109 protein-coding genes and 3 pseudogenes (1 of these 112 running past the window's edge) are annotated in these 115,343 nt (G+C 39.2%); 77 read left to right on the top strand and 35 right to left on the bottom strand.

The features are described from left to right. The 9 genes from walK to B1NLA3E_RS25915 all read left to right on the top strand — a co-directional run. Positions 1-1,825: the 3' portion of a cell wall metabolism sensor histidine kinase WalK gene (walK, locus tag B1NLA3E_RS22945; protein WP_015596207.1), read on the top strand. The gene continues 2 nt to the left of window position 1, outside the view; the window shows 1,825 of its 1,827 coding nt (coding positions 3-1,827); only part of the start codon is in view: it crosses the left edge, with 1 base visible at position 1; its stop codon occupies positions 1,823-1,825. Further along, positions 1,822-3,153, top strand: a complete 1,332-nt coding sequence (locus B1NLA3E_RS22940) for a YycH family regulatory protein (protein ID WP_015596206.1) — start codon at positions 1,822-1,824, stop codon at positions 3,151-3,153. Before walK ends, B1NLA3E_RS22940 begins: the two co-directional genes overlap by 4 nt. After that, positions 3,140-3,922: a two-component system regulatory protein YycI gene (locus tag B1NLA3E_RS22935; RefSeq protein WP_015596205.1), complete on the top strand. Its 783-nt coding sequence runs from the start codon at positions 3,140-3,142 to the stop codon at positions 3,920-3,922. Before B1NLA3E_RS22940 ends, B1NLA3E_RS22935 begins: the two co-directional genes overlap by 14 nt. A 13-nt stretch (positions 3,923-3,935) precedes the next feature. Then, positions 3,936-4,730: an MBL fold metallo-hydrolase gene (locus B1NLA3E_RS22930; RefSeq protein ID WP_015596204.1), complete on the top strand. Its 795-nt coding sequence runs from the start codon at positions 3,936-3,938 to the stop codon at positions 4,728-4,730. A 438-nt stretch (positions 4,731-5,168) separates the two neighbouring features. Then, on the top strand, positions 5,169-6,398 hold the full coding sequence (locus B1NLA3E_RS22925; RefSeq protein ID WP_015596203.1) for a S1C family serine protease: 1,230 nt from the start codon (positions 5,169-5,171) through the stop codon (positions 6,396-6,398). Positions 6,399-6,766: 368 nt separating this feature from the next. Continuing rightward, positions 6,767-6,928 (top strand): CxxH/CxxC protein, encoded by a 162-nt coding sequence (locus tag B1NLA3E_RS22920; protein WP_083935209.1) that lies wholly within the window; start codon positions 6,767-6,769, stop codon positions 6,926-6,928. Between the two features lie 90 nt (positions 6,929-7,018). Beyond that, positions 7,019-7,498 carry a 23S rRNA (pseudouridine(1915)-N(3))-methyltransferase RlmH gene (gene rlmH / locus B1NLA3E_RS22915; RefSeq protein ID WP_015596201.1) on the top strand — a complete coding sequence of 160 codons (480 nt, stop codon included), beginning with the start codon at positions 7,019-7,021 and terminating at the stop codon, positions 7,496-7,498. 187 nt (positions 7,499-7,685) lie between these two features. Continuing rightward, on the top strand, positions 7,686-7,829 hold the full coding sequence (locus B1NLA3E_RS25920) for a hypothetical protein (protein WP_328285117.1): 144 nt from the start codon (positions 7,686-7,688) through the stop codon (positions 7,827-7,829). Positions 7,830-7,850: 21 nt separating this feature from the next. Continuing rightward, positions 7,851-8,087 carry a metal-dependent amidase/aminoacylase/carboxypeptidase gene (locus B1NLA3E_RS25915; protein WP_015596200.1) on the top strand — a complete coding sequence of 79 codons (237 nt, stop codon included), beginning with the start codon at positions 7,851-7,853 and terminating at the stop codon, positions 8,085-8,087. A 182-nt stretch (positions 8,088-8,269) separates the two neighbouring features. Here B1NLA3E_RS25915 and B1NLA3E_RS22905 read toward each other — a convergent pair whose 3' ends face one another. From B1NLA3E_RS22905 to B1NLA3E_RS22885, 6 genes are all read right to left on the bottom strand, one after another. Further along, positions 8,270-8,461: a hypothetical protein gene (locus B1NLA3E_RS22905; protein ID WP_041580815.1), complete on the bottom strand. Its 192-nt coding sequence runs from the start codon at positions 8,459-8,461 to the stop codon at positions 8,270-8,272. Between the two features lie 349 nt (positions 8,462-8,810). Beyond that, entirely contained in the window at positions 8,811-9,602 is a 792-nt protein-coding gene (locus B1NLA3E_RS22900) for a fumarylacetoacetate hydrolase family protein (protein ID WP_041581298.1), read from the bottom strand. Positions 9,603-9,658: 56 nt separating this feature from the next. Beyond that, complete coding sequence (locus B1NLA3E_RS25470; RefSeq protein ID WP_187292131.1) at positions 9,659-9,817, bottom strand: hypothetical protein; 159 nt, start codon at positions 9,815-9,817, stop codon at positions 9,659-9,661. Between the two features lie 133 nt (positions 9,818-9,950). Next, entirely contained in the window at positions 9,951-11,309 is a 1,359-nt protein-coding gene (locus B1NLA3E_RS22895; protein ID WP_015596197.1) for a 2-hydroxycarboxylate transporter family protein, read from the bottom strand. Between the two features lie 359 nt (positions 11,310-11,668). Continuing rightward, positions 11,669-12,373 carry a response regulator gene (locus tag B1NLA3E_RS22890; protein WP_015596196.1) on the bottom strand — a complete coding sequence of 235 codons (705 nt, stop codon included), beginning with the start codon at positions 12,371-12,373 and terminating at the stop codon, positions 11,669-11,671. 19 nt (positions 12,374-12,392) lie between these two features. Beyond that, entirely contained in the window at positions 12,393-13,970 is a 1,578-nt protein-coding gene (locus tag B1NLA3E_RS22885) for an ATP-binding protein (protein WP_015596195.1), read from the bottom strand. A 232-nt stretch (positions 13,971-14,202) separates the two neighbouring features. Between B1NLA3E_RS22885 and citC the strand changes: the two genes are divergently transcribed. The 6 genes from citC to citG all read left to right on the top strand — a co-directional run bounded on the left by citC (position 14,203) and on the right by citG (position 19,554). Continuing rightward, on the top strand, positions 14,203-15,270 hold the full coding sequence (citC, locus tag B1NLA3E_RS22880) for a [citrate (pro-3S)-lyase] ligase (RefSeq protein ID WP_041580814.1): 1,068 nt from the start codon (positions 14,203-14,205) through the stop codon (positions 15,268-15,270). Positions 15,271-15,286: 16 nt separating this feature from the next. Continuing rightward, complete coding sequence (gene citD, locus B1NLA3E_RS22875) at positions 15,287-15,601, top strand: citrate lyase acyl carrier protein (RefSeq protein ID WP_015596193.1); 315 nt, start codon at positions 15,287-15,289, stop codon at positions 15,599-15,601. Further along, positions 15,602-16,504: a citrate (pro-3S)-lyase subunit beta gene (gene citE / locus B1NLA3E_RS22870; protein ID WP_015596192.1), complete on the top strand. Its 903-nt coding sequence runs from the start codon at positions 15,602-15,604 to the stop codon at positions 16,502-16,504. Further along, positions 16,497-18,053, top strand: coding sequence for a citrate lyase subunit alpha (gene citF, locus B1NLA3E_RS22865; RefSeq protein WP_015596191.1), 1,557 nt, complete (start codon positions 16,497-16,499; stop codon positions 18,051-18,053). The genes citE and citF overlap by 8 nt, the downstream gene beginning before the upstream one ends. Next, positions 18,050-18,568 carry a citrate lyase holo-[acyl-carrier protein] synthase gene (citX, locus tag B1NLA3E_RS22860; protein WP_015596190.1) on the top strand — a complete coding sequence of 173 codons (519 nt, stop codon included), beginning with the start codon at positions 18,050-18,052 and terminating at the stop codon, positions 18,566-18,568. Before citF ends, citX begins: the two co-directional genes overlap by 4 nt. A 125-nt stretch (positions 18,569-18,693) precedes the next feature. Next, positions 18,694-19,554, top strand: coding sequence for a triphosphoribosyl-dephospho-CoA synthase CitG (gene citG, locus B1NLA3E_RS22855; RefSeq protein ID WP_015596189.1), 861 nt, complete (start codon positions 18,694-18,696; stop codon positions 19,552-19,554). A gap of 372 nt (positions 19,555-19,926) precedes the next feature. On the opposite strand, the pseudogene B1NLA3E_RS22850 reads toward citG, so the two are convergent. Next, a pseudogene (locus B1NLA3E_RS22850) lies at positions 19,927-20,241 on the bottom strand (HD-GYP domain-containing protein); the annotation flags it as partial. A 114-nt stretch (positions 20,242-20,355) separates the two neighbouring features. Here B1NLA3E_RS22850 and B1NLA3E_RS22845 point away from each other — a divergent pair. Both B1NLA3E_RS22845 and B1NLA3E_RS22840 read left to right on the top strand, forming a co-directional pair. Next, positions 20,356-20,769 (top strand): hypothetical protein, encoded by a 414-nt coding sequence (locus B1NLA3E_RS22845; protein WP_144061532.1) that lies wholly within the window; start codon positions 20,356-20,358, stop codon positions 20,767-20,769. Between the two features lie 204 nt (positions 20,770-20,973). Next, positions 20,974-21,486, top strand: a complete 513-nt coding sequence (locus B1NLA3E_RS22840; protein ID WP_041580812.1) for a hypothetical protein — start codon at positions 20,974-20,976, stop codon at positions 21,484-21,486. Positions 21,487-21,602: 116 nt separating this feature from the next. Here the strand turns inward: B1NLA3E_RS22840 and B1NLA3E_RS22835 are convergent, their stop codons facing one another. Both B1NLA3E_RS22835 and B1NLA3E_RS24550 read right to left on the bottom strand, forming a co-directional pair. Continuing rightward, positions 21,603-25,292, bottom strand: a complete 3,690-nt coding sequence (locus B1NLA3E_RS22835) for a polysaccharide deacetylase family protein (RefSeq protein ID WP_015596185.1) — start codon at positions 25,290-25,292, stop codon at positions 21,603-21,605. Between the two features lie 417 nt (positions 25,293-25,709). After that, a pseudogene (locus tag B1NLA3E_RS24550) lies at positions 25,710-26,095 on the bottom strand (staygreen family protein). Between the two features lie 512 nt (positions 26,096-26,607). Between B1NLA3E_RS24550 and B1NLA3E_RS22830 the strand changes: the two are divergent. From B1NLA3E_RS22830 to brnQ, 3 genes are all read left to right on the top strand, one after another. Further along, the gene (locus tag B1NLA3E_RS22830) at positions 26,608-27,792 is read left to right on the top strand and encodes a ParM/StbA family protein (RefSeq protein WP_015596184.1); all 1,185 of its coding nucleotides are present in this window, start codon (positions 26,608-26,610) and stop codon (positions 27,790-27,792) included. 4 nt (positions 27,793-27,796) lie between these two features. After that, the gene (locus tag B1NLA3E_RS22825; protein WP_015596183.1) at positions 27,797-28,408 is read left to right on the top strand and encodes a hypothetical protein; all 612 of its coding nucleotides are present in this window, start codon (positions 27,797-27,799) and stop codon (positions 28,406-28,408) included. 428 nt (positions 28,409-28,836) lie between these two features. Beyond that, complete coding sequence (brnQ, locus tag B1NLA3E_RS22820; protein WP_015596182.1) at positions 28,837-30,171, top strand: branched-chain amino acid transport system II carrier protein; 1,335 nt, start codon at positions 28,837-28,839, stop codon at positions 30,169-30,171. Between the two features lie 71 nt (positions 30,172-30,242). Here brnQ and B1NLA3E_RS22815 read toward each other — a convergent pair whose 3' ends face one another. Further along, positions 30,243-30,548 carry a hypothetical protein gene (locus B1NLA3E_RS22815; protein ID WP_015596181.1) on the bottom strand — a complete coding sequence of 102 codons (306 nt, stop codon included), beginning with the start codon at positions 30,546-30,548 and terminating at the stop codon, positions 30,243-30,245. A 472-nt stretch (positions 30,549-31,020) separates the two neighbouring features. On the opposite strand from B1NLA3E_RS22815, the gene B1NLA3E_RS22810 reads away from it, so the two are divergent. Further along, positions 31,021-32,553: a malate:quinone oxidoreductase gene (locus tag B1NLA3E_RS22810; protein WP_015596180.1), complete on the top strand. Its 1,533-nt coding sequence runs from the start codon at positions 31,021-31,023 to the stop codon at positions 32,551-32,553. A gap of 290 nt (positions 32,554-32,843) precedes the next feature. After that, positions 32,844-34,226: a L,D-transpeptidase family protein gene (locus tag B1NLA3E_RS22805; RefSeq protein ID WP_015596179.1), complete on the top strand. Its 1,383-nt coding sequence runs from the start codon at positions 32,844-32,846 to the stop codon at positions 34,224-34,226. 130 nt (positions 34,227-34,356) lie between these two features. On the opposite strand, the gene B1NLA3E_RS25770 is transcribed toward B1NLA3E_RS22805, so the two are convergent. Further along, positions 34,357-34,647, bottom strand: coding sequence for a hypothetical protein (locus tag B1NLA3E_RS25770; protein WP_015596178.1), 291 nt, complete (start codon positions 34,645-34,647; stop codon positions 34,357-34,359). Beyond that, a complete protein-coding gene (locus tag B1NLA3E_RS22800) occupies positions 34,644-35,264 on the bottom strand; it encodes a Gfo/Idh/MocA family protein (RefSeq protein WP_015596177.1) in 621 nt (206 codons plus the stop codon). Before B1NLA3E_RS22800 ends, B1NLA3E_RS25770 begins: the two co-directional genes overlap by 4 nt. Positions 35,265-35,554: 290 nt before the next feature. On the opposite strand from B1NLA3E_RS22800, the gene B1NLA3E_RS22795 reads away from it, so the two are divergent. The 3 genes from B1NLA3E_RS22795 to B1NLA3E_RS22785 all read left to right on the top strand — a co-directional run bounded on the left by B1NLA3E_RS22795 (position 35,555) and on the right by B1NLA3E_RS22785 (position 38,396). Continuing rightward, positions 35,555-36,565 carry a D-alanyl-D-alanine carboxypeptidase family protein gene (locus tag B1NLA3E_RS22795; RefSeq protein WP_015596175.1) on the top strand — a complete coding sequence of 337 codons (1,011 nt, stop codon included), beginning with the start codon at positions 35,555-35,557 and terminating at the stop codon, positions 36,563-36,565. Between the two features lie 90 nt (positions 36,566-36,655). Then, positions 36,656-36,847, top strand: coding sequence for a hypothetical protein (locus B1NLA3E_RS22790; protein WP_015596174.1), 192 nt, complete (start codon positions 36,656-36,658; stop codon positions 36,845-36,847). Between the two features lie 370 nt (positions 36,848-37,217). Continuing rightward, on the top strand, positions 37,218-38,396 hold the full coding sequence (locus tag B1NLA3E_RS22785; protein WP_015596173.1) for an ABC transporter substrate-binding protein: 1,179 nt from the start codon (positions 37,218-37,220) through the stop codon (positions 38,394-38,396). A gap of 91 nt (positions 38,397-38,487) precedes the next feature. On the opposite strand, the gene rluF is transcribed toward B1NLA3E_RS22785, so the two are convergent. Then, complete coding sequence (rluF, locus tag B1NLA3E_RS22780) at positions 38,488-39,204, bottom strand: 23S rRNA pseudouridine(2604) synthase RluF (RefSeq protein WP_187292130.1); 717 nt, start codon at positions 39,202-39,204, stop codon at positions 38,488-38,490. Positions 39,205-39,288: 84 nt separating this feature from the next. After that, positions 39,289-40,278 carry a hypothetical protein gene (locus B1NLA3E_RS22775; protein ID WP_015596171.1) on the bottom strand — a complete coding sequence of 330 codons (990 nt, stop codon included), beginning with the start codon at positions 40,276-40,278 and terminating at the stop codon, positions 39,289-39,291. 207 nt (positions 40,279-40,485) lie between these two features. Here B1NLA3E_RS22775 and B1NLA3E_RS22770 point away from each other — a divergent pair, with 207 nt between their 5' ends. Further along, positions 40,486-41,682, top strand: a complete 1,197-nt coding sequence (locus tag B1NLA3E_RS22770; protein ID WP_015596170.1) for a class I SAM-dependent rRNA methyltransferase — start codon at positions 40,486-40,488, stop codon at positions 41,680-41,682. A gap of 264 nt (positions 41,683-41,946) precedes the next feature. Here the strand turns inward: B1NLA3E_RS22770 and pepT are convergent, their stop codons facing one another. Next, entirely contained in the window at positions 41,947-43,179 is a 1,233-nt protein-coding gene (gene pepT, locus B1NLA3E_RS22765) for a peptidase T (RefSeq protein WP_015596169.1), read from the bottom strand. 494 nt (positions 43,180-43,673) lie between these two features. On the opposite strand from pepT, the gene B1NLA3E_RS22760 reads away from it, so the two are divergent. The 5 genes from B1NLA3E_RS22760 (at position 43,674) to B1NLA3E_RS22740 (ending at position 47,759) form a co-directional block, all read left to right on the top strand. Beyond that, complete coding sequence (locus B1NLA3E_RS22760) at positions 43,674-43,946, top strand: hypothetical protein (RefSeq protein ID WP_041580810.1); 273 nt, start codon at positions 43,674-43,676, stop codon at positions 43,944-43,946. Between the two features lie 336 nt (positions 43,947-44,282). Further along, positions 44,283-45,575, top strand: coding sequence for a right-handed parallel beta-helix repeat-containing protein (locus B1NLA3E_RS22755; RefSeq protein ID WP_041580809.1), 1,293 nt, complete (start codon positions 44,283-44,285; stop codon positions 45,573-45,575). Next, the gene (locus tag B1NLA3E_RS22750) at positions 45,575-46,159 is read left to right on the top strand and encodes a nitrous oxide reductase accessory protein NosL (protein WP_015596167.1); all 585 of its coding nucleotides are present in this window, start codon (positions 45,575-45,577) and stop codon (positions 46,157-46,159) included. The genes B1NLA3E_RS22755 and B1NLA3E_RS22750 overlap by 1 nt, the downstream gene beginning before the upstream one ends. 68 nt (positions 46,160-46,227) lie before the next feature. Then, the gene (locus tag B1NLA3E_RS22745; RefSeq protein ID WP_015596166.1) at positions 46,228-47,046 is read left to right on the top strand and encodes an ABC transporter permease; all 819 of its coding nucleotides are present in this window, start codon (positions 46,228-46,230) and stop codon (positions 47,044-47,046) included. Next, a complete protein-coding gene (locus B1NLA3E_RS22740) occupies positions 47,043-47,759 on the top strand; it encodes an ABC transporter ATP-binding protein (RefSeq protein WP_015596165.1) in 717 nt (238 codons plus the stop codon). The genes B1NLA3E_RS22745 and B1NLA3E_RS22740 overlap by 4 nt, the downstream gene beginning before the upstream one ends. A 35-nt stretch (positions 47,760-47,794) precedes the next feature. Here B1NLA3E_RS22740 and B1NLA3E_RS22735 read toward each other — a convergent pair whose 3' ends face one another. After that, a complete protein-coding gene (locus B1NLA3E_RS22735; RefSeq protein ID WP_015596164.1) occupies positions 47,795-48,454 on the bottom strand; it encodes a response regulator in 660 nt (219 codons plus the stop codon). A gap of 3 nt (positions 48,455-48,457) precedes the next feature. Beyond that, the gene (locus B1NLA3E_RS22730) at positions 48,458-49,282 is read right to left on the bottom strand and encodes a sensor histidine kinase (protein WP_041580808.1); all 825 of its coding nucleotides are present in this window, start codon (positions 49,280-49,282) and stop codon (positions 48,458-48,460) included. 224 nt (positions 49,283-49,506) lie between these two features. On the opposite strand from B1NLA3E_RS22730, the gene B1NLA3E_RS22725 reads away from it, so the two are divergent. Continuing rightward, complete coding sequence (locus B1NLA3E_RS22725; RefSeq protein WP_015596162.1) at positions 49,507-50,388, top strand: LysR family transcriptional regulator; 882 nt, start codon at positions 49,507-49,509, stop codon at positions 50,386-50,388. A gap of 148 nt (positions 50,389-50,536) precedes the next feature. Then, complete coding sequence (gene purU, locus B1NLA3E_RS22720) at positions 50,537-51,436, top strand: formyltetrahydrofolate deformylase (protein ID WP_015596161.1); 900 nt, start codon at positions 50,537-50,539, stop codon at positions 51,434-51,436. A gap of 404 nt (positions 51,437-51,840) precedes the next feature. Here the strand turns inward: purU and B1NLA3E_RS25765 are convergent. Continuing rightward, positions 51,841-52,391: pseudogene (locus B1NLA3E_RS25765) on the bottom strand (transposase); the annotation flags it as partial. A gap of 357 nt (positions 52,392-52,748) precedes the next feature. Further along, positions 52,749-53,090, bottom strand: a complete 342-nt coding sequence (locus B1NLA3E_RS22715) for a cupin domain-containing protein (RefSeq protein WP_015596159.1) — start codon at positions 53,088-53,090, stop codon at positions 52,749-52,751. 190 nt (positions 53,091-53,280) lie between these two features. Here B1NLA3E_RS22715 and B1NLA3E_RS22710 point away from each other — a divergent pair, with 190 nt between their 5' ends. Next, positions 53,281-53,967 carry a Crp/Fnr family transcriptional regulator gene (locus tag B1NLA3E_RS22710; protein ID WP_041580807.1) on the top strand — a complete coding sequence of 229 codons (687 nt, stop codon included), beginning with the start codon at positions 53,281-53,283 and terminating at the stop codon, positions 53,965-53,967. A 29-nt stretch (positions 53,968-53,996) separates the two neighbouring features. Here B1NLA3E_RS22710 and B1NLA3E_RS22705 read toward each other — a convergent pair whose 3' ends face one another. Next, the gene (locus B1NLA3E_RS22705) at positions 53,997-54,245 is read right to left on the bottom strand and encodes a hypothetical protein (protein ID WP_015596157.1); all 249 of its coding nucleotides are present in this window, start codon (positions 54,243-54,245) and stop codon (positions 53,997-53,999) included. A 178-nt stretch (positions 54,246-54,423) separates the two neighbouring features. Here B1NLA3E_RS22705 and B1NLA3E_RS22700 point away from each other — a divergent pair, with 178 nt between their 5' ends. Beyond that, positions 54,424-54,759, top strand: coding sequence for a YckD family protein (locus B1NLA3E_RS22700; RefSeq protein WP_015596156.1), 336 nt, complete (start codon positions 54,424-54,426; stop codon positions 54,757-54,759). A 40-nt stretch (positions 54,760-54,799) separates the two neighbouring features. On the opposite strand, the gene B1NLA3E_RS22695 is transcribed toward B1NLA3E_RS22700, so the two are convergent. Then, the gene (locus B1NLA3E_RS22695; RefSeq protein WP_015596155.1) at positions 54,800-56,332 is read right to left on the bottom strand and encodes an FAD-dependent oxidoreductase; all 1,533 of its coding nucleotides are present in this window, start codon (positions 56,330-56,332) and stop codon (positions 54,800-54,802) included. A gap of 149 nt (positions 56,333-56,481) precedes the next feature. Between B1NLA3E_RS22695 and ybaK the strand changes: the two genes are divergently transcribed. The 3 genes from ybaK to B1NLA3E_RS22680 all read left to right on the top strand — a co-directional run bounded on the left by ybaK (position 56,482) and on the right by B1NLA3E_RS22680 (position 58,597). After that, on the top strand, positions 56,482-56,961 hold the full coding sequence (gene ybaK, locus B1NLA3E_RS22690; protein WP_015596154.1) for a Cys-tRNA(Pro) deacylase: 480 nt from the start codon (positions 56,482-56,484) through the stop codon (positions 56,959-56,961). Between the two features lie 24 nt (positions 56,962-56,985). Continuing rightward, entirely contained in the window at positions 56,986-57,651 is a 666-nt protein-coding gene (locus B1NLA3E_RS22685) for a DNA alkylation repair protein (protein WP_015596153.1), read from the top strand. Between the two features lie 79 nt (positions 57,652-57,730). After that, complete coding sequence (locus B1NLA3E_RS22680) at positions 57,731-58,597, top strand: Cof-type HAD-IIB family hydrolase (protein WP_015596152.1); 867 nt, start codon at positions 57,731-57,733, stop codon at positions 58,595-58,597. A 137-nt stretch (positions 58,598-58,734) separates the two neighbouring features. Here B1NLA3E_RS22680 and B1NLA3E_RS25465 read toward each other — a convergent pair whose 3' ends face one another. From B1NLA3E_RS25465 to B1NLA3E_RS25460, 3 genes are read right to left on the bottom strand one after another with little or no spacing between them, the layout of a single operon-like run. Next, positions 58,735-58,890, bottom strand: coding sequence for a hypothetical protein (locus B1NLA3E_RS25465; protein WP_187292129.1), 156 nt, complete (start codon positions 58,888-58,890; stop codon positions 58,735-58,737). Positions 58,891-58,916: 26 nt separating this feature from the next. Continuing rightward, the gene (locus tag B1NLA3E_RS22675; protein ID WP_041580806.1) at positions 58,917-59,282 is read right to left on the bottom strand and encodes a FixH family protein; all 366 of its coding nucleotides are present in this window, start codon (positions 59,280-59,282) and stop codon (positions 58,917-58,919) included. A 15-nt stretch (positions 59,283-59,297) separates the two neighbouring features. After that, on the bottom strand, positions 59,298-59,444 hold the full coding sequence (locus B1NLA3E_RS25460) for a hypothetical protein (RefSeq protein WP_187292128.1): 147 nt from the start codon (positions 59,442-59,444) through the stop codon (positions 59,298-59,300). Between the two features lie 563 nt (positions 59,445-60,007). Here B1NLA3E_RS25460 and B1NLA3E_RS22670 point away from each other — a divergent pair. Both B1NLA3E_RS22670 and B1NLA3E_RS22665 read left to right on the top strand, forming a co-directional pair. Next, entirely contained in the window at positions 60,008-60,757 is a 750-nt protein-coding gene (locus B1NLA3E_RS22670) for a Crp/Fnr family transcriptional regulator (RefSeq protein ID WP_015596149.1), read from the top strand. A 9-nt stretch (positions 60,758-60,766) separates the two neighbouring features. Continuing rightward, positions 60,767-61,216, top strand: a complete 450-nt coding sequence (locus B1NLA3E_RS22665) for an SRPBCC family protein (RefSeq protein ID WP_015596148.1) — start codon at positions 60,767-60,769, stop codon at positions 61,214-61,216. Positions 61,217-61,281: 65 nt separating this feature from the next. Here B1NLA3E_RS22665 and bshB2 read toward each other — a convergent pair whose 3' ends face one another. Continuing rightward, complete coding sequence (gene bshB2, locus B1NLA3E_RS22660) at positions 61,282-61,947, bottom strand: bacillithiol biosynthesis deacetylase BshB2 (protein ID WP_015596147.1); 666 nt, start codon at positions 61,945-61,947, stop codon at positions 61,282-61,284. Positions 61,948-62,017: 70 nt separating this feature from the next. After that, positions 62,018-62,365 carry a YojF family protein gene (locus B1NLA3E_RS22655; RefSeq protein WP_015596146.1) on the bottom strand — a complete coding sequence of 116 codons (348 nt, stop codon included), beginning with the start codon at positions 62,363-62,365 and terminating at the stop codon, positions 62,018-62,020. A 541-nt stretch (positions 62,366-62,906) separates the two neighbouring features. Between B1NLA3E_RS22655 and fdhD the strand changes: the two genes are divergently transcribed. From fdhD to B1NLA3E_RS22585, 13 genes are all read left to right on the top strand, one after another. Beyond that, a complete protein-coding gene (fdhD, locus tag B1NLA3E_RS22650; protein ID WP_015596145.1) occupies positions 62,907-63,671 on the top strand; it encodes a formate dehydrogenase accessory sulfurtransferase FdhD in 765 nt (254 codons plus the stop codon). Between the two features lie 48 nt (positions 63,672-63,719). Then, positions 63,720-66,710: a formate dehydrogenase-N subunit alpha gene (fdnG, locus tag B1NLA3E_RS22640; RefSeq protein WP_083935162.1), complete on the top strand. Its 2,991-nt coding sequence runs from the start codon at positions 63,720-63,722 to the stop codon at positions 66,708-66,710. After that, positions 66,710-67,540 carry a 4Fe-4S dicluster domain-containing protein gene (locus B1NLA3E_RS22635; RefSeq protein WP_015596142.1) on the top strand — a complete coding sequence of 277 codons (831 nt, stop codon included), beginning with the start codon at positions 66,710-66,712 and terminating at the stop codon, positions 67,538-67,540. The genes fdnG and B1NLA3E_RS22635 overlap by 1 nt, the downstream gene beginning before the upstream one ends. After that, positions 67,533-68,243: a formate dehydrogenase subunit gamma gene (locus B1NLA3E_RS22630; RefSeq protein WP_015596141.1), complete on the top strand. Its 711-nt coding sequence runs from the start codon at positions 67,533-67,535 to the stop codon at positions 68,241-68,243. Before B1NLA3E_RS22635 ends, B1NLA3E_RS22630 begins: the two co-directional genes overlap by 8 nt. A gap of 90 nt (positions 68,244-68,333) precedes the next feature. After that, the gene (locus tag B1NLA3E_RS22625; RefSeq protein WP_015596140.1) at positions 68,334-69,146 is read left to right on the top strand and encodes a formate dehydrogenase accessory protein FdhE; all 813 of its coding nucleotides are present in this window, start codon (positions 68,334-68,336) and stop codon (positions 69,144-69,146) included. Positions 69,147-69,197: 51 nt separating this feature from the next. Continuing rightward, positions 69,198-69,797 (top strand): molybdenum cofactor guanylyltransferase, encoded by a 600-nt coding sequence (mobA, locus tag B1NLA3E_RS22620; RefSeq protein ID WP_041580804.1) that lies wholly within the window; start codon positions 69,198-69,200, stop codon positions 69,795-69,797. 37 nt (positions 69,798-69,834) lie between these two features. After that, positions 69,835-71,067 (top strand): molybdopterin molybdotransferase MoeA, encoded by a 1,233-nt coding sequence (locus tag B1NLA3E_RS22615; protein WP_015596138.1) that lies wholly within the window; start codon positions 69,835-69,837, stop codon positions 71,065-71,067. Positions 71,068-71,079: 12 nt separating this feature from the next. Beyond that, positions 71,080-72,999, top strand: coding sequence for a molybdopterin biosynthesis protein (locus B1NLA3E_RS22610; protein WP_015596137.1), 1,920 nt, complete (start codon positions 71,080-71,082; stop codon positions 72,997-72,999). A gap of 32 nt (positions 73,000-73,031) precedes the next feature. Then, positions 73,032-73,496, top strand: coding sequence for a molybdenum cofactor biosynthesis protein MoaE (locus B1NLA3E_RS22605; RefSeq protein ID WP_015596136.1), 465 nt, complete (start codon positions 73,032-73,034; stop codon positions 73,494-73,496). Continuing rightward, positions 73,489-73,722 carry a molybdopterin converting factor subunit 1 gene (gene moaD / locus B1NLA3E_RS22600; protein WP_015596135.1) on the top strand — a complete coding sequence of 78 codons (234 nt, stop codon included), beginning with the start codon at positions 73,489-73,491 and terminating at the stop codon, positions 73,720-73,722. Before B1NLA3E_RS22605 ends, moaD begins: the two co-directional genes overlap by 8 nt. Before the next feature lie 6 nt (positions 73,723-73,728). After that, entirely contained in the window at positions 73,729-74,748 is a 1,020-nt protein-coding gene (locus B1NLA3E_RS22595) for a thiazole biosynthesis adenylyltransferase ThiF (protein ID WP_015596134.1), read from the top strand. 455 nt (positions 74,749-75,203) lie between these two features. Next, positions 75,204-75,464 (top strand): YwdI family protein, encoded by a 261-nt coding sequence (locus B1NLA3E_RS22590; RefSeq protein WP_015596133.1) that lies wholly within the window; start codon positions 75,204-75,206, stop codon positions 75,462-75,464. Between the two features lie 114 nt (positions 75,465-75,578). Further along, entirely contained in the window at positions 75,579-75,950 is a 372-nt protein-coding gene (locus B1NLA3E_RS22585; RefSeq protein WP_015596132.1) for a DUF423 domain-containing protein, read from the top strand. Positions 75,951-76,181: 231 nt separating this feature from the next. Here B1NLA3E_RS22585 and gerQ read toward each other — a convergent pair whose 3' ends face one another. Both gerQ and hemQ read right to left on the bottom strand, forming a co-directional pair. Further along, positions 76,182-76,565, bottom strand: coding sequence for a spore coat protein GerQ (gene gerQ / locus B1NLA3E_RS22580; protein WP_015596131.1), 384 nt, complete (start codon positions 76,563-76,565; stop codon positions 76,182-76,184). A 329-nt stretch (positions 76,566-76,894) separates the two neighbouring features. Continuing rightward, entirely contained in the window at positions 76,895-77,641 is a 747-nt protein-coding gene (gene hemQ / locus B1NLA3E_RS22575) for a hydrogen peroxide-dependent heme synthase (protein ID WP_015596130.1), read from the bottom strand. 297 nt (positions 77,642-77,938) lie between these two features. Between hemQ and pta the strand changes: the two genes are divergently transcribed. Both pta and B1NLA3E_RS22565 read left to right on the top strand, forming a co-directional pair. After that, positions 77,939-78,916, top strand: coding sequence for a phosphate acetyltransferase (pta, locus tag B1NLA3E_RS22570; protein ID WP_015596129.1), 978 nt, complete (start codon positions 77,939-77,941; stop codon positions 78,914-78,916). A gap of 260 nt (positions 78,917-79,176) precedes the next feature. Beyond that, a complete protein-coding gene (locus tag B1NLA3E_RS22565; RefSeq protein WP_015596128.1) occupies positions 79,177-80,022 on the top strand; it encodes a lipoate--protein ligase family protein in 846 nt (281 codons plus the stop codon). Positions 80,023-80,105: 83 nt separating this feature from the next. Here the strand turns inward: B1NLA3E_RS22565 and B1NLA3E_RS22560 are convergent, their stop codons facing one another. After that, entirely contained in the window at positions 80,106-80,873 is a 768-nt protein-coding gene (locus tag B1NLA3E_RS22560; RefSeq protein ID WP_015596127.1) for an RsfA family transcriptional regulator, read from the bottom strand. 254 nt (positions 80,874-81,127) lie between these two features. On the opposite strand from B1NLA3E_RS22560, the gene B1NLA3E_RS22555 reads away from it, so the two are divergent. The 3 genes from B1NLA3E_RS22555 to B1NLA3E_RS22540 all read left to right on the top strand — a co-directional run bounded on the left by B1NLA3E_RS22555 (position 81,128) and on the right by B1NLA3E_RS22540 (position 83,528). Further along, positions 81,128-81,352 carry a DUF1450 domain-containing protein gene (locus B1NLA3E_RS22555; RefSeq protein ID WP_015596126.1) on the top strand — a complete coding sequence of 75 codons (225 nt, stop codon included), beginning with the start codon at positions 81,128-81,130 and terminating at the stop codon, positions 81,350-81,352. A 326-nt stretch (positions 81,353-81,678) separates the two neighbouring features. Then, the gene (locus tag B1NLA3E_RS22545; protein WP_015596125.1) at positions 81,679-82,980 is read left to right on the top strand and encodes an HD domain-containing protein; all 1,302 of its coding nucleotides are present in this window, start codon (positions 81,679-81,681) and stop codon (positions 82,978-82,980) included. Positions 82,981-83,021: 41 nt separating this feature from the next. Beyond that, entirely contained in the window at positions 83,022-83,528 is a 507-nt protein-coding gene (locus B1NLA3E_RS22540; RefSeq protein WP_015596124.1) for a YwgA family protein, read from the top strand. A gap of 35 nt (positions 83,529-83,563) precedes the next feature. Here B1NLA3E_RS22540 and B1NLA3E_RS22535 read toward each other — a convergent pair whose 3' ends face one another. Continuing rightward, positions 83,564-83,749 carry a 2-hydroxymuconate tautomerase gene (locus B1NLA3E_RS22535; RefSeq protein ID WP_015596123.1) on the bottom strand — a complete coding sequence of 62 codons (186 nt, stop codon included), beginning with the start codon at positions 83,747-83,749 and terminating at the stop codon, positions 83,564-83,566. Positions 83,750-84,190: 441 nt separating this feature from the next. Here B1NLA3E_RS22535 and B1NLA3E_RS22530 point away from each other — a divergent pair, with 441 nt between their 5' ends. Further along, positions 84,191-84,790 (top strand): site-2 protease family protein, encoded by a 600-nt coding sequence (locus tag B1NLA3E_RS22530; protein WP_051120240.1) that lies wholly within the window; start codon positions 84,191-84,193, stop codon positions 84,788-84,790. 249 nt (positions 84,791-85,039) lie between these two features. After that, positions 85,040-85,549 carry a YwhD family protein gene (locus B1NLA3E_RS22520; protein ID WP_015596121.1) on the top strand — a complete coding sequence of 170 codons (510 nt, stop codon included), beginning with the start codon at positions 85,040-85,042 and terminating at the stop codon, positions 85,547-85,549. A 148-nt stretch (positions 85,550-85,697) separates the two neighbouring features. Here the strand turns inward: B1NLA3E_RS22520 and B1NLA3E_RS22515 are convergent, their stop codons facing one another. Continuing rightward, the gene (locus B1NLA3E_RS22515; RefSeq protein ID WP_041580801.1) at positions 85,698-87,767 is read right to left on the bottom strand and encodes a transglycosylase domain-containing protein; all 2,070 of its coding nucleotides are present in this window, start codon (positions 87,765-87,767) and stop codon (positions 85,698-85,700) included. 452 nt (positions 87,768-88,219) lie between these two features. Between B1NLA3E_RS22515 and speE the strand changes: the two genes are divergently transcribed. From speE to B1NLA3E_RS22490, 5 genes are all read left to right on the top strand, one after another. Continuing rightward, complete coding sequence (gene speE / locus B1NLA3E_RS22510; RefSeq protein ID WP_015596119.1) at positions 88,220-89,047, top strand: spermidine synthase; 828 nt, start codon at positions 88,220-88,222, stop codon at positions 89,045-89,047. A 100-nt stretch (positions 89,048-89,147) separates the two neighbouring features. Beyond that, positions 89,148-90,020, top strand: a complete 873-nt coding sequence (gene speB, locus B1NLA3E_RS22505) for an agmatinase (RefSeq protein WP_015596118.1) — start codon at positions 89,148-89,150, stop codon at positions 90,018-90,020. A 235-nt stretch (positions 90,021-90,255) separates the two neighbouring features. After that, positions 90,256-90,705 (top strand): DUF1934 domain-containing protein, encoded by a 450-nt coding sequence (locus tag B1NLA3E_RS22500; RefSeq protein ID WP_015596117.1) that lies wholly within the window; start codon positions 90,256-90,258, stop codon positions 90,703-90,705. Next, positions 90,702-92,372, top strand: coding sequence for an arginine--tRNA ligase (argS, locus tag B1NLA3E_RS22495; RefSeq protein WP_015596116.1), 1,671 nt, complete (start codon positions 90,702-90,704; stop codon positions 92,370-92,372). Before B1NLA3E_RS22500 ends, argS begins: the two co-directional genes overlap by 4 nt. Before the next feature lie 182 nt (positions 92,373-92,554). Further along, entirely contained in the window at positions 92,555-92,734 is a 180-nt protein-coding gene (locus B1NLA3E_RS22490; protein WP_041580800.1) for a XapX domain-containing protein, read from the top strand. Positions 92,735-93,237: 503 nt separating this feature from the next. Here B1NLA3E_RS22490 and B1NLA3E_RS22485 read toward each other — a convergent pair. The 3 genes from B1NLA3E_RS22485 to cls form a co-directional block, all read right to left on the bottom strand. After that, a complete protein-coding gene (locus B1NLA3E_RS22485; RefSeq protein ID WP_015593749.1) occupies positions 93,238-94,512 on the bottom strand; it encodes an IS110 family transposase in 1,275 nt (424 codons plus the stop codon). Positions 94,513-94,966: 454 nt separating this feature from the next. Further along, entirely contained in the window at positions 94,967-95,932 is a 966-nt protein-coding gene (uvsE, locus tag B1NLA3E_RS22480) for a UV DNA damage repair endonuclease UvsE (RefSeq protein ID WP_015596114.1), read from the bottom strand. A 253-nt stretch (positions 95,933-96,185) separates the two neighbouring features. Further along, a complete protein-coding gene (cls, locus tag B1NLA3E_RS22475) occupies positions 96,186-97,382 on the bottom strand; it encodes a cardiolipin synthase (RefSeq protein ID WP_041581289.1) in 1,197 nt (398 codons plus the stop codon). 222 nt (positions 97,383-97,604) lie between these two features. Between cls and B1NLA3E_RS22470 the strand changes: the two genes are divergently transcribed. The 9 genes from B1NLA3E_RS22470 to B1NLA3E_RS22425 all read left to right on the top strand — a co-directional run bounded on the left by B1NLA3E_RS22470 (position 97,605) and on the right by B1NLA3E_RS22425 (position 111,739). Beyond that, positions 97,605-99,722, top strand: coding sequence for a heterodisulfide reductase-related iron-sulfur binding cluster (locus tag B1NLA3E_RS22470; protein WP_015596112.1), 2,118 nt, complete (start codon positions 97,605-97,607; stop codon positions 99,720-99,722). 336 nt (positions 99,723-100,058) lie between these two features. Beyond that, on the top strand, positions 100,059-101,246 hold the full coding sequence (locus B1NLA3E_RS22465) for an acetyl-CoA C-acetyltransferase (RefSeq protein ID WP_015596111.1): 1,188 nt from the start codon (positions 100,059-100,061) through the stop codon (positions 101,244-101,246). Between the two features lie 47 nt (positions 101,247-101,293). Next, positions 101,294-102,145: a 3-hydroxybutyryl-CoA dehydrogenase gene (locus B1NLA3E_RS22460; protein ID WP_015596110.1), complete on the top strand. Its 852-nt coding sequence runs from the start codon at positions 101,294-101,296 to the stop codon at positions 102,143-102,145. 34 nt (positions 102,146-102,179) lie between these two features. Further along, the gene (locus B1NLA3E_RS22455) at positions 102,180-103,316 is read left to right on the top strand and encodes an acyl-CoA dehydrogenase (RefSeq protein ID WP_015596109.1); all 1,137 of its coding nucleotides are present in this window, start codon (positions 102,180-102,182) and stop codon (positions 103,314-103,316) included. Between the two features lie 218 nt (positions 103,317-103,534). Further along, positions 103,535-104,674: an acyl-CoA dehydrogenase gene (locus B1NLA3E_RS22450; RefSeq protein WP_015596108.1), complete on the top strand. Its 1,140-nt coding sequence runs from the start codon at positions 103,535-103,537 to the stop codon at positions 104,672-104,674. Positions 104,675-104,953: 279 nt separating this feature from the next. After that, positions 104,954-105,610: a TetR/AcrR family transcriptional regulator gene (locus B1NLA3E_RS22445; RefSeq protein ID WP_041581288.1), complete on the top strand. Its 657-nt coding sequence runs from the start codon at positions 104,954-104,956 to the stop codon at positions 105,608-105,610. Next, positions 105,607-108,873 carry a fused isobutyryl-CoA mutase/GTPase IcmF gene (gene icmF, locus B1NLA3E_RS22440; RefSeq protein WP_015596106.1) on the top strand — a complete coding sequence of 1,089 codons (3,267 nt, stop codon included), beginning with the start codon at positions 105,607-105,609 and terminating at the stop codon, positions 108,871-108,873. The genes B1NLA3E_RS22445 and icmF overlap by 4 nt, the downstream gene beginning before the upstream one ends. 384 nt (positions 108,874-109,257) lie before the next feature. After that, a complete protein-coding gene (gene rpoE / locus B1NLA3E_RS22430; RefSeq protein ID WP_015596104.1) occupies positions 109,258-109,800 on the top strand; it encodes a DNA-directed RNA polymerase subunit delta in 543 nt (180 codons plus the stop codon). Between the two features lie 334 nt (positions 109,801-110,134). Continuing rightward, positions 110,135-111,739, top strand: coding sequence for a CTP synthase (locus B1NLA3E_RS22425; RefSeq protein ID WP_015596103.1), 1,605 nt, complete (start codon positions 110,135-110,137; stop codon positions 111,737-111,739). Positions 111,740-112,015: 276 nt separating this feature from the next. Here B1NLA3E_RS22425 and B1NLA3E_RS22420 read toward each other — a convergent pair whose 3' ends face one another. Beyond that, positions 112,016-112,561: a DUF2529 domain-containing protein gene (locus B1NLA3E_RS22420; RefSeq protein ID WP_015596102.1), complete on the bottom strand. Its 546-nt coding sequence runs from the start codon at positions 112,559-112,561 to the stop codon at positions 112,016-112,018. A gap of 417 nt (positions 112,562-112,978) precedes the next feature. Here B1NLA3E_RS22420 and B1NLA3E_RS22415 point away from each other — a divergent pair, with 417 nt between their 5' ends. The 3 genes from B1NLA3E_RS22415 (at position 112,979) to fsa (ending at position 115,187) form a co-directional block, all read left to right on the top strand. Further along, the gene (locus B1NLA3E_RS22415) at positions 112,979-113,332 is read left to right on the top strand and encodes a response regulator (protein ID WP_041580799.1); all 354 of its coding nucleotides are present in this window, start codon (positions 112,979-112,981) and stop codon (positions 113,330-113,332) included. Positions 113,333-113,578: 246 nt separating this feature from the next. Beyond that, a complete protein-coding gene (locus B1NLA3E_RS22410; RefSeq protein ID WP_015596100.1) occupies positions 113,579-114,436 on the top strand; it encodes a class II fructose-bisphosphate aldolase in 858 nt (285 codons plus the stop codon). A gap of 109 nt (positions 114,437-114,545) precedes the next feature. After that, positions 114,546-115,187, top strand: coding sequence for a fructose-6-phosphate aldolase (gene fsa / locus B1NLA3E_RS22405; RefSeq protein WP_015596099.1), 642 nt, complete (start codon positions 114,546-114,548; stop codon positions 115,185-115,187). Positions 115,188-115,343 lie beyond the last annotated feature (156 nt).

Here is a 115,343-nt window from a genome sequence, read left to right as displayed (position 1 = left end):
GAGAAAGGTCGGTTTTTTTCGGTCTATCCATTTAAAATTTGTCATGATCTATGTATTACTCATATTAGTTGCTATGCAAGTAATCGGTGTTTATTTTGTTAAGCAGCTTGAAGAAACGCTATTAACTAATTTTAAAACCTCAATAAAAGAACGGGTAAACCTGCTTGCCTATAATATTGAAGAAGAAATGTCTAAAGACCGGTCGAACGATGACCCCAAGGTTGAAGAGGCAATAAATCGGATATTAAGAGATTTTTCTGCTGGCGATATTATGGAGGTTAGGGTTATTGAGTCTGGAAGCTTAAAAATTTTAGGTACCTCAGAAATGAATAATATCGATCTTGTTGGAAAAAGGACTAATGATTTAATCGTAAAGCGATCCCTTGTGCTAGAAACTGAGCAAAGCTCAGTCCTAATTGATCCGCAAACAGGGAAAAGGATTTGGGTCCTCTCATCTCCAATTAAATCGAATCGAGACGTAAAAGGTTCAATCTACTTAGTAGCTAAAATTGAAAACGTCTTTACACAAATGAAAGAAATAAATGATATTTTTATTTCCGGAACAGCGATTGCCTTGGCTATTACGGCTATTCTTGGGATTTTGCTTGCCCAAACAGTAGCTAGACCTATTTCTGATATGAGAAAACAGGCGTTAGCCATGGCCAGGGGTAATTTTTCCCGCAAAGTAAAGGTGTATGGGTACGATGAAATAGGCCAATTGGCTATAACATTTAATAATTTAACGAAGAAATTACAGGAAGCACAAGCCACTACTGAAGGGGAGCGTAGAAAACTCTCGTCTGTACTAGCTAACATGACAGATGGAGTAATTGCTACTGACCGTCGTGGTAGGGTCATTCTGATTAATGAACCGGCTGTGAAAATGTTAAGTGTTTCACGTGAAACAGTGCTTTCACAATCGATTGTATCTCTGCTTGGAATTGAAGATAAATATGGATTTGAAGATTTACTAGAGGAACAAGATTCTGTCATTCTTGATTACAGCACCATTAAAACTCATTATATTTTGAGGGCCAACTTTTCGGTAATTCAAAAGGAAACGGGTTTTGTTAATGGACTTATTACTGTTTTACATGATATTACGGAGCAGGAAAAAATAGATATGGAGCGGCGGGAATTTGTGGCGAATGTATCACACGAGTTAAGAACGCCTTTGACGACCATGAGAAGTTATTTAGAAGCCTTAGCCGATGGTGCATGGCAGGATGAGGAAATTGCACCAAATTTCCTTGAAGTAACACGAAATGAAACTGAACGAATGATTCGACTTGTAAATGATTTATTGCAGCTATCAAAAATGGATAGTAAAGATTATAAAATAAAAAAAGAGTGGGTAGACTTTGTTGTTTATTTTGATCGGGTTATTGACCGGTTTGAATTGACGAAAGAGCAAAATGTCATCTTTAATAGAAAGCTACCAAAACATGATATTTTTATCGAAATGGATGAGGATAAATTAACGCAAGTGCTAGATAATATTATTTCTAATGCATTAAAATACTCACCAGAAGGCGGTCATGTGTCATTCACTATGGAGGAGCAAGAAGACCAAATATTCGTTAGTGTTTCTGACGAAGGGGTCGGGATTCCAAAGGGCGATCTTGAGAAAATATTTGATCGGTTTTATCGCGTTGATAAAGCAAGGACTAGAAAGCTTGGGGGCACAGGGCTAGGATTGGCCATTGCGAAGGAAGTTGTGAACGCCCATGGAGGGGAAATATGGGCATCGAGTATTGAAGGACAGGGAACCACCATTTCCTTTACTCTTCCTTACGATCGTTCATATGAGGATGATTGGACATGAAATATGAAAATATAAAATCTATCATTTTAACCATTCTTGTTGTCACAAGTGTTGTGTTAACTTGGAACCTTTGGACCTATCAGCCAAATTACGCAACGATGGAAAAGCCTAATTATATTCAAGAAGTGGCTTTAAGTGAAAAAAGGGAAATGGGAGAGCTAATTAAACCTGTTAAGCTCCTATACCATTTAAAGGATACCCATTTAGGAACAATAAATAGTGGAGATCTCGAACATTCACTTGAAGAAATGAAAGCTTGGGATTTTTATGGTTTTAAAAATATTTCAGATCAAATTGGTAACTTACCTGACTTTGTCCAAGAAAAGGGGAATTTAGAAATTATTTTCCCTGATACCGTCCCAATCGAACTATATAAAAACATGCTCAATATTTCAGATAAAAAAATCCCTAAATTTAAATTTAATCGAATAGTGATTGATTTGGAAAGCAGGAAAAAGGACGAAGGTTCGGTCTATTTTGTAAACTATGGAAATCCTAAATATCACCAGGTGTATGCCAGCCATATTAAATCTGCTGATTTAAATAACTTTTATAATCAATTTTATAGTGATTCAAATCAACTAACTCCATACTTCCCTTATAAAACATCAGAAGAGAGAACGATATTTCTTCCTGAAAATAAAACAAATATTACGAGCTATAAATATTTTCTAGATCGATTAGATCCGGAAAAATTTAAAGATGCTCTTTTTAATGATCCAAGCTATGTTCAAAGGAATGATGTATTAAGTAACATTGAGTATACAGACGGATCAAGTATGTTGACCGTAAATAATGATACCTTGATGCTTTCTTATGTAAATCCTACAGAAGAAACTGATATTATGGCAAATTCTAAGGATATATTACAAAAAAGTATGGATTTTGTTAATACACATGGTGGATGGGCGGGCACTTATAAATATGAATCAATAGACGAACTAAACCAAAAGATCATTTATAGACTGTATGATAACAAAGGGTACCCCATTTTTAGCGATACAGGTATGTCAGAAATTGATCAAGTCTGGGGACAGCAGGAAATAAAAAAATATACTCGGCCTATTTTTGCTTTGGATGTACCACTTAGGACAGAAACAATCGAAATGACGCTTATTACAGGTAAAGAAGTGGTGGAACTTTTAAAAGCAAAAAGGGGTTTTAAGCCTGAATTACTTGAGGACCTTGTGGTTGGATATTCAATGACAAAGGATCCGAAAGAACCACAATTAATCAATCTAGAACCATCCTGGTTTTACAAATATAGTCACTCGTGGGTCCGGATAACACCTAAGGAACTTGGAGGGATAAAAAATGGATTGGAGTAAAATAAAAACAATCTTTATTTTGACCTTCCTGGCTTTAGATATCTATTTACTTTATGAATTTTTCAAACTACGTGATGCCAATAAGTATGAGTTTATTACGGAAACCTCATTTGAAGAAAAGCTGTCGGGAGATAAAATTAAGTATGTGGAGTTACCGAAAGTTTTAGCTAAGGATGCTTATGTAAGTGCAAAACCAAAAATATTCAAAAAAGATGATTTTGCTAAGTTAAAGGGGCAAAGCTTCACGCTTGATGGAACCTCGTTACAAGGAGTTTTGGACGAGCCATTTCAATTAGGAAAGGATTTTGAACTGTCAGAGCTTAATTCCTTTGTTAAGAGTAAGATTCCTTTCGGAGAACAATATGTATATTTTAATAAAAATGAACAGGACCATTCCATCATATTTTATCAGCAATATTTAAATAAAACTTTTTACAAAAATATTAATGGAATGTTGACGCTCCATTTAAATGATGAAAATGAAATCATATCTTATAAACAAACCTTGCTTGAAGGGATTGAGGTTCTTTCACAAAAACAAGAGGTTCTCCCTCCTATTAAAGCAATCGAAACGCTTTATGATAATGGAGTTTTACAACCTAAGAGTAAAATCACAAAAGTAGAATTAGGGTTTTATACACTCGTTCAGTTAACAGAGTCTCAAGTGTTAACACCAACCTGGCGATTTGTTGTAGATGATAAGGAAAATCTATTTGTTAATGCCTTTGAAGGGAAAATTATTCAAATAGCTGATGACCAAAAAAAATAGTGGAGTGAGTTAGATGTCTTTGCATTTTAGTGTACTGGCAAGTGGTAGTACAGGAAATGCGATCTATGTGGAGACGGAGGAACATTCATTTTTAGTTGATGCAGGCTTTAGCGGCAAGCAAATGGAAGGGCTATTTGCTCAAATTGACCGAAAAATGGAGAATCTATCCGGTATACTAGTTACGCATGAACATAGTGACCATATTAAAGGAGTAGGCGTCCTCGCTCGGAAGTATAAGTTGCCTATTTTTACAAATGAGAAAACATGGCAAGCTATGGATAGATTAGTTGGCGAAATTCCAGTCGAACAAAAATGTATCTTTGGGATGGAATCTGTGAAAAGCTATGGTTCTCTAGACATTGAATCGTTCGGTGTGTCCCATGATGCAGCGGAACCAATGTTTTATGTATTTCACCATGAAGGGAAAAAATTAGTTGTGATTACGGATACAGGATATGTGAGTGATCGTGTGAAAGGAATCATTTCTAACGCAGACACCTATGTTTTTGAAAGTAACCATGATGTCCAAATGCTTCGGATGGGACATTATCCATGGAATACTAAACGAAGGATATTAAGTGATGTCGGCCACGTTTCAAATGAAGATGCAGCTTTGGCTATGAGTGAGGTTGCTGGAGATCGTACTAAGAGTATCTATTTGGCACACTTAAGCTTAGATAATAATATGAAAGACCTGGCACGTATGTCTGTTACCCAAACGTTACAATCTAGAGGATTGATTGTGGGCGAACAGTTTAGTTTGTATGATACTGATCCAAAAATCCCTACGGCTTTAACTGCAGTTTAATTTAATAGGTTGTTTCGTAAACTTTGTTGCTATTTACTAAAAGAGAAGTGTGGTTGATTTCCGCTCCAGGATGCTCGCTTTCCGCGGGGCGGGGGGTGAGCATCCTCGGCGCTAAAGCGCCTGTGGGGTCTCACCTGTCCCGCTGCTCCCGCAGGAGTCTCGCACCTTCTGCTCCAATCAACTTCTTTATCAATGGTTTTCTTTACAAAAACCTATAAAAAGACAACAATCTTTTAGAAAAGAGCCTTAATCTAATAGGTTGGTTTCTGCAATCCTATGCAATTTATGAACAAATTTGGACTAAGTCTTTAATAAATTCGTAAGTTTGCTTTGATTTGTTTGTTTTTCTATATCAAGGTGGTCAATAGAGTATAATAATGATTATAAAGTCAGACTAATACTGTCGTTATTGATATTGTTATGAAAGGATGGATGTCTATGGGTTATTATGATCAAGATGACCAAGGCCGATATAAGGAACAAAAGGGAAACAAGGGCGGTTATTTCCTCGCAAGTGCTGTTGGAGCGGTTTTAGGCGCTTTATTATTGATAATTGCTATTCCGCAATTGTCGGACTTAGGGGTGCTCCCCTACAATGTCTCTAATGATAATGTACAGAAAACAGAAGTGAACAATCAAAAGTCAACCCCAGAGACAACGTCTAATGTTAGTGTGGATGTAAATTCGCAAGTAACAGATGCAGTTGCAAAAGCTGGTGGTGCAGTTGTGGGCATTACAAACATTCAGGATACGGGATTTTGGTCAGAAGGCAATGATAAAAGCCAAGAAGCTGGGACAGGGTCTGGTGTAATTTATAAAGTTGACGGAGACAAAGCTTTTGTCGTAACAAACCACCATGTTGTAGAAGGCGCGAGTGATCTTGAGGTCACGCTTACAGATGGAACCAAATTAACAGCAAAGCTTCGCGGAAGTGATGTTTGGACAGACTTGGCTGTGTTAGAGGTTGATGGAAAGAATATTAAAACAGTGGCGGAATTTGGAAACTCAGATAAACTTAAAGCAGGAGAACCTGCTATTGCGATCGGAAACCCACTTGGTTCTACCTTCTCCGGATCGGTTACTCAAGGGATTATTTCAGGTCTTGAGCGGACGATTCCGATTGATATAAACGAAGATGGAGTTGAGGATTGGCAATCTGAAGTGTTGCAGACAGATGCTGCTATAAACCCAGGAAATAGTGGTGGTGCACTAGTCAATATTGATGGGCAAGTAATTGGGATTAATTCAATGAAAATAGCACAGGAATCTGTTGAAGGAATTGGGTTAGCCATACCAATTAACTCTGCTAAACCAATCATTGAAGATCTCGAAAAGAACGGAGAAGTAAAACGACCTTATATGGGAGTGGAATTACAATCCGTAAAAGAGATTGCAAAATATTATCAAGAAGAGGCTCTTAAACTTCCGAAGGATGTAAATTATGGGGTTGCCCTTCGTCAAGTTGTACCAAATTCACCAGCTGATCAAGCCAAAATGAAAGAGCTTGATGTTATTGTTGAGATGGATGGCGAAAAGATAGAAGATGTTATTGGCCTCAGGAAACACCTGTATAATAAGAAGAAAATTGGCGAACAAATGAAGATTAAATATTACCGGGACGGAAAGCTTCTTGAAACGACGATGAAGCTCGGGAGCGAGTCATTATAGTTAGGATAGTGGATAACCTAAAGGTAGGAGGCTCAATTAGGCCTTCTACTTTTTCTTTTGGATCAATGTTGATTTTTTGCACATTGTTGATTGGAGTGGAAGGCGAGAAGACTCCTGCGGGAGCGGCGGGACAGGTGAGACCCCACAGGCGCTTAAGCGCCGATGAGGCTCACCGCCCGCACCGCGGAAAGCGAAGCGCCTGGAACGGAAATCAACATTCTAGTTTAACAGAGCCTTTCTTTTTAATAACATGTGGATAAAGCTTTGAAAATAATTTCTTTTAATAGTGTAATATTAAATTGGTGGATAACAACGAATTAGCTAAAATGAATTAGATTGTGGATAAGAGAATGAAAGGATTGAGGAAAATGATTTATTGTTGCGAGGAACATGTGGAATTAGCGTTAGATGTGATCGTAGATGACTACGAAATAGCGCCTAAATTAGAGAAGATAACGAATCCGGATAAGATATCCACAACCTGTGAATATTGCGAAAAACCAGCGGTATATATGGTAGCGAACGGGTGATCCTATACAAGATGTGGATAAGAAATGTGGGTATGTGGATAACTTCTGTGGATATCTTGTTCTTAAACTGTTTGTAAAGTGGGGGTAATTGTGAATATCTTAATTATTACGGTTGGAAAACTGAAAGAAAAATACTTGAAACAAGGAATAGATGAGTTTGTGAAAAGAATGTCCAGTTATGCGAAACTAGAGATGATTGAAGTGGCCGATGAGAAAGCACCTGAAGAATTGAGTTTAGCGGAAATGGATCAGGTGAAGCAAAAAGAAGGCGAGCGAATATTAAATAAGATCCCCCAGGATACATATGTTATTGCATTGGCTATTGACGGAAAAATGAAATCATCCGAGGAGTTGGCGGAAGACTTGGATAAGCTGGCGACGTACGGAAAAAGCAAAATTGCCTTCGTTATTGGCGGGTCTTTAGGGTTGAGTGATGAAGTTCTCAGACGAGCAAATGATAAATTGTCCTTCTCTAGAATGACTTTCCCCCACCAACTTATGCGCTTAATTCTTGTTGAACAAATTTATAGGGCATTCCGGATAAACCGGGGAGAACCTTATCATAAATAGGGGCAATTTTTGGTGTTATACCTGTTAAGGATCCTATCTTAGTAAGTTTTAATCTTATTCTAGAATAATGTATTGATAAGGGACTTGGTATAAATAGTTGTAAGTATCTATCATAAAAGTAGTTACTTTTTTATTCAAATTGAACTCCCTCAAGGACAGCGTAGAACTTGAAGGTGATATTTGTTATATGACTATAGAAACAAAAGAAACGATTGAGAAAGAAGTTAAACGGATTGCAAGAGGAATTGAAAAGGAATTTGGTGTGACCTGCGAGCTTACGTATGCTCCGGATTATCCACCATTATACAACAACCCTGAACTTACTGCATAGGTGGCAGAAAATTTACAAAGCATGAATGATAAAGATATAAAAGAAGTAAAAGAATTTCCGGCGATGTCCCCATCCGAAGACTTTGCTTATTATGCTGAAAAATTCCCTGCCTGCTTCTTTTACATCGCATGTTCACCAAAAGGGGTAGAAAATCCTTACTTCAATCATGATCCGAAATTTGATATCGATGAAGATGCGCTCCTAGTAGCCACGAAAGCGGTTGGTCAAGTTGTTTGCAGCTATTATTATTTAGACTAAAATAAAGTTAAAAAGCCCTCTCACATACTCCATTCGATTCAGTAAGTGAGAGGTTTTTTTAGATAGGTTTATACGCTTGTTTACATTCTATTTAAATAAAGTGAACATAATTAGGGAGTACAATAATTTAAAGCATTAGGAGGTGTGATGTTGTCTGTGTAGAATAGGTCATTTTCCTATTCCTATAAAACCGCATGATGTTCGTTTTTTATAATAATATCTAAGTCGTCATATGGTGGTTCAAAAAGAGAAAGTGAAGCAGCAAAAATAATAGCTAAGGAAAAGGAAATATATACAACTTTCATTTCATTACGTTCTTTATTTTTCTTTTTTTCATACTCTTTTAAACTAATAATATTGTTTTTCTTATTCATTATCATTTGCCCTCCAATCTTTTTATTCCTATGTACCTATAAATATTATAAACTAATATCTGAATTTCGTAAAAATTATTATTTGCCTATTATGAAAGCAGTCGGTAAAGATAATATTGCGGTAACAGTCCATGATACTAAAAAAGGATATATTAAGTTAATGACAGATAGTAAGGGCATAAGTGGAACATTGGGGATGATAACTGATGTAATAAGTACCGTTTTTGGCATTTATTAGATGTATAATTTAGGTTTTAAGGAAGGGTTAATTAACCTTAGGAGTTAGAATAAAATGAAAAATGGCAACTCAGAGCAAACAGAGCTGCCATTTATCTGGATTGTACATCTGCTACATTACATAATTAGATAACTTGCCGATTTTCTCTACTTCCACAGATACGATGTCTCCTGACTTCATTGGACAACTACCAGCAGGTGAACCAGTAGCCAAAATATCACCCGGCTCCAGCGTCATAATTTGTGAAACCCAGCTAATAAGGAAAGGAATGGACAATGACATCTGGTTGGTATTACCATCTTGTACGACCTTGCCGTTTAAAGTTGTAACTATGCGTAAATTGGTTGGATCTATACCTGTCACAAGACACGGTCCCAACGGCCCAAAAGTGTCAAAGCCTTTACCGCGTGTAAACTGTGGATCTTTTTTGGTAAGATCTCTTGCCGTTACATCGTTAAAGATCGTACAGCCAAATACATAATCCAAAGCCTCTTCTTCTTTAATATTTTTGCCTCTTTTCCCAATAACCAGCGCCACTTCTCCCTCCATCTCCACCTGCTGGGTTAAATGACTTGGCGGGAGAATGATTTCTCCCCGGTCTGGAATCAAGGAAGTTCTAGGTTTTAAAAATAAAAAGGGTTCTTTGAGATTGGCCTGACCACCCGTCTCTTTTGCATGTGCAGCATAGGTCCAGCCAAAGTTAACCACTTTTGATGGCGACACAGGCTCTAGTATTTTCACATCATCATATTTAATTCTTACACCATCAAATTTTAGTTCATTAGCTACAATCTCAGTAAAATTACTGGACAATTGTAAAATTTCATCATCCTCAACAATTCCGTAATATATTCTACCGTTACGATTCTGATAACGAACGATTGTTTGTGTTCGTTGCAGCATTTGCAATGCCATTTCTTGCACACCCCATCTATAAATTGTGTTCTTTCAATAAAGACTTAAATCGCTACTAATGATGAACATGTTTCAAGGTAAACCATCTCAGTCAAAATCTTGTAACCTTGTATATTCTTTAAAGCTTCTCTAGCTTCATTTTCTGTTTCAAATTCATACATGTTAGAACATTTTCCTTCTGAAAAGACTGTGATTCTCCACATTTTAAGGCATCTCTCCTTTTTAACTAGGTAAATGTATTTGTAATAACTTGTCCTTTAAAATATGCAGCTGTGATGAATAAAAACAAGGCTGTGAAGATTGTAAATTCCCAGCCTAGTCTCTATTTAGTACTGTTTACTTAGCCCATAGGCCAAAGAAAAGGCTCGCAAGCACAAGAATGATCGCTCCACCCAGACGGGTAGCTAACTGAGCATAGGACATTAAGATCATTCGATTAGATGCGCCTAATATTTCAAGATCACCCGATCCTCCGCGGTTAACGTGACATAAGCCTCCGGCGATTGCTGCTTCAATTTCATAGAATCCGACCACTTTCGCAAACAACCAACTTCCAATTACAGCTCCAAAGACTGTAAATAAACAGATAACGGCCGTTTGAAGTGATAGTGCATGGACTAATGCGCTAAAATCAGTATAAGTGATACCAACACCTGCTAAGAAGACGAATAACATTTTACCCATCATAAATTCATTAACTTTTTTAACACCATCTTTTGCACGTTGTGGAATAATATCAAGTGCATTGGCGATGATTAATAGAACGACCATATAGGCATAAGGGTGAATAGAGAATGGACCAACTTTTGGAAGCAAACCAACTCCAATTACATTTGCTAAACCAAAGAAACCAACAGCAACAAGTAAACCAAAGCCAGCATCTTCCATCGTGGCAGTATTTTTTTCTTTTGCTCCATTTTTCTCAGTAATTTGCCCTTTAATTAATTCGCCATTTCCTGTCCATTTCGGCACTTTCTTTCCAAGGCCATTTAATAAAGCACCTACCATAATTGCGAAAATATTGGCAATCGTTAAGATGGTAATGGCAGAAGAGTACCAGATTTTAGGATCCTTTCCAGTAACTTCTCCCCAAATTTGGCTCATTGGAATGGCACCAGCACCATTTCCTCCGCCCATGATTGGTAGAGCATAGTTCACGATTACATCTTTATAATTGACGCCAACAATCCATCCGCCAACAATCGCCATGATAAAGGCGACAGCAGTACCAACAAGAACTAATGGGATAAATCCACCGATTGCTTTAGCTAGAAACTTTCGATTAATAGAAAGAATAGAACTTGTGATAATGACGGCAATAAAGAAGTCCAGCATACCCATATCATCGAAAAGAGTCCTAACTCCACCAGCTACATCTTCCGAAATGACTCCTGTAGATACCAAATAGGAAGCGCCCAAGAAAGCAAGCAGGGAACCGCCGCCAAGATAATCCTTCCAGATTGGAAGTGTGTCGCCAACTTTTCCAAAGAAAAAGCCAACAACAATTAAAACGAGAACATCCCCGGCAAAGCTAATAGGGAAAGATTTCGTCATTGTTCCGAAGGCAAAAATCAGTGCACCGGCAAACCATGCCCATAACGGCAAACCGTACATATTATAGTTTATAAAACTTGTTTTTGTAGAGGCCGCAATCGTTGTCTCTTCGAATACCGGTATTTCTTTTTTTAATCCCATGGATATTCCTCCTAATTTTTTCCGATTATTTAATAAGAATGATTCCATTAGTTGGTCATGGTTTACTAGAGTGAAAACCAACACCAACAAATTTATAAAAGACTTTTAGGCTATGAGGATTAGAAACCGTTTACAAAGAATGCCTAAAAGTTTAAATGTTCCTCTCTCCTTTCCAATTTAAAAAAATTATTAAGCTAGGTATAAAATAGCAATATTAGTTTGAAAGTTGAATCTTATAAACCTAAGGGTTAAAAAGATTATTAAGATATATTTTGAACCTTTTGTTCATGATAAAAGTGAAAGTGCCCAGAAATAAATAAAAAGGATGGTGTAAGTTCACCATCCTTTTAACTAGTAACCTATTTTTTTTTATAAATTCTTTCGGGCCGTCCAACCTCACCATAAGACAAATCTGCTCCGATTTGGTCTTTTGCCAAAAGGTACTCTAAATACCGACGAGCAGTGGGACGACTAACCCCAATTTTCTTGGCAAGCGTTTCAGCATTTAGACCTTCATCCGTATGATTTAAAACATCTGTCACTTTTTGTAATGTAATCTTATCAATTCCTTTTGGAAGATAAGAATTAAGCTGTTCTTTTTGTCTATCCATTAATTCATCAATTTCTTCTTGGTTTACATTATGATTATCTTTTTGAATCCTTTTTAATTTACTGTGAAACTCTTGATATTTTTCAAGCGAATTTTTCAAACGTTCAAAGACTAATGGTTTGACGATAAAGTCAAAAACTCCACTGCGTAGAGCTTCTTTGACAGAACTAATTTCTCGAGATGCCGTAATCATAATAACATCTGTTTCATGAAAGTCCTGGCGTATAACCTCTAAAAACTCCAATCCGTTCATATCGGGAAAATAGATATCTAATAACACTAAGTCGGGACGAAGAATGGCTAACTGATCTCTTGCCTCCTGTCCATCTGTGGCGATGCCAATGACTTGGTAGCCAGGAACTTTTTCCATCAGCCGGCGGTTGATTTCTGCAATTCGCACATCATCTTCTATAATTAATACAGAAATTTCCTCACTTTGATGTTGGTAAGCCATCAGGGATCCTCCTAATATACTATGATTTTGGGATAATAACGGTAAAAACAGAGCCACCGTCAGGGTTAGGTGTATATGAAATATATCCATTTAATTTTTTTATGATTTTTTGGACTAAAAAGAGACCAACACCGTGATTTTCTAATTTTTTAGTAGAAAAACCTCTTTCAAAGATTTTATCTTCGATTTCCGGTGAAATACCGATTCCCGAATCTTCAACTTCTAGTATTAAATCGTTTCCAAAATCAGAAAAGTAAATTTTTATATTTTTTGCATTAGCTCCAGGTTTCATTACTGCTTCCATTGCATTATCAATGAGATTTCCGATTATGGTCGTCAGACTGTCACGTTCAATACCTTCGGGGATTTCTTTGAAACTACTTTCCCGATCAATATCGAAATGGATTTTTAATTCATTTGCCTGATTAAATTTACCGATTAACAACCCGCCGATCATAACATCGGAAATTTCTTGCTTAATGAAATTCAATAGGTTCTGATGAATATCAAATTCTCGGGCAATGAAATCAATCGCTTCCTGGTACGACTGAAGCTGAATAAGTCCTGAAATCATATAGAGCTTGTTTGAATACTCATGTGTTTGAGCACGTAATGCTTCGGAATATTGTCTAACCTGTGCGAGCTCCTGTGTAAGTCGGGATAGTTCGGATTTACTTCGGAAACTAGAGACCCAGCCAGTTATGCTTCCCTTTTCAGACATTATTGGCAAGTAGTTGGCAATAAAGAATTCATCATTAAGAGAAAATTCCTTGTCAAATACTGCTTTCCCTTTTTCAATGATTTCTAACAAAGGGGAGTATGGTGAAATATCTAGGATGTTTGCCCTAAGGACATCCTTTTCATTTGGCCATTGGAGCATATTTATGGCTTGTTGATTAACCATAGTAATGATTCCATCCAAATTTACCGCGACAATTCCTTCTTTGACTGATTCCAAAACGGCCTTATTTTCTTGATATAATTGGGTAATTTCTTTCGGCTCTAATCCAAGGATAGCTCGTTTCATACCATTAGCGATTAGCAGTGCACCAATAATACCAACAAGAATAACGCCCAAGGAAATCAGAATGATTTTTTTACGATAATTTATCGCAATGTTATCAACATCTTGAAGTGAGTAACCTACTGCTACAATTCCAAGTATTTTTCCATTTTGATTATAGATGGGGACTATTCCTCTTAGGGATGGTCCTAGGGTGCCTCTTTCCTGCGAAATAATATACTTTCCTTTTAATGCCTCGTTATTATCTTTACCGACCATGCTTTCTCCAATCCGGTCAGGAACGGGGTGGGAGTAACGTTTTTTTTCAGTATTACCAACCACAACAAATTCTGCACCAGTTTGCTTTCGGATTTTTTCAGCTATAGGTTGAATGATTTTTGAGGGGTCTTTTTCCGAAAATGCCTGCTTAATTTCAGGAATAGATGCCACAGTTTCGGCAATCGATAAGACTCTATCCCCAAGTTGGTTGGTTAAGGAATTTGAAATTAACGAATGGAAATAAAAGCTAAACACAAGAATGATGAATAACAGCAAGGATAAGATTAATAATGATAACTTCGTTTGTAATCGCATTCATAACTCCTCTTTGATGTGTTTTCCGTTGAACAAAAGGTACTTAATTCACATAAATAAACTTATTGGCGCTTAATTATATAATCTATATCTATGAAATTAAATGAGTTAGTATAAATTATACACAAAGTTAAGAGACAAATATGACAATTTTATGAAGGAGGAATGTGTTAAGTAGCATCGCTATAGAAAAATATTTTTGTAGAATAAAAAAACAGTGGGGTATTTAAAGATGTGGTATGACATTTTTAGTAAACAAGCTGTAAACCTCCTAGTAGAAGAAGAAAGGATACAACTGGAAGAATTCTTGAAAGAGCAGAATTTAGCACTAGATCCTGAGGTTGAATATTCAATTGCCTTTTTTGACAAGGGGAGGATGGTTGCGACAGGTTCGCTCGGAGGAAAAATCTTAAAATGCATTGCTGTAGATGAAGAGTATCAGAACATGGGGTTGTCTGCTAGACTTGTCACCGATCTGATCCAGGAGGCTTGCTCAAGGGGAAGGACACATCTCTTTATCTATACGAAGCCAGAGAACAAGAATATATTTTTCGACTTGGGCTTTTACCCAATTATCGAGGTTCCGTCAAAGGTTATCCTTATGGAGAACAGGCCGAATGGGATTAAAAGCTATCTGAATCAACTTATGAAGGAGAAAAAAGATAGTATATCTGTTAAATGTGATAACACGGGTACAGGGGCTGTGGTTGTGAATTGCAATCCATTTACTTTAGGACATCAGTACCTAATTGAGTACGCAGCATCCAGATGTCAAATACTCCACGTCTTCGTTCTCGAGGAGGACAAGTCAAGATTTCCGTCAGCAATCAGATACAGGCTTGTGAGAGAAGGAGTTCAACATCTCGATAATGTGGTTGTTCATCAGGGAAAGGACTACATCATATCGGAGGCAACTTTCCCATCCTACTTTATCAAAGAATATCAGGATATTGTTGAAACTCATGCTTTGCTAGACTTAGAAATATTTAAAAGATATATTTCACCTTCACTTGAAATTCAAAAGAGATTTGTTGGTGAGGAACCGTGCTGCAAAGTCACAGCTGCATATAACTCTGTCATGCAAGAGATTCTTCCTGCTCAGGGTATAGAGGTTCAAGTACTTCCGAGGCTTAGAGATAATGGGGAGCCAATAAGTGCCTCAAGAGTTAGAGAGTTAATTCGTGAAGGAAGGCTTTCTGAAGTAAAAAAACTAGTTCCTAAACATACGTATGAATTTCTTTTATCAGCTGAGGCTGAGGGCATTATTCAACAGATTCAGGCCAATTATAAAAAATATTAATAGGAGGTTGCTAAAAATGTTGATGTTACTAGAAAGAGTAAAAATTGAAGAAGTAGGGATTGCGGGAACTCTTGAGTCAAGCGATATCATCATCCAAATTGAAAGGAATGAAGGTAGAGGAATAGAACTTGAACTTAAAAGTACTGTTGAAAATCAATTTGGAAAACAGATTAAAGGGGTCATTTTAGATACGCTACAAGAATTAGGGATAGAGGATGCCCTTGTCGTTGCAAAAGATAAAGGGGCATTAGATTGTACGATCCGGGCCAGAGTTAGGACAGCTGTAGGCAGGGCCACCCATCAAAATTCTTTCCCATGGGAGGTAAAATAAATGAGCAGACTTAGAAGAAGCATGTTATATGTTCCAGGCAACAACCCGGGTATGATCAGGGATGCAAATATCTATGGAGCAGACTCAATTATGTTTGATTTAGAGGATTCTGTATCTCTTAATGAAAAGGATTCAGCTAGACAATTAGTCTATGAAGCTCTGAAAAACATGGATTATGGACAGACGGAAATCCTTGTACGCGTCAATGGCTTAGATACACCTTTTGGAAGAGACGACTTTGAAGCGATTGTTAGAGCAAAACCTAATGCTATCCGACTACCCAAAACGGAAACACCGGAAGATGTTGAGGAAGCGGATGAATTAATTACTCGAATTGAACGAGAAGCTGGGATGGAATATGGAACCATCAAGCTAATGGCAGCAGTTGAAAGTGCGTTAGGGGTTATTAATGCCTATAAAATTGCAACAGCAAGTAAGCGATTAATTGGTATCGCCATTGGTGCAGAGGATTTTGTAACAAATTTAAAAACGACAAGATCAAAAGAGGGCATTGAATTGCTGACAGCCAGAAGCCAAATCCTCTTTGCTGCTCGGGCGGCAGGTATAGATGCCCTCGATACTGTTTTTTCTGATGTGGATGATGAAGAAGGATTTATCCAAGAAGTCAAACTGATTAAACAATTGGGATTTGACGGGAAATCCCTTATTAACCCTCGGCAAATTAATATTGTCCATAATATCTATTCGCCAACTGAAGCTGAAATTAAGAAATCTTTTGCGGTTATTGCTGCAGCGAAAGAAGCTGAGCAAAAAGGATCGGGAGTTATCAGTCTGAATGGCAAAATGATTGATAAGCCAATCGTCGAAAGAGCGTACAGAGTACTTGAACTAGCTAAGGCTGTAAAAAGTGTTAGCATTGAGGAGATGTTACAATATGTTTAATTCAATTGGACGAAATATACCAGACGAGATTTTCGGACTTGGAACTCTGCCACTGTTTGATTCGAAGCTGGTAGTGAAAAATACACAACAATCCAAAGAGCGCTTGAGAAATTCAGACCGAAATAAAATTCTGGATTCTCTTGAAACAGCCATAAGAGAAACTGGTTTGCAAGATGGAATGACGATTTCTTTTCATCATCACTTCCGAAATGGAGATTATATCGTTAATATGATGCTTAATACCATTGCAAGAATGGGAATAAAGGATCTTACAATAGCATCAAGCTCCCTTTCAGAAATCCATTCACCATTAATTAATCATATAAAAAATGGAGTGATTCGGAGGATTGAGACTAGCGGACTAAGAGGTGAATTAGCTGAGGCCATTTCGCACGGATTGATGGACATTCCAGTTGTCATCAATTCCCATGGCGGCAGAGCTAGGGCAATTGCCTCTGGAGAATTACCGATAGATGTTGCCTTTTTAGGTGTACCATCATGTGATCCTGCCGGAAATGCCAATGGATATTCCAGAGATAATTCAGCTGCATCTGAATGTGGTTCGTTGGGATATGCAAAGGTCGATGCCCAGTTCGCTAACAAGGTTGTTTTAATTACGGATCATTTAGTTGAATATCCTAATACACCATTTGGTATTCCTGAATCTCAGGTGGATTATATTGTCGTTGTGGATTCAATCGGCGACCCAAAAGGGATTATGTCTGGTGCAACTCGCTTTACCAAGAATCCTAAAGACCTGTTAATTGCTCAGAGTGCCGCTGATGTAATTGCTGCTTCGGGCTATTTCGAAGAAGGATTTTCGCTGCAAACTGGCTCAGGCGGAGCTTCTCTTGCAGCTACAAGATTTTTAAGAGAAAAGATGATCGAGAGAAACATCAAAGCAAGTTTTGCGTTGGGTGGAATTACTGGACAAATGGTTGACCTTCATGAGGAAGGACTGATTAAAAAGTTATTGGATGTACAGGGCTTTGATTTGCAAGCAGTTGCTTCCCTTAAAAATAATCGTTTCCACCAGCAAATTGATGCGGAGTATTATGCAAGTCCTGATAATAAAGGAAGTGCGGTAAATCAACTAGATGTAACGGTATTAAGTGCATTAGAAATTGATCTTGATTTTAATGTGAATGTTATCACAGGATCAGACGGGGTGATCCGCGGAGCTTCAGGTGGACACTGTGATTCAGCTGCAGGAGCAGCCTGCTCCATTATTGTGGCTCCACTTATCAGGGGTAGAATGCCATCCATTCTTGACCGGGTGCACACGGTCGTAACCCCGGGATGTTCGATTGATGTTCTGGTTACAGAACAAGGGATTGCTGTTAATCCTCTAAGACAGGATTTGTATACTAACCTTAAAAAGGCGAATCTGCCAGTCGTTTCCATAGAAGAGCTTAAGGAAAGAGCGAATCAAATTGTCGGCATTCCAGATCATATTAAAGTGGAAGATAAAATTGTCGGTGTGGTGAAGTATAGAGATGGCTCAGTCATTGATGTCATTCACCAAGTGAAGAAGGATTCTTGGAAATGATCAGAGCCAAAGAAACAACACTTGAGCAAATATTAGAGTCTCGCGAATATAGAGCTGCTCATCAGAAGGAATTAATTGAGAAATACAGGCTCCCTTTAGTATCATTCAAAGTCAATATACCAGGTCCGGTCAAGAGAACACATGAGAGCAGTATTATTTTTCAAGAGGGATGCAATGCATTAGTGAAAACACTAAAAAAGGCTGGCTCATATCTGGAATCTTTTGAAACCAACATGACCATTACGGGATATGAGGCATATTTTGTTGTAAAAATGGATGAACGGGCTTTAAAAACTTATATGGTTGAGATTGAGAACGAGCATCCGCTAGGGCGGCTGTTTGATCTTGATGTAATCGGATCGGATGGAGTACCCATTTCCAGGGAGGGCTTTGGTCATTCAAAAAGGAAATGCCTGCTCTGTGATGAGGATGCTCATAGCTGCGGCCGGAGCAGAAAGCATCCAATAGAGGAGCTGACGCAAAAGATTCAAAGTATGGTAGATTCTTATATATAGCTTGTATCTTAAGTTAATCATAGGGCCAAACAACGATAAGCTTTCTGTGTAAACTACAGGTAGTTTATCCGAGTTTGGTCATTCTTTTTGGTGAATTTGGATGAATAGAAGGAGAGACGTTGAACATGGCTGAACAGTGGATTCATACTATTTCACAAAAAGCGCTGCTTGCTTTACTTTATGAGGTTTCTGCTAGTCCTAAACCGGGGCTTGTAGACAGATTTAACCAGGGAGCACATAAGGATATGGACTTCTTTACATTTATGACCAGCAGTGCTGCTCTGAGTAATTACTTCAATGATTGTGTCGCCGAGGGGGTGGAATACTCAGGAAAGAATCCACAGGAACTGTTTAATGCCTTAAGAAGTCAAGGGATGAAAGCTGAAAAGGCAATGTTTGAAGCAACAAATAATGTCAATACCCATAAAGGTCTGATATTTTCTTTAGGAATCATCTGCGCTGCAGCATCCTGCTGCATGATGGAAAGTGAAAGCAAAAGTGTGGATACTGAAACAATCTGTACAAAAGTTTCTCTTATGACTCAAGGTTTATGTTTGCGGGAACTGACTTACTTAAACAAGTCGGAAAGCCTGACCTATGGGGAAAAACTTTATCAGAAATATGGTCTTAAAGGAATTCGTGGTGAAGTTGAAAGCGGATTCCAAACGGTGCGAAATTACTCTCTTCCTGAGTTAAGAAAGTTAAAATCTTTAAGGACTTTACACCAAAATGATATCTTGATTCAAACTCTTCTACATCTAATGGCTGTAAACGAAGATAGCAATATTGTCGCAAGGCATGATTTAGAAACGCTGAGATTTGTTCATCTTTATGCGTCGCGGGTTTTGGATTCAGGTGGAGTGCTCACACAAGAAGGCATGCAGATGGTTTATGAAATGGACAGGGAATTTATTCGGGAAAATATCAGTCCTGGAGGATCAGCTGATCTTCTGGCAGTAACGATTATGTTTGATCTTCTCTCATAAGTCTGTGCCTTTCATCACTTCCAAAGATATCTAGTCAAGAGTTAATTAAATGATGACCCCAAAATTTGAGCCTTCTTTAAATAGAGAGAGGCTCTTTTTTCATTTTCCACAGTGAAAGATATTTTTAAAAATATAGTAATTAAAAAATGGATAGCATAAGGTAGAGTTCTTGCATCTATTTTAATATTATATATATAAACTTGCCTATTTTTGGCTTGTTAAAATAGTGAATATGGAAGCAGTGCATCCATTATATCTAAGCATGCTCACAGCGATTGGTTACTCTTCTTTACATAACCACATCACTATAAACGATATTGGAAGTTAAATTTGTTAACATATCGATATCATGTACTTCTGATTCCTGTAAAGCTACACCATCTTTTTCGATAATACGAATAATAGGGCGTTCTGGGAAATTACCATTATTTTAACTACAAAACCCGTTTCACCAGTACTTAGTGTTACTGTTATACCAACAGGGTACATAATAACCGACTTTTTAAAAATTTGGACCAATTCCGTTTCAAAATGTGTGCCCGCACCACTATAGAGGATTTCGAAACCTTTGTGTGGCAACATCGCTGGTCTATATGAACGACTCGATGTTACTGCATCATATACATCTGCTACAGCCATTATTTTTGCATAAGGATGAATATCCATCCCATTTATTCCTTGTGGATACCCAGTACCATCATTGACCTACATAATCTTAAAAGAAAAAAGATTAAAAAGGCATTAATTGATTATTTAGATAGCCTTGACTTTGAAAATATTGGACCAGAAGAAGAGCTTGTAATGGATGATTTCGGATATGTTGGTGTTTTTGTACCTATGCCTAGAAATAATCGTCAGAAAAAAAACCTTTCATTTGCAATATTAGGCCCTGCGGAAGGAATTGAACCTAATAAATCAATTGAAAAAAGAATTAAATCTAAACTTACTAAATATAAGTGGGCAGGACCAATGTTCGTTGCAATTTGTAAAAGTGGTGATTTTGGAGTTGATTGGGACGATGTAGCAGAAGTATTATATGGGCCACCTATTAAAAAATACAATCCAACAACAAAAGAACACTTTGAAGTTCTTGGACATGGTGGATTGTTAATGCCAAGAGGAGAAAGTGCCCCTAAAAATACTTCTTTAACGGGTGTTTTATATTGTGAATTCAAATGGCCGGATGGAGGATTACCTAAATTACAGGTTAGATAATTAGCAAACCCATTTGCTAATTATCCTATAAAATTACCATTACCCACCGGTTAAGCCTTAAAAACTGCCCCTTAGAAAGGTGCGGTGAACCGTACCATAAGTAAATGAGGTTTCCCTGATGGAATATTTCTATTTTTATACCCTTATAATAGTTTCGGTCCTTTCGTATTGTATTAATATGATTATAAAAACAAGGGGAAGTATATGAATACAATAACCAAGGGAGCCGTTGCGATGGTATTAGCGGGTTCTGTTACGTTTTCTGTCGCCCACACCTTGTTAGGCGATCAGTCTTCCATACGATTAGCTGAAGAAAATGCTTCAACTATATCCGGAGATCCCAAAAAAGCGGACATAATTAACCAAGCAGAAAAAGCGGTCAAAGGTCAAACGCCAGCATCAAAGGGGAAAGATCAAGAAATGGCTGCTTTAAAAGTAGCTTCAAATAATAGTGAAATGAATGTAGAGACCATTCAACAGAATTCGAGCAGCAAGAATAATACAACAAATCCTTCTGATAGGAATAGGATAATAACAGCAACGCCTGCTGTAACAACCATAACTTCGACAAGTGCAAAAGAACCGACAACCACAACGGCAACTGCGCCACCTACAAAGTCGGAAACGAATGCAACAAGTACATCCACAACGGAAACCAACCGTGGCCAACAAGTTTCTCAAGCTGCTAAAGAAAAGGCTGGGAACCAGAGGGAATAAAATAAAACAACGGAAAGAATATGTAATTCTTTCAAAAGGGGTCACCAGAAGATGGTGATCCTTTTTCTCATAGAAAAGGTCTTCCCCAAATGGGAAAGACCTTTGTGAAGATTCTATTATGAAGATTCTTTATTCTTCGCAATAGAGCTTTCCTGAGTGACATTACCATTTCGTTTTAGTTTATTCCAACCAACAGTTACTCCCTTTACGGCCGAGAGGATGGATTTGATCACTATATAAGCCATAAGCTGTTTGTACAAGATTCGTTGTAGAAACAATGAACCTAGTGGTTTAGGACTTTCTTTCTCCAATCGGAATGCATAGAGAGAAGTAAAGAAATCCAGCAAGTAAAAAAGAATAAATCCAATCGCTGCCTTTTCAGGGTGTGGGCTAAAAAGGGCTATAATGAACAATATATCAGCAATAGGAGATATTGTTTGATAAAAATATTGGAAAAGCCACATGTTTGGAAGGCCGATATATCCCAATGATTTATGTTTTTTATTGAATAAAGCCCGTCGATGCTTCCATAGGCATTGTAAAGTACCATAAACCCATCGGTAACGCTGCTTTGCCAGACTATTAATATCTTCCGGAACTTCTGTATAGGCATAAGCCTTTTCTTCAAATTCAATCTTTTTTCCATTTCGTAAAAGGGTGAGCGTGATATCGGTATCTTCTGCCAGTGTATCCTCTTGAAAGTATCCTGCTACTTCTACCGCTGTCTTTTTCCATGCACCGATAGCTCCTGGTACAACCGTGATGCAATTGAGTGTGGCAAAGGCCCTTCTCTCTAGATTAAAGCCTGTCACATATTCGATATGCTGCCAGTTGGTAAGGAGATTACCCTTATTGCCGACCTTTACATTACCTGAAACAGCCGCAACATTCTCATCTTTAAAGTGGCTAACAAGCAATGAGATGGCATTTTCAGCGATGAGTGTATCAGCATCAAGAGCCACCACGATTGCCCCGTTTGCCTCTTTAAAACCAAGGTTAACAGCGGAAGATTTTCCTCCATTAGGTTTTTTTATTAATCTGATGAGAGGCTGGTTTTCATACGTTTCTTGAACCACAATAGCCGTATCGTCCTTTGATCCATCGTCGATAATTAGTATCTCAAAAGCTGGGTAATCGCTCGATAAAATTGAATCAATTGTTTTGCAAATGACTTTTTCCTCGTTATAAGCCGCAATCACAACACTGACAAAAGGGGTAAATCCAGGATCTACCTTGGTTTCTTTATACCTTTTTACCTGCCTTCTTGAAAGGAATATTAAGATAACCAGCCGCAAGATTCCGATAAGGATAGCGGAGTAAAACAGGAAGCTTAATCCTTCGCGCCAGCCTTGTATGACCGTGAACACAGCCTTGTCATAGACCAAATAAGGGTTGTCCTGTTCAGCTTCGGGCATGATTTGGCTATTACTTTTTCCAATGAGATCAGCAACGGTGGTAAAAGTATAGCCACGTTTTTTTAGTTCTTTGATAAGAAAAGGCAGGGCCTTTACAGTATTGGAGCGGTCACCGCCAGAATCATGCAGCAAAATGACATTTCCTTCCGGCAGTTGGTCAAGTACCTGATTCACAATTTCCTCACTAGAATGTCCTTGCCAATCCTCAGAATCTATTAATTCTCCGACCATTGTATAACCTAACTTCTGAGCTTGTAACATAGGTAGCAGTTCGCCGCTCGAGTTCGATTCGGCATCGGCCATATAAGGCGGGCGGAACAGGGTCGTCGAATGGCCAGTAATACCTTGAAATAAACGCTGATTGGCATTTAGCTCCAAAGTCATTTGAAATGGTGTGATGGATTCAATATCTGGATGGGTAAACGTATGGTTGCCAATTTCTTGGCCTTCTTTATGCATCCTTTTAACAAGTTCTGGATGCAGCATTGCATTCTCTCCAACGATAAAAAAGGTCCCTTTTATGTGATTCCGGTTCAAAATGTCCAATATTTGTGGTGTATAGGCTGGGTCAGGACCATCATCAAAGGATAAGACGACTTCCTTATGTTTTGATTTACCATACCGTTTTGGTAATTTGCTATAGGTTTCGTTTTGAATCAAATCATGTCCATCTAATTGAATTGCTCGTTTCCCATTTTCTGATTGAGAAACCATTTTTAAAATCTCCCCAGCCCCTGTATATTGAACAGGCTTAGGACTGACGATGGTTTTAAGCGCATTGGATGGATTGTCCATATCCTTTGGTTTATTAATGAAATTCCAGATAGAAGGGTCTTCGGAACCGAGACGCCAAACTGCTATTCCGCTTGAACCCCTCTCTTTTCCTAACTTCATTTGATTGTAAAATGTCGCAGCATCTAAAAACCACACAGTATGGTTTTTATCGTTTCGTTTGTACCGTACATAAGGATTGCCTGCTTGTTTATTCCAATAGATTTGGAGGTTCGTCCCAATTCCTAATTCCATTAGATCTCCGAACGTCATTGCATTTGCAGGCTGATTGGAGTTGTCTTCCCAGTCGTAACCGTAGTTTCCAAAACTCAGAATCAATTTTTCGGAAGGAATATGGATCTGGTTTAAACTTTCTATTACCCAATCAGTTGGAGCTACAGGTCCAGGTTTACTCATGGAGTGGTGTTGATCATATAGCATGACAACCATACGATCTACATTCGTTGCCAGCGAAGTATAGTCATAACTATTGTCATTTGGCGGGACATCCATTGTCACTATGAGACCTTGTTGATGAAATGCTTCATACACCTTATCCATAAAATCAGTGAAATTCGCTGTATCGTTTGGGTGAATCCCTTCAAAGTCTATGTTGATCCCTTCAAAGTCATTGGATTTCACATAATCCAACATATTTTGAATAAAAAGATCTTCTGCGCCTTGAGTAGTAAATAACCGGTGTAAAGTCTCGCCATCCCATTTATTATTAATATAATTATTCACTAATGGAAGAATTTTTATACCATTTGCTTTTGCCTCTAAAATGATAGACTTTTCCGTGCTGGCTTTAAGGGTAAGGTCAGTTGTTAGTTGCAGCCACTCCGGTACTAATGTTGTAATAGAGTCGCTATTTTTTTTGAAAGAAGTTTTGCTGTTTTCATCCCAATTGACGTAAAAACCATAGACTTCTTGTTTGCTCGCCTTTTTTGTTTTTACCGAATCCTCATTTTCCTGTATAACAGGCGAAGGATTCGTTTTTTGAATCTGGGAAGCAAGCTCTTCTTCAGTGAAACTTGTATTAACCGGCTCGATTGCGCTCTCTGCTGTGCTCTTGTTCAATTGCAGCTCAGGAAATACTGGATTTGTATTTAGGCTTTCAATAAAAATGGTTGATACTAACACAATTAAGATTGTAAAGCCTGCGCTCATTCGTTTAATGATGGACCAGCGTCTATGGGCAGGATCAAGAAAAACATGTTCCTGATTTCCCCCCCTTTTTTTTAGACCTAAATTGTAGAACCAGTGGAAGAAAAAATAGCAGACAAGACCAATTAAGCCTCCCAATGCCCCAGATACAATGATTTGTGAAGCTTGTATTTTATCTTTCAAGGTAGAAAATAACCAATAATCTTCTAAAATACTTAAATCCAGGATAGGTAAATGACGAAGGTTGGGAATAAAAATCGTCATCAACGTGCCAAGGAATAAGGCGATGATATTAAGTCGAAAGACAAGTGAAAAAGCTAGCAATAATGGAATTCTTAGACTTTCTAAAGGTAAAAAGGCCAGAAAAAAACCAAGTGTACTTGCAACTGCACCAGCAGTCCCCGTAACAGGAGCAAACAATGATTTAACAATCCACCTAAAAATTCGATCCATTTTAGTCTCCTCCTTCTAGGTGTAATGGCGAAGAATATTTTAATAGATTAATTAAAAACTTTAAGAACGTTAACTGGAAGTTAACCTAGGCGTAGTACATCCAGCGGAAAGATTTCTTCGACAAAAAATGACTAACATAAAAAACTTAGGTAATTGTTTTAAGGTTTTGGGGGTGGATTAAAAAATTTAAAACATTTTTAATGGGAATATAGGAGAATTAGAGGGAAAATAAAAACCTCATTTAATATGCTGTACGGAGAACCGTACCATAAATAGAGCAGTTTTTGAAAGGAGAAGGCACTGATTTGAGTGCCTTCTTCTTTCTATTATAAACTACAAAATGAGGTTTTTTGTTTTCAAGTAAACAATTAAAGGGGAAAGCGACTCTGTTAAGTGGTGACATACAATCTTAGATAATTATCTGTATGAAAAATGGTGGAAAATCCCCCAACTTTCTTGTCTAGCAAACTGAGGATAGGTGGACATAAAGTTAATTATTATTAAAGATTGATCTAGATTAGGGTATGCATCAAATAAGAACCTATCACCGTATCGAATAGCTGTTAATGCAAGTGGTAATTCACGTCTAAATATTTCATTGCGTTTTGCTGATACATTTACGTTATATTCCCCTTGATCTATATATAAATAAACATAATAGTATAAGGAACTCCTATTTTGTTTCCATTCGCCGAATACTTCATCTCTCTTAGGGTTATATTTTCCCAGGCATAATAAATTCCAATTGTTAAAAAAAGTTCTCCAGTAAAATCAGAGTGAGTGAGTGTGTAACATCTTGGAATAACAGGTTCCGTAGCAGTAACACCACCGGTGTATGCTACAAATATTTTTTTCTGGATTGAAATTGCTCAAGTAATCAACTCCAATTGGCCAGTTTTTTATAAATATAAGAATTTTTATTTATTCATTCGTAAAAAGTCATATGTTTCGGTTATAACCTACTTTGCAATTGCTTCACTTTTTTATAGTTTAATATTTATATAAAAAACGGCAGCTTTTGTGGTGCGGTGAACCGTACCATAAGTAAATAGTATGGCGGGAAGCGGGAGACTATTCCCCTTGTTTACATGTTTACGGAAAGTAAACACACTGTACACAAATTCGTTTACATGTATACAAAAGTGTTTACATATTTATGGGACAATATGTTTACGAATTTGTTATCAACGTTTACAGAAATGTGTACAAAGGCTTATTGAAGAATCTAGCAATCTCTTATAACCTTTTATTAGAAACAATAGACGACTAACTACCTTAGAAAAAAATAAATTTAACGAAAAGGAATGATTCATTAATGTCTAAGTCTAGAATTGCTGCAGTAGATGTTGGGAATGACTCGATTAAAGCTATTTTTGGGGAATTAGAGTATGAATTAAACATTCCTAACATTGTTGCAAGAGATACAGAAGATCGACCGGTGATAGGAATAGAAGAATTAGATAACAAAAATCCACTTGATGGAATTCATATCAAGGTGCACTCCCCTGCGCTGAAAGAAAATAATGTCATTTATAGAGTTGGCCATTTAGCAACCAAGAGTAACAATGCAACAGAATTAGATCCTGGTACCGGGAAATCAGAAGAAGACCAAACATTGGTGATGCTTTTTGCGACATTGGCATTAGATGCAGTTAACGAGGAAAATGGACATGGTTTCCCAAGAGTAAAAAATGTGATTGATGCAAACTATACACTAGGAACTGGTCTCCCCCTTCGTGAAGTAAAGGAAGGAAAGGATGCAGGATATCGCTCTAAATTGATTGGTTCTGTTCACCAAGTGGAATTTCTCGTCACACCAAAATATCAAGGATTAAAAGTAAATATTAAATTTGACGAGGCAAAGATTTATCCTGAAGGATTTGCTGCTTATATTAACCTTGTCATGGACAATAACTTAAAAATTATTAACAAGGATCTTATTGATAAACGTATATTAATTCAAGATATCGGCGGATTATCAACTGATATTGCGGTAATAAAAAATAGAACCGTTGATGATGATAAAGCACAAGGCTTTAATCTGGGCGTTTCCGAATCATTAGAAGCCATTCGTGAAGGAATTAGAACCAAGCATGGGGTTGAGCTGGACAGCCGTCGTGATGTAGTAGAAATCATTACGAGGAAAAATGACCGCAATCATATTATGGTGAAAGGAAGCCGGACAAGCGTTCATGATATTACGGATCGTATCTTGCTGGAATTAGCCAAAAAACAATATCGGTTATTACGTAATGTTTGGCAGAAAAACTCACAAACGGAAATCTGTTATTTTGTTGGCGGCGGATCTATTGTATTAAAGGAATATCTTAAAATATTAAATAATAATTTAGATGGTTATAATATAGAATTCTTTGAAGATGAAAAAGAGAGTATTTGGATGATGGCAAATGCTTATTATAAGCTAATCACCGATTTTGTAAGGAAGATGGAGAAGCAAAAGGTAACTCAGGGAGCAAGTAAAAAAGTAGATTTGAGGTGATTATATGAAAAAGTCTGCCCCAACTGAAATAAAGAGGGGTCAAGCTGTTTCATTTCGTGTCCCTTCTGATGCACCCGACCATTTATTAAAACATTTGCAAAAGCTAAAGGAAGTAGAAAGAAGGAATTTTTCTAGTAAAATTGCCGAGTTTGTGATGCAAGGAGTCAGCCATTCTTTTTCAAGGGAAAGGGAAACGATTACGATTCCCCTCCCTAATAAATTAAGTAAATCACAACGGGACTGGTTAAAGCATGAGCATTCTGAGGCCGTGTTAGGCAGTATTATTTACCAACTATTAACTGAGCCAGTTCGAGCTACTTCCTTGCTTGCTTCATTAAATAGTAACTCCTTGGATATTAACCAGGCTTTATTTCTACACGAAGAGATAATGATGGAAGAACACTCTGTTGAAACATCAAAAGAGGATAGCCACTTAAATTTTATGGACGAAATAGCTTCAACTAATGATATAGATTCCTTGGATGATGGCTTAGAGATGTTTGATTGGGAAAAAGCAAAACATAATCAACCAATAATCGCCAAGGAAGAAAATGAAGACATAGAAAATGATTTAGACAGTATTTTAGGGGATTTTCTTTCTAAAATGAATAAATAATTACTGTCATTACCGATCCCACTTATTAAATAAAAATTCCTACCTATCATTTTGGTTGCCTTCTGGTAAAAAATGACGTGCCGCCCTGCTATACAGGATCGTAGTTTTTATCAGAATGGTCATTTATTTCAAATGGATAATGTTGGAGTTACCCCATTCAACCCCAAGTCAACCTCCACTGGATCCCAATGATCCAGCTACTGAAATTATGCAATTTACAGTTGTAAAAATCTAGTCAGAAATCACCTAATCCTTTACCAACTCAATTAAATCCCATGGGATTCAGTCAATTTAACTGTCGTTACTCATCCAATACATTTGCACTTAGTGAAATAATAAGTAATTTTCCATATGCAATTTTAAAATGGAAAGGATATTTGATAGAATGAAAAGATATTTTAATATAATATTAGTTTGAGGTGAAATGTTTGAATAAATTAACCAATAGAGAAATCATGTTTATTGGCTTTATGTTATTTTCAATGTTATTCGGTGCAGGAAATTTAATTTTCCCAGCATATTTGGGACAAGCTGCCGGAGGAAATGTATGGCAAGCGGTTATTGGATTTATTATTTCAGATGCCGGTCTTGCAGTATTAGCCTTTATCGCTATTGCAAAATCAGGAACATTCGATACTTTAGTAAATAGAGTGAATCATACTTTTGCTTTACTTTTTCCAATGGCAATTTATTTGTCAATAGGACCTGGACTTGCAATTCCCCGTGCAGGCAGCCTTGCTTATGAAATGGGAGTAAAGCCCTTTTTACCAAATACAATTGAGTCTTCACCAGTCGGACTATTGGTTTATACAGTTGGATTTTTTAGTATCGTTTTTTGGTTCGCAAAATCGCCTTCTAAATTAGTAGATAGATTTGGAAAGATTTTAACCCCTTCTTTATTAGTATTAATTATCATTGTTTTTGTCAAAGCTTTATTCACCAATCTATCTGGTTTTAAAGAAGCTTCATTATCTTATAAAGAGAATCCAATCTCACAGGGATTTTTAGATGGATATCAAACAATGGATGCAATTGGCGCATTAATTTACGGAATTATATTTACCAATATTTTTAGAAGTAAAAAAATAAACAAGCAAACATTACAAGTAAAATATTTAACCATTATTGGACTTATTTGTGGCCTACTGTTAACTTTTTGTTATTTAATTATTGCCTATCTAGGGGCTTCAGCTTCGATAACTGGAAAAGTCGATAATGGAGCAATTGTATTAAGTACTGTATTACATCAATTGTTTGGAACAAGTGGAACGATTGTTTTAGGGTTAATTTTTACATTAGCCTGTTTAAGTGTTTGTATAGGATTAATAACATCGTGTGCTCAATATTTTTCAAGTATTTTCCCAAAATTATCTTATATAAAATGGGCAATCCTATTATGTTTGGTCAGCGGATTTGTAGCAAACCTTGGTCTATCTCAAATATTAAAAGTTTCTGTCCCAGTGCTAGGTTTAGTGTACCCAATGGCCATTACCTTAATTATTTTAGGTCTTTTACATGACAGATTACCTTTTAATCAACGACCAGTTTATGTCATGACAATCGGTCTAGTTGGATTATTTAGCTTAGTGGAAATCATCAATTCTACATTTTTAAATGGTTCATTTTCAGAATTATTATCCAATGTTCCTTTGCAAAATAAGGGCTTCGGTTGGGTGATTCCAGGCTTGCTTGGTTTCACAATAGGATGCCTTTTGGAAAAATTTAAAAATAATGAGGATATGATTGAAAAGAAAGCCGCATAAATACGATTAAATAAATGTAAATCACACAGTGGAGCTCCTTTTGGGTAGAGTTTTTCCTCATTAGGCTATATTTAATCGCCCGCAATATGTACTGACGATACTATTGAGTGGGATATTTTAGAGATAAATTCTTGAAAATCATTTTTTTTATGGTTCGGTATGTTTCTCTGATATTGATTTAAGTCCGTAATTAACTTCCTTAGCTTTTCACCTGAAAAAGTTTCATCTGTTAAATAATAATCGCATAATTTTCTAAGTTCCAAGTAACTTCTCCATAACATACTTGGATTAAATATTGCGTTATGCAGACTTTCGGAGAGTTCAAAAGTCTCAAGTTTTTGACCTTTGTGGTCATATAAAACTACATCAAAACCCATAAAATCACACCTTTATCATTCTTTTAACTCAATCCTATTAAAATCGTGAAATTTCGCCAATCTTAAACTGTCATATGTGTCGGTCATTTCAAGGACAAATGGTGATATTAGAAACTATTTAAATAAGGTATGACCCTTCTGCAAACCAAGTGGAAGGGTCTATTATTTTTAGGCAAAAGAGGTTTTTTCTCAATAAAAGTAGTCGCAATCTTCATATTATTTCAATGTTAGTATAACATACACATATATCTTGAAATGCTGTTGGAAAAAACTACAATCCGGCTTTGTTTCTTTTGAAAATTATGAATATAGTAAATAAATATTTTAATCTATAAATAATAGTGATAAACTAAGATTAGGTTATGATTGATCCAGAAAAGATGTGTGACTAGGTCACGCCCTGGTTTGCTGTGGCGCCTAAAGGAAGCGCCTACATCCTTTCTGCAAAACTTAGGGGATAAGGAAGGTAAAAATGAGCAACAGACAAACAAAAACAGACGTAATCTTAATTGGTGCCGGAATTATGAGTGCAACTTTGGGGTCACTACTGAAAGAATTAGTACCGGACTGGGAAATTACAGTGTTTGAGAGGCTCGCAAACGCAGGAGAGGAAAGCTCTAATGAATGGAATAATGCGGGAACGGGGCATTCTTCACTGTGCGAGCTTAACTACACCGTAGAACAACCTGACGGATCCATAGATATTAGCAAAGCTATAAAAGTTAATGAAGAGTATCAGGTTTCAAAGCAGTTTTGGTCTTATCTGATAAACAGTAAGCTGATTAATAATCCGCAAGACTTTATCATGCCATTACCTCATATGAGTATGGTACAAGGGGAACAAAATGTAGAGTTTTTGAAGAAACGTTTTGAAACGCTTTCAAACAATCCTCTGTTTAAGGGGATGGAATTTTCCGATAACCCAGAAAAACTGATGGAATGGATTCCGCTTATTATGCAAGACCGTCCATCGAATGAACCTATTGCTGCAACAAAAATAGACTCTGGTACAGACGTTAACTTTGGTGCTTTAACACGTATGATGTTTGACCATTTAAAGAATAATAACGTTGATATCCAATACAAACACAGTGTAGATAATATAAAACGGACTAGCGATGGCTCATGGGAAGTAAAAGTGCGTAATGTTGATGACGGTAGCGTAGAGCGCCATACTGCTAAATTCGTCTTTATCGGATGCGGGGGCGGAAGCCTGCATTTACTACAAAAATCTGGAATTCCTGAAGGGAAACATATTGGGGGATTCCCAGTAAGCGGAGTGTTTATGGTATGTAATAATCCGGAAGTTGTAGCGCAGCATCATGCAAAAGTATACGGAAAAGCTGCCGTTGGAGCTCCTCCAATGTCTGTTCCGCATCTTGACACAAGATTTATCGACAATAAAAAATCGTTACTATTTGGACCCTTTGCCGGATTCTCACCAAAGTTCTTAAAAACAGGTTCAATGTTCGATTTAATAACTTCCGTAAAACCGAATAACGTCTTAACTATGTTGGCGGCAGGCGCAAAAGAAATGTCATTGACAAAATACCTGATCCAGCAAGTTATGTTATCCAAAGAACAGCGTATGGAAGAGTTACAAGAGTTTATCCCGAATGCCAAAATCGAGGATTGGGATTTAGTAGTAGCTGGCCAACGTGTACAAGTTATCAAAGATACTGCTAAAGGCGGCAAAGGAACGCTTCAATTTGGTACCGAAGTTATTACTGCTGCTGATGGATCGATTGCAGCATTACTAGGTGCTTCTCCAGGTGCTTCTACTGCTGTTTTCGTCATGCTTGAGTTAATAAATAAATGCTTCCCGCAACATATAAAAGAGTGGGAACCGAAAATTAAAGAAATGATTCCTTCATATGGCGTGTCACTATTGAAAAACCCAGAGCTTCTCCACGAAATTGAGACTTCAACAGCGCGGACGCTTGGCCTAGTGGGTAAAGAACAAGAGGATTCGAAAAGTAAAAACCGTATGTTAGTAGAAGCATAAATTGCCATTTTGGCAAATTTATGCTTTCTTTTTTTGCCTATATTAAAGCTCAATGTTGATTTTACATACCTTTTTGATTGGAGCACATGAAGCGGAAATCAAAAGGTAAGCATTTATTCTTCGGAAAATAAATGGTAGAAAATAGCATTTTAAAATGAGATTTTGGTATAATAGAGGGAGTCAAAATAGGTCGTAATATTTTTGTCCAATGACCTTAATAGATAAATAGTATTAGATTTAATACTATTTACCCGGTAACATTTAAACCAATTTTTTTGAGGAGAAGGGCAATGAGTAAAGGTAAAATCACTCTTATAAGCAGTGGTATAATAATTGCACTCGTCGTTATTGCAGGAATCTACTATTATCAGTCAACCCGGTTCAATTCCCATATCACGATCAATGATACAAAAGTAGGTGGGCTGACCGCTGATCAAGCATTAAAAAAATTAAAATCAGCAGAGTTAAAAAACACAGTCTATGTTGGGCGAAAACAAATTTTTGATGAAAAAAACACCAAGATGGGATTTACGAATCAAGATCTAGCTGGAGTAAAGAAACTATTAAAAAGCCAGCAGACGTTTTGGCCTTCTTTAAAGGCAAAAAGTTATTTATTAGTTCCAGGTAAAGAAAGCCCATACCGAAGCCAAACGATGAAAAAGCTAGTAGAGGACAAGCTCATTTCAATGAACAAGAGCTTAACAGCACCAAAAGATGCTGAGGCTCATTTGGAACAAGGGGAAATTATCGTCACCCCTAGCGTCAATGGCAAACAGTATGATATCGCTACTTTATTAAAGGATTATCACAAACAGGAATACAATAGCGAAATTCATTTGGATGCCGTATACATCCTGCCTATCAAAGAAGACAGTTCGATCGTAAAAAAGGAAGAGAGAATGCTTGCGGAACTAGTCGGGCGGACCGTTGATTATAAGGTACAGGAGCAAGTTTATTCTTTAAAAGGAAGCGAATTAATTAAAAACGCCACTGTGACGAAGGATATGAAGTATTCAATTGATATAAACGATATTAAGCAAAGAATAGCAGAAATTGATAGCTCACAATCAACATTGAATAAAAATTTCCAATTTAAGACCCATTCAGGTTCAGTCATTTCTGTAAAAGGAGAATCCTATGGCTGGGCAATTGATGTTGATGCAGAAACGAAACGGATACAAGATGCCTTTGAAAAAGGGGAAAAGGCGCTACTTGCCTACAATATTTACGGAGTTGGTTGGAACACTAATGGCGTAGGCTACCATACAACAACGAACAATGGTATTGGCGATACATATGTTGAGGTGTCGATTGCTGAACAACATATTTGGATTTATAAAAATGGACAATTAGTAGGCACAACCAATGTGGTTACAGGCAGACATAACACCAATGAAGATACACCACCAGGATTATGGTATATCATGTATAAAGAATCACCATCCACGCTTGAGGGTAGTGAAGTCGGTAATCCTAATTATTCGGTTAAAGTTGATTATTGGGCCCCCTTTACGAACAGTGGATGTGGGTTCCATGATGCCAGCTGGCGGAAAAACTGGGCAAGTAATGCCTATCTTACCCAAGGCTCGGGTGGCTGTGTTAACACCCCACCAAGTGTGATGAAAACTGTATATGATAATCTCAGTCAATATGAGCCAGTTGTCATTTATTAAGAAAAAGAAGCAGGAAATCATTAATGATTTTTTGCTTCTTTTTTATGGCTCGCGTAATATTCTGCTAACGAATAATGGATACCAAATAGTAGAAAGTAATATGAGATCTTACCAGCGATTGGTCTTTCGCCTATGCTTCAGAGTCAATGTATTTAACGATTCTTTCGCAAATTTCATGAGTGAACAGTGAATCATCTATAGATGGGTCAGGAATTCTATTATTTTGAACACAGTCGATAAAATGATCGACGATTTGATAGAAACCGCGTTTATACAGGGTAGGCTCCCAGTCACCGAATTTCTTTATACTAACATCTTTATTATGGAAATGAGTGGTTTCAACAAGACTGGTTACCACATATTTATCATGGCCAGTCATATACTCAATGGTTTCTTCTGTAACCCCGCCATTTCGATTCATAATTCCGATAGCGGTACAACCTTCGCCAATAAGTGGATCACCAATTGATCAAGTAATTCACCATTTTTTAGGAACTCAACTTTTACATCTTTGACCTTTGTATCCATCAAAAACCTAAGCGTATCTGCCACATGAACAAAATCCTCAACCACAAATCTTCTTATATAGTCAGGGGCAGAAAATCTATTTTTTTGCATGATTATCAAGCTAGCCTTACCATGGTCCGTAAGCTCTTTAACTCTCGGAATAAATCTCCTATTAAAACCGACCATTGCTATTTTACCGCTTTCATTTGCAAGTTTCACAATTCTTTCGGTTTCCTGGAAATTCATTGATATGGGCTTGACTATGTATAGGTTTATTCCATTTTCAAGTAATTTTTCGGCTGTTTCAAAATGCGCCTCGGTAGCTGTACTTATAAATGCGGCATCAATGTTCTTTGTAATGAGTTCATCAACTGTTTGAACTCTTTCATGAACTCTATACTTTTCTGATAATCTGGTTAGCGTGTCCACATTTCTTGTACAAAGCACTAGTTCTATTCCTTCTTTTTCAGAAAGAACGGGTAAGTAGGCCTTTTTAGCGATATCACCTAATCCAATAATTCCAATTCTCATTTGTACACCCCACTAGTATTTCTGAAGCTGAATCTATTTTCTTATATGAAAATCTGCTCTCTCTTTATATTATCTGAGTATACAATTATAGAAATATAATTTCAAATTGAAAAAGACGTACCTTGAACCGTATTTCAATGAATTATTTGACCTAGTTACAAACATGACGGATGGCCTTATTTATACTAAAATCATAAGGAAGGATTATGGCATGAATTTGAAAAGGAAACAAACCAAGTTGCTAAGTTTATTAAACATTATTGTGTACGAGGAAATTCAGGAGGTTTTATATGAAGATGTTTAAATGGGCTACTCTAGTCATGACACTTGTTATGCTTGCTGGCGGTGGTCTTTATTTTTCAAAATTATCCAATCAGCATGATCTCGAAAAACCAATTAGACAACAACAAGTGGATAGTGATCAGGATATCACGACTAATGGGCAAAAGCCGGAGAAAAAGCAAGTTAGTGAACCTTTGCCTAATTTGGGGCTTCAAGCGAAATCAGTCATATTACTAGATGCTAAAAATGGTGACATTCTTTACGATAAAAACATTGATCAATCTATGCCAACAGCAAGTATGTCCAAGCTGATGACCGAGTTTTTGGTATTGGAATCTATTCATAATAATAAAATCACCTGGGAAAAATCGGTATCGATTAGCGACTATGCGTTTGCTATTGGCAATAACCCCGGGTTTGCCTCCGTTCATTTAAATAACGCTCAACCATATACCGTTCGTGAATTATTTAATGCGATGGCGATTCATTCGGCGAATGACGCGGCAATTGCCTTGGCTGAGGCCGTTGCGGGGAGCGAAAAGGACTTTGTAGGTAAAATGAATGAAACGGCAAAACAGTTAGGCTTAGAAAACACCCATTTTGTTAACAGTACTGGCTTAAATAATCTTGATTTAGGTAACTTTTACTCAACTGGCTCACCAAATGATACAAATATCATGTCGGCAAAGGATGTAGCCTTGCTCGCACAGCAGTTGATCGCTCAATTTCCCGAAATTCTTGATGTTGTCGCTAAACCAAAATTGAAATTTGGACAACATACGTACACCAATTCGAATTGGATGTTACCTGCGATTAATAAACAAAATGCTGGCTTTGAAGGGGTCGATGGGCTTAAGACAGGCTACACAGATGAAGCCGGTTATTGCTTCGTTGGAACCGTTAAGAAAAATGATAGGAGGCTTATTTCTGTGGTCATGGGTGCTTCTTCAAAAATAAGCCGATACTCAGAAACAGCACGACTTTACGAAACAGCTTTTAAACAAATCGCTATAAAATAATCAAGGAATCCACAAACTAAAATTAACTATATCATGTTTAATGCTATACTTAGGGGATATATTTGGTGTTTGAAGGGAGATAAACATCTCATGAAATATATGAAATCGCAAATGAAACAGCTGATTAGAGATAATAAAGATTTACAGAGGCGCTTAAAGGAATTAATGGAGGAGCACGACCTCGAGAAGAACTTTGCCCTTAAGGCCTTGTACCATTCAGAGGTTGCAGAAGGCGGAAAGTATCAGCTAGCATACCAAGCACTAGACCTACCCAAAGGGTAGGTCATTTTTTTTACAAAGCTTGTTGTTGATTTTACTCACATGTTGATTGGAGCGGAAATCAACGACCAAGTTTCATACAGCCTTATAAACAAAACTATATTTTCGATATAATATTTTACTTGTAAATGGAGTTCTAAAACAAATAAAAATGATTGAAAATTAATGAAATAAAATAGGAATGTCTTGTAAAAGTCAATTAATATTCTAAATATTTTAGTATAGTGAAAAAATAAACTAGACTAATTTAAAGAATTGTTTTACAATAATATTTATCGACTAAGCAAGAGTTAAAACTCGTTTTCAATAAAGGAAACGGTCTTATATTTTAGAGTGAAATATCAGAAAAATCAGTAAAAAGGAGATTTTTACAATGAAGAAAAAATTCGCAAAGGTTTTAATGGCTTCGACATTAGTAGCTGGAATACTAGCAGGTTGTTCAGGAGCAAAGGAAAGTTCGAGTGGAAGTGATAAGAACTCGATTAAAATAGGTGTGAACTTAGAACTCTCTGGTGGTGTGGCCTCATATGGAGAGTCGCTTGAGAAAGGAATAGACATTGCGGTTGACGAGATTAATAAAAGTGGTGGAATAGATGGTAAAAAGCTAGATGTAATTAAAGTTGATAATAAGTCTGATGCGGCAGAGGCAACAAGTGCTGCGATTAAGTTAACTAGTCAAGATAAGGTAACAGCCATAATTGGTGCGGCAACAAGCGGTGATACAGTGGCACAGGCACAAATTGCTAATGATACAAAAACAGTTCTATTAACTCCTTCAGGTACAAGTCCCAACGTAACAGTAGGAGATAATGGAAAAGTGAATGAATTTGTTTTCCGTACTTCATTTATTGATCCATTCCAAGGAACTGTTGCTGCAAATTTTGCCACTAAAGAACTAAAAATCAAGAAGGCTGCAATTTTTGCAGATAGTGCAAGTGATTATGCCAAAGGTCTTGCAGATTCTTTTAAGAAAACTTTTGAATCAAAGGGTGGAAAAGTTGTTGCAGAAGAGGCTTATGTCGGGAAAGATACTGACTTCCGTTCAACTTTAACAAGGATTAAAGCGAAAAACCCAGAATTCATTTTTATTCCAGGCTATTATGAAGAAGTTGGCTTAATTATTAAGCAAGCTCGTGAGTTAGGAATCACGGTTCCATTTATGGGGGCGGATGGTTGGGATTCACCAAAGTTAGTTGAATTAGCTGGAGCTGACGCTTTAAACAACACCTTCATTACCAACCATTATTCATCTGAAGATCCTGATAAGGCGATTCAAAAATTTGTTACAACATTTAAGGGCAAGAACGACGGAACCTCTCCTAATGCATTCAATGCACTTGGTTATGACACTATCTATCTATTAAAAGATGCAATTGAGCGCGCTGGTAGTACCGATTCAAGCAAAATCAAGGATGCTTTAGCGAAAACGAAAGATTTGTCCCTTGTTACGGGTATTGTTACAATCGACAAAGATCATAACCCAATTAAATCAGCGACTGTTTTAGAATACAAAGATGGAAAGCAAGTGTTTAATACAAAGGTTAATCCGTAAACAAGAAAAGCGGAAGTGGCTTGTTCTTAGCCGCTGGAGTTAGACATAAACAAAGAGGATGAGCAATACAAAAGCTCATCCTCTTTCCTTTTTACCATTCCTTTGGTTCGTAGTCCAGATCTCTAAATAATTGGTTGCGCTCTTTCTTTGTTAAATCGCGCCATTGTCCAACAGGAAGATTCCCCAAATGAATGTTCATAATTCTGGTTCGCTGCAGACGATAAACGTCGTATCCTAGCGCTTCACACATCCGACGAATTTGGCGATTTAAACCTTGAGTTAATGTGATTTGGAAAACATATTTTGATAGTTGGATTACTTCACAAGGAAGCGTTTTTGTATCTAAAATTTTTACCCCTTCGGACATTTTCTTTAAAAACTCTGGAGTGATTGGTTTGTCCACTGTAACAATATACTCTTTTTCGTGCTTATTTTCGGCACGTAAAATTTCATTTACAATATCTCCATCGTTCGTAAGCAAAATTAAGCCATCCGAATCTTTATCAAGGCGTCCAATATTATAAATTCTAAGTGGATGATTCACTAAATCAATAATATTGCCCTTAACATTTTTTTCAGTGGTACTGGTAATGCCAACCGGTTTATTTAAGGCGATATAAACATAATTACTGGCCATCCGGATCTGATCTCCACTGACTCTGACATCATCCCCAGGCTCGACTTGGCTGCCGACTTTGGCCACCTTACCGTTTATTGTTACTCGGCCCTCACTTATTAATTTATCTGCACCGCGCCTAGATGCTTTTCCAGACTCGCTAATGAATTTATTTAAGCGCAGGTTAATCACTTCCTTATGTATAGAATAATGTAGTCTCAATTATAGCCAAAATAAAAACGAAAAAGCCCTACATGTAAGTAGATTATATCAGATTCAGTTCTTCCGTTTAACAAATCCCATGATACTATCGATTGTGCATCCAAAAACGATTAAGCCAGCCATTACCCAAATGGTCCCTGACCAGAGGGAATCAATGTTAGAAAGAGAAGTATTGGCTAAACGAGCAAATTGTAATTTAAAATCCGGATTAAATAGGGAGTGGTCAGCAACCATTACACAAGAGAGGATGCTCATCCCTACATTATAGCCAGTATTAGCAATGGCAATCGGGAGGTTCCACTTCATATATATGAATTTAAAAATATGAACAGTAAGCTGGACGATAGCGAGGAGCATAATGCTCGGAAAATAATCTTGGAGGCGGTCAAGCACAAATAAGGATGACTTAAGAGCGAGTACGCTATCCTTCAACGTATACCAACCAATATACTGAGGCTTGTAGTAAATCAAGGCTGTAAAGAATACCGTGAAAAACATCGGGAAAATAGTCTCCCCACGAGAAATTTTTTGCCTTTTCGATACCTCTGACTTTGGTAAATCTTCAATTGACCATTTTTTCTTCATTAAATCCTCGATCCGGACTCCTTTTCTCTCCATCACGATAAAGACCAAAGTAACCCAAAAAAAGGCCTGTGTAGCACCCTCAATTGCCGCACTGAACATATTAGCAAAGGTTTCAGATAATAATTCAATCGACCCACTATTGGCGGGAGCACTTGACATTCCTTCTATTAAAGCAATCATTGCAGATACAATCGGCACAACGGAAAGCACTAATTTTAGAACAGAAAGGTAGCGGTCATAAAGTTCAGGACCAATCAAATATCGTTGGCCTTGTCGATATTCATTGGCAAGCAGGATGGGGTTCCCCAGCTTTTCAAGCACTGCACGAATATCCCCTTCTGAGGGATTTTCAGGTAGCATCTTCGCTATTCGTGCCCGAAGTCTGCTATTCACATCTTCTCGAGATTTTTCCGGTAAATGAACGATCACGGCATTTACATAAGAATCAATCAAACTCATGAAAATCTCCTCCACTATTCATTCTTTTGCAAAATCAAGAAGTGACTAGTTGAAAGTAAGTAATTCAAGAGGAATTCAAAACGATTAGTTAACTTGATTATACCATTTATTGACCTAGGCAAGATAACGGTGACAATTTGGCTCCGGCGCTGATTTTCGATACAATATAGAAAAACCAAATAATCGTAAAGAATAGGATATGAAAAAATGGAACAGGAAATTCGTCTAAAAGTAAAGTCGAAATATGTAAATAAGTACAATGGTGGTTACCCGCTTGTTATGCAAGAGGCCATTACTAACCTGAGCGACTTAAAACAAGAGGGTACTCTGTTTAAACTAGTTGATGAAAAAAATAAATTTCTGGCAAAAGGTTATTATGGGATCCAAAACAAAGGCTATGGTTGGATCCTTAGTCGAAATGAAAATGAACAGATTGATCAAATCTTTTTTCAGGCTAAGCTAAAGGTAGCATTTAAAAATAGAGAGTCCTTATTTAGAGATCCTGAAACAACAGCCTTTAGAGTGTTTAACGGCGAAGGGGATGGAGTCGGTGGTTTAACCATAGATTACTTCGACGGTTATTATGTAATAAATTGGTATAGTATCGGTATTTACCAGTTTCGGGATTATATCATCCAGTCCTTGGAAGCATTAGTTGAATTCAAGGCCATCTATCAAAAGAAGCGGTTTGATACAAAAGGTAAATACATTGAGGAAGATGATTTTGTATTGGGTGAAAGAGGTCAATTTCCGATTATTGTGAAGGAAAATGGCGTCAACTTTGCTGTGTATTTAAATGAAAGTGCGATGGTAGGGGTATTTTTAGATCAAAGGGAAGTTAGGAGAACAATAAGAGATCAATACGCAAATGGCAAAACGGTGTTAAATACGTTCTCTTATACAGGCGCGTTTTCGGTATTTGCTGGATTAGGGGGGGCAACGAAAACTACAAGTGTCGACCTTGCCAACCGAAGCCGAGCTAAGACGGTTGAGCAGTTTAGTTTGAACGGAATTGATGCAAAAACCCAGGATATTATTGTGGAGGATGTCTTTAACTATTTTAAATATGCAGTCAAAAAACAGCTGAAATTTGATATGGTGATTCTCGATCCACCAAGCTTTGCTCGCTCCAAAAAATATGTTTTTAGTGCTGAAAAAGATTATAAAAATCTTTTGAAAGAAGCAATTGCCATTACAGCGGATAATGGAATCATTGTTGCTTCGACTAATTGTAGTAGTTTTGGAATGAACAAGTTCAAAGGCTTTATTGAAACAGCGTTTAAGGAAATAGAAAGTAAGTTTAGTCTATTAGAGGAATTTTCCCTTCCAGAAGATTTTCGAACGATTAAAGAGTTTCCAGAGGGTAACTATCTTAAAGTCGTGTTTATCAAAAAGGTAAATTAACAAAACTTAACTATTTTAAAATATGCTCTGTTAAACTAGAATGTTGATTTCCGTTCCAGGCACTCGCTTTCCGCGGGGCGGGCGGTGAGCCTCCTCGGCGCTAAAGCGCCTGTGGGGTCTCACCTGTCCCGCTGCTCCCGCAGGAGTCTTCGTGCCTTCCACTCCAATCAACATTGTGCAAAAAATCAACATTGAGCTTTAACACAGCCTAAAAATTAAGACAGTCTAACGGTTCATCCAATTAGACTGTCTTTTTGTAGTTATTTAAGCTCTTTCTTCAAACAACTTAACGATTTCAATAATGACATGGGTTGCTTTGACCATATTTTCAACAGAAACATATTCATATTTGCCGTGGAAATTCTCGCCACCAGCAAAAATATTTGGAGTTGGCAGTCCCATATAGGAAAGCTGTGAACCATCTGTACCACCACGAATTGGTTTTACAATCGGTTTGATATCCAGGTTTACCATTGCTTGATGGGCAATATCGACAATCTCTTTTACTGGCTCAATTTTTTCCTTCATATTGTAATATTGATCTTTCAATTCAAGAAGGATGTTTTCCTCTCCGTACTTCGCCTTCAAATCTTTAACGATATTCGCGAAGAAGGCTTTTCTCTTTTCGAATTGTTGTTTGTCAAAATCTCTAATAATATAATTAAGCTTTGTTTGTTCGACATCACCATGGAACGAGAGTAAATGATAAAATCCTTCATACCCTTCCGTATTTTCAGGTGCTTCTGCTTCTGGGAGCTTATTATTTAATTCCATAGCAATTTTAGTGGAGTTAACCATCTTTCCTTTAGCAGAACCAGGATGAATATTGGTTCCATTAATGGTGATTTTTGCAGAAGCAGCGTTAAAGCTTTCGTATTCAAGTTCACCAAGTGGTCCGCCATCTACCGTGTAGGCATAGGTTGCGTTAAATGCATCCACATCGAATTTATGTGGTCCTCGGCCAATCTCTTCGTCAGGAGTAAAGGCCACTCGGACTTTGCCATGTTTGATTTCTGGATGTTGGACTATATAAGCCATTGCCGTCATGATTTCAGCAACTCCGGCTTTGTCATCAGCTCCGAGCAGAGTTGTCCCATCTGTCGTGATCAATGTATGTCCTATGTAATTAGCTAGTTCGGGAAAATCCCGTGGTGACAAGACAATCTGTGCCTTCTCGTTTAAAGTAATCTGTTTGCCATCATAATTTTCAACAATTTTCGGATTGACATTTGCACCACTAAAATCAGTTGCCGTATCAACATGAGACAAGAATCCAATGGTAGGGACCTTTTTTTCAGTATTAGAGGGAAGTGTGGCCATTACATAGCCATTGTCATCAATGGTAACTTCCTCCATCCCAATCGTCGTCAGTTCTTCGACAAGCATATGGGCAAGCGTCAATTGTCCAGGTGTCGAAGGGCATGTTTCGTTGCTTTCATTGGACTGGGTATCCACTTTAACATAAGTAGTAAACCTTTCAATCATTTCATTTTTCAACGATCCTTCAGCTCCTTTTGATGAGTCTTCCTTCATATTATCACATCATTTCTCAGACATATACTATACGGAGAGGTTGGATAGAAGGGAAGTAATGCTGTTTATTGTTATTATTTTCCGCATGATAAGAATGATTAATAAAGGTAAAAAACAGGACCTTTGTAAAAAAGTGTATTAATGGATGAGTATTCTAGTATAATAGTCTTAGTGTTATTTTCTAACTAATAGAAATTTTTAAACATATGAAGGGGGTGGAATGGAGACGGACTAAATTCTTTACCTGATCGTAATCTTTTCAGTTTCTAAGTCAGTTGAGGAATGAAAGAAGTAGAATGCATGTAACAGGGATAGGAACTGATAATATATATATGTACTCTGGGTTTTAATCGTGGGAACAGGCGCGTATCCATCATCATGTTAAACTAATAATATTTCTTAAATCTAAGCCCGGAATAGGTTCTGTTCGTATCTCTGAATTTATGGGGGGTATCATAGTGTATTGTTCTAATTGTGGAGTCATGATATCTGAGAGAACAGAGATTTGCCCTAAATGTGGGGTAAAACCATTTCGAACGAAAGACTTTTGTTACAGTTGTGGAGAAAGGAATTTTAATAAATACCTAGATGAGTGTACGAGTTGCGGTGTTCCTTTTAACAAAGAACCTGTAAGCGCTTTAATTGAAATGAGTGATTCAATGGTCGTCGCCTTTCACGATTCACTAACAAACGGACTTCGAAATTTAAAAACTAGACTAAAAAGAGAATAGAATGATTTGAAAAGGGATCTGAATTAACATTCAGGTCTTTTTTATTTTAGCTGTGTTAAAGTTCAATGTTGATTTTTAACATTATGCTGATTGGAGTGGAAGGCGAGAAGACTCCTGCGGGAGCAGCGGGACAGGTGAGACCCCGCAGGCGCTTTAGCGCCGAGGAGGCTCACCGCCCGCCCCGCGGAAAGCGAAGCGCCTGGAACGGAAATCAACATTCTAATTTAACAGAGCTTATTAAAAAGCGAATCGTCACACCTTTGTCACAAAATTAGCCATAAAGAGTCATATTTCAGAAAATTTCCGCGTGATATATTTACGATAGAGGTGTGGGAAATGCTACCAAAACGGCGGATCATATGGTTCTTTCTATTCGTGTTCCTTCTTAGTGGAAATAGCACAGTCCAGGCAAAAATGAGTGTTCAGGATTTAATTGATCAGGCTAAAGATGGTGGAACAGTAGAAATACCTAGTGGTACATATAAGGAGTCCATCAACATTAATAAACCGGTAACAGTCATTGGTGCTGAAAATGTGACCATCATTTCGGATGGTAAGACTCCTGCTATCAAGATTAAAAACAAAGGAGCTTCAGTAAAAAATATTAGAATTGAAAACAAAAGTGCAGAAACCGCCATATTCATTTCAGGATCTAATCACTTAATCAATAACGTAACGATAAAAACTGCTGGGTACGGGATTCAATTAAATGAGGCAAACAAGATTGAAATAGATGGCGTAAAAATTAGCGGTACAACTGATGAAAAGCATGGTCAACAAAATGGAATTGATCTTTTTCGTTCAAAGGACAATTTAATCAAAAATAATTCCATAACAACAGTCAAAGATGGTATTTATGTTGATACCAGTACAGGTAATACGATTACTGGTAATAAGGTATCTTATTCTCGCTATGGTCTCCATTTTATGTTTACGCAAGGAAATACAGTAAAAGGTAATACATTTTCCCAAAATCTTACTGGTAGTATGATTATGGGCTCACATAATGAAGTATATTCAGAAAACTACTTATTGAAAAATAGACAAAATGTAAACTCACAGGGGCTTTATTTATATGATGTCCAAGATACAATGATTCAAAATAATTATATTCGTGATAACCGCATTGGTATCATGATTGATAATAGCTTTACAAATTCAATTCTGCATAATGATGTTCAAGGAAATGCCATTGGCATCATTTTTAAACAGTCAACTAAAAATAGAATAACCCGAAATGATTTCCAAATTAATGTCATAACGATTCTTACTTATGGGGGAGATTCCAAGAATAATAAACTATATGAAAATTATTGGGATAGCCAAATGGGTCTAGATGGAAACGGGGATGGTTTCAGTGATTTAGCGGTTGTTGCCGATCCATATTTTATGCGGATTATGGATAAAAATTCAGCCTATCAATTGCTTTTTCAATCACCAGGAATGGTGATAATGGAAAAATTATTTAAGGGTAATGAGGGAAGTTTGGTGAAGGATCAGTCTCCTGCTATGATTCCGAATATTCAGGAAGATAGGCAAATCGACTTTAATAGGGGTATTATGTTGATTTCTATATTATTCATACTATCAAGCTTTATTATTTATTTTTGGGGGAGGAAGAAATTGTAATGAAAAAAAGAATGCTGTTTTTGATGATGTTGGTTTTGGTGTTTTCGATTGCGCTTGTAGGCTGTAACACAGAAAAGGCGGAAAAAGACAAGAAAGCAGATCCAAAAGTGGAAGAAAAGACGGTTAAGGCAAAAGCCATTGATGAAAAAGTGGACAAATGTGCTAATTGTGAAATGGCTGTCGCTGATAATACTGATGCAACTGAGATTATCTTAAAGGATGGAAAAACACTTGTATTTGATGACATCGGCTGTATGGTCAATAAATGGATTAGAACAAATGGTGAGAAAGATATAGATGCAGCATTTGTTCGCAGTCATCATGATAAAGAATGGCTAGATTATAACAAAGCAGTCTATGTATTTGATGCAAAGATTACCACTGCAATGGGATATGGAGTAATCGCTTTTAAAGATAAGGCTGCTGCACAAAGTTTTATTGATAAAAATGGAATGGGCACAATCATGACAAAGGCTGAACTAGATAAGCATACTTGGCCACAAGATAAGAATAATATGACAATGAAAATGCATAAAGACAGCACGGATACAAACATGAATATGGATGGAAGCATGAGTAAATAACAGTTTAATTGTTTGAATGAGGCTGACTAGTCAGCCTCTTCAAATAAGCAGAAAAGAGGGGAATTTCATTGGATTCCTACGTTTTTTTTCGCCAGGAATGGAAAATGTCATTAAGGCAAAAGTCGTTCTACTTGTTTGGTGGATTGTTCCTATTAATCATGATTTTTATCTTTCTTATCCAAATGAATATTGGAGGTTTAAGCAGTTATACAAACGTTACGGCAACTGCCTTTAACGTGCTTTTATATTCCCTGCCACTCATTGTCATGTTATTAGGAGCCTTTTCGATTACCGAGGAGCAAGAAGCTGGACGATTTGCCCTTTTATTGACTTATTCATTCAAAATGAAGTCCTATATTATTGGAAAGTATTTTGGTCAGTTCCTAACCCACTTTATTATCATTACCTTTAGCTTTGGTGTTTTTAGTATTTTGAGTATGCTATTTAACGCTACAGGTTCAGTTAAAGGCATCCTATTAATCTATCTATTCTCAATTTTAGTTACCGCAGCATTTTTAGCAATTGGAATACTCATTGGGGTACTATCCTCTACACGCTGGCAGTCGATGATGATTGCTATCGCTTTATGGTTCATATTGATTATGATTTGGCCAATGCTACTGATTGGTGGATTAAGTTTTCTTTACTATACAATGGTAAAACCAATTTTATTGGTATTTACAATTCTGAATCCGGCAGAATTATTAAGAGTTTTTTTTGTCATTCAATTTGAGGGCGGATCCATTTTCGGACAGCAATATTATCAAATTATTGATTTTTTAACAGGACCAGCAACCCTGATTTATTTGTTTCTTTACATACTCATTTATGTTTTTGGTATGTTAACGATATCAACTTTTCTAATAGGAAGGAAAGTTAGAAAATGAGCCAACCTATTTTAGAGATAAAAAATATAACGAAGACATTTCAAAAAGAAGAAGTCCTTTCCCCCTTCTCACTACAACTGGATGAAGGACAAATTTGCGTACTAGTAGGCGGGAATGGTGCTGGAAAAAGTACGATTATTAAAATGATCGGTGGTATTTTCCAACCTACTGGTGGAGAGATATCGGTTTGTGGGTTGGGTGTTCAGGATCGGAAAAACTATCCGAATAAAATTGGCTATATGCCCGATGACTTTCAATTTCCAAATGGATTGACCGTTAAGGAGTGGTTATCCTTTCACGCTAAGCTTTGCCGTGTACCAAAGCAGCAAACGGAAAAGGCGTTACAGTTGGTTGGCTTAAGCAAGAAACAAAATGAAACGGTTGCACATCTATCAAAAGGGATGAGGCAACGATTGCTGTTTGCTCAAGCTTATATAAGGAATGCCAGTCTCCTTTTGCTCGATGAACCAACAAATGGGTTGGATCCATATTGGGTATCGACCTTTGCTGATATTCTGTTACAATTACGCTCGGAAAAAAGAACGATTTTATTATCCACCCACCAATTGGATGTCGCAGCCACAATAGCAGATATCATCATCTTCTTACATCAAGGCAAAATCTATCATGAAATTGAAGTTACTGATGTAGACAGAGATCAATTACATACAAGACTTTTCCAAATAAACAAGGAAATATATGGGTTTAAATAAAATAAAACAGAGGCAAACGTCTCTGTTTTCGAGTGCTATTGTTCCACCCAACCATTTTCAATTGCGTATCTGGTCAGTTGAACCCTATTTTTAATATCTAATTTTTTGGTAATATTTTTCAGATGGTTTTTCACGGTATACTCTGAAATAAAAATCATATTTGAAATTTCTTTATTCGTATGGCCCTTAGCTACTAATTTTAAGATTTCCATTTCTCTTTGCGATAGTGGATTTGTCTTTGGACTTATTGGCTTCTTTGGGTGGCTTGATATGGTTTGTAGTACCTCATTGACCAATTCGTAAGATACAGGGATATTTTCAGAAACCACAGATTTTAGGTATGGATACCAATCACCGGGATTGACTTTTTTGATTAAAAAACCTTGCGCTCCTTGTTTTAAGGCCTCAAAGAGATGGGTGCTGTCTTCAGAAACAGTTAAAATAACGATTTTAATATTTGGATGTTTTTCTTTTATCAATTTAGTCGTTTTTAAACCGTCTAAATCAGGCATATTAATGTCCATTAAAATCAGATCAGGCAGAATCTGATCTGATAAAAAAATAGCCTCTTCCCCGCTTTTTGCCTCGCCAATAATGGTGAAATCCGAATAACCACTAAGTTGTTCTCTAATCGCTTCCCTGGCATGGGCATGATCATCAACGATAAGAACCTTGGTCATTTTAGTATCGATCATTCGTTACCCCTCCTTTATGATAGAAAGCAATGTTCCCGAATTACTTTTTTCAATATTAAGGAGCCAACCAATTGCTTTTGCCCGTTCATTCATAATTTTTATTCCGTGATGTTCACCAGCATCGTATTGTGGTGCATAGCCAATCCCATCATCTTTAATACAACAAGCTAATTTTACACCTTGCTCTTTTGCCGTGATATAAAGATTGGAGCACTGTGCATGCTTTCGGACATTCATTAATGCTTCTTTAATGATTGAAATCATCTCAAGCTTTTCCTTGTAAGTCAGGGTTCTTTCCGGGAAGTCCCAGTCTAGATGGACCTTAATATCAGTTTCTTCCTTTATTTCTTTCAAGAGCATTTTCAAGGATTGGTAAAGATAAATTTGATCATACTCCTGTGGTGGAGTCCGTAAATTTTGAATCGAATATCTGATATCTTCATAAATGTGTTTTAGGGTTTGCTTAATCTTTTGGATTTCGTTTAAGTGACTACCAGATAAGTTTTTTTCTAATTTATTAACTTTAACTGATAATAAGAAAAGTGATTGGGAAATACCATCGTGTAAGTCCTGGGAAATATTTTGACGTTCCTCCATGGTTGCTTTATAGGCTCGTTCTTGATTTAATTCTTCTTGCATTTTTTCCAGTCTTCTAAACAAGGGTGTCGAAAATAGTAACGTAAAAAAGACGACTATAAGTGGAGACAGCCAGTTCCCTGTATCCATCGAAATGTAGGAAAGCAGAAACTGATGTCGGATGTATTCCCAAAGACCCACCATCATTGCGGGGGATAGTAGAATTGACCATTTAATGATTTTATAGGACATAAAAAGATCCCCTCGAAAGTTTAATGAATTTATATTTAGAATAGTTAGCTGTTTGAGTCGACATAAGTATATCACTAAAAGCAAAACTGCTCCATAAAATGCCATTCTTAGCTTACTTGGAAAATGAAAATATAAATTAATTAAATGATAAGCTAAATAAATCATTAAGATGATTATGAAAAGCAGATTGGTATAATAGGGAAGAGAATGGGGGCGAAGAACCGATGAATCAGCTATTGCTCGTTTTTGTTACAGTTGTCGATAAGGGAAATTTTACCCGTGCTGCTGATGAATTACATATGACACAACCTGCTGTCAGCCAGTATATCCAAACACTAGAACGGATGGTAGGTGCTAAACTGTTAGATCGAACAAATAAATATGTGCGGTTAAATAAAGCCGGAGAAATCGTTTTCCATCATGCTAAAGAAATTTTGGGACTTCATACAAGGATGCAATGTTTAGTAGATGATTTACTAAAGACAGCAAGTGGTAGCTTATCGATTGGAGCAAGCTTTACATTCGGGGAATATGTACTCCCTCACCTCATCGCAAAATTGAAACAGCAGTACCCCATGATCACACCTACAGTCTCTATTGGAAATACACAGGTAATTGCTGAAATGGTAATGGACCACCATTTGGATATTGGCATCCTTGAGGGAGATTTTAGCCACGAAAAGCTCTATATTGAAGCATTTGAAGAAGATTTCATGTTTGTCATCGTCCAAGCAAACCACCCTTATGCAAATCGAGAGAATATCCAATTATCGGAGCTGTCTGATGAAACATGGATTGTTCGGGAAGAAGGATCAGGAACAAGGGAAGCTACGGAAAAAATGTTTACTGAGTTTCAGTTCCACCCGCACAGTATCATGGAGTTTGGCAGTACACAAATCATAAAAGAATCAGTGGAAGCGGGTTTAGGCATTACTCTACTTTCACAAACGGCTGTTAGAAAGGAAATTTCCTTAGGGACCTTGAAAATGTTAAAGGTAAATGGAAATCCAATTTGTCGGAAATTCTCGTTAATAACCCAAGAATCACAATTTAAAACGAAGGCTACTGAGGTTTTTCTGGAGATCCTACGCAGAATGGAAAAATAGTAAAGCCGCCATCCTACTACACACCTAATCAGGTTTTGTGATTACACCTCCGTTTGAAAGTAACGTTAATGTCGGAAACTTTTGAAAAAATATTTAAATTGGATCGATACTACCGTATAATGTGACTAAAACCAAAGAAGAGGATTCTATGAATAATGATATCTTTGAAAAAATAAACGATTTTAAAGAAAAACGGAAAAATCGTGGTCGACTCCTGATCAATTGCCCGGACAAACCGGGGATCGTTGCAACTGTTTCAAAGTTTTTATTTGAGCATGATGCAAACATTATTGAATCTAGTCAATATTCGACAAATCCAGTTGGCGGGAATTTTTTTATTCGTATTGAGTTTGAATGTCCTGGCTTAGCTGGAAAAAAGGAAGAGCTAAGGAATGATTTCCGTCGAATAGCTGAAACCTTCCAAATGGATTGGAAGCTATCTTTTGTGTCAGAGATCCAAAAAATTGCTATTTTTGTTTCCAGGGAACTACATTGTTTGAGAGAATTATTATGGGATTGGCAAAGCGGCGATTTGATGGCTGAAATTGCTTTAGTGGTTAGTAATCATGAAGATTCCCGGGAAATAATTGAATCATTAGGCATTCCCTTCTACTATATACCCGCTAGTAAAGAAAACCGTGCTGAGGCGGAACAAAAACAATTACAGCTTGTCAAAAAACATGAGGTAGATGCAATTATTTTGGCCCGTTACATGCAAATTCTTACGCCAGAGTTCGTAGCGGCCCACCCACACAGGATTATCAACATACATCATTCATTCTTACCAGCATTTGTAGGGGCGAGACCCTATGATCGTGCCTATCAACGAGGGGTGAAGTTAATTGGTGCCACGTCTCATTACGTCACTAATGATTTGGATGAAGGACCAATTATAGAACAAGATATTATGCGGGTTGATCACCGCGACCAGATAGAGGACTTAAAAAAAATCGGCCGTTCCATTGAACGCAGTGTATTGGCTCGTGCTGTTCGCTGGCACTTAGAAGACCGGGTGATCGTCCATAAAAATAAAACAATTGTGTTTTAAAGTGAAAAAGCAGTCTGACCCAGTAGAGTCAGACTCAGATTGTCGAGAAAGTTTATTTTCTTGTCAATTTTTCGTTTTTCAGAACATTGAATGTCAATTTTTAATATGAGATTGTCTATGCTAAGGGATCTGTTGATTTCCGCTCCAGGTGCTTCGCTTTCCGCGGGGCGGGCGGTGAGCCTCCTCGGCGCTAAAGCGCCTGCGGGGTCTCACCTGTCCCGCTGCTCCCGCAGGAGTCTTCGCACCTTCCGCTCCAATCAACAAGGTGCAAATCAACCAAAAGAATGGCACACACCTTATCGACCTGGCTAAATGTATCGATATTTTTTTATGTTTTTGCAGGCTGCAGTAAGGAGAGTCTGTTCACATACATTCTTCAATCCCCGTAACAAGCAGAAGCGAAGCCCATGCATCACTTTTTTAGTCTGTGAAGCTTCGCTCAATTTTTTACCCTCACGAGTCTCTATTTCAACCTCTTGATTTGTAAACTTGTGTTTATTTACGTTTGCCTTTAAGTGTGTAGAATCTGTAAATAAAACACGATCTTATGATTTTTTGCTAGAAGAACAATCTCATAAAAAAGATCCTGAAAAATATTTGTATCCTTAAAAACGGTGTTGACGATTCCAACTTATCGTAGAGTGATGTGGAACTGGATCTTTGAATTTCAAACCTAAAAACCACCAATAGGCGACGTTTGTTCTTATTTCCCTTTCTAATTGGTGTTCAGACCGAATGCTATAAAGATAACCAATAAACATCATTTTAAAAAGAATAAGAGGGTCAGTGGGACGTCCATTATCATCGCTATAATAAGGACCTTTTCAAGAAGAAACGAAAAATCGATATATTTATCAATCAAGCGAAGAAGGTAATCGGCTGGAACTAATTCATCAATAGACAAAAATTTATATTCACTTTGGCTAGACTTTTTTGGCTTAAACCTTGGTTTCACCACTTATTTTTATTATGTATTGGTTGAGTGGAAGGTCTGTATTGGAACCGCCCTGTTGATTGGAGTGGAAGACGCGAAGACTCCTGCGGGAGCAGCGGGACAGGTGAGATCCCGCAGGAGCGTTAGCGACGAGGAAGCTCACCGCCCGCCCCGCGGAAAGCGAGCGTCTGGAACGGAGATCAACAGACTTATTGAACAGCCTATTTATTAGTAATTACTAATTATCTAACTATAAATTAACGCGGTGAATTACTAAAGTTTTTTGGGTTACATAATAGGCTGTCGAGAAACTCTCGACAGCCTGAGTCTGACCCAGTAGAGTCAGACTGCTTTTTTGATTAGGGTAGGGCGTTTTCCTTAAATATTCTGTACGAATCTTTCGTCTGGCACCTTGTTTAACATGACATAAAGACTAACCGGAGTACTACCTGTATTTTCAAACGACATCTCTTCTTCACCTGAGCAGTGAACAACATCATCCTTTGTCACTCCGGTTTCTGTACCATTGATGGTGAATGTTCCATTTCCGTCAAGAATAAGTAAATAAACTTCAGTTCCTGAGTGCTTATGAGCAGGAAGCTTTTGGCCTGGTAAGAAATTTAAAACAAAGACTGTGCTCCCGCCTTCATTAAAGACGATTCTTTTTGAAAATCGTTCCTGGTTATATTCCTTTGCTGTTGTGACTGATTTTTTCTCCATGATGATGCCCCCTCCAAAATTTTTGTAGCTGATGCCTTAAGTTCATATGATAATAATAATCAATATCACAAAAACTAACCTTGATGTACATCAATATTAGTATGTTTCAGTTGAAGATGATTTAAAGCACTATTTTCTACTGGGAGTTTGGTATCCTAAGATAAGGATCATAAACAAATGAGGTGAGTTTTTGGACTGCCATTGCCATACCAAAGTAGGCTGTGTACGAAATGTCCCAATTTTTAAAGGACTAACGGATGAGGAAATGAGGCTTGTCCAGCTGGCGGTAAGAAATCAATCTTATCAAAAAGGCGAATATATTTTCCGGGAGGGAGAACAATCCGACACACTTTATATTGTTCATACCGGAATGGTTAAACTTATGAAGCACTCAGATGAAGGGAAAGAGCAAATTATTCGCTTTTTGTTTGAGGGTGATTTTTTTGGTCAGTACGCTTTATTAGAAAACAAACAACATTATGCCCATGCTGCTGTTCTAGAGGACAGTACAGTTTGTCTCATTCGCAGGGACGATTTTAGGGAAATATTAGAGCGTAATCCTAATATAGCCATGAAATATATGTTGGTCTTAAGTGAGCGGCTACAATTAGCGGATGAATGGATAGGTGCAATTAGCTTATTAGAAGTCGAGAAGCGCTTGGCCAAAGCCCTTTTATCATTTTATGAGATAGCCAATAAAGTGGAGTTTGAATTGCCTGTTTCCAAGAAAGATCTTGCCTCGTTTATTGGTACCACTCCCGAGACCTTAAGCAGGAAGTTAGTTCACTTTCAATCCCTTCAGCTATTGGAACTAAACGGAAGAAAAGGAATCCATCTTTTATCGATAGATGAATTAATAGAAATAGCTAAATATTAATATGGAAATAGCCGAACCTTGAAGGTCGGCTATTCCATTTTTAAGGTTAATAATCGGAAATGATCAGGTCCTAACTCATTGATTACACAATCTAACCCCAATTGTTCAATCGCGGAAATGAGTGGTTGACCTGGGTGTGGTAGGTGTATTTCGAAAATTGTTCCTTTTACTGCTTGATGAATACAATCAATGATTTCTTTCCGAGGGTGCATGCCTCGTTTCACCATTTCACGAACATCGATGATCATGCGGACCCCTTCTTGTTTAGCTTGAAACATTAGTTATCAACTCCTTGGTTTATGTTTTATTTTAAACTTGTCCTAAATATACAATCTGTTTCTCTAAGAAACATTGATATATATCAAGTGACACATTTTGTGATCTATTGGAAAAAACATACATAAAACTTTTCCTTATAGAAAACAATATGTTGTACACATAAAAGGAGGGGTTTGAATGCGTAAATATTTATGGAGTATGATCGTTTGTTTACTCTTATCTTCGACCATGTTTACGGTTGCCTACGGTGAGAATAATCCGGGAAAGCCAGCTAAACCGGCAGTTCAATTAACGGAGCAACAGAAAACGGAATTAGCCAATCTCCATAAGGATATTCTTGAAAAAAAGAAAGAGATGATCCTGAAGTATGTTGAATTTGGTGTCATTCCAGAGGAAAAAGGGCAAATGATTATTTCCCACTTTGAAAAGCATTATGAAATGCTTGAACAGAACGGTTTTATTTTTAGAATGCCACCTAATCACCATAAAGCCCAAATGCCAAATAAGCCATAAACAAGAGCTCAGTCCCGGACTGAGCTCTTTCGTTTAGAGATTATTTTATTTTTTTTAGCGGCTTTTCGGTTGGGCCATCGACTACATCTCCGTTTATGGAATACCTTGATCCATGGCATGGGCAATCCCATGTCCGATCGCCGTTATTCCATTCAACTTCACAGCCCATATGGGTACAGGTGGAATCAACAATATGCAAACAGCCATCAGGATCTCTGTAAGCTCCCGCCCGTTCGCCATTTACGGTAACGATAGCGCCCTCATCATTTTCCAGATCTTCAGCCTGCCTGGTGATCATTTCAAATTTCCCTTTGATTAAATGCTTTGCCACATCTAAATTGGTCGATACTAATTTTTTAAGATCAGGGTTGGTATGGAACCTTTGTGGGCTGTAGAGCTTTTCAAAGTCGCTCCCTTTTCCTAAGATGAGATCGGAAAGGACCATTGAAGCGGCTGTTCCGTTCGTCATGCCCCATTTCCTATAGCCAGTTGCAACATATACATTTGGGCGGTTACCCGTGATCGCACCGATATAAGGTACTTTGTCGGTGGTTATTAAATCCTGTGCAGACCAACGATAAGGAATCTCTTTTATGCCAAATGTTTCTTCAGCAAATGCCTCAAGTGCTTCGTAATGTTTTATCGTCGCAATCCCCTGTCCAGTTTTATGATGGTCGCCGCTAAAGAGGACAAGCTTATCTCCGTTCATGGTTGTATAGCGGATTGAGCGTGTGGGCTGCTCGGCATTGATGTACATTCCACCTGTAAAATCTGTCTTTGTTTTAACTGCCAGGACATAAGAACGTTCTACATGCATTCTTGCAAAATAGAAACCAGCTTTATCCTCAAACGGAAAATGAGAGGCTATAATCATATAATTACAAGAAATTTTATATCCATTTTTGGTAACGACCTTTGGTTTTGGCCCGGTTTCAATATCAATTGCGGTTGTTTTTTCAAAAATAAGCCCACCTTGTTTGGTAATCTCATTGACGAGATGAAGCAAATATTTAAGTGGATGAAATTGAGCCTGATTTTTCATGACAATCGCACTAGTTACTTCAAATGGAAGTGTAGTTGAGGAAACATATTCCCTCTCAATTCCTAATTTTTCATAGACTTTAAATTCATTTTGGAGCTGTTGCATGTAGTCTGTTGACCTGGTATAAATATAGGCGTCCTCTTCGGTAAGATCACAATCAATGTTTTGTTCCTTCACCATGTTTTTAATAAAATTCATTGCGGTACTGGCGGCTTCATAATACAGTCTGGCCGTTTCTTCACCTAGGCTCGTGGTGAGCTCATCGTAAATAAGCCCATGCTGAGCGGTGATTTTTGCGGTGGTATGTCCGGTTGTGCCATTTAGGATCGTACCCGTATCAACCAAGGCTACTTTTAATCCTTGTTTTGTTAATAAATAAGCGCTCGTTAGTCCAGTAATCCCCGCTCCCACGATCGCCACATCAACAGAAATGTCGTCACCTAAAGCTGAGAACTTGGGGAGTGTAACGGAGTCTAGCCAATAGGGCTCAGGATATCGAGGCAACCGATTTGAACCAAAGCTTTCAATCATAGGAAAGATCCTCCTCAAAGAAAATGATATGCTACAGATAATTTTTCCTATTTTTGGAGTTTCATGTGTTAGAATGAAAACCATTTATTATTTGCCTAAAAAAAATTTTTTTCGCTATACTGAACTATATAGAAAAAGGAGCTGAGGTCATGGCGCAAGGTAAGACAAATGCAATGAGAATTCTTGATGCTCAAAAGGTAAACTATCAAATTCACCATTATGATAATAAGGATGGGAAAATTGATGGGATTGCGGTTGCTGGAAAAATAAATAAGGATCCAGTGATGGTATATAAAACATTAGTAGCCCAAGCGACTAGTAAAAATATATATGTGTTTGTTATTCCTGTTGGGGCGGAGCTCGACTTAAAAAAGGCTGCCAAAGCGGCGGCTGAGAAAAAGCTGGATTTATTACCAGTAAAAGAAATCCAAGCCCAAACTGGTTATATTCGTGGGGGCTGCTCACCTGTTGGGATGAAAAAGCACTACCCAACCTTTATTGACAGCCAATCGACACGGTTAGAAACGATCATTGTAAGCGGAGGGAAAATTGGAGTCCAGGTTGAGCTAGCGGTTGAAAATTTACAGACTATAGCTGATGCAACCATCATCGAGTTGGTAAAGGATTGACTTTTTAAAAGGAGTGAACCGAAAATGAAAAGTTATATTGAGTTAATAAAAGATTTACTAGAAGAGCGTCGCAATATAGACCAAGCAGGTCCGATGGAAAAGTATATGAAAAATAAATTTCCTTTCTTAGGGATTAAGAAGCCTGAACGGCAACCCATTTTGAAAAACTTTTATCACCAGTCCGGGATTTTGAAGGAGGCTTTTCAAGAAGAATTTATTTATGAGCTTTGGGATCAACCTGAACGGGAATATCAATATGTTGCATTAGAATACATAACAAAAATGATGAAACAGCTGAATAAAAATCATATAAGTTTAATGTCCGATTTAATTACCACTAAATCATGGTGGGACACGGTTGATACGCTGGCGGCGCATCCTGTTGGGCATATTGCTGCCAAATCACCGGAACTTATTCCGAGCTTCATCTCGGGATGGTCAGAGCATGAAAACATGTGGTTACGTCGGACTGCTATTCTCTTTCAGCTAAAATATAAGGAAGCAACCAATGAGGAGATCCTTTACCGATTTATATTGGCCAATGCCGATAGTAAGGAATTTTTCATTCAAAAGGCGATTGGTTGGGCGCTACGAGAGTACTCCAAGACCAACCAAGAGTCGGTCAGGAAATTTATTTCCACAAGTACGCTTATGCCACTGAGCGTTCGCGAGGGCTCAAAATATATCTAAACAGTCTTTTGTTAATAACCATGTTACAATGGATTTATATGGAAATCATGAGGAAGCAGCATGAAGAAGGAGTATACATATGATTAAACTCATCGCAAGTGATATGGATGGAACACTTTTAACAGGAAACAAAGGAGTCTCAACAGCCAATAAAGAGGCGATCAGGCTTGCTCAAGCAAAAGGAATAGAATTTGTGATTGCAACAGGACGTTCCTATCAAGAAGCCCTGCTTGTCTTAAAGGAAGCTGAAATAGATTGTTCAGTGATCTGTGTAAATGGAGCAGAGGTACGGGCAAAGGATGGGACCATTGTATCTTCACACCCCTTAGCAAAAGAACTTGCCAATTTTGTAGCCCAAACTCTTGTAAAGCACGGCGTATATTTTGAAATGTACACGAACAAAGGAACGTACACGACGGATCAGGAAAAGGCTGTTTCGGTCATGGTCGATATTTTCACTAGTGCCAATCATCATTATTCAAGGGATGAAGTTGAAAAAGTAGCCAAGCAAAGGATCAAGTCTGGATACGTTAAAGTAGTCGACCAGTACGATAAAATTTTTGTGGATAAAAGTTATCATGTTTATAAATTGCTGGCATTCTCGGGTGATGTTGATCAGCTGTTGACTGTTCGTCAAGCATTAGCTGAGTTTAATGCGTTTGCTGTGAGTTCTTCAGGACATGGAAATTTAGAAATTACCTCTAAAGACGCACAAAAGGGTGTCGCATTGGAGGAATTTGCTAAGATTAAAAATATACCACTTTTAGAAACAATGGCGATTGGCGATAACGATAATGATTTGTCCATGTTAACCCGCGTTGGTCACTCCGTTGCAATGGGAAATGCTGCTGACCATATTAAGGAAAAATGCCGGTATGTTACAGCAACCAATGCTGATGACGGCGTCGGGAAGGCAATTATGAGGGCATTGCAGGATTCAGTTTAGGATAGGTAAATTGATGAAGTTTATGGGCGGTTTTTTATGTTTGTGGAGGGTCACAAAGAATGAGAATTCGCCCCCTATTTGGATCATCTTCTCAAAATAACAAAAAGCACCCTCACACAGGCTACTACCGAAATCAATTATAAAATTTCAATCTTTAACGAATTTACTTGGTAGACGAGCAAATCTTCATATTTTTCACGAATGCTGTTAACCTCATTTGATACTTCTGCGCTAGTAGCTGTGTGCCCCTTCTCTATTGCCAGCATGTCCAATGAACGTAAACGAATCAGCATCGTTTCGCCATTAACCGTGGCAACACCTACCCCTTTTTTACTTCTATTTCTAGCGTTTTCTCAACGGTGTACCCGCCCTTTTTAAATTTGAAAGTGACCGTGTATTGACCAGGCATTGTCAACTGAGCTTTTCCTTGGTAGCGCCCATCCTTTCCCTCGGTGAGCCGAACATTGATGGTTCCATGGTTCATCGTTACCATTTCAATTTCCGCAGTAGCATTTATACCAGTAACCGGTTTTTTATCCTCGGTCACTCGAATTTCAAATGGAGCTTCTTTCCCTTGGATAAATTGAAGTGGCTTGGTAAATTCAACCTTCCAATTCTCCCCTGTCCCGCACCCAGCGAGAAGCAGTACAACAGCAAGTAAACCTAAAAAGATGGCCTTTTTCATGATGATCATTTCCTCCTAACCATTAACCAGTAAAAATTGTTCAACGGTGTATTTTTGTAGCTTTTGATTTTCTAAGAAAGTAACAAGAGTACAAACCTGCTTAATTTCACCACAAGCCCACGGCTCGCCTATAAATTGGCAAATGTCTTTAATCTCAATCATTCGGCCCCCTCCTTTCGGTGAAAAAAGAAAGCTAGTAAGAATGATATTATCACCCAAACCAATAAATTGCCGCTCATAAACGATTACGAAGCTTTGACATATGTCCTAACGAGTATACCCCTAGTCCCGACTCAAAAAACATTCTGACGGCAGGAATTGGATTTAAAAAATAGGCAAGGGAAAAAAGCTTTACATTTTCATAGGATACGTTTAGCAGATAAGATAGTAAAGCAAAATCGTGTAGGAAGAAGGAACAGAGGCCTGAAATAGCATGCTGATAGAAACAATGATCACGACACTACAGGCGGGTCAAAAACCATTGGCTATTAAGTTTTCCTTCCCCACCTTGAAAATTGTTACAAATTCATCTTATCTTGGCTGAACGCCTATTTTAGTGAAGAACCTCACAAAATATCTCTTTTTTTGTGAAGCTTATGTGAAGCGCAAGGGGGGAAGGGTGAAGCCGTTCGCTGCTTGGAGTTATTTATGTGAAATAAATCACTTTATTGTCTAGCTAAAATGGATAAAATAGTTACATAGTAGTAGAGGGAAGGAATGATGTAATGAACAACGAAATCATGGTTGATTCACATTTAAATGTGGTTGACGTACCGGCAGTTGAAGAGTTTTTAGGGAAAATTGATGTTTTTAAAGATCTCCCAAAAAAGTCCGTTGCATTATTAGACAAACGCATCATGAAGAAGACTTATAAAAAGGGAATTCAAATCATTTCAGAGTATGAAGAAGCGAAGGGTGTCTTTTTCGTCCACTCAGGAATTGTGAAACTAACTAAGCAGGATGAACAAGGAAACGAAGTCATTGTTTGCATTAAGAAAAAGGGTGAAATCTTTGCCGAAGCCTGCCTGTTCAATAAATCGGAACAGCTTTACCCCGCCACCGCAAAGATGGTACAAGAGGGTGTGGTCTATTTCCTTAATACAGATGATCTAGAAAGTGAATTAATGAGTTCACCGGAAATGGCTGTTCAAATCATTCGTTATATGAGTGAGCAGTTAAGAGACATGACCTCGATTTTAAGGGATATTGCGCTCCTTGATGTTTATACAAAAACCCTTAAAACCTTGGAGCGACTAGCTGCTAAATTTGGTGCAAACCATTGTAATCGCGTGTATATCGAAATCCCTCTTACGGTTCAGGAGTTTGCATCATTGGTGGGAACAACGCGGGAAAGCGTCAGCAGAGTTTTTTCAAAGTTAAAAAAAGAGGGAGTAATCGATATTCAGGGAAAGAAAATAATCATCCTTGATTGGTGTCGGTTCTGCTCTCCTGCTCATCAAAAAATTTCACGTTGAGGTGCACGGATGGTAGATTTTTTTGGAAATGCGATAATTCATCGACCGCTTGAAGAAGTTTTTTCTTTTGCGGCAAATCTTGAGAATATGCCGCTTTATATGTCAAACGTGTTGGGAATGGAAAAGATTACAGAAGGACCTATTCGGGTTGGGAGTATCTTTATCGAAACCCGTAATATCCGTGGGAAAGAGGGCAAAACGGAGTGGGAGATTATTGAGTTTCGGCAAAATAAATCCTATGTAATCTCTGGGGTTTCTAATGGATTGACTATTCTTTATCGTTACACTTTCGAGGAAATCGTCGAGGGAACCCAGGCTCAATTTTTTGCCGAGATGAAAACGCAAGGTTGGTTTATGAAACTAACCAAGCCTTTTCTCGTAAAAATGATCAAACAAGAAGATGGCGATAATCTTCGCCATTTAAAAGAAGTGCTTGAATCAGAAAAACAACAAACATAAAGAGCCTGTCAACTAATGACGGGCTCTTTGACATGGGAAAGGTCCCCGAAAATCTAACGTTTTTATCAGAATTTATAATTCCAAAACCGTTCATAAAGCATTCTTGCAATCATTTCTGGATCATTTTCACTAAGTTTATCTGCCATATCTGCGACCATTAATTGTGTTTGCGAAATATGGGCTTTGATGGCATTCAACTTGATCTCCGCCACAGCACTGACATCATTAACGATATCGGGTTCCCCAATTTCTTGTTCACAGTTTTTAGAAAAGGCTACACAATGAAGAGTTGGCCGGTTTTCTGCAGGAATCTTTGCTACTGCACGAACAACAGCTGCCCCTGTAGCATCGTGGTCTGGATGAACAGAGTATCCAGGGTAAAATGAAATGATCAAGGAAGGTTTTACTTCTGATATCAGTGACGATACCATATTAATCAGCATTTCTTCATCCTCAAATTCAATTGTTTTATCCCGTAATCCCATCATTCTCAAATCGTTGATACCTAGGACCTTTGCTGCATTTTGAAGTTCTGCCGTTCTGATTTTAGGCAGTGATTCACGGGTAGCAAACGGAGGATTGCCCATATTGCGTCCCATCTCTCCTAAGGTTAAGCACGCGTATGTCACAGGAGTCCCATTTTGTACATGGGTTGCAATCGTTCCGGAGACTCCAAATGCTTCATCGTCTGGGTGTGGGAATACCACTAATAGTTGCCGCTCTTTTTCCATCTGGAAAACTCCTTTCTTATTCTTATCGTTTAGCTCAAGCGCCTAATGGCGACAAGTTTTTCGTTTTTCGTTATTCAAATGGTGTTGCGCTAATCTCGAGGGCTACGGCCAGTTTCCCTTGATTATCATGCCCAGCAAGTAATAGCCGCCCCTTGTCATCTATTTCAAAATGAGTAAGTCCTTCAGCATATACCCAACCAATCCCTAATTTTAATCCAACTCGATAAGGACCAGTTCCAATAATTTTCCCTCTTTCATATTGAATCAAGGCGTTTCGAATATAAGCACCCGCCGAAAGAATGGCTTCATTATGGTGAGAAGCATAGGCTCCGTTAGTTGTTTCCAGGTGAAGATAAACATTCTGATTTTGGTAACGATCAATTTCTTCTTGAACCTTTTCTGGAATTATTTGCTCCATTGCAGTCTCTCCTTTCTAGTTCAGTTCCAAGTGGTAGACACTGTTTGTATACTTTTACAATGACGTAGTTTAATTTTACTAAAAACAACATCAATTTGCGAAAAATACGAACAAAATAATCTTTTCACACCAAACTCCTATCAGCAAAAAAATAAAAAGTCAAAAAAATGTCGAAATTTTGTCTGGAACGTGAGAAAAGTTACTGTGTTTAAGTGAAGGACAGATTAAGATAAATAAAGCAAGTAACTATCATTAATTTGGTTAAATCCATAGTTACCTAATTTATTATGCTAATTCACTAAATTGACCCAAAAAAGACAATGATTTGATAATATTTTGACACAATGTAAACGCTGTCACTTTGAGTTTGTGGTGTAAATTATAAATAGGTGGTTATTCTCTATTTCCTTAGTGTAAATAGGATAATACTTCCTATTGTGATAAAAGTCTCAAGGTGTATTATTTCGGGTCTCTAAAATGTAAAAGGGAAGACAATTCTTCAAATCCCGGAAGGTTACAAAAGCCAGAAAGGGGTGTAGTGATGAACAGAAAAGGGTGTCCAGAAGAATACCCTATTTCATTAATTGTGAATGGATTTGAAATTGCTGTTTTTCAATTGACGAGTTTTGACCTGGTCGATTGGACTTACGGTTATTTATATTCTGAGGGATTAATAGAGAAGGTAGAAGACGTTTTAAATGTAGTAGTGAATGAAGAGATGGGTACCATCAATGCAACTCTTCATGAAGCATTTGATAGCGATAAGTTTTTTTCTAAAAAGAAGCACTATACAGCAGGCTGTGGACGAGGGGTAACCTTTTTTTCGATGACGGATGTTAAGAGTTTTGACAGGGTTAACTCATTACAAAGCTATCAATTAAGCTATCTATTAAAGAAGCAGAGTCAATTCGCTCAAAATTCACCTTTATATATTGAAGCAGGTGGGATGCACGGGGCCTGCATCGTCCAAGAAGATGGTAGCATCGTTGTTCGTGAGGACATTGGACGCCACAATGCTGTGGACAAAATCATTGGCCACAGTCTAAGAAATCGGTTAGATCCGCAGCAATTAATATTATTAACTACAGGGAGAGTTTCATATGAAATGCTCTCTAAAGCTGCGAAATTTGGTTTTGCTGTTATTGGCTCGCGAACAGCAGCAACGAAACAAGCTGTTCAGTTAGCTAAATATTTAAATATAGAGATTATTGGTTATTTAAGAGGAAAGATGGCGATTCCCTATACATCATTCGGAAGAGTGATCAATGATTTAGTGGAAAGTAAAGTGGGGGGTTCTTCCTATTAATTAGGATTGAATAAATGTTTTGTACAAGAAGTAGAGGGGGCTAGAACAATGGAATTTACAAGAAGACAATTTCTGAAATTGTCCGGTGCAACAGCAGCAACATTGGCTGTAGTGGAGCTTGGCTTTGATGATATGAAAGCTAAAGCTAAAGCAAAAGATTTTAAGATTGCTGCTTTAAAACCAACACCAACCATTTGTCCATACTGTGGAGTGGGTTGCGGAATTCTCGTCTATGCTAATGCTGAAGGCAATGATGTAGTTTACACCGAAGGAGATCCTGATAATCCAATCAACGAAGGAACCTTATGTAGTAAAGGAACGACAGTACGTCAGGTATATACTTCAGACCGTCGTATGAAAACACCGATGTATCGCGCACCAGGTTCCGATAAGTGGCAAGAAGTTGAATGGGATTGGGCCCTAACTAAGATCGCACAAAAAGTAAAAGATACACGTGATCGCACATTCGTATCACAGGAAAATGGAATTACTGTCAATAAAACAGAAGCAATCGCCAGTTTAGGTGGAGCTGCCCTGGATAATGAGGAAACTTACCTATTAAGTAAGTTAATGCGTGCCGGGTTAGGTTTAACTTATTTAGAACATCAGGCTCGAATATGACACAGCTCAACGGTTGCCGGTCTGGCACCTACAGTTGGTCGTGGAGCAATGACAAATCACTGGATTGATCTAAAAAATACTGATTGTGCTTTAATCATGGGAGCAAATCCTGCAGAAAACCATCCAATCAGTTTCAGATGGCTAACACAAGCCAAAGAAAAAGGCGCAAAAATAATTTCTGTTGACCCTCGTTTTACACGTACTTCTAGCCAATCAGATATTTATGCAAAGCTTCGTTCTGGCTCAGATATTGCCTTTTTGGGCGGAATGATTAATTACATTCTCGAAAACAAGCTATACCATGAAGAATACGTTGTTAATTACACGAATGCGGGTCTGATTGTTGAAGATACGTATTCATTTGATGATGGTATTTTTAGTGGATATGATGAAACAAAGCGAAACTATGATAAAACAAAATGGAAGTTCAAAATGGACGCTGAAGGCAAGTATGTAAGAGACAATACTCTTCAAGATCCACATAGTGTCTTCCAATTATTAAAGAAACACTATTCAAGATATGATATCGATACAGTTGTTTCTGTAACAGGAACACCAAAAGAAGATTATCTAAAGGTCGTAAAAGCATTTGCTGAGACTGGAAAGCCGGGTAAATCAGGAACGATTCTATATGCAATGGGTACAACTCAGCATACAGTTGGATCACAAAACGTTCGTTCTTATGGAATCGTACAACTTCTCCTTGGAAACCTTGGTTTACAAGGCGGCGGTATTAATGCGATGCGTGGCGAATCAAACGTACAAGGTTCTACAGACTTTGGATTACTTTATCATAATGTTAATGGGTATATGGAAACACCAACATCAACACCTGAAGAGGCAAGCTATAAAGGCTTTTTAGGTAAAGTGACACCAAAAGCGGGCTACTGGGTAAATAAACCAAAATTCTATACTAGCATGCTTAAAGCTTATTATGGTGATAACGCCACTGCGGCCAATGAATTTGGTTACCAGTTCATGCCAAAGCTAACACCAGGTAAGGATTACTCTCATATGAGAATCTTTGATGCGATGTCTAAGGGTGAAATTGAAGGCTTATTCATGTTTGGGACAAACCCAGTTGTTGGTGGACCGAACTCCAATAAAGAACAAGGTGCACTTTCAAAATTAAAATGGATTGTTGCCATTGACCTTTGGGAAACTGAGACATCTGCTTTCTGGCAAAGCAAAGGAGCAGGTTCAACTCCATCGGAGATTGATACGGAAGTATTCTTCCTACCAGCTTGTTCTTCGTTTGAAAAAGAGGGATCGATTTCAAACAGTGGTCGATGGATGCAATATCGTTGGCAGGCCATCAAGCCGAAACATGAATCAAGAGCAGACCTTGAAATTATTCACGAATTAGCTCTTAAAATAAAAGAACTTTATAAAAATGAAGCAGGTCCAGCGGCAGCTCAAATCAATGCAATGTCATGGAATTACGGCGAAGGGGAAAATGTTAATATTGACCTTGTAGCTAGAGAAATCAATGGTTATGAAACTGCAACTAAGAAACTTTTACCAGGATTTGCAAAGCTAATGGATGACGGTTCAACTGTAAGTGGAAACTGGATCTATTCAGGCTTCTACCCAGAAGAAGGTAAAAACTTATCACAACGTCGTGATAATAAAGACACTGGCATGGGGAACTATTTGAATTGGTCGTTTGCTTGGCCTGCAAACCGTCGTGTTCTAGGTAATCGTGCAGCAGCAACACCTGCTGGTCAGCCGTGGTCAAAAGAAAAAGAAAGTATCCATTGGGACGCCCTGCAAAACCTGTGGGTTGGATATGATGTTCCAGATTTTCCGAAGGATCGTGCTCCAGAAGCACCAGGCGGTAAAGATGCATACTTCATGCTTCCAACTGGATTAGGTGGATTGTTTGCGGTTATGAATGATGGTCCGTTCCCTGAACATTATGAACCATACGAAAGCCCAGTTTCGAACGCATTTTCAAGTGTCCAATTAAACCCAGCAACAAAATTTGGTGCTGAAGAGTTTATGGCCCAAGGCGATGCATCTAAATATCCGATCGTTGCCACAACATACCGTGTTGCTGAACACTGGCAATCTGGGGCAATGACTCGAAACCAACCATGGTTAGCAGAGGTTGCAGCCCATATGTTCGTTGAGATCAGCGAAGAATTGGCAAAAGAAAGAGGCATTAAAAATAAAGATATGATCGTTATTTCTACTGCTCGCGGTGAAATTGAAGCCTATGCAATGGTCACAAAGCGTTTTAATCCATTTAAAATTAAAGGGAAAACGGTTCACCAAGTAGGTATGCCATGGAACTTCGGCTACAAAGGAATTGCAACTGGTGGAATTGCAAACCGCTTAACTCCGCATATCGGGGATGCAAATACCAACATCCCAGAGTACAAAGCATTCCTTTGCGATGTTAGGAGGAAAAAATAATGGCTAAACAAGAGTACGTAAAATTAGTCGATGTTACCAAATGTGATGGTTGCCGTGCTTGTATGGTTGCATGTAAAAACTGGAATGACCTTCCGGCAGAACCAGAAGCGTTCCAAGGTAGTAATCAATCACATGCAAAGGTGACTGCCCATACTTGGAATGTGTTGCAATTTATTGAGCATGATAATTCAAAAGGCAATTTAGAATACCTATTCCGTCACTCAGCTTGCTTCCACTGTACAGATGCAGCTTGTGAAAAAGTTTGCCCTGAAAATGCGATTAGTTATACTGAATTTGGTACTGTAGTGGTTGACAACGATAAGTGTGTTGGTTGCGGATATTGCACACATAACTGTCCATTTGAGGTCATTTCACTTGCTACTTACACAGATAACAATGGCAAAGAATACAGAAAAGCTTCAAAATGTACAATGTGTACGGACCGCATTGAAGAAGGCTTACAGCCAGCATGTGTAACAACTTGTCATCCAGGCGCCATGTCATTTGGTAATAAGGATGAAATACTTAAGAAAGCTGAGACGCGCTTAAGTGAAGTAAAAAGCAGATTCCCGAACGCCAATATTTACAATCCAGCTGGAGTAAAGGGTACGCACACTATTTATGTATTAGCTGAAAAGCCATCTGTATATGGTCTTCCTGAGAATCCAAAGGTGCCGACATCTGCCGTTCTTTGGAAGGATTATGCTCAACCAATTGGTAAAATGATGATTGGTGCAACAACCATGGGTGTTATCGGTATGTTTGTATCGAGTCGATTATTTAATAAGGACAAGGGTAATGTTGAAGATGGAGGTGGTAGCCATGAGTAATCATCCAAAAGGACCTCAGGTTAAAGTTAGACGTTTCTCAAAGGCATTTGTTTGGGCACATGCTATCAATTTCTTTTCATTCTTAGCCTTGTATATCACAGCATTACCAATGTACACCGAGGCTTTTGACTGGCTCTATCCAGTTCTTGGTGGTCCAGCAAATGCCCGATTATTACACAGAATATTTGCCGTAACGTTTATGACTCCAACGATTATCTGGTTTATTTGGGATCGTAAAGGCTTATTCAAATGGTTCAAAGAAATTGTTACTTGGAAAAAGCGCGATCTTCAATTTTTCCAGGAGACAGGGAAAGAGCTCTTTGGTTTTAAATTCAAGCATATCCCACAAACGTTCTTTAATGCGGGAGAAAAAATTAACTCTTGGATTCAGATTGTTACAGCAATCATGATTATCTGTTCAGGATTGACAATTTGGTTCCCAGAATATTTCCCAGCTTGGGCAACTCAGTGGGGATATTTCTTCCATAACGTTGGCTTTGGCTTAGCTGCTGCAGTGGTTGTAGGACATATCTATTTAGCGGCCGTCCACAAGCATTCTGCTCCAGGTTTTAAAGGCGTTGTTACAGGAAGAGTTCCGGCATGGTGGGCAAAAAGCCACTACACGGAATGGTATGATGAAGAAGTTAAAAAAGGCAACTTCCCTGATCTAGAAAAAAAAGAAAAGCACCATAAAGAAGCCTAAGCTGTAAAAGCAGAAGGCTATAAATCATATTGGGAATGGCTGTCTATTTAGGCGGCCATTCCCTTTAAAAATGAAAGAGGTGTGCAATCGATGAAATCATCAGTTGTTTCAAAAGAATATGTAAGTCTCCAAAAATCTATTTTCAACCTTCAAGAACAATGGAAAAACTCGATCAGCCCTGATTCTGTCCAACCCAAAATAGATCAAGGACTCATCAAAACAGGCGTACCGATTGCAGTAAAAACAGAGTTTGATTTTGATATTACACTATTGTTACAGTGGATAGACGAATTGAAAAATGTTTTAATAAAAAGTAACCCTAGTTTAGAAGGCCAATTTACGATATTAAAAGACTTGTTAGATGAAAACATTGCTACGCGCTGGCTTGATGAAGCGTTTTCGATTAACAACCTGTACTTTACTGAATTTGCAGCCGAACACCAATTGCAAGAATGGTTGCCACAATTTTTAGCCGAAACAGTTCTCCGTCCCTACTTGCAGGCTGTAGCTGAAAAAGTCCAACCGCAAATTAAAAACGCCGTTCCTGGCTGTGGCTGTCCCGTATGCGGAGAACCAGTTCGCCTAGGACAAATAGAAGGCCAAGGTCAAAAGGTTCTTCATTGCCCACGTTGTCTCGCCTTTTGGTTAGATAAGAAGATTTCCTGCTCACATTGTGGAAATACCGATCATGAAACCATTCAATTTTTAACGATTGAAGGAGACGCTTCCTCACAAATCCATGTTTGTGAAAAGTGCAAAGGTTATACTAAAGTTATCGATACAAGACAGCATATTACCAAGCCCTCCACACCAATGCTTGACCTGAATTCCATCCATCTTGATTATATTGCGCAAGAAAAGGGCTATAAGGTTTCAGGTGAAGTGGATGAGAAAACGAATTAACCATTCCTAATCCGAGTTAGGAAACTCATGAAGTTAAAGAAGGTGCTGTTCATGAAAGCCGGAGGCATTATTTTATCAGGTGGGAAGTCCAGCAGAATGGGGACGAATAAAGCCTTCCTTAAAATTAATCAAAAACCGAATATTGAAAGAGTCAAAAATGAGTTAGAGAAACTCGTTGATGATATTATTTTAGTATCGAATGATCCTGAGGAATATCAATTTTTAAATATAAAAACAGTGACAGACGACTTTCCTGGAAAAGGTCCGCTTGCTGGAATTCATGCAGGCCTAAAAGCTTCTTCGAGTCAGGCTAATTTAGTGGTGGCATGCGATATGCCGTTTGTTTCGGCTAAATTGGGAAGCATTCTACTTAATCAAGCATCAGACTATGATGCAGTAATCCCAGTCATTAATGGGAGACAACAAATGCTTTTTGCAGTCTATCAAAAAGGAATTTTAGAAGAAATAGAGAAATGTATTGAAGGGAATAATTTATCAATTAAACATGTCCTTGATTCATTTAACGTCTGTTATCTTACAGAAGAAGAACTTCATGACTACAGTTCAGGCAGTTTGAATCGGATTTTTTTTAATATGAATTCTCCTGAAGAATATGAACATGCAAAAAAGTGGGCCGAAACGGAAGAATAGCCTCTTTTCATCGTCAGAGAAAGGGTGTAGAGGTACAATGGAATTTTTCAAAGTGAAAACAGTCGAGGAAACATTTGCTTTAATTGATGAGAGGATTTCAAAAGTTACCCAGTCTGAAATCCGTCCCATTGAAGAAGCACTTCATTATGTGCTAGCAGAACATGTGCTGGCAAATGAAAATGTACCTAGCTTTGACCGCTCAACTGTTGACGGTTATGCCGTTAATGCAAAAGACACCTACGGATCATCTGAAACCATGCCAGGTTTTTTAAACATGGTGGGAGAAGTGAAAATGGGTGAACTGGCAGCCAAACCGGTTGGACGGGGTGAAGCAATCTATGTTCCAACGGGTGGAATGATTCCACCTGGTAGTGATGGTGTGATCATGATCGAGCATTGCGAGGATGTAGATGGACTCCTGAATACCTACAAACAGATTGCCCCAGGGGAAAATATTATTCGCGCCGGTGAGGACATAAAGTACGGTGAACAACTACTTCATGCTGGGACTAAGCTCCGACCGCAAGAACTGGGAGCACTCGCTGCGCTTGGAGTCACCGAGGTGAAAGTTTACAGCCGTCTTAAAGTGGGCTACCTTTCCTCAGGCGATGAAATCGTCCCTTATCAAACACAAAAACTTGAAATAGGTCAAATTCGCGATATCAATTATTTAACCGTTGCCGGACTCTCTAAAACGTGGAACATGGACGTGATTTACGGTGGAATCGTTAAGGATGACTATCAAGCATTCGCAAATAAAGCAAGGGAATTGTTCGATTCTGTTGACTGCTTAATTTTATCCGGAGGAAGTTCAGTTGGCGTTAAGGATTACACAACTGATGTCATCCAATCACTGGGCGACCCAGGGGTGTTTGTTCATGGGATTTCGATTAAACCAGGAAAACCGACGATTTTGTCCGTAGCTGGTGGCAAGCCAGTCATTGGGTTGCCAGGTCATCCTGCTTCAGCTATGATTATCTTCCAATTATTTGGTGGGCGGATTTTCCAAAAGCTTTCAGGGGAAGAAATCGACCAAAAGCCAAATCGAATTTATGCAAAAATAACCAAAAATATAGCCTCAGCTCCAGGCCGTTCTGATTATATTCGCGTTAGACTCTTTGAAAAAGATAATGAATGGTGGGCCGAACCGATTATCGGAAAGTCGGGTTTGATCACAACACTTGTCAAAAGTGACGGAATTGTCGAGATTGTTTCTGAAAAAGAAGGAATTTCTCAAGGAGAATATGTTCCTGTATTACCATCAAGATAGGGGGAGCCGAAAGTGGAAGGAAAAAGATATAACCGAAAAATCTATTTAGAAGATAAACCTCGATTACAAGCAAAGGAAGAGCTACTAACAGCATTCGAGTTGCCTATCGAGACAGAATGGATCAAGACCACCGGCTCCCTAGGAAGGGTTACAGCTGAACCGGTTTTTGCTAAAGTTTCAATGCCCTATTACCATGCCTCAGCCATGGATGGTATTGCTGTAAATGCTGAAGATACATACGAAGCTCACGAGAAAAATCCGCTTCACCTCCAAAAAGACGAGCAATTCGTTTATGTCGACACTGGGAACGCAATTCCTCCGCAATTTAATGCAGTTATAATGATTGAATATGTTCATGTGGTTGACGAAAATACAATTGAGATTATTGAACCTGCAACGCCGTGGCAACATATTCGGCCGATTGGCGAGGATATAACTCAAGAAGAAATGCTGTTTCCACAAGGCCATATGTTACGTCCTGCCGATTTAGGGGTGTTATTAGCTGGGCAAATCACGGAAGTTTCGGTAACGAAAAAACCAGTCGTCACCATTATTCCAACTGGAAATGAACTCGTTTCAGCGGAGTCTACTTTAGCATCAGGTAGAATTATAGAATTTAACGGGACGGTCTTTTCTGGGTTTATCCAAGATTGGGGTGGTAAGCCGATTCTCCATGAGATTGTCCGAGACCAACCAGAGAAAATTAAGGAAGCCTTGTTAAATGCGGTGGAAACTTCGGATATTGTTGTGATTAATGCCGGTTCATCAGCAGGTTCAAAGGATTATACTGTACATATTCTCGAAGAACTCGGGACCGTTTTCACCCATGGTGTAGCCACAAGACCAGGGAAACCTGTCATTTTAGGGAAAATAAAGAACAAGATTGTTGTTGGAGTTCCCGGATATCCTGTATCCGCCTATTTTGCCCTTGAGTGGTTCGTTAAACCGCTGATCTGTAAATATCTGCAAATACCAGAACCAAAACGACAAACAATTGAAGTTAAACTAGGCCGCCGCATTGTGTCCACAATGGGGGCAGAGGATTTTGTAAGAATGAATATCGGCTATGTGAATGGACAATTTGTTGCCAATCCGCTGACGAGAAATGCGGGGGTAACGATGTCTTATGTTAAGGCGGACGCAATTTTGGTGGTACCTCCTGATCAGCTTGGATACGAACAGGGGGACATGGTTGAAGTTGAATTGTTCCTTCCTCTAGAGGAGATTAAAAATGCAATCGTATTTTCCGGAAGCCATGATTTGACCATCGATTTGCTGTCATCAAACCTTAAAAAACAGCGTACGGACATGAAAATTGTTTCTTCCCATGTAGGAAGCATGGCAGGCCTGATGGCCATAAAAAAAGGGGAAGCTCATGTAGCGGGCATTCATTTGCTTGACCCAGAAACAAAAGAATATAATATTTCTTATATAAACAAGTTATTAGCTGGCCAAGGAGTGGTTCTCTATCCATTTTTAAAAAGAACACAAGGCTGGATGCTGCCAAAGGGAAATCCTGATGGAATCTCTAATGTGCAAGATCTAGCTGATAAACAAGTTCATTATATCAATCGTCAAAAAGGAGCAGGAACAAGAATTTTGTTTGACCTCCAATTAGACGAAGCAGGGGTTTCTCCAGATGATATTATTGGCTATAATCGTGAAATGTTTTCTCATTTGGCTGTTGCCGCTGAGGTAAAGGGTAGTGAGCAATCGGCAGGTCTTGGGATTTTCCCTGCTGCCAAAGTGATGGGGTTGGACTTCATCCCTGTGGCGGATGAGTCGTACGATTTATTGATGACGAGAGCTTTTTTTGAAAGTGAACAGGGAAAATGGCTAATTTCAGTCATTCAATCAAGTAACTTTAAAGAAGAGGTAGAGAAAATTGGCGGTTATGCGGTTGTGGAGCAACCAGATCCAATCTTTTTTTAACCTTGAAAGAATAATTGATGAGGTGAGCATCCGTGAACTTTGAAATTTCAAAAGAGAAGATTGATATCCAATCGATCATTGATAAAGTAGTCCAGCGTGACGCCGGTGCGATTACGACTTTTATCGGCACCGTTCGGGAGTTAACCAAAGATAAAAAGACACTTTATCTTATTTACGAAGCCTACGAATCAATGGCGGTGAAAAAGCTAGAGCAAATCGGTGCTGAAATAAGCGAACGCTGGAATGGAGCTCAAGTGGCGATTACTCATCGTGTCGGCAGATTAGAAATTACTGATGTTGCAGTTGTGATTGCTGTCTCGACACCACACCGTGCGGATTCCTATGAAGCCAACCGTTATGCGATTGAGCGGATAAAAGAAATCGTCCCAATTTGGAAAAAGGAACACTGGGAAGACGGCGAAAAGTGGATCGGTAACCAACTCGAGACTGTAGCTTATCCGATGGGACAACCGCAAGAGGGGGATTTACATGAATAAAGTTATGTTTTTTGCTCATTTACGCGATGCGGTTGGTGCGGAGTTTTTAATGCTCCCGTTATCAGGAAAAACCGTAGCAGAGGTAAAAAATATGTTGGTTGAAAAGTACCCCGTCTTGAAGTTGGATACGGTAATGACGGCGATTAACGAAGAATTTGCTACAAATGACGAAGTAATGAATGATGGCGATGTGATTGCTTTTATTCCTCCAGTTAGCGGAGGTTGATTTAATATGTCTGAACGTTATTCACGCCAAACGTTATTTTCAGCCATTGGTTCAGGTGGTCAGGAAAAAATCAAACATAAACATGTGTTGATTATCGGAGCAGGGGCGCTTGGTTCCGGAAGTGCCGAGATGATGACAAGAGCTGGAATTGGCAAGCTGACCATTGTTGACCGCGACTATGTCGAAGAGAGCAACCTCCAGCGTCAGCAGTTGTATACGGAAGAAGACGTTCGTGAAAAACTACCAAAAGCCGCAGCAGCAGAAAAACGGTTAGGAGCAATCAATTCGGACGTTCAGATTCGGGCACTGATTGCTGATGCGACTCCAGAGTTATTGGAGGAGCTTGCTGTTGGGGTTGATCTTATCCTTGATGCGACTGATAATTTTGAAACACGAATGGCCATTAATGACATCTCGCAAAAATTCAATATTCCGTGGATTTATGGGGCTTGTGTTGGGAGCTTTGGGATGAGTTTTTCGATTATCCCTGGTGTTACACCTTGTTTAAACTGTTTGTTAAAAACAATTCCGATCCAAGGAATGACCTGTGATACTGGTGGCATTATAGCACCTGCGGTGGGAATGGTGATTGCTCATCAAGGTGCTGAAGCTTTAAAGATTCTCGTCGAGGATTGGGATGCGTTGCAGCCAGGTTTTGTTAGCTTCGATTTATGGCGGAATCAATATACGACGATGAAGATGACTAAGGCGAAGGATCCAAGCTGTTTATCATGCGGAGATCATCCATCCTATCCGTATCTTGATAGCGAGAACATGACAAAATCAACGGTTCTGTGCGGCAGAGATACGGTGCAGATTCGCCCGCCTAAACAAGAATCGATTGATTTAACTATTTTATCAGAGCAGTTGCTGGGTTTGGGTTATCACGTTAAGGCCAATCCTTATTTGCTATCGGTCGATTTCGAAGGGCAGCGAATGGTGATTTTTCGAGACGGCCGAGCTTTGATTCACGGCACAAAGGATTTAAAACAAGCCAAATCACTATATCAACGTTTGTTGGGATAATGAAAAAACTCGTATCGATGATGATGCGAGTTTTTTTGTTAGGCTGTTTTCGTAATCTTTGTTGCTTTTTATTAAAAAAGAAAGTGGTTGATTTCCGCTCCAGGATGCTCGCTTTCCGCGGGGCGGGCGGTGAGCCTACTCGGCGCTTAGCGCCTGTGGGGTCTCACCTGTCCCGCTGCTCCCGTAGGAGTCTCGCACCTTCCGCTCCAATCAACTTTCTTTAAAGAGGTTTCCTTTCCATAAAACCTTTTAAAAAAACAATAATCTTTTAGAAAAGAGCCTTTTGTTATGTTTCACTGGCTTCTTTTTGACAAAGTGCCCTCCCTCTTAAGCTAGATATTGGGTAAAAAATTGTAAATACGTTAAAATGGAAACAGCGATTTTTAAACGATTAATTTCGACGTGTTTCACGTGAAACGATTTAATTTATCCGTGTAGAAAAAGAGGTGGAATGGATGAGTATTTCATTGCAGAGACTCCTGATAAAAATGGAGGAAGAGATTAGGCAGGCAAAAGCCTCCTCATCTGAGCCAAAAATCAGGGAAAAAATTCAAGCCGTCAAGACATTATGTGAGCTTGTTTTAGACGAGCCGCAAACAAAACAGCCTCAACAAGAAATGGGTATACCTATAATGGCGCAGCCATTAACGGTGAGCCAACCACAAAGACTGCAAGTGGATGATGAAGCAAACGGGGAATCATTGTTTGATTTTTAGGGGAAAGAGACCGGAAATTCCGGCTTTGATAAAAAAATATAAAAATTCCTGAATGAATTTAATAGGTGTCTAAATCTAGGTGAATTAGCTGTTCAGGAGGATGGGAGAAAAACGGTGAAATTATTTATTATTATCGGGGCAATCAATGCTTTTTTGGCGGTAGGATTAGGGGCGTTTGGCGCACATGGATTAAAAGCAAGACTTGATCCGTACTATTTAGATATTTGGAAAACAGGCGTTCAATATCAAATGTATCATGCGCTTGGTTTATTGGTGATTGGAGTCTTAGCTGGAAAACTTCCAGCAAATTCGCTAATTACAAAATCCGGTTGGCTAATGCTAGCGGGAATTGTACTATTCTCGGGAAGCTTGTACGTGTTAAGTTTGACGCAAATTAAAATTTTAGGCGCCATCACTCCTTTCGGGGGAGTCGCCTTCTTAGCAGCATGGATCTTAATAATTGTGGCTGCAGTTAAGCATTTGTAATGAAAAAAGGACTCCGCTGGTTTGATACCAATGGAGTCCTTTTTTGCCAAATAATAAAACTTTGAAATTAGATGAGTGTCTAGCTCCAGGCGCCCAGCGACTAGTGGACTTCACCCATCTCCGCAACGATTGCGTCAACATCGAATCGCTCTCGCTCTTCGTGTTTCCTTTATCTCAGTCGATGTGCTCCAGTCCATAAGTCGCTAACCGGGCGCCTTGCGCTTTTCTTAATTATCGGGGTGGCTGTGATGATAGGGATGGTCCTGCTCCAAACGGGTATTCATATTCAATTTCCTCATCGAAGGTAACGTAATCCACATAAACCATTGGAATTAAATAACGCATTCCTGTCTGTGGATCAGAGAGAATTAAATGGTCCCTTCCAGCGGCTTCAATTAAACCTCTAAATATTTTGGCATTCCATTCTTTATTATTTTCGAATGTCGAATATACGGTAACAAGTTTCCCTTTGTTTAGCCTTAAAATATTTTCAATGTATGACTCCTCAATGGGGAGCATGCCGGGGACTTTTGCGGCGGGACTTTGTTGCCCGGGTGGAAACCCTTGCCCAGGTTGCAGTCCACCTGGTGATGGCTGAAAGCCCCCTGGAGGCATTCCTCCACTAGCTGCTGGTGGGAAAGCTCCCTGTGCACCAAAGCTTGGTGGTTGACCACTGAAGCTAGGAACTTGACCTCCTCCTGATCCTCCATATGTCTGGTAGCCTTGCGGATATACTCGGTAATCCAAATAAGGATTTGAATTTGAATAACTCAAAAAGCTTCCCTCCCAAAACCATTTTAATGAATCAAACCCACTAATTTAAAGATATGAGGGAAATGGAAAAATATGATTAAACGGTGTTTGAACAAAATTCGATACGAAAAATTAGACTAGAGCATAGGCATAAAAAAACTCTCCGCATGGTATGCAGAGAGCTTTTTCAACTAATTTACGTGTAAAAATTTACTTACAGAATCATCAGAAAGTAAATTTCCGACAAAGAAAGCACCAAATTCACCGTAGCGAGCACTTACTTCATCAAAGCGCATTTCGTATACAAGTTTTTTAAATTGAAGCACATCGTCAGCGAATAATGTAACGCCCCATTCGTAATCGTCAAATCCAACTGAACCCGTAATAATCTGTTTAACCTTACCTGCATATTTTCTGCCGATCATGCCATGACTCCGCATCATACCGCGGCGTTCTTCCATCGGAAGCATGTACCAGTTGTCATTTCCTTGGCGGCGCTTATCCATTGGATAGAAGCAAACATATTTTGATTTTGGTAAAATCGGATAAAGACGTGCCAACACAGCCGGGTTTTGATAAGGATCTTCATCGGCAGGAAGATAATTACTGAGTTCGACAACTGAAACATAAGAATGAGCAGGAACTGTGTATTCCGCTAATTTTGTTTTATTGAATTCAGTTTCGATTTCATTTAACTCTTCCATTGATGGGCGTAAAATCATCATCATAAAGTCTGCTTTTTGTCCAACAACCGTATAAAGGGCATGGCTACCTTCTTTACGAGATTGAGTGGTATTCCATTTTTCAACTAAGTTTAAAAACTCGTGAATGGCTGTTTGACGCTCGTCACTGGATAACATTTTCCAAGTTACCCAATCGATTGAACGGAAGTCATGTAGACAGTACCATCCATCAAGAGTTTGTGCTGCTTCACTCATATAATAATCACTCCTAAACCATTGTCAATTTACACCAATACTATATCACAGTTTGATCATGACACATACGAATAAACTCTAGCCGTGTTACAATCAGTCATTGTTTGTAAATTAAATGGATATTTTGGGGAAAATAGCAGATAGTAAAAATGGTCTTGCTAAATAACATTTTTCTTATTATTAGAAAATTTATGAATTAAACAACTTTTAGTGTGAAAGCGCTACCGATTCAATGGTTTCTTGAATTTTTAACTTGGTAGAGTATTCTAGAGAAGACAGTATTTAAGGAGGATTATGATGGCTGATTTATTTACAGGTATTAAAGAAAAATTGACTGGTAAGGAAGTTAAGATTGTTTTTCCAGAAGGGTTAGATGAGCGAATTTTAAAAGCTGCCGGAAGATTGGCACAAGAGAAAGTTTTAACACCGATCCTGATTGGAGATATTGAACAGATTCAAGCAAAAGCAGCTGAACTTAATGTTTCATTAGACGCAGCTGAAATATATGATCCAAAGAATTATGCAATGATTGACGAGCTAGTCCAATCTTTTGTTGAGCGCCGCAAAGGTAAAGCAACTGAAGAGGATGCTCGCAAAATTCTTCTTGATGAAAATTACTTCGGAACTATGCTTGTACATACAAATAAGGCAGATGGACTCGTAAGCGGTGCCATTCATTCAACTGCTGACACGGTTCGCCCAGCACTACAAATCATTAAAACAAAACATGGCGTTAGCAAAACGTCCGGTGTATTTATCATGGTTCGTGACGAAGAGAAATACGTATTTGCTGATTGTGCCATTAACATCGCTCCAGATAGCAATGACTTAGCTGAAATTGCCGTTGAAAGTGCAAAAACAGCCAATATGTTTAATATTGAACCACGAGTAGCGATGCTTAGCTTTTCTACAAAGGGCTCAGCGAAATCTCCCGAAACGGAAAAGGTGTCTGCAGCTGTTGAAGAGGCTAAAAAACGTGATCCACAACTTATCGTTGATGGAGAATTCCAATTTGATGCAGCGTTTGTTCCATCTGTTGCGAAGTCTAAGGCACCTGGCTCTCCGCTTCAAGGCGATGCCAATGTGTTTGTTTTCCCAAGTTTAGAAGCAGGTAATATTGGCTATAAAATTGCCCAACGATTAGGTAATTTTGAAGCAGTTGGCCCAATTTTACAAGGCTTAAATCGTCCTGTTAACGACCTATCACGCGGTTGTAATGAAGAAGATGTTTATAAATTAGCGTTGATTACTGCAGGTCAATCGTTGAATCAGTAATTTTTTCGAATGGTGAGAGTCAGTTCAATTTATTTGGGCTGGCTCTTTGTTTGTTTTTGTTAAAAATAAATATTTATTAGAAAGTCGCTGTTTCTATTTGGGAATTCATGGATATTGGCCGATAAAATTGCAAAAGCGGCCGACAAATCGGGAAAAGCGGCCGACAAACTCCACATAGCGCTCACCACCATCAAATAGCCGCTCCCACCACCTCATTATGCTATAATAACTTCAAGATTTTTAAAAAAGGAGCCTATTTCATGCAGGAAGCCCAGCTGTTATTGAGCCAAAATACATGGCGGATTATCGACCAAACCGGACTAGGTGCTCATTTCGATGCATTGCAGTCATTTGGAATGGATGACACTCTTTGTGCATCCGTCGGGTCAGGGAAATCTCCTGCCACCGCAAGAGCATGGGTCCACCACAAAACGGTCGTCCTCGGCATTCAGGATACAAAGCTCCCCCACTTGGAAGCCGGTTTACATTATCTTCACGACCAAGGCTATAAATATATCGTGAGAAATTCCGGTGGATTAGCTGTTGTCCTAGATGAAGGGGTTTTAAACCTGACGCTTGTTCTCACGGAAACTGAAAAAGGAATTAATATCAATCGTGGCTATGACGCAATGTGGTTGTTGATCAAGCGGATGTTCGCAGATTTTCAGCAGCAAATCGAGGCGCGGGAAATAAGTGAATCCTACTGCCCTGGAAGCTATGATTTAAGTATAAACGGCAAAAAGTTCGCTGGTATTTCACAACGGCGCTTACGGAAAGGTGTGGCGGTCCAAATCTATCTCTGCGTGACTGCTAGTGGAGCAAATCGTGCCGAGCTAATTAAAGGTTTTTACGACCGTGCAAAAAAAGGCGAACCGACCAAGCTATTTTTTCCAGAAGTAAACCCTGATGTGATGGCTTCCCTTTCGGAATTACTGGGTGAGGAATTGTCAATCACGGATGTGATGATGAGGTTTCTTACTACTTTAAAAGAAACAAGCAACCAAATTTATTCTGGGCAATTAACAGACGAGGAAATTACGCTATTTTCCGAGTATTACGAGCGGGTCGTTGAACGTAATCAAAAAATGCTCTTTGAAAATCTATAAAGTGTTCAGACCCAATAAAAAAGCCGATTCTTGTCACGGAATCGGCTTTTATTTAAGATGCGTTGCCCTGTCTCCTCATTCTATTATTCCGCTACTTTTTCAAGATTCCCGTTTCGGTCCATTTTGAATGTTGTTTGCGGACGTTCTTCCTCTTCGAATAATACAAGCTTTCGAGCCCTGTTCATGATTTTCATTAGGGTTTCATAGTCTTCCTGAATTGTTTCTGTATCTTGTTCTAGATGGTCAATTTTTCCTTGGAGCTCATGGTTATGCCTCTTCAAATCGGCAATCTCTCGCTTCAATCTTTCATTCTCACTTTTTAAAATATCAGCATGAAAATTGGAATGCTTTAAGTTTTGCAAATAAGCAATAACAGAATCTAACGAAACTTGACCAGTATTTATTTGTTGCATCGGTGCAGAAACGGGTGCAGAAAACACTGATACTGGCGCAGGTTCAGGTTCAGGAGCAACCAAAGCCGCTGGTGGAACAACCATACTAAACTCAGTAGCAAATTCATCTTCCATTGGGCTTGTATTCATGATTGGTTCTAACTCCCCAATCTTTCCAAACGGAGGTGAATACAGAAGTTTTTTCTTGCCACTTTGGTCTTTGCCGAGAATTCTTTGTCTTTGCTTGCGTTGTTTTTTTGCTAATTCTAACGCTTTCTCATATTGATGGCGGACAACGGCATTCCACCGGAAACCGCAGGCAGCAGAAGTTCTATTTAATTTATCTCCAACCTCTTCAAAGGCATTTAACTGCGTGCTTCCTTCTCTTACGTGTCTTAGCACTGTTTCGGCCAATAGCAAATCATTTTCATCGGTCCATGCATCTTGACGTATTTTCATTTACTCAACTCCTAAAATTAAAATTCTAGTCTCATCATTCCCTTATTTTTCAAGCTTTATACAAATGGAATACAAGGATAGTAGATTTTTGCATATTTTACTATTCAGTAGGATTCCGCCCAACATTCATGATTGCAACTTGCATTAACTAATCAGAAACTGTAAAATACCTTTTAGTATTAAGAGCGTCGATATTTTCCTTATTGAAAAAATAAATCCATTTAAATATAGAACGGAGAAAGGGTTGTCATAATATGGCAAACGAATTTCGTGTTTGCGACGATTGTCAGGCAGTAAATTTAAAAACATTAATTCCTCGTTTAAAGCAACTAGACCCTGAGGCAAAAATAGAAATCGGCTGTCAGTCCTATTGTGGCCCCGGTCGAAAAAAATCATTCGCCTTTGTGAATAATCGACCTTTAGCGGCATTGACCGAAGATGAATTAATCGAGAAGGTCGCCAAAAAAATTAAAAAATAAAATCACCTTCGACTCCAATCCTAGGTGATTTTTATTTTTTTGGCTGTGTTAAAGCTCAATGTTGATTTTTTGCACAATGTTGATTGGAGTGGAAGTCGCGAGACTCCTGCGGGAGCAGCTGGACAGGTGAGACCCCACAGGCGCTTAAGCGCCGAGGAGGCTCACCGCCCGCCCCGCGGAAAGCGAGTGCCTGAAACGGAAATCAACAGGCAAGATTAACAGAGCCTATTTTTTAAGAATCCCCGAAAAATTCACGGAATCTCTCGTGAATTGCCAAAAAGAACAGGATATAATAGAAACATGAATAAACGGAAAAGAGGTCAATAATGGGATATGCGGCGGAGCAGTTAGCTGAGGAGAAAGTATTTAAAGACCCGGTTCACCGCTATGTTCACGTTAGGGACAAAGTGATTTGGGACCTGATCGGCACAAAAGAGTTTCAACGATTACGCAGAATTAAACAGCTGGGGACGACCTACTTGACGTTCCATGGTGCTGAGCATAGCCGATTTAACCACTCCCTTGGAGTATACGAAATCATTCGGCGCATTATTGATAATGTGTTCGAAGGTCGACCGGAGTGGGACGAAAACGAGCGACTACTGTCGCTTTGCGCAGCATTGCTTCATGACTTAGGTCACGGTCCATTCTCGCATTCTTTTGAAAAGGTGTTTGACTTTGATCATGAGGAGTTTACCAGAAAGATTATTTTAGGTGAAACGGAAGTAAATCAAATCTTAACGAAGGTCGGACCTGATTTTCCAGCAGATGTTGCGGAAGTGATTGCCAAAACCTACCGCAATAAGCTGGTTGTCAGCTTAATTTCCAGTCAAATTGACGCTGACCGAATGGACTATTTACAACGGGATGCTTATTTTACAGGGGTTAGCTATGGCCATTTTGATATGGAGCGGATATTGCGGGTCATGCGCCCACGTGAGGACCAGGTCGTCATCAAACATAGCGGTATGCATGCGGTTGAGGACTATATTATGAGCCGTTATCAAATGTATTGGCAGGTTTATTTCCATCCGGTGACACGTAGCGCTGAGGTCATTTTAACGAAAATATTACATCGAGCCAAATACCTTTATGAGACGGGCTATACCTTCCATTACGAGCCCATTCACTTCAAGACATTTTTTGAAAATAAAGTCTCGCTAGCAGACTATTTAAAATTGGACGAGGCGGTCATTCTTTTTTATTTTCAACTGTGGGAAGAGGAAGAAGACCCAATTTTGCGAGATTTATCGAAGCGATTCATGGATCGGAATTTGTTTAAATATGTTGAGTTTGACCCGGCGAAAGGATATAAGAAGCTGGCAGAGTTATCGATTTTATTTAAAAAGGCTGGACTTGATCCGGAATATTATTTAGTTGTCGACTCATCCTCTGACCTACCATACGATTTTTATCGCCCTGGTGAGGAAGAAGAACGGCTGCCAATCCATTTGCTGATGAAAAACGGAGAACTGCGCGAGCTTTCAAGAGAGTCATCGATTGTTGACGCCATTTCAGGGAAAAGAAGAACAGATCATAAGCTCTATTACCCTGCCGATTTAATCGCTGATCAAACGACGAAGAAAACGGTTAAGAAACAAATTCTGGCCCTGTTAGAACAGGAATAATTAATACCTCCATCATTAAGAAAAGTAGGAGCTGACATGCTTTGTTAAGAGACCACGCTAAAATAGTCCATGCTATTTCTGTTTCCGGTGAAATTACCGGCCGTAAAAAATTACAAAAAATGATTTATATTGCCAAGAAAATCTCCTTTCCCTTCCAGGAACGTTTTCAGTTTCACTTTTATGGACCGTATTCAGAAGAGCTAACATTACGGGTCGAGGAGCTTTGTAATATAGGCTTTTTAAATGAAATAAAGGAAAACAAAGGTGGCTACCACCAATATCGTTATGCCTTAACCGAATCTGGAAAAGAGTTTTTAAGTTTAAATGAAGTGGACATGCCCACCCTTCCTGAATGTCTAGCGGATATGAACGGCCAAAATGCTAGATTTCTGGAGCTCGTCTCCACGATTCTTTATTTTGATAATCTTCCAAAAGAGGAAGTCCAGGACAAGGTGTTTACATTAAAAAGCAAACAACGCTACACGACTGAAGAAGTTGACGAAGCGTATAGCTATATTGAGGTTTTAAAAGAAAAAGCTAAGCACTAACGCTTAGCCTTTTTTGTAACGAAATTTTCGATAATTTATTGATCACTTAATCGTTTTCCAGCTACCGCATAGTGGTTTTTTGTCATTTCTTCGATAAAAACAACGATATTTTCTTTCGGTGCCCCAGCAGTTTCACTTACAGCTTCTGTTACCTTTTCAACCAAGGCCTTTTTTTGCTCTTCAGTGCGGCCTTCCAGCATTTTAACTGTAACGTATGGCATATGTATCCCTCCTTTTATAAAAATAAGTAAGTATAGCTTTAACATCGAAAATTGTCTAGCTCCAGCGCCCAGCGTCTAGTGGACTTCACCCACCTCCGCAACGATTGCGTCAACATCGAATCGCTATCGCTCTCCGTGTTTCCTTTATCTCAGTCGGTGTGCTCCAGTCCTGTCGTGCGCTAACCGGGCGCTTCCGCTTTTCGAGTTAATCGTATGTAGTTTTTCATATTTTCTGTATTTGCGCAATAGACTATTCATGATTTTTCACATTCTTCACTCTTTCATGTATACTTTTATTATGTCTTGCTGTTCCGAAAATGGAATATAATAGAAATAGGATGATTTTAATTAAGCTATAACAAGGGAGTTTTGGGAGTGGACCAGTTACAGCAGTTCTTAAGATATTCATTACATGATTTACCCTATGTAGCGATCACTTTAATGGTAGCCTTTACTGTTCATGAGTTTTCACACGCCATTGTTGCCTATAAGTTTGGTGATTCGACGGCAAAAAAACAAGGCAGATTAACGCTCAATCCACTCAAACATTTAGACCCATTAGGAACGCTACTAATTTTTATTGCCGGTTTTGGTTGGGCCCGCCCTGTCCCGGTTAATCGATTTTTCTTTAAAAAGCCGCGCCTTGCGGGGGTACTTGTTTCAATAGCTGGTCCGCTAAGTAATTTAGCGATGACATTGATTGCCTATGCGGTTTGGTATGGAATGGTTGCAAGCGGGGTTGCCGAAGGGGTATCGACTAATTTTATTGATTTTTTAAATATTTTTATCCAATTAAACCTGGTATTATTTGTGTTTAATCTATTGCCGTTTCCACCTTTGGATGGATATCGTATCGTTGAAGATTTAGTTCCAAACCACATTAGGCCCAAGATGACGCAATATGAATCGTATGGCTCGTTGATTTTTTTAATACTCGTCATCACCCCATTGGATCGATTTACCATTCAACCGATTTTTAACACAATCATACCGGTTCTTTCTAATGGAATAAATGACTTCTTTACACAAATATTTTTATGAAAATAGGCTAAAGTTCATTGCTGATTTTGCTCACATGTTGATTGGATCGGAAGGCACGAAGACTCCTGCGGGGGCAGCGGGACAGGTGAGACCCCGCAGGCGCTTAGCGCCGAGGAGGCTCACCGCCCGCCCCGCGGAAAGCGAAGTGCCTGGAGAGGAAATCAACAGACCAGTTCAACACAGGATAACAATAAAAGCGGAAGCGCCTTAGGCTACTTGCGCTAAACAATTAAAACAGGAGGGTTATCAATGGAAGAAAAGAAAAAGAAACCGATTGGCTTTAATATTATTAAAAATGACCCGACTGAGGGTCATGGTGGGTTTGGTGCCGGGACGCTGAGCTTAGATAATATCTCACCCGTGATCATCGATGTTGAAGCAGGAGAGGCTGTGGTCGATATCGGCGCGTTACATGCCAGAAGTGTAGTCGAAAAAGGAATTAAATTTTTGCCGAATCGCGACGAAGTACCAAACGGTAAGCCTTATTGGCTCGTTTGGGTTACGATTGACCGTAATGAAGCAGGACCTTTTTACGCGGGTGTGACTGCCTGTGAAATGACGGTTGATCGCGAAATTCGCCGTGGTTATAAGCATTTCCCTGAGCATGTCAATCGGATGGATAAATCATTAAAACGCCATATCATGGTTAAACATATTGATGAAAAATCAAAACAAATCCTGGCAACATTTCTGCAAAACCATGACAAAGGAATGTGGAATCGGTCCTCGCAACAATTAAAAGAAGAACTTAACATGTAAGTTAAATTTTAGGGATAAAAAACTTGCCTGTTTTGGATAAAAATTGTAAAATAGTGACGAAACGTTACGAGAGTAATAAAGCTAGGACACAAAAAACCCCGGACAGGATTGTCTGGGGTTTTTTGTCGGTTTTTTTAAAAAAATTAATTTATAAACCCCAAACCTTTTTATACCAAGGTGAGTCTGAACCTTTTTCTTTAGATTTAGGATTTTTGGATTTCTTTGTTTCTTCTTTAATATGGTCACTGCAATATTCAGTCGGCTCGGTTCCGGTGACAAAGTAAGTTTTCCGCGTGATGGGGCAATCCTTAGTAGCCAGCTTGCCATTTTCAGGGTCGGTATAAACTCCAACAACGCCCTTTGGCTTTTTGAATTTTTTAACCGGCATGTCCTGTAAGGACGATTCCATAAATTGAATCCAAATATTTTTGGCATACGTTTTCTCCGCAGTTAACTCGAGTGGTTTTCCTTTATCATAGCCTGTCCAGACAGTAGTCACGAGTTGAGGTGTAAACCCAATCATCCAGCTATCCGTTTCAGTTGAGCCTGATTTTCCGGCATAAGGTCGTGTCATCCGATTGGAGATGGTACTTCCAGTTACACGGGCATATCCGTTTAATTTTTTATCAAACATACCAGTCATCATTTGTGACATCACATAAGTCAATTTGGGTTTAAGGACAGTGTCTTGTGGCTGTTCATGTTGATAAATAATATGACCGTTTTGATCCTCAACTCGTTCAATCAGAACAGGTTCAACCTTTTTCCCGCCATTAGCAAAATGGCTATAGGCGTCGGTCATTTCGATGATCCTAACCCCTGAAGAACCAAGGGCAGCGGACGGGACTTTGGCGATTGGTGAGGTAATCCCGAAATTCTTTGCAGTATCACCAAGTGCCTCTTCTCCTAAAAACAAATGGGTTTTGACGGCAAAGATATTATCGGATAGCGCCAAAGCTTGGGCCATAGTGATATCTTTGTTGGCATAGACATTGTTAAAATTTCTAGGTGTATATTCCGGGCGATTGTCATCAAATCGGAATGTGGTCGGCTCACTTTTCATTGTTGTTGAAGGGGTGAAGCCGTGCTCTAATGCTGAATAATAAAGAATAGGTTTGATGGTTGAACCGGGCTGGCGTATTGCTTGAGTGGCGCGGTTAAACGGACTTTTTTCATAGTTGCGGCCGCCAATCATCGCTTTTACGTGTCCATTGCTTGGATCCATTGCCACCATACCGACTTGAATGTCGGACTCACTTGAAATAAGCTCTCGAACCGTTTTCTCAGCGGTCGCTTGCTGTTCCTTGTTAAGGGTAGTGTATATTTTTAGGCCGCCCAGGGCGATCGTGCGTTCATCTAAATGTAGCTCTGATTTTAATGCGTGTCTAACGGCATCCTGAAAGTACGGAGCCACTTCGGTTCGTGTATGCTGATGTGCACCCACAATGGAAATGGGCTTATTTGCAGCCGCCGCTGCTTTATTTTTATCAATAAGATGGTTGGTGGTCATGGCTGTAAGAATCAGGTTTTGGCGCGATTTGGCGTTTTCCATGGATACGAGTGGAGAATAGACGCCGGGACCTTTTGGGATGCCTGCTAACATGGAGGCTTCGGCTAGGTTTAGGTCGGCTGCGTCTTTGCCAAAATAAAACTGGCTAGCTGCTTGGACTCCATAGGCGCCGTTGCCGAAATAGATGGTGTTTAGGTATCCTTCTAATATTTCCGCTTTTGAGTAGTTCATTTCGAGGCGAATGGTGTAAAAGGCCTCGAGGAGCTTCCGTTTCCACGTTTTGTCATGCTCTAGGAAAAGGTTACGTGAGTACTGTTGGGTAATGGTGCTGGCCCCTTGGACTTTGGCCATTGCCCGAACATCGGCTAATACGGCGCCGGCGATTCGTTTGTAGTCAAAGCCGTGATGCGCGTAAAAGTTTTTGTCCTCAATCGAGACCATTGCGTCGATGAAGGATGGGGATATATCCTTAAGGGGAAGCCAATACCGTTTTTGGCCGGAGTTGCTTTCGCCGATGACGGATAGGTCGTCAGCGTAGTATAGGGTTGATTGCGAGACGGCGAGTGGTGGTGCCCCAAGGAATTTGGCATAACCAAGGACACAGAAAAACAGAATCATCATGAGAATAAAAGCTGATAGACCAATGATAATGAAGGCTCTTAAATATTTAATGGTTTTTCGAAACCCATGATCTGTCATGATTTCCATTTGAGTCACCTCGCTTTGCCTGCTTGATCAGTACAGTTTGAAAACAATATTAACAGTATGAAATAATTGCCAAGTTTTTAAACACTTTATTGTAAAAAAACTATCAAAAGTTTAAACTCCCAACTCTTGCATGGAAAAGAATAAATAAAGAGCAGTACACCAACATAATAAGGCGGTGTGAGCAGAGCTAACTTCACCCATATAAAGTGAAAGATGTATATTTCTTAAAACAAATAGTTAAGGCAATTCATTTATGCGGCGCTCCGCCCCTTTCCCACAAAAAAAGAAATTTTTTTCTTGCATTTTTGCTAGATTACACTATACTTTTTTTGATGTTTGTAATTTTTCGGTTGGGGAACGATAATCAATAATGGGTAAGGCGGATGCTCGATTTTGCACGCATTCCGTCTGAATTTTGACCATGAGGATACCGAGAAAGAGGAGGACTACAAATGGGGCTTTGGTTTACAGAAAAACAAACTGAAAACTTTGGTATTACCATGAAAGTAGAACGTACCTTACATACAGAGCAAACAGATTTTCAAAAGCTTGACATGGTTGAGACGAAAGAATGGGGCAATATGCTTCTTCTTGATGGCATGGTGATGACGAGCGTCCGCGATGAGTTTGTTTACCATGAGATGGTGGCGCATGTGCCGTTGTTTACTCATCCAAATCCTGAGAATGTTTTGGTTGTCGGCGGTGGCGATGGCGGTGTTATTCGTGAGGTGTTAAAGCACCCTAGTGTGAAAAAGGCAACGCTTGTGGATATCGATGGAAAAGTAATCGAGTACTCGAAAAAATTCTTGCCGGAAATTGCGGGCATGTTAGAGGATCCTCGTGTTGATGTTCAGGTTGATGATGGTTTCATGCACATCGCCAACAGCGAGAATGAATATGATGTGATTATGGTAGATTCGACTGAGCCAGTTGGACCTGCTGTGAATCTATTTTCAAAAGGTTTTTATGCTGGGATTTCCAAGGCGTTAAAGGCAGACGGTCTTTTTGTTGCGCAGTCTGATAATCCATGGTTTAAAGCGGATTTAATTCGGAGCGTTCAGAAGGATGTGAAAGAGATCTTCCCCATTACCCGTTTGTATGTGGCGAATATCCCAACTTACCCAAGCGGATTGTGGGCTTTTACGGTTGGATCGAAAAAATATGATCCACTCGAAGTTGCTGATGACCGCTTCCACGAAATTGAAACAAAATACTACACAAAAGAACTCCACAAAGCAGCCTTCGTATTACCTAAATTTGTTGGCGATTTAACGAAGTAAAGTGTTGATGGGTGCCTGACCCCCAATGCGTTAGTGTGTTAAAAAGTAGTGCGGCGCGGGGGTCAGATTTTTATGATGTGAATGAAGGAGGACAATACATATGCGTTTTGATGAGGCTTATTCTGGCAATGTATTTATTAAAAGCCATCCCAACTTTGAAGAGAGTCAGGCGGTTCTTTATGGAATGCCGATGGACTGGACGGTAAGTTATCGCCCTGGATCACGGTTTGGCCCGACACGAATCCGTGAGGTATCACCTGGCTTAGAGGAATACAGTCCATATTTAGATCGTGAATTGGAAGATGTTAAATATTATGATGCTGGAGACATTCCGCTTCCATTCGGAAATCCGCAGAAAAGTCTTGATTTGATTGAAGAGTTTGTTGATCAAATCTTGGCTGCTGACAAGTTTCCACTCGGAATGGGTGGGGAGCACTTAGTATCATGGCCGGTATTTAAGGCGGTTTATAAAAAGTACCCAGACCTTGCGATTATTCACATGGACGCTCATACCGATTTACGCGAAAGCTATGAAGGGGAACCGCTGTCTCATTCAACACCGATTCGTAAAGCGGCGGAATTGATTGGACCGCAAAATGTGTTTTCATTCGGGATTCGTTCAGGAATGAAGGAAGAGTTTGATTGGGCGAAAAAAGTCGGAATGCATATTTCGAAGTTTGAGGTCCATGAACCATTAAAACAAATCTTGCCGAAGCTAGCGGGTCGCCCAGTTTATGTAACGATAGATATTGACGTTTTAGATCCGGCGCATGCGCCAGGAACCGGAACGGTTGACTGCGGTGGGATTACTTCAAGAGAGCTCCTGGCTTCAATCCATGAGATTGCCAGGTCGGAAGTGAATGTGGTTGGTGCCGATTTAGTTGAGGTTGCCCCAATTTATGATCCATCTGAGCAAACAGCAAACACAGCGAGCAAGCTTTTACGCGAAATGATTTTAGGGTGGATAAAATAAGGATAGACTGGAAGCGGGGACAACTAACGTCTCCGTTTTTTGTTATTTTTAAGGGAAAGTGCGGTTAGGATAGTAAAGTGGAAATGAGATAGTGAATGATGAAAAATGGCATGTAAAAGTAAAAAAATGGCTAGGGAATCTCGATTAGGTTCAAAAAAACACACTCGCCTTGCGCTTTTGCAGCGGAATATTTATAATTAAAAGGTTATAATAGTGTGCAAAGGAAGTGTTGTTGTTGCCACCCCGTCAAACCGAACAAATACCAGTAACCATTCAGATAAAAACGGTCATCCAACAGGGGGACGACACCGAAACCTACAGGTTAACTGCCTTTGGTCAATATCAACAAACCGCAACCGCTGCCTATCTTCGTTATGAAGAAGTGATGGATGGGGATGTTGGGAATGTCAAAACGACGATAAAAGTATCCGAAACAGAAACGCTTATTTTACGCAATGGAGCGGTAAAGATGCGGATGGTTCTTCGCCCAGGGATAGAGGTTTCGGGAACCTATCACTCGCCACATGGCATCATGGAGACGGTAATCACCGCACAAGAAATCGACCATTCTTTTAACGGACAAACAAATGAAGGAATCATCAACTTGACATACGACTTAAACGTGCAAGGTACACTTGCGGGTACATATCATCTTGAAATCAAATTTAAGGAGGAACAAATATGAACATTGCCGAGCAAGTTCAAGCAAAGCTGAAGGAAGAGATTAAACAAGCTGTTATCAAAGCCAATCTTGCCCCAGCAGAAAATATTCCTAATGTTTTTTTAGAATCCCCAAAAGATAAAGCCCATGGTGATTATTCGACCAATATGGCGATGCAATTGGCACGGGTGGCCAAAAAGGCACCAAGAGCTATTGCTGAATCGCTTATCGAAAACTTCGACCTTAATAAAGCATCAATTGAAAAAATGGAAATTGCGGGTCCCGGCTTCATTAATTTTTACATGAACAATAGTTATTTAACTGAACTGATTCCAACGATCTTAACAGCAGGTCCTCAATACGGTGAAACCAATGTGGGGAACAAACAAAAGGTCCAAGTGGAATTCGTTTCGGCTAACCCAACTGGCGACCTCCATCTTGGTCATGCAAGAGGTGCTGCAGTCGGCGACTCACTTTGCAATATTTTAGCAAAAGCAGGCTATGACGTTTCCCGCGAATACTACATTAATGATGCAGGAAATCAAATCAATAACTTAGCACTTTCTGTTGATGCTCGCTATTTCCAAGCATTGGGTCTTGAAAAACCAATGCCGGAAGACGGTTATCATGGAGTGGATATCATCGGAATTGGTCAGCGCTTGGCTGAAGAATTTGGAGACAAATACGTTAATATCGATGAGCAGGAGCGTTTTGCTATTTTCCGCGATTACGGTTTAAAGTATGAAATGGAAAAATTAAAGGTGGATTTAGAAGACTTCCGGGTCGGCTTTGATGTTTGGTACTCAGAAACTTCCCTTTATAATAATGGGAAAATTGATGCAGCCCTTCAAGCCTTAAGGGAGAATGGTCATATTTATGAAGAAGATGGTGCAACCTGGTTACGGACCACGCCAATGGGAGATGACAAAGACCGTGTTTTAATCAAACAGGATGGGTCGTATACGTATTTAACACCAGATATCGCTTACCATAAGGACAAACTCGAGCGCGGCTTTGAAAAGCTAATCAATATTTGGGGCGCCGATCACCACGGCTATATCCCGCGGATGAAGGCAGCTATTCAAGCATTAGGTTACGACCAAGAGGCGTTGGAAGTTGAGATCATTCAACTCGTTCATCTTTTTAAAAACGGTGAAAAAATGAAAATGAGCAAGCGGACCGGTAAAGCGGTAACGATGCGTGAGCTTGTTGATGAAGTGGGTCTTGATGCGGTTCGTTATTTCTTTGCGATGCGCAGTCCTGATACTCATCTTGATTTTGATTTAGATTTAGCGGTGTCCCAGTCTAATGACAACCCCGTTTTCTATGCTCAGTATGCTCATGCTCGGATTTCGAGTATCCTTCGTTCTGGCGCAGAGCAAGGGATTACCATTGACGGAAACGCTGATTTCTCGTTGATTGGTGCTGAAAAGGAAATCGAATTATTAAAGGCGTTAGGCGAGTTTCCGCAAGCTGTTGCTGAAGCGGCACAAAAAAGAATTCCGCATCGAATCACGAATTATATTTTCGATTTGGCGTCTACTTTCCACAGCTTTTATAATGCGGAGAAAGTATTGGATATGGAGAATGCGGCAAAAACTAAAGCTCGTTTTGCGTTAGTAAAAGCCGTGCAAATTACGATGAAAAATGCGTTGGCACTCATTGGTGTGTCAGCACCTGAAAAAATGTAATTTTAGTGTAAACATAGAGGAGGGCTGTCCTGATCGTTATTGGGGCAGCCTTTTTTTGTATGAAAATCGGAAATATTTTCAAAGCTTAAAAGTTAATGTACAAAAAATAGCGGGGAAAGCTAAATATATGTTAGTATAATAACGGTGAACTGACGTCTGACATCTCGAAAAGAGGGATAATGTTGAAAATTGTTTTATTATCTTTGGTTACTGGCTTTTTTGTAGGTTTTATTTTCGCATTGTTTAAGCTTCCCATTCCTGCTCCTCCAGCATTGGCTGGTATAACAGGGATTGTGGGGATCTATTTAGGCTTTCAGCTTTTTTTGAAAATTTCCCCATGGATTGGGTCCCTTTTTAAATAGACTTACTGTAATAATAAAACTCGCCAAGTAGCTTGGCGAGTTTTCCTTTTGAAAGGCTCTGTTAAACTCCCTCAGTTTAATGCGATTTTCTCCCGAATGCTCGCTAATTCGCAGGATTTCATAGTCCCATATTTTGAATTAACAGTTAAGTGGAATGAATTCAGATCATTATTGGCTCGTGGAGGCATAGTGAAATAAAGGGATAAATAATAACCCCAATTTTTACCATGTGATGTACATGCTCCACGCCGCCCCTGGAGGCTTTCCCTCCCATGTCTCAACGGGTCAATTGCCCTTTCATTCCTTCGTCATGCCTACCCAAGGGGTGGAGGCCAGTCAAGCTAGATTAATGGGTCTATGCCCTTTTGTTTAACAAATCTGGTACTCCGTACATATTTATTATCCTGCGAATAAGCCAGCATTCGGTTTATACAATTCTGTTATCTAATTTATTTTTGGTGTCACATTTAAGAAATCAGATTTAGTTCAAGGTTCTATCGTAACTATGCTGCCAACACAATAATGTGGTTAACTTTTTCAGGACAGTAGAACTCATTTCGGCGAGCGATGCCCACAAAAATCCTCGCAAGTTTCCCAATCAATTTCATGATTGACTTCATTTTCTTCATCTTTTTTACTTTTACATTATAGGAGTGTATTGCTTTAAATTCCGGATTATTCACTACAAGACTCATTGTAGCTAAATATAGGAAACGTCGTAGTCTAGACCTTCCTCGCTTAGAGATGACAATTTGACCTTTCCACTTCCCTGAACTTGCTTCAGCTAAGTGTAATCCAGCATGGCGAAGCAAAGAATTCCCATGAGAAAAACCACTTAAATCTCCTGCCTCACCTAAAATACCTGCCAATGAAATTACACTAATGCCTTTAATGGCAAGTAATTTATAAGCGAAAGGGATCTTTAATAGAGCATCAGTAACTTGTTCCTCCACTCTTTCGAGTTGTTTTAAAGCTAAATCATATTCCTCTAATAATTGTTCCAAATGAAATTTATAAGCATCAAGTGCTTGCTTTGTTCCAACTGATTTTCCAGCTACCTGAATGAGTAATAGTGCCTTTTTTAAACCAGGTTGTCTCTTCATGATTGATTTCCAACCCATTATTACTTCCTCGGGCTCCATAGTTCCTAATTCTACAGGGGATGGGAATAGACGAAGGGTTGCAATTGCCCCTTTAGCGGTAATATCTTTAAACACCTGTCGGAGTTCGGGAAATACAATATCTACCCACCGATTTAATTGGTTAGTAGAACTTACGAGACGCTTAACAACTACATCACGATTAGACATAAGAACCCTAAGTTTTTCAAATGACTCAGATGTAGGCCTAACCTCAGAGTAGTAACCGTTTTTCACCATATCAGCTATAACCAAAGCATCTTTTTTATCACTTTTAGATTGAGTATTATCACGATTTTCTTTATTTCTTTTTACTAAATAGGGATTTACCGTTACCACTTCAATATTATGCTTAAAAAGCCATTTTGAAAGATTAATCCAATAGTGTCCAGTAGGTTCCATCCCAACAATAGATTCATCTAAATTGTTTATTCTTTGAAGATTATTAATCCATTTTAATAAACTAGAAAATCCTTCTTCATTATTAGTAAATGTAAGTGGATCACCAACTACAATTCCGCGGAAATTAACAGCTCGGGCTACATGTAATTGTTGAGCAATATCTATCCCAACAACAAGATGTTTAACGGAAATTCTTTCTATTAGTTGATTTTGTTTGTTTTGCATTTTAAACTTCAAAGTAGGGTTCCTCCTTAAGGTTGAGTTTGAGTGGTGTCTTACTCATATCTTACTGAGGAGCCCTATTTTTTTCAAACTCGAAAAATAACGTTCTACAGGAATGCTAGAGTGTTGATTTCCGTTCCAGGCGCTTCGCGCACCTTAGGGGCGGGCGGTGAGCCTCCTCGGCGCTAAAGCACCTGCGGGGTCTCACCTGTCCCGCTGCTCCCGCAGGAGTCTTCGCGCCTTCCACTTCAATCAACCTTGAGCTTTAACACAGCCTTTTGAAAAATAGGTATCGTTTACTATTAGGCACCAGCTGGAGTGACCAAACGAGTGGTTATTTGGGTAAAACGGTCACTCCAGGAAACTGGAGAGCCCAAACGAAAGGTTTTAAAGGTGAAACGGTCACTCCAGCAAACTGGAGAGTCCAAACGAAAGGTTTTAAAGATAAAACGGTCACTCCAACCCCAAATCACAGCGAAATACTGCCTCCGCTCATCCGCTTAATCCCGCGGATATTGCTCAAATCCTCAACAAGCTTCAACATAGCCTGATCCTTCATTTTAGCCTCAACCATAAAATCAACATCCTCCCCAATCGCACGAACCTCCTCCAGCAAAGGGGAAAGAAAAACAGGGTCGACAAAATCAGCATGAGAACGGAAGGCAGCTTCTGACTTAGGAGAAGAAATATGAATCTTTGGCTTACGACCCTGCTCAAGCCAGGTCTGATAGGTCGCTGGCAACAACTTAGCCAGCGGTAAATTTCCTAGATTGGCGATATGGTGATGGTAGTCAAACAAGAAGGGAACCTTTTCCCGTTGGCAAGCTGCTAAAGTTTCAGCGGAATGATACGTTTTATCATCATTCTCCAAAGTCATTATCCCTTTAATGTCAGCCGGGAGAGAGCGAAGGTTTTCATGAAAGCGCATGATGGCTCCTGCTTTATTCCCATAAGCGCCGCCAATATGGATATTGATAAGCGCGCCAGCACTAGGATGATCAAGAACACCCATCGCCTCAAGCATCTGATAATGGTAAGTCATATCCTTAACCGCATTCTTCGTCACTTCGTCCCGATCAGAAGTAAACAACGTAAATTGACTTGGATGAAAACTCACCCGCAGTCGCTTTTTTTTCACTACTTCACCAATCTCCTGCCATAAGCTGTGAAAGGGAGAAACGAAGTCCCACATCACCTCAGGATGAGTCGCCAACGGAACGAGCGAGCTTGAAAACCGATACAACTCAATCTGGTGAGCTACATTATAATAAAGCATCCTTAAAGTGTTTTTTAAATTTGCCTCCGTAACCTCTAAGAGCTTTTGGCGTCGCTCTCCGTCTGGAAGCTGTTTGTAGCGTGTGAACGTCAACGTTTTAGCAGGTGAAGCGTTCCAAAGACTAACAGCATGAGAAACATATCCGAAGCGGATGATCAAAACCTAACCTCCTTTCGGGAAGGGAACAGTCGTCACTGAGCAATCTTCTTTATTTTATGGCTGTGTTAAAGCAAAATGTTGATTGGAGCGGAAGGTGCTCGACTCCTGCGGGAGCAGCGGGACAGGTGAGACCCCGCAGGCGTGACGCCGAGGAGGCTCACCGCCCGCCCCGCGGAAAGCGAGCACCTGGAGCGGAAGTCAGACCCTCCTTTCATAAGTAAATAGCAACAAAGTTTACGAAAACAGCTTTATTTTATAAAAATCGTTCCAAAGGTTTTGCGATTATTTCTTTCGTTTTTGTCAATAGACTCACATTGTTCAACTCGTCTAGAGAAAGTTTCTTCGAGTCATTCAAATCATGATCGATAATCGTTTTGATTTTGGCAATCGTCCCACTATCATAAATAAAACAATTCAATTCAAAATTTAAAAATATACTCCTTTGGTCAAAATTAGAGGTGCCGATATCGCATATGTCCTCATCAAAAAGGATAATTTTTGCATGGTAAAAGCCATTTAAGAACTGATAGATTTCCGCACCAGCTTTTATTAATTGGCGATAATATGGGAAAGAGGCTTCCTTAACGAGGATGTGATCTGCTTTGTGTGGAACAAGAATGATGATTTTCACACCCCTTCTTGCTGCTTCTAATAGATCAGCGAATAACATTTTGCTAGGAATAAAATAGGGAGTACCAATGAAAATAGATTTACGTGCCTTGCGAATTTGATTTGAAAAAGCATCCTCGATGTGTCCTCCATCAGAAGAAACGACCTGAATCGACATCGGGCCCTGTCCAATGTGGGGAAAATAAGTTGGATGGGTGATCAGCTCCGATTTTGTCGCAATATGCCAGTCTTTCAGGAATACCTGCTGTAGGTCATGGACCACTTCCCCCGTAAATTTCAAATGATAATCACGCCAAGGACTTAAGCTTGGCTCAAGGTTAATGTATTCTTGCCCCACATTATAGCCACCAGCATAGCCTATTTTTCCATCGATAATGGTAATCTTCCGGTGATTCCGAACATTAACGGAGTAAAACAAAAAAGGTAACTTCGGCACATGACTAAAGGAAAATTTGACGTTCGCTTCTTTTAATTCGTGGATAATTTGCTCTGAAACTTTAATGCTCCCCAATCGGTCCAAGAGCAGGCGCACCTCTACACCTTCACGGGCCTTTGCTTTTAAAATCGAAAAAAATTCTCTACTAAAGGTGTCATTTTTGGCAATATAAAATAAAACATGAACATGTTTTTGGGCATTTTTGATCTCACGGAAAAGATCGTCAAACAATTCAGGACCATGGGTGAACAAGTGAAATTGACTATTTCTAATCGGGTAATCTTTTCGGTCTCTACAAGCTAGCTGTTGTCTTCTACCCAGCGTATAATCAAAATAAAGCCAGATGATAAGAATCAAAATTATTGTGAATACGGTTAAGAACATGCTCAAAACCATTCTCTCCTCTAATCATTTCCTCTTAGTTTTTCCGAAACTAGCCCATCTATGATGCTTTCAAAAAAATTAATCTTTATCTGTAAAAGAAATAATGATTGACTGAGCGCTCATTCAACATATAATAGAGTTAAGAGTAAATTCAGAATATTTAATTGTTTAAAAATATTCTACTTATTAAATGTAATTTTATGGAAAGGGGAGTACGTTTTGATGAATGGATTACTATGGGTAAACCTCGTGGCATTCCTCGCTGTAACCGCTTACGCACTTAGCTTGTTTGTTTATGTTGTCAAAACAAGAATTTCGTACATTAAGCTCGGGAAAGCAGTAGAGTTTGACCATCGTGTAAAAGAAAGACTCGAAAAGATATGGGTAAATGTTTTCGGGCAAAAAAAGCTGTTTAAGGATAAAAAGAGTGGAATCATACACGTTATGTTTTTTTACGGATTTCTTCTTGTTCAGCTCGGTGCGATTGACTTTATTTGGAAGGGGCTTAAGCCAGGTTCGCACTTACCGCTTGGCCCGCTTTATTCTGCTTTTACCTTCTTTCAGGAAATCGTAACCCTCGTCATTTTGGTTGCTGTTATATGGGCCTATTATCGTCGTTATGTTGAAAAACTTGTCCGTTTAAAACGCGGATTTAAAAACGGACTCGTGTTAATTTTCATAGGAGGTTTGATGGTATCCGTATTGCTTGGAAATGGAATGGGTTTGATTTGGCATGGTGAGGAAACCTCATTATCTGAACCAATTGCTTCACTTATTTCAACCATTTTTTCAGGGATAGGAGAAACAGCGGCCATTTCTGTGTTCTATATTGCTTGGTGGGCACATTTACTATTCTTGCTATCATTCCTAGTCTATGTTCCACAAGGAAAGCACGCCCACTTAATCGCCGGACCAGCCAATGTTTATTTAAATCGATTAGATAAACCAGGTAAATTGAAAAAAATTAATTTTGAAGACGAATCACAAGAATCTTTTGGGGTCGGAAAAATTGAAGATTTTACTCAGCATCAGCTTGTCGACTTGTATGCCTGTGTGGAATGTGGACGTTGTACCAATATGTGTCCAGCCACTGGAACAGGGAAAATGCTGTCACCAATGGATCTTATGCTGAAGCTTCGTGATCATCTAACTAACCAAGGTGCTGTTGTTACATCAAAACAGCCGTGGGTACCGACTTTTGCTTTCTCAAATACAAAAGGAAATCAGTTAGCTTTAGCTGCTGCCGGAAAAGGAGCGGAAGAGGCCGCGGCATCGCTTGCCTATTCACCAACCTTAATCGGAGAAGTCATAACCGAAGAAGAGATTTGGGCATGTACCACCTGTCGAAATTGTGAAGACCAATGTCCAGTTATGAATGAGCATGTTGAAAAAATTATTGACCTTCGCCGTTATCTTGTTTTAACAGAAGGAAAATTAGATGCAGATGCTCAGCGCGCCATGACCAATATCGAACGTCAGGGCAATCCTTGGGGATTAAATCGCAAAGAGCGTGAAAATTGGCGTGAAGCACGTGAGGATGTCACTGTGCCAACCGTGAAGGAAATGAAAAAAGCTGGTGAAGAATTTGAGTACCTATTCTGGGTGGGTTCGATGGGTTCTTACGATAACCGTAGTCAAAAAATCGCACTTTCTTTTGCCAAGCTACTGAATGAAGCCGGCGTTAAATTCGCTATTTTAGGAAATAAAGAAAAGAACTCAGGGGATACAGCACGTCGCCTCGGAAATGAATTCTTGTTCCAGGAATTAGCACAAAACAATATCGATGAGTTCGAAAAGAATGAAGTAAACAAAATTGTCACGATTGATCCGCATGCCTATAACATCTTTAAAAATGAATATCCTGATTTTGGCTTGAAAGCAGAAGTGTATCACCACACTGAAGTTCTTGCAGAGCTTGTTAAGGAAGGAAGACTGGTTCCTAAGTTTGCTGTAAATGAAACGATTACGTTCCACGATTCTTGCTATTTAGGGCGTTATAACGAGGTATACGATCAACCACGTGACATTCTAAGATCCATTCCAGGCGTTAAGCTGGTCGAAATGGAAAGAAACCGTGAAACCGGAATGTGCTGTGGAGCAGGTGGCGGCTTGATGTGGATGGAAGAGGAAACAGGTCATCGCATCAATGTGGCTAGAACCGAGCAGGCCCTAGAAGTAAATCCATCAGTGATTAGCTCAGGCTGTCCATATTGCTTAACGATGCTTTCAGATGGAACGAAGGCTAAAGAAGTGGAAGAAACAGTCAAAACATATGATGTGGCCGAGCTGCTTGAAAAAGCCGTTTACGGTGAACAACCAAAAGAGGCTGTGTTGTCATAATAGACATGTCGAGATAGAGGGCAGGCTTTCGCTCATTTTAGGAAAATGAACGAGAGCCACCTTCCAAATTTCGCGGTTATGTTGAATAATGTCGGAAATTAAATATTTAGAATTTTTAGTAAAAATAATGCAATTTTGTGTTTGCTTGCAGTAGAATAAAGATACGTAAAGCGTTTTCACAGTAGTTTACTACATAGTTCCAAACATGTTGTTTCAGAGTGATCAAGGTTTGCTCTGTCATACCTTTATGCCTGTGTATCGAGCGAGCGTTCAGTCGTATTAAGGTAACAAAGTTAAAATTTCGCAATTTAAGCTTACCTAAAGGAGATGGATATCATGGGGAAGACAGTCATTTTAAGCGGAATACGAACACCATTTGGAAAGTTTGGCGGAGGCTTAAGCCAATTAACGGCTGCTGAGCTTGGGGGAATTGCCATTAAAGGGGCATTAGAAAAGGCCCAAGTTAAACCCGATGAGGTAAACGAAGTCATTTTTGGTACTGTATTGCAAGGTGGACAAGGGCAAATCCCATCGCGCCAGGCTGCAAGAAACGCAGGTCTCCCATGGGAGGTTAAGACTGAAACGGTTAACAAAGTATGTGCATCTGGAATGCGTAGCGTTACACTCGCGGATCAGATCATCAGATTGGGCGATGAGGAAGTGATTGTTGCGGGTGGAATGGAATCAATGAGTAATGCTCCTTATTTACTACCTAAGGCTCGTTGGGGTTTAAAAATGGGCGATGCAGCTGTTACAGATTTAATGATTCGTGACGGGTTAAGCTGTAGTTTTACCGGTGCTCATATGGGGACTTATGGAAATAGTACAGCTGAGGAGCTTGAAATCAGCCGTGAGGACCAAGATAAATGGGCCTATAGAAGTCACAAATTAGCCGTTGAGGCCATTAAGTCAGGTAAGTTTGCTGAAGAAATCATTCCAGTTGAGGTTCCAAAACGTAAGGGGCACCCAACGGTCATTGAACATGATGAATCTCCTCGTCCTGATACAACAGTTGAGGTATTGGCAAAACTTGGTCCAGCTTTTAACAGAGCAGGAACGATTACGGCAGGTAATGCCCCTGGTGTAAACGACGGAGCAGCCGCTTTAGTGTTAATGAGTGAAGAGCGGGCGATCCGAGAAGGTCGACAACCAGAAGCGATTATCCTTGGTCATGCTGAAGTGGGCTTAGAGGCAAAAGATTTTCCAAAAAGTCCTGGTGTCGTCATTAAAGAACTCCTTAAGAAAACAGGTAAACGGGTTGAGGAAATTGATTTATTTGAAATAAATGAAGCTTTCGCGGCTGTCGCGTTAGCAAGCCAAAAAGTTGCGGGTCTTGATCCTGAAAAAATCAATGTAAACGGTGGAGCCGTAGCGTTGGGCCATCCAATTGGCGCAAGCGGTGCCAGAATTATTTTAACACTCATTCGCGAATTACAACGTCGCGGCGGTGGCATTGGAATTGCAGCCATCTGCAGCGGTGGCGGCCAAGGCGACGCAATTATGATAGAAGTACCTAAGCAGTAACAAACAAACTAGGCGTCCAGCGCTTTACTAATAGAGGAGGATAATTTATGAACGTTCAAACGATTATGGTAATTGGGGCCGGACAAATGGGTTCGGGTATCGCCCAAGTATGTGCACAAGCAGGCTACAAAGTATTATTAAATGACCTTAAACCTGAGTTTGTTGAACGCGGTTTAGGCGGAATCAGCAAAAACCTGGCTCGCAATGTTGAAAAAGGACGAATGACAGCGGAAACTCGCGATGGCATCTTGTCCAATATTTCGGCATCAACAACCTTACAAGACGCCGAAGCTGTTGATTTAGTAATCGAAGCGGCTGTTGAAAATATGGAAATCAAAACAAAGATTTTCACTCAACTTGATGCGATTGCACCGGCGCATGCCATTTTAGCCAGCAATACTTCTTCACTTCCAATTACGGAAATTGCCGCAGTCACAAACAGACCAGAACAAGTAATCGGCATGCACTTTATGAACCCAGTACCGGTTATGAAGCTAGTTGAAATTATCCGTGGCTTAGCAACTGCTGATAAAGTCTATCAAACGATTGAAGACATCACTAAAAACTTAGAAAAGGTTCCTGTAGAAGTCAATGATTTCCCAGGATTTATCTCCAATAGAATCCTTCTACCAATGCTCAATGAAGCAATTTATGCCCTTTATGAAGGAGTTGCTTCTAAGGAAGCAATTGACGATGTTATGAAGCTTGGCATGAACCATCCAATGGGACCATTAACACTTGCTGATTTCATCGGTTTAGACACTTGCTTATACATTATGGAAACACTACATGAGGGCTTCGGTGACGATAAATATCGGCCATGTCCACTACTTCGCAAATATGTGAAGGCTGGCTGGCTCGGCAAAAAGACAGGTCGAGGATTCTACGTCTATGAGTAAGGTGATTGAGCATCAACTTCAGGAGGGAAATGTTATGGACCTCAAGTATACTGACGAACAAGAAATGATGCGCAAAATGGTTCGAGATTTTGCCCGAACCGAAATCGCCCCTTTTATTGAAAAAATGGAACAAGGCCAGTTTCCACGAGAAATTCTAACGAAAATGGCGCAACTAGGCTTGATGGGAATTCCGATTCCAGAGCAATACGGTGGGGCTGGAATGGATTTCATTTCTTATATTATCGCGATTAATGAACTGTCAAAGGTTAGTGCGACGGTTGGGGTAATCCTATCCGTACACACCTCTGTCGGAACAAATCCAATCGTTTATTTTGGGACAGAAGAGCAAAAGCAAAAATATGTTCCAAAGCTGGCCGCTGGCGAGTACTTAGGTGCGTTTTGTTTAACTGAACCACAAGCTGGCTCCGATGCAGCAGGGATCAAAACAAGGGCCATAAAAGACGGCGAAGATTACGTCATTAATGGTTCAAAAATCTTTATTACAAACGGTGGCGAAGCTGATGTTTACATCGTTTTTGCAGTCACCGATCCAAGTGCCGGTAGCAAAGGCATTACCACTTTTATCGTTGAAAAAGATACACCGGGCTTTATCGTCGGCAAAGACGAGAAAAAGATGGGATTACACGGCTCTAGAACTGTGCAGCTAACATTTGAAAATATGAGAGTTTCCGGGGAGAACATTCTTGGAAAAGAAGGCGAAGGGTTAAAAATTGCCCTTGGTAATCTCGATGTTGGACGCATTGGCATTGCCGCTCAAGCCCTTGGTATTGCGGAGGCAGCCTTAGAAGCAGCCACAGAATATGCAAGTGGGCGGCAGCAATTTGGTAAGCCAATCTCTCGTCAGCAGGGCGTTGGCTTCAAGCTCGCTGATATGGCGACTTCAATTGAAGCAGCCAGACTATTAGTCTATCGAGCTGCTGATCTCCGTGCAAAAGGCAAACCATGTGGGCTAGAGGCCTCAATGGCGAAGCTGTTTGCATCGAGAACAGCGGTGGAAGTGACAACGGAAGCCATTCAAGTTTTTGGCGGATACGGTTATACCGAAGACTATCCAGTTGAACGTTACTTCCGTGATGCAAAAATCACTGAAATTTACGAGGGTACCAGCGAAATTCAACGACTCGTTATTAGTAAACAACTGACAAAATAGCTGTGTTAAAGCTCAATGTTGATTGGAGTGGAAGGCACGAAGACTCCTGCGGGAGCAGCGGGACAGGTGAGACCCCACAGGCGCTTAAGCGCCGAGGAGGCTCACCGCCCGCCCCTAAGGTGCGCAAGTGTCTGGAACGGAAATCAACATTCTAGTTGAACAGAGCCAACAAAATAATAAGCTATTATCTACTAATATATAGAAAAGAGGAAGAAATAATGAATTTTCAATTGTCTGAAGAACATGAAATGATCCGAAAAATGGTACGTGACTTTGCTAGAAACGAAGTAGCTCCTAGCGCTGCAGAACGTGATGAAAACGAACGCTTTGACCGTGAAATTTTCGCTAAAATGGCAGAGCTTGGTTTAACAGGTATTCCTTGGCCAGAAGAGTACGGCGGAATCGGCAGTGACTATTTAGCCTATTGTATCGCTGTTGAAGAATTATCTCGTGTTTGTGCTTCAACAGGGGTTACATTATCTGCCCACACATCTTTAGCTGGCTGGCCGATTTTTAAATTTGGTAGCGAAGAGCAAAAACAAAAATATTTGCGCCCAATGGCTCAAGGTGAAAAAATTGGTGGTTACGGCTTAACGGAAGCCGGTAGTGGATCGGATGCAGGTGGAATGAGAACAACTGCCCGCCTTAATGGAGATCACTATGTTCTAAACGGTGCAAAAATCTTTATTACAAATGGTGGAGTAGCCGACACTTATGTGGTATTCGCCCTAACTGATCCTGAAAACAAGCAAAAAGGAACAAGCGCCTTTATCGTAGAAAGTGATTTCCCAGGCTTTTCAGTAGGGAAAAAGGAAAAGAAACTAGGAATTCGTTCTTCACCAACAACAGAAATCATTTTCGAAGATTGCATTGTTCCAGTTGAAAATCTTCTTGGCAAAGAAGGAGAAGGCTTTAAAATTGCCATGATGACTCTAGATGGTGGTCGTAATGGAATCGCTGCTCAAGCTGTTGGAATTGCCCAAGGTGCCCTTGATGCTGCCGTTGATTACTCAAGAGAACGCGTTCAATTTGGTAAACCAATTGCACTACAACAAGGAATTGGCTTTAAACTTGCTGATATGGCAACAGGCGTAGAGGCAGCTAGACTATTAACTTATCAAGCTGCATGGCTTGAATCAAAAGGCCTTCCATACGGAAAAGAATCAGCGATGTCGAAACTTTTTGCAGGTGATACAGCGATGAAAGTGACTACAGAAGCTGTGCAAATTTTCGGTGGTTACGGTTATACAAAGGATTATCCAGTGGAACGTTTCATGCGTGATGCTAAAATTACCCAAATTTATGAAGGAACACAAGAAATTCAACGCCTCGTAATCTCACGGATGCTTACAAAGTAGGCTATGTTATAGTTCAACGTTGATTTTACCCACTCTGTTGATTGGAGCGCATGCAGCGGAAATCAACAGACAAGTTTAACACAGCCATAAAGTAAAAGAGAGACGAGACTGATTAAGAATGGTCTGATCCCCTCATTTAAGGGAATCAGGCCTCTATGTCAGTTGATTTTTCTGAACTTTCAAAAAATAACACGTTTTGATCAAGCTGAAAATAGACCCATTCGTTCAATCGGATAGAGAGTCAACAGGAGATTGAAGGTGAAAAAGGCGGTTGAAATCATGAAAAAGCAAAGACGTGAAATACATGCATCAGTAAAGGATGAGCGTCTCGTTAAAATGAGGCGAAATCAAATGATTAAAGGTGCTATTGCTCTTTTTAAACAAAAAGGATTTCATCGCACCACCACTCGAGAGATTGCTAAAGCTGCTGGTTTTAGTATTGGGACGCTTTATGAATACATCAGGTCAAAAGAGGATATTTTGTATCTCGTTTGTGACAGCATTTATGATGAAGTGAAAGACCGGTTGGAGCAGGATTTGGCTTCCCACCAAGGGACACTTAAGAGCTTAAGATATGGAATTGAAAATTTCTTTCGAGTCATGGATAGTGTGCAGGAAGAGGTCCTCGTCATGTATCAGGAGGCCAAATCGCTGTCAAAAGATGCACTCCCATATGTATTAGAGAAAGAAATAGATATGGTTTCAATGCTTGAGGATGTGATTCAACTCGTCGTCGATAAAGGCGAATTATGCATGACGACGAAGGAAGTAAAATTATGGGCGCATAATGTTGTCGTCCAAGGTCAGATGTGGGGATTCCGGCGCTGGACAATCCAAAAACAATATACACTTGATGAGTATATTGAAATGCAAACGGACTGGATTTTTGCCGGCTTAAAGGGATTTTATGTTAAAGAAGCGGAGGGGCGAGTATGAATAAAGTAGAGGTATATAAGCCACGTCATCACATTAGGTTTGTAACGGCTTCAAGTTTATTTGATGGTCATGATGCGTCCATTAATATTATGCGGCGGATTCTTCAAGGTAGCGGTGCAGAGGTCATTCATCTTGGTCACAATCGATCAGTCGAAGAGGTAGTTAACGCTGCCATCCAAGAAGATGCGCAAGGAATTGCTATATCGTCATACCAAGGTGGGCACGTTGAATACTTTAAATATATGTATGACCTACTTAAAGAAAGAGGCGCTTCTCACATCCGTATTTTTGGCGGTGGTGGTGGTGTAATCATTCCGAAAGAAATCAATGAACTCCATGAATACGGAATCACAAGAATTTTTTCACCAGAAGATGGCCGTCTCCTAGGCTTACAAGGAATGATCAATCAGATGCTGCAGGAAAGCGACTTTCCGACGGTTGATCATGAAACTGCCCAAACGATTAAGAAGCTCCAATCAGGTGATGTAAATACTATTGCCAAATTAATCACTCTTGCCGAGCAACATGTTGAAATTGGCACAGAAGTTGCTGCTACAGCCGAAATCCTACTTAAAGAAATAAAAACCATCCAACAAACAGTACCTGTTATCGGAATCACTGGGACAGGTGGAGCTGGAAAAAGCTCGCTTACCGATGAATTAATTCGCCGTTTCATAAACGAAATTCCTGAGAAAAAAGTGGCGATTCTATCTGTTGACCCAACCAAACAAAAAACAGGAGGAGCCCTCCTTGGAGACCGAATTCGCATGAACGCTATCTTTTCACCGCGCGTTTATATGAGGAGTTTAGCGACAAGGCGTTCTAAAAGTGAATTATCATTAGCGATCAAAGACGCTATTTCTGTTGTGCAATCAGCTGGTTTTGATCTAATCATTGTTGAAACAAGCGGAATTGGCCAAGGGGATGCTGAAATTGCTGAAATTTGTAACGTATCCCTTTATGTGATGACAAGCGAATTTGGAGCACCGAGCCAACTTGAAAAAATAGATATGATTGATTATGCCGACCTAGTCGTTATTAATAAGTTTGAGCGCAAGGGCTCTGAAGATGCTTTGCGCCAAGTTCAAAAACAATATCAACGCAGCCGTCAAGCGTATGACCGCGACTTTTCGGAAATGCCTGTATATGGAACAATTGCCAGCCAATTCAATGATCCAGGAACAAACGCCTTGTTTGCGGCCTTAATTGAAAAAGTGAATCAAAACACAGGGACGACTTGGACGACGACTTTTTCAAAGTCTGCAAAGGTTGAGAAACAAAATGTAATCATTCCGAATGATCGCCGTTATTACTTGCGAGAAATTTCCGATACAGTGCGTAATTACCATAAAAAAGCACAAGAGCAAGTTGGGATTGCTCGCAGACTATTCCAGCTTGAAGGAGCAATTGAAGCGGTTAAAGAAAAAGAAACCAACTCAGAAATCATTACCGCACTTGGGGCCTTAAAGCATGAGACAGAATTAAAACTTACACCTGAATCAAAAAATATTCTCGATAGCTGGGAAAGCACCACAAAAAAATACTCTGCTGAACAATTTGTTACGAAAGTCCGCGACAAAGAAATCATTACTATACTTAAATCAAAAAGCCTTTCCGGGCTCGATATCCCGAAAGTGGCGCTGCCTAAGTTTACTGAATACGGAGAAATATTACGCTGGGTTTACCGCGAAAATGTTCCAGGCTTCTTTCCGTTTACTGCTGGAGTGTTTCCATTTAAGCGGGAAGGTGAAGATCCAAAACGGCAATTTGCTGGTGAAGGAACACCAGATCGAACCAATCGACGCTTCCATTATCTATCCAAGGACGATACAGCAAAACGTCTCAGTACTGCGTTCGATTCTGTTACTCTTTACGGGGAAGATCCTGACCACCGTCCTGACATTTTCGGGAAAATTGGCGAAAGTGGTGTAAACGTTTGCACGTTGGAAGATATGAAAAAGCTGTATGGCGGCTTTGACTTATGCCATCCGTCTACATCGGTTTCGATGACGATCAATGGACCAGCGCCAATCATCCTAGCGATGTTCATGAATACAGCGATTGACCAACAGCTTGATAAAAAACAAGCAGAGTTAGGTCGGGTATTAACTGTTGCTGAAGCAGAACAAGTAAAGGCACACACGTTACAAACCGTCCGTGGTACGGTTCAAGCTGATATTTTAAAAGAAGATCAAGGCCAAAATACTTGTATTTTCTCGACTGAATTTGCTTTACGGATGATGGGTGATATTCAACAATATTTTATTGACCAAAAGGTCCGAAATTATTATTCGGTTTCTATTTCCGGGTACCATATTGCGGAGGCTGGCGCTAATCCAATTTCGCAGCTGGCTTTCACGCTTGCGAATGGTTTCACTTTCGTGGAGTACTATTTAAGTAGAGGTATGAACATAGATGATTTTGCGCCGAATCTATCTTTCTTTTTCTCAAATGGGCTTGATCCTGAGTATACGGTGATTGGTCGAGTTGCCCGTCGAATTTGGGCGACGACGATGCGTGATAAGTACCGGGCGAATGAGCGGAGTCAGAAGTTAAAATATCATGTTCAAACTTCAGGACGGTCGCTGCATGCTCAAGAAATCGACTTTAATGATATTCGGACAACGCTTCAGGCAATCATGGCTCTGCATGATAATTGTAATTCTCTTCATACGAATGCATATGATGAGGCGATTACAACTCCGACGGAAGAATCAGTGCGCCGCGCGATGGCGATTCAAATGATTATTACCAAGGAGCATGGTTTAACCAAAAATGAAAATCCGTTGCAAGGTTCGTTTATTGTGGAAGAGTTGACTGATCTTGTTGAGGAAGCCGTTCTTCGTGAATTTGAACGAATGGATGATCGCGGTGGCGTGCTTGGCTCGATGGAAACACAATATCAACGCGGAAAAATCCAGGATGAGTCGATGCATTATGAAATGAAAAAGCATACGGGAGAGCTTCCAATTATCGGGGTTAATACGTATTTAAATCCGAATCCACCATCAGAGGATGCGGTAAACAATATGGAGATTGCCCGTGCTTCAAACGAAGAGAAGGAATCGCAAATCACTAATTTAAGAGATTTCCAAGCACGGCACAATGATCAAGTAGCAGAAGCGTTAAATAGATTAAAACAAGTGGCAGTATCTGGCGGCAATGTTTTTGCAGAATTAGTAGAAACTGTAAAGTATGCTAGCCTTGGTCAAATAACCCAGTCGTTATACGAAGTCGGCGGTCAGTATCGTCGGAATATGTAAATGAAAAACAGGTCTGACTTTAAAGGATTTTTTCCTTCTAAGTCAGACCTGTTTAATATATAATCAATTTTGATTAGATCATTTTACCAATGCAGGATGTGAATGGTGTTGAAGCAAGTTGTTTATATTGTTATTTTCATAATTGTTATAGCCGCAACAATTTTTCTTTATTCACATCAACTTGGCGCAATACCGTTCCTATTAATTTCATTCTATCTCTTCTATGTTGCTTTTAAGAGGCTAACAAAGATCAGGCAGGAAAAGAAACGGGTGAATGAATAGATAGAACTAGCATAAACGGTAAGATTTTGTTTATAATGAAGAATATGTATTCTGGGATAAATTTCCCTGCAATGGTGGTAATAGTGAAAGGAAGTGCGGAAATTGAGTCTTAACCAATACTCAAAAGAGCAATTGCAAGAAATGTCTTTTATCGAAATTACTTACGATTTATTAGTAGAAAAAAAACAAGCAATACCTTTTAATGAAATTATGGATGTAATTATTAAAGCATTAAATCTTTCTGAGAAGGAAGTAAAATCAAGAATTGCCCAATTTTATACTGACATGAATATAGATGGCCGCTTTTTGGCATTAGGTGATAACCGTTGGGGTCTGCGCGTTTGGTACCCAGTTGACCATGTTGAAGAAGAAGTCGTGCCTGTTGTTAAGCCGAAAAAGAAAAAGGCTAAAAAGGCTAAAGATGAAGATGATTTCGATGAAGTAGAAGAAGAAATAGGCTTTGATGATATTGATGAGTTTGAAGAGGAAGTCCTTGATGAGGATGACAGCTTTGATGAAGATGATTTAGATGTTGAAGATGATGATGATCTTATTGATGATGATTTAGATATCGTCGATGATGAAGATCTTGATGAAAGTGATGATGTCCTCGATCCAGATGAAGACGAGGAAGAGGATCTTTAATGTAGAGAAAGAGTCTTGACTTTTTTTATGGTGCCTTGTAGAATCATTTTTGGGCTCCTTAAAAAAGGAACGAAGATTAGCTTGTTTATAATACGCTCCCTTACCTTTGTTGTAGGCGGGGCGTTTTTTTATTTTTCATCGTAAGGAAAAAAATAATTTATTATTCTTCTACCAAAATTTTTCCTAGTTTTTAAAAATGATGAATGGTATGAAAAAGCTTTATGAAAAAAGCAATTTACTAGGCAAAACATGATCAGACCCCAATCTTGAAATGACGATGCAAGTCTTTAAATAAAGGCTAAATTGTACAAACTTATAAAGAGGAGGCATCTATATGACAAAGTATATATTTGTAACTGGCGGTGTCGTTTCATCGTTAGGAAAAGGGATTACAGCTGCTTCACTGGGGCGACTGTTAAAGAACAGAGGTTTAAATGTTACGATTCAAAAATTTGACCCGTACATTAATGTGGACCCAGGAACGATGAGTCCGTATCAACATGGTGAAGTATTTGTAACAGATGATGGTGCAGAAACGGATTTGGATTTAGGACATTATGAGCGGTTTATCGACATTAATTTGAATAAATTCAGTAATGTAACGACTGGTAAGGTTTATTCAGCTGTTCTGAAAAAGGAGCGTCGTGGTGACTATCTTGGTGCAACAGTTCAAGTTATTCCACATATTACGAACGAACTTAAAGAACGTGTTTACCGGGCTGGTCATGAAACGAACGCGGATGTCGTTATTACAGAAATTGGCGGAACAGTAGGGGATATTGAGTCATTACCATTCCTTGAAGCGATTCGCCAGATCAAGAGTGATATCGGCCGTGACAATGTGATGTATATCCATGTTACTTTAGTCCCTTATATTAAAGCTGCTGGAGAAATGAAAACAAAGCCAACACAACATAGCGTGAAGGAACTACGCGGTTTAGGAATTCAACCAAATGTGATTGTTGTTCGGACTGAAATGCCGATTTCACAAGATATGAAGGATAAGATCGCTTTATTCTGTGATATTGATGAAAGAGCCGTTATTGAGTGCCAAGATGCCGATACTCTTTATTCGATTCCATTAGCTCTTCAAGAGCAAAATCTTGACCAAATTGTCTGTGATCACTTAAAGCTAGCTTGCCCTGAGGCGGATATGACTGAATGGACAAAACTTGTTGAAAAAGTATGTAATTTATCTAGAAAAACAAAAATTGCCCTTGTTGGAAAATATGTTGAGCTTCAAGATGCGTATATTTCAGTTGTTGAGGCTATGAAGCATGCTGGTTATACCTTTGATGCTGACATCGATATTAAATGGATTAATGCTGAGCATGTGAATGCAGAAAATGTTGCTGAATTGTTAAAAGAGGTTGATGGCATTCTTGTTCCAGGTGGGTTTGGCGATCGTGGGGTTGAAGGGAAAATTCTTGCCACTCAATATGCTCGCGAGCAAAAGGTACCATTCTTAGGAATCTGCCTTGGAATGCAATTGGCTTCAGTTGAATATGCGCGTAATGTACTTGGTTTAAAAGGAGCGCATTCTTCTGAGTTAAATCCAGAAACATTACACCCAGTCATTGACCTTCTTCCTGAACAAAAGGATATCGAGGATCTTGGAGGAACGTTGCGCCTAGGTTTATATCCTTGTAAGTTATCAGAAGACTCTAAGGCATATGAAGCGTATCAAGACGAAGTGATCTATGAGCGTCACCGTCACCGTTACGAGTTTAATAATCACTACCGTCAGGCGATGGAGCAAGCAGGATTTATTTTTTCTGGGACAAGCCCAGACGGTCGTTTAGTGGAAGTAATCGAGTTAAAGGATCATCCTTGGTTTGTTGCATCACAGTTCCATCCGGAATTCACATCAAGACCAACTCGACCACAGCCATTATTCCGTGACTTTATTAAAGCATCGCTACAGTACGGAGAAAAATAAGAAATGCAAAAGCGGCTCGTGTTGTTAGCTGCTGAGGCTATACAAAAATAGAACAGTGAAAAGCGCCTTGGTCAGTGGTTGACCAGGGCGCTTTTTGATGTCATTTTGTTGTTTGCGTACTGAATTTTGTCTAAATTGTGGAATCGGCAAATAAAATATGAAAACGGCAAATAAAATTAAAAATCAGCAAATAAAATGCTCTATTCGGCAAATAAAATTAAAATTGGCTAATAAAAAGTTTTGCGCACGTTCTCAGGCCGTGTTTTGGTAAAAGATTTAGTCAAAATCAGCTAAAATCTCTTCCAAAGTAAATTTCAAGCCATGAAATACATATAATCCGGCCATCGCAGCTGGATAACCGACACGATTGCCCGATTCATCAGGCAGTAATCCTTTGGATAGCTTTAAATCAATAAAAACATCCGCCAACTTGGTTAAATCGACAAAATCCGACTGATCTGTAAGGCCTGCCGCCGTCACATCTGTAGAGACTGCTACAAAAGGGATGCCCTGTGCAACGAGACTTTGCGCCAACGCAACCGCATCACAATCATTCGAGAATCGTGAAAACATCACAACTCGGTCAGCCTCGGTTACTTCCTGAACACCATCCCATTTTTTCGCAAAAGATAAAGGCTCGGCGCCACAACAAGCTTCCGCTTCAACCGCGGCCATTTCGCCAAAGCCACAAATATAAATAGCTCCATCGGAAGAAGCGGCGGATTGAGCTAACAACCGTGCTCCATCCTCAAAAGAGAACTCATTTTGCTCCTGAATTCTTTTAAATAAACCTGCTAATTGCGTCGAAAACATTTTTAACATGTTGTTCCACCTCCAAAACGCTGTTAGTCACTTCCGATTATAGTCTGTCTGCAAAAAAACGTAAAATATGTCGAAACATTATTGAGTGAAAATCTATCAGGAACAGGAGGATAGGCAGGATATTGACCCACAAAAATCGAAATATAACTATTGAGGCAAATTAGGATTTATTTTAAGGGCTGTGTTAAAGCTCAATGTTGATTTTTTGCACAATGTTGGTTGGAGTGGAAGCGCGAAGACTCCTGCGGAAGCAGCGGGACAGGTGAGACCCCACAGGCGCTTAAGCGCCGAGGAGGCTCACCGCCCGCCCCGCGGAAAGCGAGTGCCTGGAACGGAAATCAACATTCTCGTTTAACAGAGTCATTTTAAGAAAAGTTTAAAGAATAGAGGTGGATTGCATGAAAGGGAAAGTTTTTTATCGTAGATGATCAATTCGGAATCAGAATTTTGCTAAATGAAGTATTGCAAAAGGAAGGTTATCAAACATATCAGGCCGCTAATGGCGTCCAAGCCTTGGAGATTGTCGACAAAACCCCGCCAGATTTAGTATTACTGGACATGAAAATTCCTGGGATGGATGGAATCGAAATTTTAAAACGAATGAAGGTTGTTAATCCAGATATTCGAGTCATTATTATGACTGCATATGGTGAATTAGATATGATTCAAGAAGCGAAGGATCTTGGAGCTTTAACCCATTTTGCCAAACCGTTTGATATCGACGATATTCGTGCTGCAGTGAAGAAATATATACCAGTTTCATCAAATTAAGGAACATTTAATTGATAAAGTTCAAAGTAAGCGTTTGCTTTGTGAACAATCAGAAAAACGCAGTTTGAAGCATAGCAATTCCTTTTCCTTTTTGGTATTATACTATTGAATATCGATAGGGTCGCTTAGTTCTATTTTTACTAAAAGCAAAACAATCTACATATTCATAAGGGTAATGGGTTACCCTGTTAAAGAAATACCGCTCTTGTTTAAAGCGACTGTAATCATCAATAAGGAGGAAAAAGAATGCCTTTAGTTTCAATGACTGAAATGCTAAACAAAGCAAAAAAAGAGGGCTATGCTGTAGGCCAATTCAACTTAAATAATCTTGAATTTACACAAGCCATTCTACTAGCTGCCCAAGAGGAAAATTCACCTGTCATTTTAGGTGTGTCTGAAGGAGCCGCTCGTTATATGGCTGGTTTTAAAACAATTGTAAAAATGGTCGAAGGTCTTATGGAAGACTATAAGATTACTGTACCTGTAGCAATCCACTTAGATCATGGTTCAAGCTTTGAAAAATGTAAAGAATCGATTGATGCTGGCTTCACATCAGTGATGATCGACGCTTCCCATCATTCATTCGAGGAAAATATTGCCATTACATCTAAAGTTGTTGAATATGCTCATGCCAAAGGCGTTTCTGTTGAAGCAGAATTAGGAACAGTTGGTGGGCAAGAGGATGATGTCGTAGCTGAAGGCGTTATTTATGCTGATCCAAATGAGTGCGTTGAGCTTGTGAAACGTACAGGAATCGACTGCCTTGCACCTGCATTAGGATCTGTTCATGGTCCTTACAAAGGTGAACCTCAATTAGGTTTCAAAGAAATGGAAGAAATCGGTAAATTAACTGGTGTACCTCTTGTTCTTCATGGTGGTACTGGAATCCCAACAAAGGATATCCAACAATCAGTTTCACTTGGAACAGCAAAAATTAACGTAAATACAGAAAACCAAATTGCTTCCGCAAAAACAGTTCGTGAAGTATTAGCTGCAAAACCTAATGAATACGATCCACGTAAATATTTAGGACCAGCACGTGATACCATTAAAGCGACTGTTATTGGCAAAATCCGTGAATTCGGATCTGCAGGTAAAGCTTAATTCTGTTGTATAGATAGATATTGAAACCGCCCTTTATTAGTGGCGGTTTCAATTCATTTTAAAAAAACAAAATATTTCGTTTAGACCATTATGATTGGGGGAAAAAGAAATGAAATTTTTTATTGATACAGCTAATATAGATGAGATTCGTGAGGCCTATTCCTTAGGTATTTTATCAGGGGTGACTACAAACCCTTCCCTTGTTGCAAAAGAAAAAAATGTTTCGTTCCATGATCGCATTCGTGAAATTGCGGCGTTAGTACCTGGATCTGTTAGTGCGGAAGTGATTGCCCTTGATGCAGAAGGAATGATTAAGGAAGGGAAAGAACTTGCTGCGCTTGCACCAAACATTACCGTCAAAGTCCCAATGACTCCAGACGGCTTAAAAGCAGTCTTTGCTTTATCACAAGCAGGAATCAAAACGAATGTTACGCTTATTTTCAGTGCAAACCAAGCATTACTTGCTGCAAGAGCGGGTGCTACATATGTTTCACCATTTCTTGGTCGCCTAGATGATATTGGTCATGACGGTTTAGAATTAGTTTCGACCATTGCCGAAATTTTTGCGGTTCATGGACTAGAAACTGAAATCATTGCTGCTTCCATTCGTCACCCACAACATGTAACGGAAGCTGCCTTAAGAGGGGCTCATATTGCAACAGTTCCTTTGAAGGTCATTTTACAATTAACAAAACATCCGTTAACTGATCAAGGAATTGAAGCATTTTTAAAAGACTGGAATGGCCGTTAATATACAGTTTCTCAGGATAAACGAATGTTTTTGTGTGCAAAATTTTAGTGTTTTTTTGCAATGACTTTTGCGATTGGAAAATGATACCTGTATAATAGGTGTTGGGTTCAGATATATATTGGAATTATAGGCATAAAGAAAAGCGGAAGCGCCGGT

Origin of the sequence: Bacillus sp. 1NLA3E (assembly GCF_000242895.2) — a bacterium.
Taxonomy (GTDB): domain Bacteria; phylum Bacillota; class Bacilli; order Bacillales; family Cytobacillaceae; genus Bacillus_BU.
This window is presented reverse-complemented; position numbering and strand designations above follow the sequence as displayed.

What these genes read in the sequence shown, in the direction of transcription:
- B1NLA3E_RS22410 (WP_015596100.1), top strand. Translation starts at nt 113,579, where the DNA reads ATGCCTTTAGTTTCAATGACTGAAATGCTAAACAAAGCAAAAAAAGAG.
- citX (WP_015596190.1), top strand. Translation starts at nt 18,050, where the DNA reads ATGATCAGAGCCAAAGAAACAACACTTGAGCAAATATTAGAGTCTCGC.
- B1NLA3E_RS22805 (WP_015596179.1), top strand. Translation starts at nt 32,844, where the DNA reads ATGAGTAAAGGTAAAATCACTCTTATAAGCAGTGGTATAATAATTGCA.
- B1NLA3E_RS22680 (WP_015596152.1), top strand. Translation starts at nt 57,731, where the DNA reads ATGATTAAACTCATCGCAAGTGATATGGATGGAACACTTTTAACAGGA.
- B1NLA3E_RS25770 (WP_015596178.1), bottom strand. Translation starts at nt 34,647, where the DNA reads ATGAATCGAAATGGCGGGGTTACAGAAGAAACCATTGAGTATATGACT.
- purU (WP_015596161.1), top strand. Translation starts at nt 50,537, where the DNA reads ATGAATAATGATATCTTTGAAAAAATAAACGATTTTAAAGAAAAACGG.
- B1NLA3E_RS22825 (WP_015596183.1), top strand. Translation starts at nt 27,797, where the DNA reads ATGAAAAAGTCTGCCCCAACTGAAATAAAGAGGGGTCAAGCTGTTTCA.
- B1NLA3E_RS22670 (WP_015596149.1), top strand. Translation starts at nt 60,008, where the DNA reads ATGAACAACGAAATCATGGTTGATTCACATTTAAATGTGGTTGACGTA.
- hemQ (WP_015596130.1), bottom strand. Translation starts at nt 77,641, where the DNA reads ATGAGTGAAGCAGCACAAACTCTTGATGGATGGTACTGTCTACATGAC.
- B1NLA3E_RS22755 (WP_041580809.1), top strand. Translation starts at nt 44,283, where the DNA reads ATGCTACCAAAACGGCGGATCATATGGTTCTTTCTATTCGTGTTCCTT.
- B1NLA3E_RS22420 (WP_015596102.1), bottom strand. Translation starts at nt 112,561, where the DNA reads ATGTTAAAAATGTTTTCGACGCAATTAGCAGGTTTATTTAAAAGAATT.
- B1NLA3E_RS22935 (WP_015596205.1), top strand. Translation starts at nt 3,140, where the DNA reads ATGGATTGGAGTAAAATAAAAACAATCTTTATTTTGACCTTCCTGGCT.
- B1NLA3E_RS22615 (WP_015596138.1), top strand. Translation starts at nt 69,835, where the DNA reads ATGGAATTTTTCAAAGTGAAAACAGTCGAGGAAACATTTGCTTTAATT.
- B1NLA3E_RS25465 (WP_187292129.1), bottom strand. Translation starts at nt 58,890, where the DNA reads ATGCTGATTCGTTTACGTTCATTGGACATGCTGGCAATAGAGAAGGGG.
- B1NLA3E_RS22885 (WP_015596195.1), bottom strand. Translation starts at nt 13,970, where the DNA reads ATGCGATTACAAACGAAGTTATCATTATTAATCTTATCCTTGCTGTTA.
- argS (WP_015596116.1), top strand. Translation starts at nt 90,702, where the DNA reads ATGAACATTGCCGAGCAAGTTCAAGCAAAGCTGAAGGAAGAGATTAAA.
- B1NLA3E_RS25470 (WP_187292131.1), bottom strand. Translation starts at nt 9,817, where the DNA reads ATGTGGAGAATCACAGTCTTTTCAGAAGGAAAATGTTCTAACATGTAT.
- B1NLA3E_RS22695 (WP_015596155.1), bottom strand. Translation starts at nt 56,332, where the DNA reads ATGATTGAAAGCTTTGGTTCAAATCGGTTGCCTCGATATCCTGAGCCC.
- B1NLA3E_RS22450 (WP_015596108.1), top strand. Translation starts at nt 103,535, where the DNA reads ATGAATTTTCAATTGTCTGAAGAACATGAAATGATCCGAAAAATGGTA.
- B1NLA3E_RS22940 (WP_015596206.1), top strand. Translation starts at nt 1,822, where the DNA reads ATGAAATATGAAAATATAAAATCTATCATTTTAACCATTCTTGTTGTC.
- B1NLA3E_RS22920 (WP_083935209.1), top strand. Translation starts at nt 6,767, where the DNA reads ATGATTTATTGTTGCGAGGAACATGTGGAATTAGCGTTAGATGTGATC.
- citE (WP_015596192.1), top strand. Translation starts at nt 15,602, where the DNA reads ATGAGCAGACTTAGAAGAAGCATGTTATATGTTCCAGGCAACAACCCG.
- B1NLA3E_RS22530 (WP_051120240.1), top strand. Translation starts at nt 84,191, where the DNA reads ATGGTAGCCTTTACTGTTCATGAGTTTTCACACGCCATTGTTGCCTAT.
- B1NLA3E_RS22830 (WP_015596184.1), top strand. Translation starts at nt 26,608, where the DNA reads ATGTCTAAGTCTAGAATTGCTGCAGTAGATGTTGGGAATGACTCGATT.
- B1NLA3E_RS22835 (WP_015596185.1), bottom strand. Translation starts at nt 25,292, where the DNA reads ATGGATCGAATTTTTAGGTGGATTGTTAAATCATTGTTTGCTCCTGTT.
- B1NLA3E_RS22560 (WP_015596127.1), bottom strand. Translation starts at nt 80,873, where the DNA reads ATGAAAATACGTCAAGATGCATGGACCGATGAAAATGATTTGCTATTG.
- B1NLA3E_RS22470 (WP_015596112.1), top strand. Translation starts at nt 97,605, where the DNA reads ATGAATGGATTACTATGGGTAAACCTCGTGGCATTCCTCGCTGTAACC.
- B1NLA3E_RS22555 (WP_015596126.1), top strand. Translation starts at nt 81,128, where the DNA reads ATGGCAAACGAATTTCGTGTTTGCGACGATTGTCAGGCAGTAAATTTA.
- B1NLA3E_RS22465 (WP_015596111.1), top strand. Translation starts at nt 100,059, where the DNA reads ATGGGGAAGACAGTCATTTTAAGCGGAATACGAACACCATTTGGAAAG.
- speE (WP_015596119.1), top strand. Translation starts at nt 88,220, where the DNA reads ATGGGGCTTTGGTTTACAGAAAAACAAACTGAAAACTTTGGTATTACC.
- cls (WP_041581289.1), bottom strand. Translation starts at nt 97,382, where the DNA reads ATGTTCTTAACCGTATTCACAATAATTTTGATTCTTATCATCTGGCTT.
- B1NLA3E_RS22425 (WP_015596103.1), top strand. Translation starts at nt 110,135, where the DNA reads ATGACAAAGTATATATTTGTAACTGGCGGTGTCGTTTCATCGTTAGGA.
- B1NLA3E_RS22895 (WP_015596197.1), bottom strand. Translation starts at nt 11,309, where the DNA reads ATGGGATTAAAAAAAGAAATACCGGTATTCGAAGAGACAACGATTGCG.
- B1NLA3E_RS22665 (WP_015596148.1), top strand. Translation starts at nt 60,767, where the DNA reads ATGGTAGATTTTTTTGGAAATGCGATAATTCATCGACCGCTTGAAGAA.
- gerQ (WP_015596131.1), bottom strand. Translation starts at nt 76,565, where the DNA reads ATGCCTCCAGGGGGCTTTCAGCCATCACCAGGTGGACTGCAACCTGGG.
- B1NLA3E_RS22795 (WP_015596175.1), top strand. Translation starts at nt 35,555, where the DNA reads ATGAAGATGTTTAAATGGGCTACTCTAGTCATGACACTTGTTATGCTT.
- B1NLA3E_RS22460 (WP_015596110.1), top strand. Translation starts at nt 101,294, where the DNA reads ATGAACGTTCAAACGATTATGGTAATTGGGGCCGGACAAATGGGTTCG.
- B1NLA3E_RS22840 (WP_041580812.1), top strand. Translation starts at nt 20,974, where the DNA reads ATGAATACAATAACCAAGGGAGCCGTTGCGATGGTATTAGCGGGTTCT.
- B1NLA3E_RS25460 (WP_187292128.1), bottom strand. Translation starts at nt 59,444, where the DNA reads ATGATTGAGATTAAAGACATTTGCCAATTTATAGGCGAGCCGTGGGCT.
- mobA (WP_041580804.1), top strand. Translation starts at nt 69,198, where the DNA reads ATGAAAGCCGGAGGCATTATTTTATCAGGTGGGAAGTCCAGCAGAATG.
- B1NLA3E_RS22900 (WP_041581298.1), bottom strand. Translation starts at nt 9,602, where the DNA reads ATGCTGCAACGAACACAAACAATCGTTCGTTATCAGAATCGTAACGGT.
- B1NLA3E_RS22455 (WP_015596109.1), top strand. Translation starts at nt 102,180, where the DNA reads ATGGACCTCAAGTATACTGACGAACAAGAAATGATGCGCAAAATGGTT.
- citD (WP_015596193.1), top strand. Translation starts at nt 15,287, where the DNA reads ATGTTGATGTTACTAGAAAGAGTAAAAATTGAAGAAGTAGGGATTGCG.
- B1NLA3E_RS25915 (WP_015596200.1), top strand. Translation starts at nt 7,851, where the DNA reads ATGAATGATAAAGATATAAAAGAAGTAAAAGAATTTCCGGCGATGTCC.
- pta (WP_015596129.1), top strand. Translation starts at nt 77,939, where the DNA reads ATGGCTGATTTATTTACAGGTATTAAAGAAAAATTGACTGGTAAGGAA.
- B1NLA3E_RS22735 (WP_015596164.1), bottom strand. Translation starts at nt 48,454, where the DNA reads ATGATCGATACTAAAATGACCAAGGTTCTTATCGTTGATGATCATGCC.
- icmF (WP_015596106.1), top strand. Translation starts at nt 105,607, where the DNA reads ATGAATAAAGTAGAGGTATATAAGCCACGTCATCACATTAGGTTTGTA.
- B1NLA3E_RS22655 (WP_015596146.1), bottom strand. Translation starts at nt 62,365, where the DNA reads ATGGAGCAAATAATTCCAGAAAAGGTTCAAGAAGAAATTGATCGTTAC.
- B1NLA3E_RS22730 (WP_041580808.1), bottom strand. Translation starts at nt 49,282, where the DNA reads ATGTCCTATAAAATCATTAAATGGTCAATTCTACTATCCCCCGCAATG.
- B1NLA3E_RS22515 (WP_041580801.1), bottom strand. Translation starts at nt 87,767, where the DNA reads ATGGAAATCATGACAGATCATGGGTTTCGAAAAACCATTAAATATTTA.
- B1NLA3E_RS22725 (WP_015596162.1), top strand. Translation starts at nt 49,507, where the DNA reads ATGAATCAGCTATTGCTCGTTTTTGTTACAGTTGTCGATAAGGGAAAT.
- B1NLA3E_RS22590 (WP_015596133.1), top strand. Translation starts at nt 75,204, where the DNA reads ATGAGTATTTCATTGCAGAGACTCCTGATAAAAATGGAGGAAGAGATT.
- B1NLA3E_RS22810 (WP_015596180.1), top strand. Translation starts at nt 31,021, where the DNA reads ATGAGCAACAGACAAACAAAAACAGACGTAATCTTAATTGGTGCCGGA.
- B1NLA3E_RS22925 (WP_015596203.1), top strand. Translation starts at nt 5,169, where the DNA reads ATGGGTTATTATGATCAAGATGACCAAGGCCGATATAAGGAACAAAAG.
- B1NLA3E_RS22520 (WP_015596121.1), top strand. Translation starts at nt 85,040, where the DNA reads ATGGAAGAAAAGAAAAAGAAACCGATTGGCTTTAATATTATTAAAAAT.
- B1NLA3E_RS22785 (WP_015596173.1), top strand. Translation starts at nt 37,218, where the DNA reads ATGAAGAAAAAATTCGCAAAGGTTTTAATGGCTTCGACATTAGTAGCT.
- B1NLA3E_RS22800 (WP_015596177.1), bottom strand. Translation starts at nt 35,264, where the DNA reads ATGAGAATTGGAATTATTGGATTAGGTGATATCGCTAAAAAGGCCTAC.
- B1NLA3E_RS22750 (WP_015596167.1), top strand. Translation starts at nt 45,575, where the DNA reads ATGAAAAAAAGAATGCTGTTTTTGATGATGTTGGTTTTGGTGTTTTCG.
- B1NLA3E_RS22545 (WP_015596125.1), top strand. Translation starts at nt 81,679, where the DNA reads ATGGGATATGCGGCGGAGCAGTTAGCTGAGGAGAAAGTATTTAAAGAC.
- B1NLA3E_RS22790 (WP_015596174.1), top strand. Translation starts at nt 36,656, where the DNA reads ATGAAATATATGAAATCGCAAATGAAACAGCTGATTAGAGATAATAAA.
- B1NLA3E_RS22685 (WP_015596153.1), top strand. Translation starts at nt 56,986, where the DNA reads ATGAAAAGTTATATTGAGTTAATAAAAGATTTACTAGAAGAGCGTCGC.
- B1NLA3E_RS22625 (WP_015596140.1), top strand. Translation starts at nt 68,334, where the DNA reads ATGAAATCATCAGTTGTTTCAAAAGAATATGTAAGTCTCCAAAAATCT.
- citC (WP_041580814.1), top strand. Translation starts at nt 14,203, where the DNA reads ATGTGGTATGACATTTTTAGTAAACAAGCTGTAAACCTCCTAGTAGAA.
- bshB2 (WP_015596147.1), bottom strand. Translation starts at nt 61,947, where the DNA reads ATGGAAAAAGAGCGGCAACTATTAGTGGTATTCCCACACCCAGACGAT.
- B1NLA3E_RS22565 (WP_015596128.1), top strand. Translation starts at nt 79,177, where the DNA reads ATGCAGGAAGCCCAGCTGTTATTGAGCCAAAATACATGGCGGATTATC.
- B1NLA3E_RS22630 (WP_015596141.1), top strand. Translation starts at nt 67,533, where the DNA reads ATGAGTAATCATCCAAAAGGACCTCAGGTTAAAGTTAGACGTTTCTCA.
- B1NLA3E_RS22535 (WP_015596123.1), bottom strand. Translation starts at nt 83,749, where the DNA reads ATGCCATACGTTACAGTTAAAATGCTGGAAGGCCGCACTGAAGAGCAA.
- B1NLA3E_RS22740 (WP_015596165.1), top strand. Translation starts at nt 47,043, where the DNA reads ATGAGCCAACCTATTTTAGAGATAAAAAATATAACGAAGACATTTCAA.
- B1NLA3E_RS22635 (WP_015596142.1), top strand. Translation starts at nt 66,710, where the DNA reads ATGGCTAAACAAGAGTACGTAAAATTAGTCGATGTTACCAAATGTGAT.
- B1NLA3E_RS22595 (WP_015596134.1), top strand. Translation starts at nt 73,729, where the DNA reads ATGTCTGAACGTTATTCACGCCAAACGTTATTTTCAGCCATTGGTTCA.
- B1NLA3E_RS22445 (WP_041581288.1), top strand. Translation starts at nt 104,954, where the DNA reads ATGAAAAAGCAAAGACGTGAAATACATGCATCAGTAAAGGATGAGCGT.
- moaD (WP_015596135.1), top strand. Translation starts at nt 73,489, where the DNA reads ATGAATAAAGTTATGTTTTTTGCTCATTTACGCGATGCGGTTGGTGCG.
- B1NLA3E_RS22705 (WP_015596157.1), bottom strand. Translation starts at nt 54,245, where the DNA reads ATGTTTCAAGCTAAACAAGAAGGGGTCCGCATGATCATCGATGTTCGT.
- B1NLA3E_RS22770 (WP_015596170.1), top strand. Translation starts at nt 40,486, where the DNA reads ATGGAACAGGAAATTCGTCTAAAAGTAAAGTCGAAATATGTAAATAAG.
- B1NLA3E_RS22930 (WP_015596204.1), top strand. Translation starts at nt 3,936, where the DNA reads ATGTCTTTGCATTTTAGTGTACTGGCAAGTGGTAGTACAGGAAATGCG.
- B1NLA3E_RS22775 (WP_015596171.1), bottom strand. Translation starts at nt 40,278, where the DNA reads ATGAGTTTGATTGATTCTTATGTAAATGCCGTGATCGTTCATTTACCG.
- ybaK (WP_015596154.1), top strand. Translation starts at nt 56,482, where the DNA reads ATGGCGCAAGGTAAGACAAATGCAATGAGAATTCTTGATGCTCAAAAG.
- B1NLA3E_RS22715 (WP_015596159.1), bottom strand. Translation starts at nt 53,090, where the DNA reads ATGGAGAAAAAATCAGTCACAACAGCAAAGGAATATAACCAGGAACGA.
- fdhD (WP_015596145.1), top strand. Translation starts at nt 62,907, where the DNA reads ATGAACAGAAAAGGGTGTCCAGAAGAATACCCTATTTCATTAATTGTG.
- citG (WP_015596189.1), top strand. Translation starts at nt 18,694, where the DNA reads ATGGCTGAACAGTGGATTCATACTATTTCACAAAAAGCGCTGCTTGCT.
- B1NLA3E_RS22815 (WP_015596181.1), bottom strand. Translation starts at nt 30,548, where the DNA reads ATGGGTTTTGATGTAGTTTTATATGACCACAAAGGTCAAAAACTTGAG.
- fsa (WP_015596099.1), top strand. Translation starts at nt 114,546, where the DNA reads ATGAAATTTTTTATTGATACAGCTAATATAGATGAGATTCGTGAGGCC.
- B1NLA3E_RS22905 (WP_041580815.1), bottom strand. Translation starts at nt 8,461, where the DNA reads ATGAATAAGAAAAACAATATTATTAGTTTAAAAGAGTATGAAAAAAAG.
- B1NLA3E_RS25920 (WP_328285117.1), top strand. Translation starts at nt 7,686, where the DNA reads ATGACTATAGAAACAAAAGAAACGATTGAGAAAGAAGTTAAACGGATT.
- B1NLA3E_RS22675 (WP_041580806.1), bottom strand. Translation starts at nt 59,282, where the DNA reads ATGAAAAAGGCCATCTTTTTAGGTTTACTTGCTGTTGTACTGCTTCTC.
- B1NLA3E_RS22700 (WP_015596156.1), top strand. Translation starts at nt 54,424, where the DNA reads ATGCGTAAATATTTATGGAGTATGATCGTTTGTTTACTCTTATCTTCG.
- citF (WP_015596191.1), top strand. Translation starts at nt 16,497, where the DNA reads ATGTTTAATTCAATTGGACGAAATATACCAGACGAGATTTTCGGACTT.
- B1NLA3E_RS22845 (WP_144061532.1), top strand. Translation starts at nt 20,356, where the DNA reads ATGGATGATTTCGGATATGTTGGTGTTTTTGTACCTATGCCTAGAAAT.
- speB (WP_015596118.1), top strand. Translation starts at nt 89,148, where the DNA reads ATGCGTTTTGATGAGGCTTATTCTGGCAATGTATTTATTAAAAGCCAT.
- B1NLA3E_RS22890 (WP_015596196.1), bottom strand. Translation starts at nt 12,373, where the DNA reads ATGGCTTACCAACATCAAAGTGAGGAAATTTCTGTATTAATTATAGAA.